The 113551-nt window shown below is 71.8% G+C and carries 111 protein-coding genes, 7 tRNA genes and 2 pseudogenes (2 of these 120 only partly in view); 94 read left to right on the top strand and 26 right to left on the bottom strand.

Annotated features, from left to right (window positions below):
- Together ACFVXJ_RS08550 and ACFVXJ_RS08545 are read left to right on the top strand one after the other, a co-directional pair.
- Positions 1-1514: the 3' portion of an MFS transporter gene (locus ACFVXJ_RS08550; RefSeq protein WP_389660596.1), read on the top strand. Its footprint begins 31 nt before the window's first position; only the last 1514 of its 1545 coding nucleotides appear in the window; the start codon falls outside the window, past its left edge; the stop codon is at positions 1512-1514.
- A gap of 67 nt (positions 1515-1581) precedes the next feature.
- On the top strand, positions 1582-3057 hold the full coding sequence (locus ACFVXJ_RS08545; RefSeq protein ID WP_389660594.1) for a membrane-associated oxidoreductase: 1476 nt from the start codon (positions 1582-1584) through the stop codon (positions 3055-3057).
- 52 nt (positions 3058-3109) lie between these two features.
- On the opposite strand, the gene ACFVXJ_RS08540 is transcribed toward ACFVXJ_RS08545, so the two are convergent.
- Positions 3110-3742: a lysophospholipid acyltransferase family protein gene (locus ACFVXJ_RS08540; RefSeq protein WP_389660592.1), complete on the bottom strand. Its 633-nt coding sequence runs from the start codon at positions 3740-3742 to the stop codon at positions 3110-3112.
- Positions 3743-4038: 296 nt separating this feature from the next.
- Between ACFVXJ_RS08540 and ACFVXJ_RS08535 the strand changes: the two genes are divergently transcribed.
- The 3 genes from ACFVXJ_RS08535 to ACFVXJ_RS08525 all read left to right on the top strand — a co-directional run bounded on the left by ACFVXJ_RS08535 (position 4039) and on the right by ACFVXJ_RS08525 (position 6505).
- A complete protein-coding gene (locus tag ACFVXJ_RS08535; RefSeq protein WP_389660590.1) occupies positions 4039-5262 on the top strand; it encodes a glycerophosphodiester phosphodiesterase in 1224 nt (407 codons plus the stop codon).
- Between the two features lie 147 nt (positions 5263-5409).
- A complete protein-coding gene (locus ACFVXJ_RS08530; protein WP_389660998.1) occupies positions 5410-5961 on the top strand; it encodes a sigma-70 family RNA polymerase sigma factor in 552 nt (183 codons plus the stop codon).
- Between the two features lie 37 nt (positions 5962-5998).
- On the top strand, positions 5999-6505 hold the full coding sequence (locus tag ACFVXJ_RS08525) for a GNAT family N-acetyltransferase (protein ID WP_389660588.1): 507 nt from the start codon (positions 5999-6001) through the stop codon (positions 6503-6505).
- A 67-nt stretch (positions 6506-6572) separates the two neighbouring features.
- On the opposite strand, the gene ACFVXJ_RS08520 is transcribed toward ACFVXJ_RS08525, so the two are convergent.
- Together ACFVXJ_RS08520 and ACFVXJ_RS08515 are read right to left on the bottom strand one after the other, a co-directional pair.
- A complete protein-coding gene (locus ACFVXJ_RS08520; RefSeq protein WP_389660996.1) occupies positions 6573-7007 on the bottom strand; it encodes a hypothetical protein in 435 nt (144 codons plus the stop codon).
- Position 7008: 1 nt separating this feature from the next.
- Complete coding sequence (locus ACFVXJ_RS08515; protein WP_389660586.1) at positions 7009-7377, bottom strand: hypothetical protein; 369 nt, start codon at positions 7375-7377, stop codon at positions 7009-7011.
- A gap of 488 nt (positions 7378-7865) precedes the next feature.
- Here ACFVXJ_RS08515 and ACFVXJ_RS08510 point away from each other — a divergent pair, with 488 nt between their 5' ends.
- The 8 genes from ACFVXJ_RS08510 (at position 7866) to ACFVXJ_RS08475 (ending at position 18525) form a co-directional block, all read left to right on the top strand.
- Positions 7866-8942, top strand: coding sequence for a methionine ABC transporter ATP-binding protein (locus ACFVXJ_RS08510; RefSeq protein ID WP_389660584.1), 1077 nt, complete (start codon positions 7866-7868; stop codon positions 8940-8942).
- Complete coding sequence (locus tag ACFVXJ_RS08505; RefSeq protein ID WP_389660582.1) at positions 8939-9607, top strand: methionine ABC transporter permease; 669 nt, start codon at positions 8939-8941, stop codon at positions 9605-9607. Before ACFVXJ_RS08510 ends, ACFVXJ_RS08505 begins: the two co-directional genes overlap by 4 nt.
- 119 nt (positions 9608-9726) lie before the next feature.
- A complete protein-coding gene (locus tag ACFVXJ_RS08500; protein WP_389660580.1) occupies positions 9727-10590 on the top strand; it encodes a MetQ/NlpA family ABC transporter substrate-binding protein in 864 nt (287 codons plus the stop codon).
- Between the two features lie 179 nt (positions 10591-10769).
- Entirely contained in the window at positions 10770-11447 is a 678-nt protein-coding gene (locus ACFVXJ_RS08495) for a GNAT family N-acetyltransferase (RefSeq protein ID WP_389660578.1), read from the top strand.
- 79 nt (positions 11448-11526) lie between these two features.
- The gene (gene cbiE / locus ACFVXJ_RS08490; RefSeq protein WP_389660575.1) at positions 11527-12771 is read left to right on the top strand and encodes a precorrin-6y C5,15-methyltransferase (decarboxylating) subunit CbiE; all 1245 of its coding nucleotides are present in this window, start codon (positions 11527-11529) and stop codon (positions 12769-12771) included.
- Between the two features lie 229 nt (positions 12772-13000).
- Positions 13001-16246, top strand: coding sequence for a nicotinate-nucleotide--dimethylbenzimidazole phosphoribosyltransferase (cobT, locus tag ACFVXJ_RS08485; protein ID WP_389660573.1), 3246 nt, complete (start codon positions 13001-13003; stop codon positions 16244-16246).
- 176 nt (positions 16247-16422) lie between these two features.
- A complete protein-coding gene (gene cobA, locus ACFVXJ_RS08480; protein ID WP_389660571.1) occupies positions 16423-17640 on the top strand; it encodes a uroporphyrinogen-III C-methyltransferase in 1218 nt (405 codons plus the stop codon).
- Between the two features lie 63 nt (positions 17641-17703).
- Positions 17704-18525 carry an RNA methyltransferase gene (locus ACFVXJ_RS08475; RefSeq protein WP_361318522.1) on the top strand — a complete coding sequence of 274 codons (822 nt, stop codon included), beginning with the start codon at positions 17704-17706 and terminating at the stop codon, positions 18523-18525.
- Between the two features lie 22 nt (positions 18526-18547).
- Here ACFVXJ_RS08475 and ACFVXJ_RS08470 read toward each other — a convergent pair whose 3' ends face one another.
- Positions 18548-19744: a serine/threonine-protein kinase gene (locus tag ACFVXJ_RS08470; protein ID WP_389660568.1), complete on the bottom strand. Its 1197-nt coding sequence runs from the start codon at positions 19742-19744 to the stop codon at positions 18548-18550.
- Positions 19745-20290: 546 nt separating this feature from the next.
- On the opposite strand from ACFVXJ_RS08470, the gene ACFVXJ_RS08465 reads away from it, so the two are divergent.
- A complete protein-coding gene (locus ACFVXJ_RS08465; protein ID WP_361318526.1) occupies positions 20291-20476 on the top strand; it encodes a hypothetical protein in 186 nt (61 codons plus the stop codon).
- 246 nt (positions 20477-20722) lie between these two features.
- Here ACFVXJ_RS08465 and ACFVXJ_RS08460 read toward each other — a convergent pair.
- The 5 genes from ACFVXJ_RS08460 to ACFVXJ_RS08440 form a co-directional block, all read right to left on the bottom strand.
- Positions 20723-20797 (bottom strand) — tRNA-Val (locus ACFVXJ_RS08460).
- A gap of 50 nt (positions 20798-20847) precedes the next feature.
- A tRNA-Val gene (locus ACFVXJ_RS08455) sits at positions 20848-20919 on the bottom strand.
- Positions 20920-20939: 20 nt separating this feature from the next.
- Positions 20940-21011, bottom strand: a tRNA-Val gene (locus ACFVXJ_RS08450).
- A 1-nt stretch (position 21012) separates the two neighbouring features.
- Positions 21013-21086: transfer RNA gene (locus ACFVXJ_RS08445), tRNA-Cys, on the bottom strand.
- Positions 21087-21124: 38 nt separating this feature from the next.
- Positions 21125-21197, bottom strand: a tRNA-Gly gene (locus ACFVXJ_RS08440).
- 179 nt (positions 21198-21376) lie between these two features.
- On the opposite strand from ACFVXJ_RS08440, the gene ACFVXJ_RS08435 reads away from it, so the two are divergent.
- Genes ACFVXJ_RS08435 through ACFVXJ_RS08425 form a run of 3 tightly spaced genes read left to right on the top strand, consistent with a single transcriptional unit; the run spans position 21377 to position 24163 of the window.
- Positions 21377-22471: a chorismate-binding protein gene (locus tag ACFVXJ_RS08435; RefSeq protein WP_389660565.1), complete on the top strand. Its 1095-nt coding sequence runs from the start codon at positions 21377-21379 to the stop codon at positions 22469-22471.
- Positions 22468-23286 (top strand): aminotransferase class IV, encoded by an 819-nt coding sequence (locus ACFVXJ_RS08430; protein ID WP_389660563.1) that lies wholly within the window; start codon positions 22468-22470, stop codon positions 23284-23286. The genes ACFVXJ_RS08435 and ACFVXJ_RS08430 overlap by 4 nt, the downstream gene beginning before the upstream one ends.
- A gap of 52 nt (positions 23287-23338) precedes the next feature.
- On the top strand, positions 23339-24163 hold the full coding sequence (locus ACFVXJ_RS08425) for a GNAT family N-acetyltransferase (RefSeq protein ID WP_389660561.1): 825 nt from the start codon (positions 23339-23341) through the stop codon (positions 24161-24163).
- A gap of 4 nt (positions 24164-24167) precedes the next feature.
- Here the strand turns inward: ACFVXJ_RS08425 and ACFVXJ_RS08420 are convergent, their stop codons facing one another.
- On the bottom strand, positions 24168-24710 hold the full coding sequence (locus tag ACFVXJ_RS08420; RefSeq protein WP_389660559.1) for a DsbA family protein: 543 nt from the start codon (positions 24708-24710) through the stop codon (positions 24168-24170).
- Positions 24711-24905: 195 nt separating this feature from the next.
- On the opposite strand from ACFVXJ_RS08420, the gene ACFVXJ_RS08415 reads away from it, so the two are divergent.
- Complete coding sequence (locus tag ACFVXJ_RS08415) at positions 24906-25352, top strand: hypothetical protein (protein ID WP_389660557.1); 447 nt, start codon at positions 24906-24908, stop codon at positions 25350-25352.
- Positions 25353-25575: 223 nt separating this feature from the next.
- Here ACFVXJ_RS08415 and ACFVXJ_RS08410 read toward each other — a convergent pair whose 3' ends face one another.
- Both ACFVXJ_RS08410 and ACFVXJ_RS08405 read right to left on the bottom strand, forming a co-directional pair.
- Positions 25576-26211 carry a CGNR zinc finger domain-containing protein gene (locus ACFVXJ_RS08410; protein ID WP_389660555.1) on the bottom strand — a complete coding sequence of 212 codons (636 nt, stop codon included), beginning with the start codon at positions 26209-26211 and terminating at the stop codon, positions 25576-25578.
- 252 nt (positions 26212-26463) lie between these two features.
- Entirely contained in the window at positions 26464-26877 is a 414-nt protein-coding gene (locus ACFVXJ_RS08405) for an SsgA family sporulation/cell division regulator (RefSeq protein ID WP_030011909.1), read from the bottom strand.
- Positions 26878-27065: 188 nt separating this feature from the next.
- Between ACFVXJ_RS08405 and ACFVXJ_RS08400 the strand changes: the two genes are divergently transcribed.
- From ACFVXJ_RS08400 to ACFVXJ_RS08385, 4 genes are all read left to right on the top strand, one after another.
- The gene (locus tag ACFVXJ_RS08400; RefSeq protein WP_389660553.1) at positions 27066-27503 is read left to right on the top strand and encodes a TIGR02611 family protein; all 438 of its coding nucleotides are present in this window, start codon (positions 27066-27068) and stop codon (positions 27501-27503) included.
- A 55-nt stretch (positions 27504-27558) separates the two neighbouring features.
- Positions 27559-27630 (top strand) — tRNA-Val (locus tag ACFVXJ_RS08395).
- 288 nt (positions 27631-27918) lie between these two features.
- Positions 27919-28410 carry an SRPBCC family protein gene (locus ACFVXJ_RS08390; protein ID WP_389660994.1) on the top strand — a complete coding sequence of 164 codons (492 nt, stop codon included), beginning with the start codon at positions 27919-27921 and terminating at the stop codon, positions 28408-28410.
- 38 nt (positions 28411-28448) lie between these two features.
- Positions 28449-28520, top strand: a tRNA-Val gene (locus ACFVXJ_RS08385).
- 91 nt (positions 28521-28611) lie between these two features.
- Here ACFVXJ_RS08385 and ACFVXJ_RS08380 read toward each other — a convergent pair.
- Entirely contained in the window at positions 28612-29337 is a 726-nt protein-coding gene (locus tag ACFVXJ_RS08380; protein ID WP_389660551.1) for a 3'-5' exonuclease, read from the bottom strand.
- A 211-nt stretch (positions 29338-29548) separates the two neighbouring features.
- On the opposite strand from ACFVXJ_RS08380, the gene ACFVXJ_RS08375 reads away from it, so the two are divergent.
- The 3 genes from ACFVXJ_RS08375 to ACFVXJ_RS08365 all read left to right on the top strand — a co-directional run bounded on the left by ACFVXJ_RS08375 (position 29549) and on the right by ACFVXJ_RS08365 (position 31930).
- On the top strand, positions 29549-30139 hold the full coding sequence (locus ACFVXJ_RS08375; protein WP_389660549.1) for a DUF4365 domain-containing protein: 591 nt from the start codon (positions 29549-29551) through the stop codon (positions 30137-30139).
- The gene (locus tag ACFVXJ_RS08370) at positions 30139-31377 is read left to right on the top strand and encodes a hypothetical protein (RefSeq protein WP_389660547.1); all 1239 of its coding nucleotides are present in this window, start codon (positions 30139-30141) and stop codon (positions 31375-31377) included. The genes ACFVXJ_RS08375 and ACFVXJ_RS08370 overlap by 1 nt, the downstream gene beginning before the upstream one ends.
- Before the next feature lie 130 nt (positions 31378-31507).
- A complete protein-coding gene (locus ACFVXJ_RS08365; RefSeq protein ID WP_389660545.1) occupies positions 31508-31930 on the top strand; it encodes an ester cyclase in 423 nt (140 codons plus the stop codon).
- Here ACFVXJ_RS08365 and ACFVXJ_RS08360 read toward each other — a convergent pair.
- Positions 31927-32415 carry a GNAT family N-acetyltransferase gene (locus tag ACFVXJ_RS08360; RefSeq protein WP_389660543.1) on the bottom strand — a complete coding sequence of 163 codons (489 nt, stop codon included), beginning with the start codon at positions 32413-32415 and terminating at the stop codon, positions 31927-31929. The two genes, ACFVXJ_RS08365 and ACFVXJ_RS08360, sit on opposite strands and share 4 nt — an antisense overlap.
- 122 nt (positions 32416-32537) lie before the next feature.
- Here ACFVXJ_RS08360 and thrS point away from each other — a divergent pair, with 122 nt between their 5' ends.
- Positions 32538-34514 carry a threonine--tRNA ligase gene (gene thrS, locus ACFVXJ_RS08355; protein ID WP_389660541.1) on the top strand — a complete coding sequence of 659 codons (1977 nt, stop codon included), beginning with the start codon at positions 32538-32540 and terminating at the stop codon, positions 34512-34514.
- Between the two features lie 17 nt (positions 34515-34531).
- On the opposite strand, the gene ACFVXJ_RS08350 is transcribed toward thrS, so the two are convergent.
- On the bottom strand, positions 34532-35218 hold the full coding sequence (locus ACFVXJ_RS08350) for a potassium channel family protein (protein ID WP_389660539.1): 687 nt from the start codon (positions 35216-35218) through the stop codon (positions 34532-34534).
- Between the two features lie 67 nt (positions 35219-35285).
- Here ACFVXJ_RS08350 and ACFVXJ_RS08345 point away from each other — a divergent pair, with 67 nt between their 5' ends.
- Complete coding sequence (locus ACFVXJ_RS08345) at positions 35286-35846, top strand: HIT family protein (protein ID WP_389660537.1); 561 nt, start codon at positions 35286-35288, stop codon at positions 35844-35846.
- Positions 35847-35918: 72 nt separating this feature from the next.
- Here the strand turns inward: ACFVXJ_RS08345 and ACFVXJ_RS08340 are convergent, their stop codons facing one another.
- Positions 35919-37568, bottom strand: a complete 1650-nt coding sequence (locus tag ACFVXJ_RS08340) for a hypothetical protein (RefSeq protein ID WP_389660535.1) — start codon at positions 37566-37568, stop codon at positions 35919-35921.
- Between the two features lie 156 nt (positions 37569-37724).
- Positions 37725-39920 (bottom strand): elongation factor G-like protein EF-G2, encoded by a 2196-nt coding sequence (locus tag ACFVXJ_RS08335; RefSeq protein WP_389660534.1) that lies wholly within the window; start codon positions 39918-39920, stop codon positions 37725-37727.
- A gap of 242 nt (positions 39921-40162) precedes the next feature.
- On the opposite strand from ACFVXJ_RS08335, the gene pgsA reads away from it, so the two are divergent.
- The 15 genes and pseudogenes from pgsA to ACFVXJ_RS08260 form a co-directional block, all read left to right on the top strand.
- The gene (pgsA, locus tag ACFVXJ_RS08330; RefSeq protein WP_389660532.1) at positions 40163-40828 is read left to right on the top strand and encodes a phosphatidylinositol phosphate synthase; all 666 of its coding nucleotides are present in this window, start codon (positions 40163-40165) and stop codon (positions 40826-40828) included.
- Positions 40828-41733, top strand: a complete 906-nt coding sequence (locus ACFVXJ_RS08325) for a phosphatidylinositol mannoside acyltransferase (protein WP_389660530.1) — start codon at positions 40828-40830, stop codon at positions 41731-41733. Before pgsA ends, ACFVXJ_RS08325 begins: the two co-directional genes overlap by 1 nt.
- The gene (locus ACFVXJ_RS08320; protein WP_389660528.1) at positions 41730-42890 is read left to right on the top strand and encodes a glycosyltransferase family 4 protein; all 1161 of its coding nucleotides are present in this window, start codon (positions 41730-41732) and stop codon (positions 42888-42890) included. Before ACFVXJ_RS08325 ends, ACFVXJ_RS08320 begins: the two co-directional genes overlap by 4 nt.
- A 91-nt stretch (positions 42891-42981) precedes the next feature.
- A complete protein-coding gene (locus ACFVXJ_RS08315) occupies positions 42982-43521 on the top strand; it encodes a hypothetical protein (RefSeq protein ID WP_389660526.1) in 540 nt (179 codons plus the stop codon).
- Between the two features lie 158 nt (positions 43522-43679).
- Positions 43680-44597 carry a pyridoxal 5'-phosphate synthase lyase subunit PdxS gene (pdxS, locus tag ACFVXJ_RS08310; RefSeq protein ID WP_030157377.1) on the top strand — a complete coding sequence of 306 codons (918 nt, stop codon included), beginning with the start codon at positions 43680-43682 and terminating at the stop codon, positions 44595-44597.
- The gene (gene pdxT, locus ACFVXJ_RS08305; protein ID WP_361318570.1) at positions 44597-45187 is read left to right on the top strand and encodes a pyridoxal 5'-phosphate synthase glutaminase subunit PdxT; all 591 of its coding nucleotides are present in this window, start codon (positions 44597-44599) and stop codon (positions 45185-45187) included. Before pdxS ends, pdxT begins: the two co-directional genes overlap by 1 nt.
- A gap of 57 nt (positions 45188-45244) precedes the next feature.
- The gene (locus tag ACFVXJ_RS08300; RefSeq protein ID WP_361318572.1) at positions 45245-45997 is read left to right on the top strand and encodes a YebC/PmpR family DNA-binding transcriptional regulator; all 753 of its coding nucleotides are present in this window, start codon (positions 45245-45247) and stop codon (positions 45995-45997) included.
- 127 nt (positions 45998-46124) lie between these two features.
- Complete coding sequence (gene ruvC / locus ACFVXJ_RS08295; protein ID WP_389660523.1) at positions 46125-46661, top strand: crossover junction endodeoxyribonuclease RuvC; 537 nt, start codon at positions 46125-46127, stop codon at positions 46659-46661.
- A complete protein-coding gene (gene ruvA / locus ACFVXJ_RS08290) occupies positions 46658-47284 on the top strand; it encodes a Holliday junction branch migration protein RuvA (RefSeq protein ID WP_389660521.1) in 627 nt (208 codons plus the stop codon). Before ruvC ends, ruvA begins: the two co-directional genes overlap by 4 nt.
- A gap of 151 nt (positions 47285-47435) precedes the next feature.
- Complete coding sequence (gene ruvB / locus ACFVXJ_RS08285; RefSeq protein WP_389660519.1) at positions 47436-48494, top strand: Holliday junction branch migration DNA helicase RuvB; 1059 nt, start codon at positions 47436-47438, stop codon at positions 48492-48494.
- Positions 48495-48657: 163 nt separating this feature from the next.
- Positions 48658-49140 (top strand): preprotein translocase subunit YajC, encoded by a 483-nt coding sequence (yajC, locus tag ACFVXJ_RS08280; protein ID WP_389660517.1) that lies wholly within the window; start codon positions 48658-48660, stop codon positions 49138-49140.
- Between the two features lie 153 nt (positions 49141-49293).
- On the top strand, positions 49294-51111 hold the full coding sequence (secD, locus tag ACFVXJ_RS08275; RefSeq protein ID WP_389660515.1) for a protein translocase subunit SecD: 1818 nt from the start codon (positions 49294-49296) through the stop codon (positions 51109-51111).
- A 1-nt stretch (position 51112) separates the two neighbouring features.
- Positions 51113-52174: a protein translocase subunit SecF gene (secF, locus tag ACFVXJ_RS08270; protein ID WP_389660513.1), complete on the top strand. Its 1062-nt coding sequence runs from the start codon at positions 51113-51115 to the stop codon at positions 52172-52174.
- Complete coding sequence (locus tag ACFVXJ_RS08265) at positions 52171-52722, top strand: adenine phosphoribosyltransferase (RefSeq protein ID WP_361318586.1); 552 nt, start codon at positions 52171-52173, stop codon at positions 52720-52722. The genes secF and ACFVXJ_RS08265 overlap by 4 nt, the downstream gene beginning before the upstream one ends.
- 223 nt (positions 52723-52945) lie before the next feature.
- A pseudogene (locus ACFVXJ_RS08260) lies at positions 52946-55396 on the top strand (RelA/SpoT family protein); the annotation flags it as partial.
- 115 nt (positions 55397-55511) lie between these two features.
- Here the strand turns inward: ACFVXJ_RS08260 and ACFVXJ_RS08255 are convergent.
- Positions 55512-56741: a DUF349 domain-containing protein gene (locus ACFVXJ_RS08255; RefSeq protein WP_389660511.1), complete on the bottom strand. Its 1230-nt coding sequence runs from the start codon at positions 56739-56741 to the stop codon at positions 55512-55514.
- A gap of 194 nt (positions 56742-56935) precedes the next feature.
- Entirely contained in the window at positions 56936-57715 is a 780-nt protein-coding gene (locus tag ACFVXJ_RS08250; protein WP_389660509.1) for a peptidylprolyl isomerase, read from the bottom strand.
- A gap of 163 nt (positions 57716-57878) precedes the next feature.
- Here ACFVXJ_RS08250 and ACFVXJ_RS08245 point away from each other — a divergent pair, with 163 nt between their 5' ends.
- The 20 genes from ACFVXJ_RS08245 to nusB all read left to right on the top strand — a co-directional run bounded on the left by ACFVXJ_RS08245 (position 57879) and on the right by nusB (position 76792).
- Positions 57879-58589 (top strand): MBL fold metallo-hydrolase, encoded by a 711-nt coding sequence (locus ACFVXJ_RS08245; RefSeq protein ID WP_361318594.1) that lies wholly within the window; start codon positions 57879-57881, stop codon positions 58587-58589.
- A gap of 10 nt (positions 58590-58599) precedes the next feature.
- A complete protein-coding gene (gene hisS / locus ACFVXJ_RS08240; protein ID WP_389660507.1) occupies positions 58600-59859 on the top strand; it encodes a histidine--tRNA ligase in 1260 nt (419 codons plus the stop codon).
- Positions 59860-60023: 164 nt separating this feature from the next.
- Positions 60024-60635, top strand: coding sequence for a vitamin K epoxide reductase family protein (locus ACFVXJ_RS08235; protein ID WP_389660505.1), 612 nt, complete (start codon positions 60024-60026; stop codon positions 60633-60635).
- Between the two features lie 41 nt (positions 60636-60676).
- Entirely contained in the window at positions 60677-62032 is a 1356-nt protein-coding gene (locus ACFVXJ_RS08230; protein WP_389660503.1) for a replication-associated recombination protein A, read from the top strand.
- A gap of 479 nt (positions 62033-62511) precedes the next feature.
- Positions 62512-63123 (top strand): 30S ribosomal protein S4, encoded by a 612-nt coding sequence (gene rpsD, locus ACFVXJ_RS08225; RefSeq protein WP_030026606.1) that lies wholly within the window; start codon positions 62512-62514, stop codon positions 63121-63123.
- 181 nt (positions 63124-63304) lie between these two features.
- Entirely contained in the window at positions 63305-63733 is a 429-nt protein-coding gene (locus ACFVXJ_RS08220; protein WP_389660500.1) for a DUF948 domain-containing protein, read from the top strand.
- 8 nt (positions 63734-63741) lie between these two features.
- Positions 63742-64104 (top strand): DUF6167 family protein, encoded by a 363-nt coding sequence (locus ACFVXJ_RS08215; protein ID WP_389660498.1) that lies wholly within the window; start codon positions 63742-63744, stop codon positions 64102-64104.
- Positions 64104-66788: an alanine--tRNA ligase gene (gene alaS / locus ACFVXJ_RS08210; protein WP_389660496.1), complete on the top strand. Its 2685-nt coding sequence runs from the start codon at positions 64104-64106 to the stop codon at positions 66786-66788. The genes ACFVXJ_RS08215 and alaS overlap by 1 nt, the downstream gene beginning before the upstream one ends.
- 2 nt (positions 66789-66790) lie before the next feature.
- Positions 66791-67261, top strand: coding sequence for a Holliday junction resolvase RuvX (gene ruvX, locus ACFVXJ_RS08205; RefSeq protein WP_389660494.1), 471 nt, complete (start codon positions 66791-66793; stop codon positions 67259-67261).
- Positions 67262-67386: 125 nt separating this feature from the next.
- On the top strand, positions 67387-69087 hold the full coding sequence (gene mltG, locus ACFVXJ_RS08200; protein WP_389660492.1) for an endolytic transglycosylase MltG: 1701 nt from the start codon (positions 67387-67389) through the stop codon (positions 69085-69087).
- A 175-nt stretch (positions 69088-69262) separates the two neighbouring features.
- Positions 69263-70093, top strand: a complete 831-nt coding sequence (locus tag ACFVXJ_RS08195; protein WP_389660490.1) for a shikimate dehydrogenase — start codon at positions 69263-69265, stop codon at positions 70091-70093.
- 10 nt (positions 70094-70103) lie between these two features.
- On the top strand, positions 70104-70295 hold the full coding sequence (locus ACFVXJ_RS08190) for a hypothetical protein (protein ID WP_389660488.1): 192 nt from the start codon (positions 70104-70106) through the stop codon (positions 70293-70295).
- Between the two features lie 114 nt (positions 70296-70409).
- Positions 70410-71594 carry a chorismate synthase gene (gene aroC, locus ACFVXJ_RS08185; protein WP_389660486.1) on the top strand — a complete coding sequence of 395 codons (1185 nt, stop codon included), beginning with the start codon at positions 70410-70412 and terminating at the stop codon, positions 71592-71594.
- A complete protein-coding gene (locus ACFVXJ_RS08180) occupies positions 71591-72109 on the top strand; it encodes a shikimate kinase (protein WP_389660484.1) in 519 nt (172 codons plus the stop codon). Before aroC ends, ACFVXJ_RS08180 begins: the two co-directional genes overlap by 4 nt.
- Positions 72106-73197 (top strand): 3-dehydroquinate synthase, encoded by a 1092-nt coding sequence (gene aroB, locus ACFVXJ_RS08175; protein ID WP_389660482.1) that lies wholly within the window; start codon positions 72106-72108, stop codon positions 73195-73197. Before ACFVXJ_RS08180 ends, aroB begins: the two co-directional genes overlap by 4 nt.
- On the top strand, positions 73194-73634 hold the full coding sequence (aroQ, locus tag ACFVXJ_RS08170) for a type II 3-dehydroquinate dehydratase (protein ID WP_389660480.1): 441 nt from the start codon (positions 73194-73196) through the stop codon (positions 73632-73634). Before aroB ends, aroQ begins: the two co-directional genes overlap by 4 nt.
- Before the next feature lie 108 nt (positions 73635-73742).
- Entirely contained in the window at positions 73743-74531 is a 789-nt protein-coding gene (locus ACFVXJ_RS08165) for an AAA family ATPase (RefSeq protein ID WP_389660478.1), read from the top strand.
- A gap of 97 nt (positions 74532-74628) precedes the next feature.
- Complete coding sequence (locus ACFVXJ_RS08160) at positions 74629-75735, top strand: aminopeptidase P family protein (RefSeq protein ID WP_389660476.1); 1107 nt, start codon at positions 74629-74631, stop codon at positions 75733-75735.
- Positions 75736-75794: 59 nt separating this feature from the next.
- Complete coding sequence (efp, locus tag ACFVXJ_RS08155) at positions 75795-76361, top strand: elongation factor P (RefSeq protein ID WP_351375249.1); 567 nt, start codon at positions 75795-75797, stop codon at positions 76359-76361.
- A 2-nt stretch (positions 76362-76363) separates the two neighbouring features.
- The gene (gene nusB / locus ACFVXJ_RS08150; RefSeq protein WP_389660473.1) at positions 76364-76792 is read left to right on the top strand and encodes a transcription antitermination factor NusB; all 429 of its coding nucleotides are present in this window, start codon (positions 76364-76366) and stop codon (positions 76790-76792) included.
- A gap of 187 nt (positions 76793-76979) precedes the next feature.
- Here the strand turns inward: nusB and bldD are convergent, their stop codons facing one another.
- Positions 76980-77480 carry a transcriptional regulator BldD gene (gene bldD / locus ACFVXJ_RS08145; RefSeq protein WP_007263032.1) on the bottom strand — a complete coding sequence of 167 codons (501 nt, stop codon included), beginning with the start codon at positions 77478-77480 and terminating at the stop codon, positions 76980-76982.
- 259 nt (positions 77481-77739) lie between these two features.
- On the opposite strand from bldD, the gene pyrR reads away from it, so the two are divergent.
- The 14 genes from pyrR to ACFVXJ_RS08075 all read left to right on the top strand — a co-directional run bounded on the left by pyrR (position 77740) and on the right by ACFVXJ_RS08075 (position 94328).
- Positions 77740-78318, top strand: a complete 579-nt coding sequence (gene pyrR, locus ACFVXJ_RS08140; RefSeq protein ID WP_389660471.1) for a bifunctional pyr operon transcriptional regulator/uracil phosphoribosyltransferase PyrR — start codon at positions 77740-77742, stop codon at positions 78316-78318.
- A gap of 125 nt (positions 78319-78443) precedes the next feature.
- Positions 78444-79433 carry an aspartate carbamoyltransferase catalytic subunit gene (locus tag ACFVXJ_RS08135; RefSeq protein ID WP_361315826.1) on the top strand — a complete coding sequence of 330 codons (990 nt, stop codon included), beginning with the start codon at positions 78444-78446 and terminating at the stop codon, positions 79431-79433.
- Between the two features lie 2 nt (positions 79434-79435).
- Entirely contained in the window at positions 79436-80722 is a 1287-nt protein-coding gene (locus ACFVXJ_RS08130; protein ID WP_389660469.1) for a dihydroorotase, read from the top strand.
- Positions 80719-81300 (top strand): hypothetical protein, encoded by a 582-nt coding sequence (locus ACFVXJ_RS08125; RefSeq protein ID WP_389660467.1) that lies wholly within the window; start codon positions 80719-80721, stop codon positions 81298-81300. The genes ACFVXJ_RS08130 and ACFVXJ_RS08125 overlap by 4 nt, the downstream gene beginning before the upstream one ends.
- Positions 81297-82454, top strand: coding sequence for a glutamine-hydrolyzing carbamoyl-phosphate synthase small subunit (gene carA / locus ACFVXJ_RS08120; RefSeq protein WP_389660465.1), 1158 nt, complete (start codon positions 81297-81299; stop codon positions 82452-82454). The genes ACFVXJ_RS08125 and carA overlap by 4 nt, the downstream gene beginning before the upstream one ends.
- A complete protein-coding gene (carB, locus tag ACFVXJ_RS08115) occupies positions 82447-85758 on the top strand; it encodes a carbamoyl-phosphate synthase large subunit (protein ID WP_389660463.1) in 3312 nt (1103 codons plus the stop codon). The genes carA and carB overlap by 8 nt, the downstream gene beginning before the upstream one ends.
- 80 nt (positions 85759-85838) lie before the next feature.
- A complete protein-coding gene (locus ACFVXJ_RS08110) occupies positions 85839-86948 on the top strand; it encodes a quinone-dependent dihydroorotate dehydrogenase (protein ID WP_389660461.1) in 1110 nt (369 codons plus the stop codon).
- A 14-nt stretch (positions 86949-86962) separates the two neighbouring features.
- On the top strand, positions 86963-87799 hold the full coding sequence (gene pyrF, locus ACFVXJ_RS08105; protein WP_389660992.1) for an orotidine-5'-phosphate decarboxylase: 837 nt from the start codon (positions 86963-86965) through the stop codon (positions 87797-87799).
- A gap of 301 nt (positions 87800-88100) precedes the next feature.
- Positions 88101-88424, top strand: coding sequence for an integration host factor (locus ACFVXJ_RS08100; RefSeq protein WP_030234009.1), 324 nt, complete (start codon positions 88101-88103; stop codon positions 88422-88424).
- A 61-nt stretch (positions 88425-88485) separates the two neighbouring features.
- Complete coding sequence (gmk, locus tag ACFVXJ_RS08095) at positions 88486-89049, top strand: guanylate kinase (RefSeq protein WP_136210886.1); 564 nt, start codon at positions 88486-88488, stop codon at positions 89047-89049.
- 61 nt (positions 89050-89110) lie between these two features.
- Positions 89111-89383, top strand: coding sequence for a DNA-directed RNA polymerase subunit omega (gene rpoZ, locus ACFVXJ_RS08090; protein WP_030879741.1), 273 nt, complete (start codon positions 89111-89113; stop codon positions 89381-89383).
- 105 nt (positions 89384-89488) lie between these two features.
- Positions 89489-90703: a bifunctional phosphopantothenoylcysteine decarboxylase/phosphopantothenate--cysteine ligase CoaBC gene (gene coaBC / locus ACFVXJ_RS08085; RefSeq protein WP_389660458.1), complete on the top strand. Its 1215-nt coding sequence runs from the start codon at positions 89489-89491 to the stop codon at positions 90701-90703.
- Positions 90704-90899: 196 nt separating this feature from the next.
- A complete protein-coding gene (gene metK, locus ACFVXJ_RS08080) occupies positions 90900-92108 on the top strand; it encodes a methionine adenosyltransferase (RefSeq protein WP_389660456.1) in 1209 nt (402 codons plus the stop codon).
- A gap of 87 nt (positions 92109-92195) precedes the next feature.
- On the top strand, positions 92196-94328 hold the full coding sequence (locus ACFVXJ_RS08075; RefSeq protein WP_389660454.1) for a primosomal protein N': 2133 nt from the start codon (positions 92196-92198) through the stop codon (positions 94326-94328).
- Between the two features lie 174 nt (positions 94329-94502).
- Here ACFVXJ_RS08075 and ACFVXJ_RS08070 read toward each other — a convergent pair whose 3' ends face one another.
- Positions 94503-95033, bottom strand: coding sequence for a hypothetical protein (locus tag ACFVXJ_RS08070; RefSeq protein WP_389660452.1), 531 nt, complete (start codon positions 95031-95033; stop codon positions 94503-94505).
- Between the two features lie 250 nt (positions 95034-95283).
- Between ACFVXJ_RS08070 and fmt the strand changes: the two genes are divergently transcribed.
- From fmt to ACFVXJ_RS08020, 10 genes and pseudogenes are all read left to right on the top strand, one after another.
- Positions 95284-96228 (top strand): methionyl-tRNA formyltransferase, encoded by a 945-nt coding sequence (gene fmt, locus ACFVXJ_RS08065; RefSeq protein ID WP_389660449.1) that lies wholly within the window; start codon positions 95284-95286, stop codon positions 96226-96228.
- Positions 96229-96351: 123 nt separating this feature from the next.
- Complete coding sequence (locus ACFVXJ_RS08060; protein ID WP_389660446.1) at positions 96352-97860, top strand: RsmB/NOP family class I SAM-dependent RNA methyltransferase; 1509 nt, start codon at positions 96352-96354, stop codon at positions 97858-97860.
- 509 nt (positions 97861-98369) lie between these two features.
- Positions 98370-98831, top strand: a complete 462-nt coding sequence (locus tag ACFVXJ_RS08055) for a hypothetical protein (protein ID WP_389660443.1) — start codon at positions 98370-98372, stop codon at positions 98829-98831.
- A gap of 91 nt (positions 98832-98922) precedes the next feature.
- Positions 98923-99456: a pentapeptide repeat-containing protein gene (locus tag ACFVXJ_RS08050; RefSeq protein WP_389660440.1), complete on the top strand. Its 534-nt coding sequence runs from the start codon at positions 98923-98925 to the stop codon at positions 99454-99456.
- 254 nt (positions 99457-99710) lie between these two features.
- Positions 99711-100187 (top strand): annotated as a pseudogene (locus ACFVXJ_RS08045) (DUF6177 family protein); the annotation flags it as partial.
- A 101-nt stretch (positions 100188-100288) separates the two neighbouring features.
- Positions 100289-100987, top strand: a complete 699-nt coding sequence (gene rpe, locus ACFVXJ_RS08040) for a ribulose-phosphate 3-epimerase (RefSeq protein WP_389660437.1) — start codon at positions 100289-100291, stop codon at positions 100985-100987.
- Between the two features lie 112 nt (positions 100988-101099).
- The gene (locus ACFVXJ_RS08035; RefSeq protein ID WP_136211161.1) at positions 101100-102113 is read left to right on the top strand and encodes a sugar-binding transcriptional regulator; all 1014 of its coding nucleotides are present in this window, start codon (positions 101100-101102) and stop codon (positions 102111-102113) included.
- Between the two features lie 106 nt (positions 102114-102219).
- Positions 102220-102441 (top strand): CarD family transcriptional regulator, encoded by a 222-nt coding sequence (locus ACFVXJ_RS08030; protein WP_031145007.1) that lies wholly within the window; start codon positions 102220-102222, stop codon positions 102439-102441.
- 63 nt (positions 102442-102504) lie between these two features.
- On the top strand, positions 102505-102972 hold the full coding sequence (locus tag ACFVXJ_RS08025; protein ID WP_389660414.1) for a ribonuclease domain-containing protein: 468 nt from the start codon (positions 102505-102507) through the stop codon (positions 102970-102972).
- Positions 102969-103385 carry a barstar family protein gene (locus ACFVXJ_RS08020; protein ID WP_389660410.1) on the top strand — a complete coding sequence of 139 codons (417 nt, stop codon included), beginning with the start codon at positions 102969-102971 and terminating at the stop codon, positions 103383-103385. The genes ACFVXJ_RS08025 and ACFVXJ_RS08020 overlap by 4 nt, the downstream gene beginning before the upstream one ends.
- A 113-nt stretch (positions 103386-103498) precedes the next feature.
- Here ACFVXJ_RS08020 and ACFVXJ_RS08015 read toward each other — a convergent pair whose 3' ends face one another.
- From ACFVXJ_RS08015 to ACFVXJ_RS07995, 5 genes are all read right to left on the bottom strand, one after another.
- Positions 103499-103978, bottom strand: a complete 480-nt coding sequence (locus ACFVXJ_RS08015; protein ID WP_389660407.1) for a group II truncated hemoglobin — start codon at positions 103976-103978, stop codon at positions 103499-103501.
- Positions 103975-104304 carry an antibiotic biosynthesis monooxygenase family protein gene (locus tag ACFVXJ_RS08010; protein ID WP_389660404.1) on the bottom strand — a complete coding sequence of 110 codons (330 nt, stop codon included), beginning with the start codon at positions 104302-104304 and terminating at the stop codon, positions 103975-103977. Before ACFVXJ_RS08010 ends, ACFVXJ_RS08015 begins: the two co-directional genes overlap by 4 nt.
- An 81-nt stretch (positions 104305-104385) precedes the next feature.
- On the bottom strand, positions 104386-104889 hold the full coding sequence (locus ACFVXJ_RS08005) for a hypothetical protein (protein WP_389660401.1): 504 nt from the start codon (positions 104887-104889) through the stop codon (positions 104386-104388).
- Positions 104890-104964: 75 nt separating this feature from the next.
- Positions 104965-106698, bottom strand: coding sequence for an FAD-dependent oxidoreductase (locus ACFVXJ_RS08000; protein WP_389660990.1), 1734 nt, complete (start codon positions 106696-106698; stop codon positions 104965-104967).
- Positions 106699-106811: 113 nt separating this feature from the next.
- Positions 106812-107084: a UBP-type zinc finger domain-containing protein gene (locus ACFVXJ_RS07995; RefSeq protein WP_389660398.1), complete on the bottom strand. Its 273-nt coding sequence runs from the start codon at positions 107082-107084 to the stop codon at positions 106812-106814.
- A gap of 277 nt (positions 107085-107361) precedes the next feature.
- Here ACFVXJ_RS07995 and ACFVXJ_RS07990 point away from each other — a divergent pair, with 277 nt between their 5' ends.
- The 8 genes in view from ACFVXJ_RS07990 to ACFVXJ_RS07955 are tightly spaced (at most 53 nt apart) and all read left to right on the top strand, a layout consistent with a single transcriptional unit that may run on beyond the window.
- Positions 107362-108186, top strand: coding sequence for a type 1 glutamine amidotransferase domain-containing protein (locus ACFVXJ_RS07990; protein ID WP_389660395.1), 825 nt, complete (start codon positions 107362-107364; stop codon positions 108184-108186).
- A gap of 32 nt (positions 108187-108218) precedes the next feature.
- A complete protein-coding gene (locus ACFVXJ_RS07985; protein WP_389660392.1) occupies positions 108219-109856 on the top strand; it encodes a thiamine pyrophosphate-binding protein in 1638 nt (545 codons plus the stop codon).
- Positions 109857-109909: 53 nt separating this feature from the next.
- Positions 109910-110341, top strand: a complete 432-nt coding sequence (locus ACFVXJ_RS07980; RefSeq protein ID WP_389660389.1) for a nuclear transport factor 2 family protein — start codon at positions 109910-109912, stop codon at positions 110339-110341.
- Positions 110342-110370: 29 nt separating this feature from the next.
- Positions 110371-110826 (top strand): nuclear transport factor 2 family protein, encoded by a 456-nt coding sequence (locus tag ACFVXJ_RS07975; RefSeq protein WP_389660386.1) that lies wholly within the window; start codon positions 110371-110373, stop codon positions 110824-110826.
- Positions 110827-110839: 13 nt separating this feature from the next.
- Positions 110840-111220 carry a nuclear transport factor 2 family protein gene (locus ACFVXJ_RS07970; protein WP_389660383.1) on the top strand — a complete coding sequence of 127 codons (381 nt, stop codon included), beginning with the start codon at positions 110840-110842 and terminating at the stop codon, positions 111218-111220.
- Between the two features lie 11 nt (positions 111221-111231).
- Positions 111232-112836 (top strand): GMC family oxidoreductase, encoded by a 1605-nt coding sequence (locus tag ACFVXJ_RS07965; protein WP_389660380.1) that lies wholly within the window; start codon positions 111232-111234, stop codon positions 112834-112836.
- Positions 112829-113440 carry a DJ-1/PfpI family protein gene (locus ACFVXJ_RS07960; RefSeq protein WP_389660377.1) on the top strand — a complete coding sequence of 204 codons (612 nt, stop codon included), beginning with the start codon at positions 112829-112831 and terminating at the stop codon, positions 113438-113440. The genes ACFVXJ_RS07965 and ACFVXJ_RS07960 overlap by 8 nt, the downstream gene beginning before the upstream one ends.
- 8 nt (positions 113441-113448) lie before the next feature.
- Positions 113449-113551 carry the 5' portion of a VOC family protein gene (locus tag ACFVXJ_RS07955; RefSeq protein WP_389660374.1) on the top strand. The gene runs 344 nt beyond the window's last position, so 103 of the gene's 447 nt are visible here — the first part of the coding sequence; it begins with the start codon at positions 113449-113451; its stop codon lies off the right edge, out of view.

Genomic DNA, 113551 nt, shown 5'->3' with positions numbered 1-113551 from the left:
AGGGGGCGGAGGAAAGGAGCAGCGGGCGCTGGCTCGCGCTCTCCGTACTCGTCCTGGCCGTCCTGCTGGTCGCGGTCGACGCCACGGTCCTCGGTCTCGCCACCCCCTCCCTCAGCGAGGACCTCAAGCCGTCCGGCACCCAGCTGCTGTGGATCGGCGACATCTACTCCTTCGTCATCGCCGGCCTGCTCGTCTCCATGGGCTCGCTCGGCGACCGGATCGGCCGCAAGAAGCTGCTCCTCATAGGCGCCACCGCCTTCGGCGCCGTCTCCGTGCTGAACGCCTGCGCGACCAGCCCCGAGATGATGATCGTCGCCCGGGCGCTGCTCGGCGTGGCCGGCGCGACCCTCATGCCGTCCACCCTCGCGCTGATCCGCAACATCTTCCACGACCCGCGCGAGCGCAGCCTCGCCATCGGCATCTGGGGCGCCACCGCCTCCGCCGGCGCGGCGGTCGGCCCCGTCGTCGGCGGGGCGCTGCTCCAGCACTTCTACTGGGGCTCGGTCTTCCTCATCAACCTGCCCGTGATGGCCGTCCTGGTCATCGTCGGCGTCAAGCTGCTGCCGGAGTCGAAGAACCCCGTCGCCGGACCCTGGGACCTGCTCAGCGTCGGCCTCTCGCTCGTCGGCGTCATCGGCGTGGTCTACGCCGTCAAGGAAGCCGCCACCCACGGCGTCACCTGGCAGGTCGCGGTCGCCGCCCTGCTCGGCGCCGGCGCCCTGTACGCCTTCGTCCGCCGCCAGTTCACGCTGGGCGCGCCCCTGCTCGACATGCGGCTGTTCAAGCACCGCGGCTTCTCCGGCGCGGTCCTCGCCGACCTGCTCACCGTCTTCGGGTTGTCCGGACTCGTCTTCTTCCTCTCCCAGTTCCTCCAGCTCGTCCAAGGGCGCGACCCGCTGGAGGCGGGCCTGGCCGAACTGCCCGCCGCGATCGGCGCGGTGGCCACCGGACTGCTCGCCGGCCGCTACGCCCGCAGGTACTCGGTCCGAGTGATCGTCAGCGGTGGCCTCGCCGCCATCGGCCTGGCCCTGGGCGCGCTCACCCTGCTCCACAAGGAGAGCGGCTACCCGCTGCTCGGCGCGGCCCTGCTCGGCGTCGGCCTCGGCGCCGGCTTCTCGTTCACCGTCACCGCCGACGTGATCCTCTCCAGCGTGCCCAAGGAGCAGGCCGGTTCGGCCTCGGCCGTGTCCGAGACCGCGTACGAACTGGGCGCCGCCCTCGGCATCGCCCTGCTCGGCTCCATCGTCACCGGTGTCTACCAGGGCTTCACCGCCCCGGCCTCGGTCCCCGCGCCGGTCGCCGACGCGGCGCACGAATCGCTGGGCGGCGCCGTCGAGGCGGGCCGGATGCTGGACCCGCAGACCGCGCAGACGATGGTCGGAGCGGCCCAGGACGCCTTCGTGGACGGCCTGCGCCTCGCCTCGGGCGTCGGCGCGGCCGTCCTCCTGGCCACCGCCGTGGCCGCCTGGTTCCTGCTGCGCGGCCAGGAACTCCAGGGCGGCGTCGAGCACTGAGCCACCCCAAGGGGCGCTGTTCCGGCCAAAGTTGACACCCCGTCGACGCGCCGGACACCATCCCGCGATGGAGATCAACGATCTGACGCCCGCCGAGCGCCGCGTGTGGGACGCCTTCCCGCGCGGCGAGGCCGTCGACTTCCGCGAACAGCCCGAGGACAGTTCCGTCGACGGGGCCGGGTGGGGACCGGACCGCACCGTCCGCGCCGAGGTGCTCCGGGCCCTCCTGCTCGGCGCCGGGGCGGTCGAGGAGGGCCAGGTCGCCGGACTCAAGGTCAAGGGCGCCCGGATCACCGGCCCGCTCGACCTCAGGTACGCCGTCGTCGACCATCCGATCCGGCTGCGGGACTGCTTCTTCGAGCGCAAGCCGCTCCTGTACGGGGCCCAGTTGAAGGCGCTCGTCCTCGGCTACTCGACGCTGCCCGGCCTGACCGCCGCCACTGTGCGGGTCGAGGTGGTCCTGCGGCTCTCCTGCTGCCGGATCACCGGGCCGGTCCGCCTCCAGGGCGCGCGGATCGCCGGTGGTCTCTTCCTCCAGGGAGCCGTGATCGAACCGGCCCCCGGCGAGGAGGGGGGCGAGGCCGCGCTCCAGCTCAACCACGCCGAGATCGGCACCGACATCATCGCCAACGATCTCACCGTCCACGGCCAACTGCGCTTGAACGGGGCCATCGTGGGCGGACAGGTCCAGCTCGACGACGCCCGCCTCCTCGCCCCCGGCGCGATAGCCCTGCACGCCGAGACGCTGACCGTCGGCACCGACCTGCGTGCCGCCCGGCTACACACCCGCGGCATGGTCAACCTCACCGGATCGCGCATCCCGGGGCAGGCCATGTTCACCCGCGGCGACCTCGCCAACCCCGGCGGCACCGCCCTGCGGGCCTCCAGCTGCTCCATCGGCGAGCTGTGGCTGCGCCGGTGCCCGCCGATCCGGGGCGCTGTGAACCTGCGCCGGTCAACCCTCGACATGCTCCACATCGAGCCGCAGACCTGGCCCGAGCGGATCGCCGTAGACGGCCTGACCTACCGCACCCTGGCCCCCCACCTGCCCGCCGAAGACCGGCTGCCCGCGCTGGAGCGGGAGGAGGCCGGTTACCTCCCGTACGCCTACGAGCAGCTCGCCGCGGCCTACCGGACGGCCGGCGACGAGGAGGCGGCCCGGACCGTCCACCTCGCCAAGCTGCGCCGGCACCGCGGCACCCTGCCCCGGGCCGCCCGGCTCTGGGGGCTGCTCCAGGACGGCACGGTCGGCTACGGCTTCCGGCCGCTGCGCGCGGCGGGCTGGTTGCTGGCCCTGCTGGTGACGGGCTCGCTCGCGTACGCCCTGCACCACCCCCGGCCGCTCAAGCCGGGGGAGGCGCCGGACTTCAACGCCGTGTTCTACACGATCGACCTGATGCTGCCGATCATCGGCTTCGGCCAAGAGGAGGCGTTCGCGCCGAGCGGCTGGTACCAGTGGCTGTCGTACCTGCTGATCGTGACCGGCTGGGTCCTCGCCACGACGACCGCGGCGGGCGTCAGCCGGTCACTGCGACGGCAGTAGTGAGCACGACGTCAGCAGCCGCGGGACGGCGGGAGCGGTCGCCGGACCGGCGCTACGCGGCTTCCTTCACCTTCGTGGCGTACATGTCCACGTACTCCTGGCCCGACAGGCGCATGACCTCGGCCATCACCGAGTCGGTGACGGCGCGCAGCACGTAGCGGTCGCGGTCCATCCCCTCGTAGCGGGAGAACTCCATCGGCTCGCCGAAGCGGATGGTCACCCGGCCCGGGCGGGGCATGCCCTTGCCGCCGGGCTGGAGCTTGTCCGTGCCGATCACGGCGAAGGGCACCACGGGCGCGCCGGTCATCAGGGTGAGGCGGGCGATGCCGGTGCGGCCGCGGTAGAGCCGACCGTCGGGGGAGCGGGTGCCCTCGGGGTAGATGCCGAAGATCCTGCCCTCTTCGAGGATGCGGCGGCCCGTCATCAGGGCCGCGACTCCGCCGTTCGCGCCGTCGCGGTCGACGGGGATCATCCCCGAGCCGGTGAAGAACCACGCCATGAGGCGGCCCTTGAGGCCCTTGCCCGTGACGTACTCGTCCTTGCCGATGAAGTGGACCGTACGGTCACAGACGAGCGGCAGGATCATCGAGTCGATGAAGGTGAGGTGATTGCCCGCGAGAATCACCGGACCGGTGCCCGGGATGTTCTCGATGCCCTCCACCCGGGTGCGGAACATGAGCCGCATGACCGGTCCTACGGTGGCCTTGATGAGCGCGGTACGGAACAACGTGAGCCCTCCGGCATCGAAAAGCGGCTTCGCACGACACGGTGGTAGTGCAGGTGAGGACGATACTCGCGGGTCATCGCTGATCGCACATCGGGTTCACGTGTCGGATACGCGTTGTTGACGCGTGTTCGCGCCATGTTCCGCCCGGCACCCCCTGTGGGCCACCGTCCGGCGCCTACCATCGGCGGGCCGGTCCGGCCGTCTGACCTGGCGATCCCGGGACGGGCGGCCCTCAGACACAGGGAGTGACGCGCATGACGCAGGGCGGGGCAGCACGGCGTACGGTCCTGGGGGCCGCGGTGCTCGCGGCGGGGGCCGGTATCACCGGAACGGCGGCGGGCACGGCCGCGGCGACGGGTTCGGCCGCGGTGGGTTCGGGGGCGGCAGGTTCGGTCGCCGCGGGTTCTGGGGCGGCGGGTTCGGGCGGCGGCCACGAGGGCGGCTACCGGGACCTGCCCGTGCCGCTGATCATCGGTCACCGAGGCTCCAGCGGGTACCGGCCCGAGCACACCCTGGGCTCGTACCGACTGGCCCTCGACCTCGGTGCCGACGTCATCGAGCAGGACCTGGTCCCCACCAAGGACGGCCATCTGGTCTGCCGTCACGAGAACGAGATCGGGGGCACCACCGACGTCGCCGACCACCCCGCGTTCGCCTCCCGGCGGACCACCAAGTCCGTCGACGGCGTGTCCGTCACCGGTTGGTTCACCGAGGACTTCACCCTCGCCGAGCTGAAGACCCTGCGCGCGAAGGAACGTATCCCCGCCGTCCGCCAGCGCAACACGCTCTACGACGGCCGCTGGGACGTGCCGACCTTCGAGGAGGTGCTGCGCTGGGCCGACCAGGAGGGCCGCAGGCGCGGCAAGCGGATCTGGCTGCACGTCGAGACCAAGCACCCCAGCTACTTCCGGGCGCTGGGCCTCGGCCTGGAGGAGCCCCTCGCGAAGCTGCTGCGCCGCTACGGCCGCGACGGGAAGAACGCGCCGCTGTTCCTCCAGTCCTTCGAGCCGTCCAGCATCCAGCGCCTCTCGCGGCTGGTCTCCGCGCCCCGCGTGGTGCTGCTCGGCGCGGCGAACACCCGCCCCTGGGACTTCGAACTGGCCAAGGACCCCCGCACCGTCGCCGACCTCGTCACGCCCGAGGGCCTCGCGTGGATCGCGGGCTTCGCCCAGGGCATCGGCCCCACCCTCGACCTGATCGTGCCGCGCGACGCCGACGGCAAGCTGGGCACCCCGACCACCCTGGTGCCCGACGCGCACGCGCGGCGGCTGGTCCTGCACCCCTACACCGCGCGCAACGAGAACACCTTCCTGCCGGCCGAATACCGCAAGGGCGCCGATCCGGCCGCCTACGGGGACGCCTTCGGCGCCTTCCGCCGCTACTTCGAACTGGGCGTCGACGGCATCTTCACCGACAACCCGGACACCGGGCTGCTCGCCGCCGAGACCTTCCGGCCGGGCCGGGCGCCGCGCCCGTAGGCCCCGGCCCGCAGACCCGCCGGCAGCGGCGGGCGCGGCGCGGTGCACGGCGAACGGCCGGTGTCAACGGCCGAGCGGATTTTCTCGTACGAGTGTGCTGTGCCCGGTGGGGAAACCGTCGGCACCGGCCCTCGCGTCCCGCCCGGCATGGACTCGATGAAGGACACCGACCTCCTGGACGAACTGGGCCCGCTGCTCTCCGCCGAGGCCGCCGCGGAGGCGCCGGCCGCCGGGGTGGACGCCGCCGACCTGGAGCAGGCCGTCTGGGTCAGGCTGCTGGAACGCGGCCCGGCCGCCCCCGGTCCGACCGGCGGCGGGGCCGAAGCCTCCGCCGAGCGCGCCCGCTGGCTGCGCCGGGCGGTGCGCGCGGAAGCCCGCCGCGCCCGCCGCCGGGCCCTGCGCGAGGTGCCCTACGGCGGCGCCCGGCCCGGCTGCGCCGGCGCGGACCCGGAGGACGCGGTGCTGCACGGGGAGCAGCGGCGGGTCCTTCGATCGGCCGTCGCCCGGTTGCCCGGACGGTGTCCGGAACTGATAGGGGCACTTCTTTCGCCCAGAGACCTCACCTACCGTGAAATCGCAGGAGAGTTGGGTATCTCACAAGGAAGTTTGGGGCCCGTGCGTTCCCGTTGCCTGGGATGTCTGCGCAGAATGCTGGCTGCAGAGGTTGCGGCTCCTCACCTGCGGGGAAAGGAGCGGTAGACCAACGGGCTACCAGGTGAGCTGGAGGCATGCGCACATGGGTATGAGCGTGACCATTTCGGCGGCGGCCGCCGAGGACGTCGAGCAGATCTTCAAGCTCCAGTACCTGGCGTTCCAGCGCGAGGCCGAGCTGTACGGCAACTACCGCATCCAGCCGCTCACCCAGACCCTCGACTCCCTCAAGGCGGAGCTCGCGACCGACACCGTGCTCGTGGCCCGGCTCGGCGACGAGGTCGTCGGCACCGTCCGCGGCAACGTCGACGCGGACGGCACCGGCAAGATCGCCAAGCTGTGCGTCCACCCCCGGCTCCAGGGCCACGGGCTCGGTGCCCGGCTGCTGCGCGCGGTGGAGGTGGCCCTCGCGGGCGCCGGCGGCACCAGCCGGTTCCGGCTGCACACCGGCCACAAGAGCGAGTCGAACCTGCGGCTCTACCGGAAGGCGGGCTATGTGCGGGTCGGCGACCGGACCGCCTCCGACGGGGTCCACCTCGTCATCCTGGAGAAGGAGACCAAGGACGCGGCCGACTTCGCGGTCAGCGCCTGAGCCGGTCCGCCTGATCCGGTCCGCCTGAGCGGGCCCGTCCGCTTGAGCCGGTCGGTCTGAGGCCGCGTCAGCGCTTCGCGCGCAGCCAGAGCATCCCGGTGATCGGCAGGATCACCGGGATGAACAGGTAGCCCATCCCGAACTGCGACCACACCGTGGAGTCGGGGAACGCCTCGGGCCGCACCAGCGTCCAGGTCCCCACGACGAGCACACCGGTCAGCTCGGCGGCGCAGCACAGCCGCGCCGCCTTGCGGGCCGTCTCCCCGCCCCGCACCAGCGAGTACGTGATGAAGACGTACACGAGGGCGGCCAGCGCCGACAGCGAGTACGGCAGCGGGGCCCGGTCGAACTCGGTGGAGATCTGGTAGGCCGAGCGCGACACCGCGCCCACCGTGATCACCCCGTACAGCCACACCAGCAGCAGCCCCGGGCCGGAGACCAGCCGCTCGCGTCCCACGGGCGCCCCGGCGGTGTCGGCCGCGGCGGATTCGGTGTCGGGCAGATCAGGCACCGGCGGTTCCCCAGATGTCGTAGAGGCGTACTTCGAGGACGGCGAGGACGACCGCGCCCGCCGCCACCGTCACCGATCCCCACTTCGTGCGTTCGCTGAGCGAGAGCAGCCCGGCCGCCGGGACCGCCGCGAAGGCGCCGAGCAGGTAGGCCACGAACAGCACCGTGCCCTGCTCCGGCCGCTCGCCCGAGCCCAGCTTGACCACGCCGACCACCAGCTGGGCCAGGACCAGCACGGTCACGACGGCCATGCCGATGAAGTGCCAGTCCTTGGTCGGCTGGTTCCGCAGCGCGGCGAAACCGCACCAGGCGGCGAGGGCGAGTGCGGCCGCGCCGAGGGCGACCGTCAGGGCGTCGAGCATGCTGCGAGGGTATTACGGGGCGGAAGATCCGCTGCGCGCACCCCTGGAGGGCCCCCTGCCGGCCGGGCGTCGGGCCGCGCCCCCACCCCGCCGCCCGCCCCGCCACCTGTCCGGCCATCCGTCCGGCATACGAACCGATTGCGTCCGCTATCCGGACAGCGTTGAACGCTGAGCCGAGAGGTCTGCTTTACTGAGCCCATGACCACGACGAGCAGCCGCACCCTTGCGACCGAGGCGACGATGACGCCCGGTGCTCGTTGTATGTGTCGAATGTGCGCCTTCTGAGGGCCCCTTCCCCGCAGTCTCGCGCCCCGAAGCGAGACCGGCCGAGCCCCGTGGCCACCACCGTGTGACACCCGGAAACGCTCCCGCCCCGCGCATGCGTCCGCCTCACCCCTTTGTGACGGTGTGTCCCGTATCGCGTGCCACATGTTTGCCCCGTGCCCGGCACCCCGCTGCGCCGTGCACTCGACAGCGACGGAAATCCTGTGATCACCACATCGGGCCTCACGAAGGTCTACACATCCCGTGGCCGCGAGGTCACCGCCCTGGACGGCGTCGACCTCCACGTACGGGAGGGCGAGGTCTTCGGAGTCATCGGCCAGAGCGGCGCCGGCAAGTCCTCCCTCATCCGCTGCGTGAACCTGCTGGAACGCCCCACCAGCGGCACCGTGACCGTCGACGGCGTCGACCTCACCGCGCTCGCCGGCCGGGGCCGCCGCGCCGGCAGGGAGCTCCGCGAGGCCCGCGGGCGCATCGGCATGGTCTTCCAGCACTTCAACCTGCTGTCCTCGCGCACCGTCCAGGGCAACATCGAGCTGCCCTTGGAGATCCTCGGCGTCTCCGGCCGCGAGCGCTCCCGCAAGGCCGCCGAACTCCTCGACCTCGTCGGCCTGTCCGACAAGGCCAAGGCGTACCCCGGCCAGCTCTCCGGCGGCCAGAAGCAGCGCGTCGGCATCGCCCGCGCCCTGGCCGGCGACCCCAAGGTGCTCCTCTCCGACGAGGCCACCAGCGCCCTCGACCCCGAGACCACGCGCTCCATCCTCCAACTGCTGCGCGACCTCAACCGCCGGCTCGGCCTGACCGTGCTGCTCATCACGCACGAGATGGACGTGGTCAAGGCCGTCTGCGACTCCGCCGCGCTGATGAAGGGCGGCCGGGTCATCGAATCCGGCACCGTCTCCGAACTGCTGGCCACCCCCGGCTCCGAACTCGCCGGGGAACTCTTCCCCGTCAGCGGCGCCCCCACCGGCCCCGACCGCACGGTCATCGACGTCACCTTCCACGGTGATGCGGCGACCCGGCCGGTCATCTCCCAGCTCGCCCGGACGTACAACATCGACCTCTCGATCCTGGGCGCGGCCATGGACACCGTCGCCGGCAGGCAGATCGGCCGGATGCGCATCGAACTGCCCGGGCGCTACGAGGAGAACGTGGTCCCCGTCGGCTTCCTGCGCGAGCAGGGGCTCCAGGTCGACGTGGTCGAAGACGAGCCGGACGAGCCGGACGCAGACGTGATCGCTGACGCGGAGCTCGCCGAGCTCGTCAAGGACGGTGCCAAGTGACCTGGTCGGAAATGCAGCCCCTGCTCACCCAGGGCACCTACGACACCCTCTACATGGTGTTGTGGGCGACGCTGGTCACCGTCGCCGGCGGACTGCCCATCGGCATCCTCCTCGTCCTCACCGACCGCGGCGGCCTGCTCGCGAACCAGCCGCTCAACAAGGTGCTCGGCGTGATCGTGAACATCGGCCGCTCGCTGCCGTTCATCATCCTGCTGATCGCCCTGATCCCGGTCACCACCGCCGTCGTCGGCACCTTCATCGGCCCCACCGCCATGATCGTCCCGCTCGCCATCGGCGCCGTCCCCTTCTTCGCCCGGCTCGTCGAGACGGCCGTCCGCGAGGTGGACCCCGGGCTCGTCGAAGCCGTCGAGTCCATGGGCGGCGGTGTCCCGACCCTGGTCGGCAAGGTGCTGCTGCCGCAGGCCCTGCCCTCCCTGATCGCCGGGGTCACCACCACCGTCATCACCCTGGTCGGCTACTCGGCCATGGCCGGCGCGGTCGGCGGCGAAGGGCTCGGCTCCAAGGCCATCACGTACGGCTTCCAGCGCTTCGAGACCGGCTTCATGGTCGCCACCGTGATCGTCCTGATCGCCCTCGTCACCGTCATCCAGCTGATCGGCGACGGCGTCGTACGCCTCCTGTCCCGCCGCGGCCGCACCGCCTGACCGGCGGGCCGCCCCGACTTCCCCACCCCCAGAAAGCCCGCACTTGTCGTGCCTGGGCCACCACCCGCGAGAACCGCGCGAGACCCCGCGTACTCGCACCGCAATGAAAGGCACTCTTCGTGCGTAAGAACATCAAGCTCACCGCCTTCGCCGCCGCCTCCGCCGCGCTCGCCCTCGGCCTCACCGCCTGCGGCAGCTCCTCGGACCCGTCCTCCGCCAAGGCCGACGGCGGCAAGGCCGACGAGAGCAAGCCGCTCGTCATCGCGGCCTCCCCGAGCCCCCACGCCGACATCCTGAACTTCGTCAAGGACAAGCTGGCGGCCAAGGAAGGGCTCAAGCTGGAGGTGAAGGAGTTCACCGACTACGTCCTGCCCAACACCGCCACCGAGCAGGGGCAGGTCGACGGCAACTACTTCCAGCACAAGCCGTACCTCGACGACTTCAACAAGAAGAACGGCACCCACATCGTGCCCGTCGTCAACGTGCACCTGGAGCCCCTCGGCCTGTACTCCAAGAAGGTCAAGGCCGTCGGTGACATCAAGGCCGGCCAGACCATCGCCGTCCCCAACGACACCACCAACGAGGGTCGCGCGCTCCAACTGCTCGCCGCGAACAACCTGATCACCCTCAAGGAGGGTGTCGGCACCGGCGCCAAGCTGTCCGACATCACCGACAAGAAGGGCCTGGAGTTCAAGGAGCTGGAGGCCGCCACGGTCCCGCGCGCCCTGAACGACGTGGACGCCGCCGTCATCAACGGCAACTACGCCCTGGAGGCCAAGCTCGCGCCCGCCAAGGACGCGCTGATCCTGGAGAAGGCCGAGGGCAACCCCTACGCCAACTTCCTCGCGGTCAAGGACGGCAACCAGAACGACCCGCGCGTGCGGAAGCTGGCCAAGCTCCTGAACTCCGACGAGGTCAAGAAGTTCATCGAGGACAAGTACCAGGGCTCGGTCACCCCGGCCTTCGGCACTCCCGCGGTCTGACCCCGCCCCGGCTCTCGGCCCCGCGCGCCCACCCGGGCGGGCGGGGCCGACGGCTGCCCGCACCCGCGCGGGCCGACCCTGCACATCACCACTCCGATGCTGCATGCTGTGGCCTACGACCCGCACGAACGGTCCTCCCGCACCACGGTCGCACCACGGTCTCAGGCATGGAGCTGCGCATGACTACCACCTTCCCGGACGTCACCATCAGCACGGACCGGCTGGTGCTGCGCCCCTTCGAGGAAGAGGACGTCACCGCGCTCACCGAGATGATGAACGACGAGCAGGTCATCGCCTGGACCTCCGCCCCCCACCCCTACACCCGGGCCGACGCCCACGACTGGGCCACCCGGCGCTCGCACGCGGAACGCACCGAGGGCCGGGGCCTCGTCCTCGCCGTCACCGAGTTCCTCACCCACCGCCTCGTCGGCGCCGTGCACCTGCGCAACACCGACTGGCGCACCCGCACCGCCGAAATCGGCTACCTCACCGCCCCCTGGGGGCGGGGCGAGGGCTACGCCGGCGAGTCCGTCCTCGCGGTCGCCCAGTGGCTCTTCAACGATTGCCACTTCGAACGCCTCGAACTGCGCACCGCCGCCGACAACACCGCGTCCCAGCAAGTGGCCCAGAAGATCGGCTGCATCAGCGAGGGCGTCCTGCGCAACGCGTGCATAGTGCGCACCCAGACGGCGGACGGCGCCTGGACCGAGACCCGCAGCGACCTCATCGTGTGGGGCCTGGTCCCCGAAGACCTCGACGACGGCGGCTACGACGAGTACCCCGGCCACGGCGAGCGGTACGAGTTCCGGGAGCGGGCCGACGTGAGCGGCCACACCGTCGGCGCCGACCGGAACTGACCCGATGACCAGGTAGTCTCACCGTGCGCGCCCCGCCCGACGAAGCTTGGCCTGCCCCCACCCCAGGAGACTGACGACGATGGCCGACCGGGTCACGGTGATCGGCTGGGACGGCTCCGCGCTGACCGCGGCCGCCCGGTCCGCGCTCTCGGCCGCCACCCTGGTGGCCGGCGCCGCCCACCACCTGGCATTGCCCGAGGTACCGCCCACCGCCGAACGCGTCCGGCTCGGCAGCCTCGGCCTCGCCGCCCGCCGGATCGCCGGCCACCGCGGCACCGCCGTCGTGTTCGCCGACGGCGACCCCGGCTTCTTCGGAGTCGTACGCACCCTGCGCGCCCCCGAGTACGGCCTCGAAGTCGAGGTGGTCCCCGCCGTCTCGTCCGTCGCCGCGGCCTTCGCCCGCGCCGGCATGCCCTGGGACGACGCCCAGGTCGTCGTCGCCCACCCGCGCACCCTGCGCCGCGCCGTCAACGTCTGCCGCGCCCACCCCAAGGTCGCCGTCCTCACCGCACCCGGCGCAGGTCCCGCCGAACTCGCCCTGCTGCTCGGCCCGGTCCACCGCACCTTCGTCATCTGCGAGGAACTGGGCACCACCGGCGAACGGGTCACCGTCCTCACCTCCGACAAGGCCGCCGACCACAGCTGGCGCGATCCCAACGTCGTCATCGTCATCGGCGGCCAGGCCCCCACCCCCGCCCCGGTCCCGGCCGAACCGGCGTGGCTGCTCGGCCAGAACGTCGCCCGCACCGCCGAACGCGGCTGGGCGCGACCCCGGGCCGGAACCGGCGAAGGCGAATCGGCCACGCTGCGCGCCGCCCAACTCGCCCGCCTCGGCCCGCGCCCCGGAGACCTCGTCTGGGACATCGGCGCCGGCTCCGGCGCTCTCGCCGTGGACGCCGCCGCGTTCGGCGCCGCCGTCATCGCCGTCGACGCCGACCCGCGCGCGTGCGAACGCGTAACCGCCCTCGCCCGCGCCCGCGGTGTGCAGATCCAGGTCGTCGCCGGACGCGCCCCCGTCGTACTCGAAGACCTGCCCGAACCCGACGTCGTGCGCGTGGGCGCCGGCGGGGCCGCGGTGGTCTCGGCCGTCGCCGACCGCCGGCCCGAACGGATCGTCAGCCACGCCTCCACCCGCGACGAGGCGGAGGCCATCGGCAGGGCGCTCACCGAACACGGGTACGCCGTCGAGTGCGCCCTGCTCCAATCCGTCGGGCTCGACCCCCACACCTGGGACGAACAGGACCGTTCCGTGGTGTTCCTGCTGGCAGCCGAACGGCCCCGAACCGCCCGGACAGGACCCGACGCGGCCCCCGGGGTAGGCTGACCGATCGTCGTACCGCCACGGCAGTACGCGCGACGTGGCGCAGTCCACAGCGGACCGTGCCGGTTTATGGCCCACACGGCGGCTGACGAGCGCGACAATGCTCAGTAGTTGTCGTGCGGGCGCCCCCGGGGCGCACGCGGCCCACGGCAACCCGCACGGCAACTCCGCGCGGCGGCCCTGTGGGCGACCGGGCGATCGAAGAGGCAACACCGATGGGCGAGGGGTACGCATGACTGACACCGGCCAGGTCCCGGGCGAGGGTCACCCGGACAACGCGGGCATGGTGGATCAGCAGGGCATCCCCGCGCAGGGCGCGCCCCTTCCCCCCGTCCCACCGCAGGCTCCGGCGGGCTACGCCTTCCAGGACCTCGTGGACGACTCCGCCGAGGCGGAGGACGAGGAACTCCTGCTCATGCCGAGCGGCCAGGGCGCGTGGAGCGACCCGCAGCCCGTCCCGCCGGCCCCCGCCTTCCCCGTCGAGCAGGCGCCGGCGTACCCCGACTACCCGCAGCCGCTCTACACCGAGCAGACCGGCGGGGTCTACGCCGAGCCCCAGTACGTCGACCCCCAGTACGCCGCCGCGCAGGCTCCGGCCGCGCAGAACGGCGCCGTGGACAACGGCTACGCGGGCTTCCCCGACGCCGGTTACCCCGCGCCCGGGCAGCCAGGCTTCCCCGACGCCGGCGGCCCCGAGGCCGCGTACAGCGCCGGCGCCCACGAGACGGGCGGCCGGGACTCCGGGGCGCTCGACCTCGGCGGTCTCGTGGTCCCGCAGCCGGCCGCCGCGCCGCAGGCCCCCGCCGCCGCGGCCCGCCGCCCGCTGCACATGGGCCCGGCCGTGCCCGAGGCCGGGGGAGTCGTACGGTCCCTCGCGGACCGGGGGCCGGCCACCGCCCCGGTGGCGCCCGCGCCGGTGACACCGATGCCCGTACGCCACCCCGGTCCGCCCACCACGGGCCCGGAGTACCTGGACGTGCCCCAGCCGGAGGAGGCCGCCCAGGCAGCCGTCGCCCCGGCCGCGCCGCAGCCGACCGAGATCCCGCCGCAGGCCGGGACGCCGTGGCCGGTGGAACCGCCGGCCGAGGCCACCGCCCCGGTGCAGGCGGCCGTCGCCGAGCCGGAGCCGCAGCCGGAGCCGCAGTCCGCTCCCGAGCCCGCCGCCGAGGCCGCCCCGCAGCCCGTTGTGGACCCCGCCGCGGAGCCGGTCGCGGAGCCCGCGCCCCAGGCCGCCGCCGAGCCGGAGCCGGTCGCCGTGACCGAGCCCGTCGCCGCGGTCGTGGCGCCCGCGCCGGAGCCGGTGGCAGCCGAGCCCGTGGCGGCCGAGCCGGTGGCGGCCGAGGCGGAGCCCGCCGCAGCCGTGGAGTCCGCCCCGGCGGAAACCGCTCCTGAGGCCGCCCCGCAGCCCGAGCAGCAGCCCGAGGCCGTCCCCGTCGCCGTGGCCGCCGAGGCCGCCCCGCAGCCCGTCGAGGCCCCGGCCGTGCCCGAGGCAGCCGAGCCCCCCGTGGCCGAGGAGATCACCCCGGCCGAGCCGGAGTCGCTCGCCGCCGCGACCGAACCCGTCGCCGAGCCCGCGGAGCCCGACGCCGACCCCGAGCCGGAGGGCCCCGTAGCGGAGGCCGCCGAGGCCGCCCCGGCCGCCGAGTCGGCCCCCGCACCCGCCGAGGCGCCCGAGCCGGCGCAGGCTCCCGAGCCGCCCCGGGCGTCCGAGACCGCCGAGGTGCTCGCGCCGGCCGTCGCCCCCGGCGAACCGGCCCCCGCCTACGCCGAGGCCGACCGCGACGCCATCCAGCGCGTCATGCGCGAGCGCCGCGACATCCGCAAGGGCTTCCGCCCCGACCCGATCCCGCACGACGTCCTGCTGCGGGTCCTCGAAGCCGCGCACACCGCGCCCAGCGTCGGCCACTCCCAGCCCTGGGACTTCGTGGTCATCCGTTCGGCCGAGACCCGCCGCACGATGCACGAACTCGCCCAGCGCCAGCGCGAGGCGTACGCCAAGTCGCTGCCCAAGGGCCGGGCGAAGCAGTTCAAGGAACTCAAGATCGAGGCCATCCTCGACACCCCGGTCAACATCGTCGTCACCGCCGACCCCACCCGCGGCGGCCGGCACACGCTCGGCCGGCACACCCAGCCGCAGATGGCCCCGTACTCCTCGGCCCTCGCCGTCGAGAACCTCTGGCTCGCCGCCCGCGCCGAAGGCATCGGCGTCGGTTGGGTCAGCTTCTTCGACGAGCGCGAGATGGTCCGCGAACTCGGCCTGCCCGAGCACCTCGAAGTCGTCGCCTACCTGTGCGTCGGATACGTCGACGAGTTCCCCGAGGAGCCCGAGCTGGCGCAGGCCGGCTGGTCCCGGCGTCGGCCGCTGGCCTGGGTCGTGCACGAGGAGACGTACGGGCGCCGCGCGCTGCCCGGCGAGGAGCCGCACGACCTGCTCTCCGAGACGGTCGCCGGCATCCGCCCGCTGGACGCGAAGGCGCTCGGCGAGGCGTGGGAGCGGCAGAAGCGGATGACCAAGCCGGCCGGCGCGCTCGGCATGCTGGAGATCATCTCCGCCCAGCTCGCGGGCCTGTCCCGGGTCTGCCCGCCGCCGATCCCGGAGCCGGCCGCCGTCGCGATCTTCGCCGGTGACCACGGGGTGCACGCCCAGGGCGTCACCCCGTGGCCCCAGGAGGTCACCACGCAGATGGTGGCCAACTTCCTGGGCGGCGGAGCCGTCTGCAACGCGTTCGCCAACCAGGTGGGCGCCGAGGTGTGCGTGATCGACGTCGGCGTCGCCGGGGACCTCCCGGCCACGCCGGGTCTGCTTCCGCGCAAGGTCCGCCCCGGCACGGCCGACCTCTCCACCGGCCCGGCGATGACCCGCGAGGAAGCCGTCCAGGCCATCGAAGTGGGCATCGAGACCGCCCGCGACCTGGTCGCGGCCGGCAACAAGGCCCTGCTCACGGGCGAGATGGGGATCGCGAACACCACGGTCTCGGCCGCGCTGATCTCGGTGTTCACCGGAGTCGACCCCGCCGAGGTCACCGGCCGCGGCACGGGCATCAACGACGAGACGCACGCCCGCAAGGTCGAGGTCGTCCGCCGCGCCCTGGAACTCCACCAGCCCGACCCGGCCGACCCGATCGGCGTCCTCGCGGCCATCGGCGGCCTGGAACACGCGGCGATCGTCGGCCTCCTCCTCGGCGGCGCCTCGCTGCGCACCCCGGTGATCCTCGACGGCGTCAGCGCCGGCGCGGCCGCCCTCGTCGCCCGGGCCATCGCCCCCGAGTCCCTCTCGGCGTGCATCGCGGGCCACCGCAGCGCCGAGCCCGGCCACGTCGCGGCCCTGAACAAGCTCGGCCTGCGCCCCCTGGTCGACCTGGACCTCCGCCTCGGCGAGGGCACGGGCGCCCTGCTGGCCCTCCCGCTGGTACAGAGCGCGGCCCGCGCCATGCACGAGGTCGCCACCTTCGACTCCGCCGGAGTCACGGAGAAGTAGCCGCGGACCGCCGCCGCGAGGGCAGGCGCGGGCAGCAGAGCGCCCGCCCTCGCGGTGGCGGGAGCGCCGGGTCGTATCGTGGACCCGCGCACCCGAAACCCCACGTCACACCGGACAAGCCGCTCCAGCGCAGCAGCGGCCGAGAGACCCACCGCCGTATCAGGAGCCGCACCGCCATGGCCGAACACCCCGCGTACCCCGTCGGTCTGCGCCTCGCCGGCCGCCGCGTCGTCGTCATCGGCGGCGGACAGGTCGCCCAGCGCCGCCTGCCCGCGCTGATCGCGGCCGGGGCCGACGTCCTGCTCGTCTCGCCCTCGGCCACCCCCTCGGTGGACGCCATGGCCGAGACCGGGGAGATCCGCTGGGAGCGCCGGCGTTACGAGGACGGCGACCTGGCCGGGGCCTGGTACGCGCTGATCGCCACCCAGAACCGCGAGGCCAACGACCGTGCCTCCGCAGAGGCCGAGCGCGAGCGGGTCTGGTGCGTCCGCGCCGACGACGCCTCCGCCGCCACCGCCTGGACCCCCGCCACCGGCCGTGTCGACGGCGTCACCGTCGCCGTGCTGACCGGCAACGACCCCCGCCGCTCCGCCGCGGTCCGCGACGCAGTGGTGGAGGGACTGCGGGACGGCTCCCTCGTCTCCACCCGCCGGCGCGGTCACGCCCCGGGCGTGGCCCTGGTCGGCGGCGGCCCCGGCGACCCCGACCTGATCACGGTGCGCGGCCGGCGGCTGCTCGCCGAGGCGGACGTCGTCATCGCCGACCGGCTCGGCCCGCGCGACCTCCTCGACGAACTCCCGCCGCACGTCGAGGTCATCGACGCGGCCAAGATCCCGTACGGCCGATTCATGGCCCAGGAGGCCATCAACAACGCCCTGATCGAGCACGCCAAGGCCGGCAAGGCCGTGGTCCGGCTCAAGGGCGGCGACCCGTACGTCTTCGGCCGCGGCATGGAGGAGCTCCAGGCCCTCGCGGAGGCCGGCATCCCCTGCACGGTCGTCCCGGGCATCTCCAGCTCCATCTCGGTGCCCGGCGCGGCCGGCATCCCCGTCACCCACCGGGGCGTCGCCCACGAGTTCACCGTGGTCAGCGGCCACGTCGGCCCCGATGACCCGCGCTCCCTCGTGGACTGGGCCTCCCTCGCCAAGCTCACCGGCACCCTCGTCATCCTGATGGGCGTCGACAAGATCGGCCTGATCGCCGAGGCCCTCATCCGCCACGGCCGCCCCGCCGACACCCCGGTCGCCGTCGTCCAGGAAGGCACCACCGCGACCCAGCGCCGGGTGGACGCCACCTTGGCCACGGTGGGCGAGACCGTGCGCGCGCGGGAGGTCCGCCCGCCGGCCGTCATCGTCATCGGCGCGGTCGTCACCGTCAACGCCCCGACGGCCTGAACACCTCCGCCGGGGCCGCACCCGGCCGTTGGCACCACACCCAGGACAAGGCAGTATCACCCTGTGGCTGATCTCATCACCGTCGACGACCCCGACGACCCGCGCCTGCGCGACTACACGGGCCTGACCGACGTCGAACTGCGGCGCCGGCGCGAGCCCGCCGAAGGGCTCTTCATCGCCGAGGGCGAGAAGGTCATCAGACGCGCCAAGGACGCCGGCTACGAGATGCGCTCGATGCTGCTCTCCGCCAAGTGGGTCGACGTCATGCGTGACGTCATCGACGAACTCCCCGCCCCGGTCTACGCCGTCACCCCCGAGCTCGCTGAACGGGTCACCGGCTACCACGTGCACCGCGGCGCGCTCGCGTCGATGCAGCGCAAGCCGCTCCCGGCGCCGGGCGACCTGCTGGCCGACGAGTCCGCCGGTCGCCGGATCGGCGTCTTCGAGGGCTTCGTCGACCACGCCAACCTGGGCGCCGCCTTCCGCAGCGCCGCGGCGCTCGGCATCAGCGCGATACTGCTCTCCCCGGACTGCGCGGACCCCCTGTACCGGCGCGCCATCAAGGTCTCGATGGGGTCGGTGTTCTCCGTCCCCTACGCGCGGCTCGACCAGTGGCCGGCCGATCTGGAGAAGGTCCGCGAGGCCGGCTACCGGATCCTCGCCATGACGCCCAGCCCGAAGGCGACCCCGCTGGACCAGGTCCCGCCGGAGCGCTTCGAACGTTCGGCGATCATGCTGGGGTCCGAGGGCCACGGCCTGTCGACCTACGCCCTGCGGGCCGCCGACGAATGGGTACGCATCCCCATGGCGGAGGGCATCGACTCCCTCAACGTGGCCGCCGCCTCGGCGGTCGCCTTCTACGCCACCCGACCGCCGGCGGCCTGACCGGTCCGCGGGCGGTGTCCGGCTAGAGCTTCTGCGCGGCGGCGATGCCCAGCGCGACGATCAGCGTCACCACGACGAACACGATCAGCCGCTGCCGCATCAGCCTCGGGTCCGGCCGCGCGGGGCGGCGGCCCGTCCCCGTCGTGCGCGGCGCCGGGCGGCCTCCCCCGCGCCCGGCGGTGGAGCCGGGGTTGCGGGGCGACGAGGGGCGCGAGTGCGGGCCGCTGTGCGGGCCCTGCGGCCGCGGGGTGGCGCCGCTTGCGGCCGCTCCCCCTCCGGTACGCCGCTCCGTGCGCTGGTCGGTGTACTGGTCGGTGTACTGCTCCGTCAGTCGCCCCGTGGGCCGCTCGGTACGGACGCGCTGCGCCGGCGGCCGTACCTCGCCCAGCCCCTGCGCCTCGCGGGCCGCGATCTCCTTGAGCCGCATCGACAGCTGCAGCGTGCTCGGCCGGTCCTCGGGATCCTTGGCCAGACAGGCCCGTACGAGGGGCGCGAGGGCGTCCGGGACCCCCTGCAAGTGGGCTTCCTCGTGCACCACGCGGTACAGCATGACCTCCGAACTGCCGTGCCCGAAGGGGGAGTCGGCGGTCGCGGCGTAGGCGAGGGTGGCGCCGAGGGCGAACACGTCGGTCGCGGGGGTCACGGCGGCGCCGCGCACCTGTTCGGGCGCGAGGAAGCCGGGGGAGCCGACCGCGGTCCCCACATGGGTGAGGGTGCTCGCCCCGGTGGCCCACGCGATGCCGAAGTCGATGATCCGCGGCCCCTTGGGCGACAGCAGGATGTTCGAGGGCTTGAGGTCGCGGTGGACGACGCCCGCCTCGTGCACGGCCACCAGTCCCTCCGACAGCGCGGCGCCGATCGCGGCGATCTGCGCGGCGGTCAGCGGGCCCTCCTCGGCCACCTTGTCGTGCAGGGAGGGGCCGGGCACGTACTGGGTCGCGAACCACGGCCGCTCGGCCTCCAGGTCGGCCGCCACCAGCCGCGCCGTGCAGCCCCCGCGGATCCGCCGCGCGGCGGACACCTCACGGGCGAAACGGGAGCGGAACTCCTGGTCCTCCGCCAGGTCCGGGCGGATCACCTTCAGCGCGACCCGCTGCCCGCGCCGGTCGGACCCCAGGTAGACGACGCCCATGCCGCCCGCCCCGAGCCGCCGGTGCAGCCTGAACGAGCCGACGACACGCGGGTCCTCGCGCCGGAGCCGCATCATCGCCATGTCCACCCCGCTGCCCGGTCGTCCTGTTGACGTGCCCCAGCTTACGGACCATCCGGCACGAGCGCTCAGAGGCCGCGCCCTCGCCGGGACAATCGATCGTCTGTACGGAGCAGGCCACTTGAGGGTGGCTCAGATGGTTCGCGGGCCGCTCGGAGCCTGTCGTCGCGTACCGCCAAACAGCCCCCGGGCCAAGGGGATTGGCCCCACGGGCGGCCGCCACGGCCGTTCCCCCGCAGGCGGCGAGGCCGGCGGCGGTCACACCGCGCGCGGACAGTTCGTCGGAAGACGCGCGTGTGCGGGGAGTGACGGAAGTGAGCGAAGTCACTACTGTCCGGTCATCCCTTCCGGGGAGACCCTCACTCCTGGGGAGTGATCTCCACCCAGGGGAGTACACGGGAGGGTGGTCCCTCATCCTCCCGGAGGCCCGCCAATGGGTACGAGGGCATGAGGCCAGGGCCCTTGCGCCCGCCTAGTGTTGAAGACAAGCGGCGGGCGGCACACTCGTCCCCCGAGGTCACGAGCCCGCCGCTGCCAGACGACAGGGAGAGGACCATGGCGGACTCCGCACGGCAGGGGCGCAAGGCATTCGCGTTCAACAGCCACGAGTCCGGTACGCGCCACCCGCTGGTGGCCGCGGCCATGGTGCTCCCCCTGGCCGTCCTCCTGCTCTTCCTCTTCGGAGGCTTCGAACAGGTGGCGGCGCAGGCGTCGTCCGTGGGCGCGATGCTGGGGCGCTGAGCGGCGCTCCGGGCCCGGAAGAGCGGTCCGGGTCGGGACATCGTCATGTCGCACCCCGTGGGGACGGGGGCGCGACGGCGGACGGCAGGTGAAGGGTGCTGCCCGTACGACTGGGGAGTCGGACGGGCAGCACCCTTTTTCACGTGTTTCCCATCCCGGCCCCGGCCCCTGGTCACGGTCGCCGGTCACGGCGGCGGAGGACGGAACGCGAAAGCCCCGGCCGTGGAGACGGTCGGGGCTTTCCGATGGTGCGCGATACTGGGATTGAACCAGTGACCTCTTCCGTGTCAGGGAAGCGCTCTCCCGCTGAGCTAATCGCGCGGGATCACGGCTCGAAAGCCGCAGGTGGAGCAGGTGTTGCCGGTGCTGCGTGCGCGATACTGGGATTGAACCAGTGACCTCTTCCGTGTCAGGGAAGCGCTCTCCCGCTGAGCTAATCGCGCGGGTGGTCCTCGCGGACCAGTGGACGATACTGGGATTGAACCAGTGACCTCTTCCGTGTCAGGGAAGCGCTCTCCCGCTGAGCTAATCGTCCTTGGAGGTGGAGACGGGATTTGAACCCGTGTAGACGGCTTTGCAGGCCGTTGCCTCGCCTCTCGGCCACTCCACCAGGAGCTGCGGGGATTCTCGGGAAGACCCCCCACTTCGAGCGGACGACGAGACTCGAACTCGCGACATCCACCTTGGCAAGGTGGTGCTCTACCAACTGAGCTACGTCCGCAGGTCACCGTGTTCGCTCCGGGGTGTTCCCCTTCGCTCCCTGGCGACGTGTTGAACTCTAGCGGATTCCCGGGCCAGCTCAAAAACGCGTTTCCGCAGCGTGCTGCCGCTCGATCACCGCCGGTCACCCCGCTGTCACCACCCCGGCGCCGGCGCGTCACCGGTCATAGACTCGCAGCCGTGCACGACCTGCCTCCTCTGGCCCGCTTCGGCGGCCGCCTCGCGACCGACCTCCGCGACGTCACCAGCGACCCCTCCGCCCTCGACTCCACCGGCTTCTGGGCGGTGGCCGCGGACTTCGAGGGGCGTCTGGTGTGCGCGCGCTTCGGGGACGTCCGCCCCGACCCCGTCCCCCTGCCGGTCCCGGGCGCCTGGCGCGGACCCGCCGCCGACCAGTGGACCTCCTCGCTCGACCGGGCCGCCTACGTGGCCGGCGTACGCCGCGTCCGCGAGCACATCGCCCGCGGCGAGGTCTACCAGGCCAACCTCTGCCGGGTGCTGTCCGCCCCGCTGCCCGACCCGGCCGGGGCGGACGTCGACGCCCTCACCGCCCTGCTCGCGCGCGGCAACCCCGCGCCCTACGCAGGAACGATTCGGCTGCCGGCCCACGGCGTCGAGATCGCCACCGCCTCCCCCGAACTGTTCCTGCGCCGCGCCGGCCGGCACGTGGAGTCCGGGCCCATCAAGGGAACCGGCCGCACCGCCGCCGACCTGCTTCCCAAGGACCACGCCGAGAACGTGATGATCGTGGACCTCGTGCGCAACGACCTCGGCCGGGTCTGTTCCCCGGGCTCGGTCACCGTCCCCGAGCTGTGTGCCGTCGAGGAGCACCCGGGCCTGGTCCACCTCGTCTCCACCGTCAGCGGCGAGCTGGCCGAGTTCGCGGGCTGGCCGGAGCTGCTGGAGGCGGCCTTCCCGCCCGGCTCCGTCACGGGCGCGCCGAAGTCCTCGGCCCTACGGATCATCGAGGCGCTGGAGACCGCCCCGCGCGGCCCCTACTGCGGGGGCATCGGCTGGGTCGACGCCGACCGGGGCACCGCGGAGCTCGCCGTCGGCATCCGCACCTTCTGGATCGACCGCGAGCTGCCCGGCGGCCCCCGCCTGCTCTTCGGCACCGGGGCCGGGATCACCTGGGGCTCCGACCCGGACCGGGAGTGGGCCGAGACCGAACTGAAGGCGGCCCGGCTCCTCGCGGTAGCGTCGGGCACGCACGAGATGCACGAGCCGCATGAAGCACACGGTGCGCATGGGCTGAGCGAAGGGACCGTACGGTGAGGATCTGGCTCAACGGGGCGCTGCGGGACGCGGACGCGGCGAAGGTGTCCGTACTGGACCACGGGCTGACCGTGGGCGACGGGCTCTTCGAGACGCTCAAGGCCAAGGACGGGACGGTGTTCGCGCTCACCCGCCATCTGGACCGGCTGACCCGCTCGGCCCGCGGCCTGGGGCTGCCCGATCCCGACCTCGACGAAGTGCGCCGGGCCTGCGCCGCCGTGCTGGAGGCCAACCCGGTGGCCCTCGGCCGGCTCCGCATCACCTACACCGGCGGCGAGTCCCCGCTGGGCTCCGAGCGCGGCAAGACCGGCCCCACCCTGGTCGTGGCCGTCGGCGAGACCACCCGGCGTCCCGACACCACCGCCGTGATCACCGTCCCCTGGGTCCGCAACGAACGCTCCCCGCTGACCGGCCTGAAGACCACCTCGTACGCCGAGAACGTGGTCGCGCTCGCCCGAGCGCACGCGGCGGGCGCCTCCGAGGCCCTCTTCGCCAACACGGTCGGACAGCTCTGCGAGGGCACCGGATCCAACGTGTTCGTCGTCCTCGACGGGGAACTGCACACCCCGCCCCTGGCCTCCGGCTGCCTCGCGGGCATCACCCGCGCCCTGGTGGTGGAGTGGGCCGGCGCCAAGGAGACCGACCTGCCCCTCGACGTGCTGGAACGCGCGGACGAGGTCTTCCTCACCTCCACCCTGCGCGACGTCCAGGCGGTCCACCGCGTCGACGACCGCCGGCCGGCCGCGCCGGGGCCCGTCACGGCCGAGGCGATGCGGATCTTCGACGAGCGCGCGGGCTCCGACCTCGACCCGTAGACCGCCGTCGCACGCCCTGTCGCGGCGGGCGTCCGGAGGGTAGAACTCGACGATGACCACCACACTGCGGCCGAGCGGGCCGCTCCGGGAAGGCGAGGACGGCGCGCGATCGCGCCCCTACGAGGTCCGCGTCAACAGCAGGCTCGTCGGGCGGTTGCTGATCCGCGCCGGAACCGCGTTCGGGCCGGCGGTCGGGGAGATCGACGATCTCGCCATCGACCCGCCCGACCGCCGCCGGGGCCGTGCCACCGTCGCCGCGCTCGCCGCCGAGGAGGTACTGCGGGGGTGGGGCTGCCGCCGCGTCCGGATCTCCGTCCCCGCCGGGTCCGCCGGCGGACTGCGGCTGGCCGAGGCCCTCGGGTACGCCGAGTACAGCCGCCACCTGGGCAAAGAACTCCCGGTCGCACCGCCCGCCCTGCCCGAAGGGATCACGGCCCGCCGCATGACGGAGATCGAGTACGCGGCCTGGGCCGCCGAGGCGCCGGCCGGCTACGCCGCCGAACTGGCCGCGCGCGGGATGCCGGAGCGCGACGCGTACGCGCGGGCGGTGACCGACCACGCGGCCCGTTTCCCGGACGGCCGGGACACCGCGGGTGTCACGCTCGCCGTCCTGGAGGCGGCCGGCGACCCCGTGGGCCACCTGTGGCTCGCCGCGCACGGCGACGGCGCGTACGTCTTCCACGTCGAGGTCGCCGAAGGACACCGAGGCCGCGGCCACGGGCGCGCGCTGATGCTGCTCGCGGAACGCGAGGCCGTCGCGGCGGGCCACCGGACGGTCGCCCTCCAGGTCTTCACCACGAACACCACCGCGCGGCGCCTGTACGCGTCCCTCGGCTACCGGCCCACGCACCTGAACTACGCCAAGGACCTGTTGTAGGCGCTCATCCCGCCAGCAGCCGGTCGGCGATCTCCTCGATGCGGGCGCGCAGGCCCTGCTGGCTCTTGCCGCCGTCGAGGCGCTCGCCGCCGATCACGTACGTGGGGGTGCCGGTCACGCCGATGGCCTTGCCCTCGGCCTGGTCGGCGTCGACGATCAGGATGTGCCGCCCGTCGACCAGGGCGGTGTCGAACTCCTCGACATCCAGGCCGAGTTCACGGGCCACATCGAGCAGGACCGCTTCCCCGCGCTCGCCCAACTCGGCGGTGCGGGCCAGCACGGCCTCCGCGTACGGCCAGCCCTGCCCCTGCTCCGCGGCCTCCTCGGCGGCCTGGGCCGCGGCGAAGGCGTGCTTGTGCTTCTCCAGCGGGAAGTGCCGCAGCACGATGTCCAGCCGGTCGCCGTAGCGGGCCCGCAGGGCGCGCACGTCGTCCAGGGCGCCGTGGCAGTCCGGGCACTGGAGCTCGCACCACACCTCCAGGACGACGCGGCCGGCGGGCGCCGAGGGGGAGGCGGAGACGGAGTCGGGGGAGTGGGAATCGGTCATGCGCACAGTCTCCCAGCTCGCCCGGCGCCGCACCGACCGGCACCTGGGGAGGAGGCCCGACCCCGAGATGTCCCGGAGATCGGTCCGGGAGCCGTCCGCGGCGTGGCCCCCGCGCCCCGGGCCGGTGCACGATGGACGGGGACGGACCGCCGATCCCGGCCCGACCGCCCGACCCGTCGGCTCCTGGAGGACAGCATGCTCGCCGAGACCATTTGTGCCGCGGTGTCCGCGGCGGGCCTGGGAATCGCCGCGGTGACCGCGTACCGCAGGCGTTTCCTCGCCGCGGCGCGCATCGCCGCGTACGCGCTGGTGCCGGTCGCGCTGGTGCTGACCGGCGTCGTCGAGTGGGTGTCGGGGATGGTGTTCAAGCCGTCCGTCTGGATCGGTTTCGGTCTGCTGGGCCTGGCCTGGGCGCTGTTCCTGGCCACCCGGGCCGTCGAACGCCGTGCGCTCGGCCGGCCCGCGAAGGCCAAGGAGCCCAAGGCGGCCAGGGGTCGCCCCGCCCGGGGCGCCGTCGCACCCGACGCCTCCGCGCCCTCCCTCGCCGCGGGCTCCGGGCCCGGGCCGACGCGGGAGCGGCCCGCCGCCCCGGCGGACGACTTCTCCGACATCGAGGCGATCCTCAAGAAGCACGGGATCTGACCGGGCGGCGGACCCGGCTCCGCCCCACCGCCGCGCCTCCCGTCACGGGAAAGGGCGAACTCCCGCCACGCCATTGGCGTGTTGAGGGGCGATCAGGGGAGGGGTGGGCCATCATCGGCCCGACATGCCGGACACATCACCTGGTGAGCCGTCGGCTCACGCCCCCGCCGAAGAAGCCCGCGGCTGTCTCTTCGCGCTGTCCCAGCCGCCCCTGATGATCTTCCTAGCGGTGATCGGAAGCCTGCTGCTGTTCGCCGCCGTGCACGACCTCTTCCTGCTCTGAACCGTGCGCGTCCGAACCGTGCGCGTCCGCCTCCTTGCGGCGCGCCCGGTACGCGGCCACGTGCAGCCGGTTCCCGCAGGTCCGGCTGTCGCAGTAGCGCCGCGAACGGTTTCGGGAGAGGTCCACGAAGGCCCGTCGGCAGTCGGGGGCCTCGCAGCGCCGCAGCCGCTCCTGCTCTCCCGAGACCACGATGAACGCGAGCGCCATGCCGCCGTCCGCCGCCAGATGGTCGCCCACGGAGGCGCCCGGCGCGAAGTAGTGCACGTGCCAGTCGTAACCGTCGTGGTCGGTCAGCCGCGGCGTGGTGCCCGCCGTCGCGACCAGCTCGTTGATCAGTGTGGCCGCCGCCCGGGGGTTCGGGGCGGCGAAGGTCTGCGCGAACTTGTCCCGCACGGTGCGCACGCCGGCGAGATCACGGGCGCCCAGCTCGCCCACGTCGCTGATCGCGTACTCCTGGACGAAACCGCGCAGCGCGCCCACATCGGACAGCCCGTCGGGCCTGCCGGGTTCGGCCGCGGTGTTCACCAGCGCGACGACGACGTCGAGCGCGCGACGGGTGTCGTGGGGGATCTGCACGGGGTCTCCCTGGGGGCCGGGCCTGCGGCGATCGGTCTCTGCCGCGTGGGGGGCCGACTCTAGCCGCCCCCGACCGCGACCGGGAGGTGCGACCGTCCCCGGAACGCACGGCGGCGCCGCCCCCGCGGTTGGCTTCCGCGAGAACAGCGCCGGCACTGCCGCATGTGGTTGTCCCTCCCGCACCGTCGCCCCGAGTCGGACGGTGTCGGGTGGTCCCCCGGCCGCGGCCGGGGGAGTCGCCCGCGTCCTGGGTCAGCTTTCGGCCAGGATGTGGGACAGCTCCTTGTCGAGGTCGAAGTGCCGGTGTTCGGTTCCGGGTGGGACCGCGGCGTCCGTCCGCTTGAGGAAGGACTCAAGGGCTCGGGCGGGTGCTTCGAGCAGTGCTTCTCCTTCCGGAGAGCTCAGGGCGATGCAGACGACTCCCTGACCGTGGCTGCGGGACGGCCAGACGCGGACGTCGCCGGTGCCGGTGGGCCGGTGGAGACCCTCTGCGAGGAGGTCGCGGGCGAATACCCATTCGACCGTCTCCTCGGCGCCGGTGTGGAAGGTGGCGTGCACGGCGTAGGGATCGGCCGTGTCATACCGCAGGCCCGCGGGAACAGGCAGTGAGGACTCGCTCGACACAACGAGGCGCAGGTGCAGCTCGCAGCTGACCGTGGTGTTCATAAGCGCCAGGGCCTTTCGCTCAGTGTGCGCTCGGGGATTCGCACGTCGGCGAAATCGACATGCCACCTACGGTGGCGTTGTAAACCCCTCTGACCGTTTTGCGGACCTCTGGGTCCCTCGGACGGCGGATCCAAACGGCCGATCACGTGTGCTTCCGGGCCACGATTCGACTCCGGTAGATTCGACCCATGAATACGGGGAGTGACCGCGAGACCGACGAGTCCGCGCACAAGGGAACCGAACCGGAAGCCGAGCCGCACGTCTCGAAGGCGCCCGCCTTCGTCAAGGCCAACCGCACCCTGCACCTGAGCTGGCAGGTCGGCGTGTTCATCGTCGGCCTGGCCGTCATCGCCGCCGGCATCGCGATGCTGGTCCTGCCCGGGCCCGGGTGGGTGGCGATCTTCGCCGGCCTGTTCATCTGGGGGACCGAGTTCGCCTGGGCGCAGGTGGTGCTGCGCTGGACGAAGCGGAAGGTGTCCGAGGCGGCACAGAAGGCGATGGACCCGAGGGTCCGCCGCCGCAACCTCATCCTGACCGCTGTGGGCGTGACCGTCGCGGCCGTGCTCATCGGGTTCTACCTGTGGAAGTACGGCCTCATGCTGCCGTGGAACATCAACGACCAGTGATCCGTACCGATGGCGTGGAGCACCGCTGACATGCGGTAATGTTTGCGGTGCGTCCGGGCGATTAGCTCAGTGGGAGAGCACTTCGTTCACACCGAAGGGGTCACTGGTTCGAACCCAGTATCGCCCACCGGACCGAAGGCCCGGAGACTCGAAACGAGTCTCCGGGCCTTCGTCGTACCCGGGCGCTGCGAACGGCCTGGAGGGTTCCTGACGGCCCCGCGCCACGGGGGCCGGCCCGAACGGTCGGGGGAGCGCCGCGGGACTCACACGGGGCCGCACGGGGCCGTCGCGGGGGCATCGCGGGAACCCCGGCCGAGCGGGATAGGCGGCGCGGCGGGCCGGGCAGGCTGGAGGCATGGACCACAGCAGCACGGATCACGGCGGCACGGACCCCGGCGGCACGGATCACGACAGCATGGGCACCGGCGGCACGGATCACCGGCCCCGGCGCGGTGGGAGCCACTTCCGCTTCCGCAGCGTGTGGGACCTCGACGCCCCGCCCGCCCTCGTCTACCGCACCCTGGAACGAGCCGGGGAGTACCCCCGCTGGTGGCCCCAGGTCCGCCGCTTCACCTCCGCGGACGGACGCACCGGCACCGCCGTCATCCGCTCCGCACTGCCGTACGCGCTCCGCGTCACCGCCACCGAACTGCTCCGCGACCCCGCCGGCGGAGTGCTGGAGGTCGCGCTGAGCGGGGACCTCGAAGGCTGGGCGCGGTGGACCGTCCGCCCGCGCGGGACCCGGACGCGCGCCCTGTACGAGCAGGAGGTCGAGGTGAGCCGGCCGCTGTTGCGCCGCCTCGCGGTGCCCGGACGCCCCCTGTTCCGGCTCAACCACACCCTCATGATGCGCGCCGGGCAGCGGGCCCTCGCGGCGCGGCTGGCGGCCCGGCCGGAAGCGGTTTGAACAGAACCCCGGGGCTCTTGTATTGTTCAACCCGTTCCGGGCGATTAGCTCAGCGGGAGAGCACTTCGTTCACACCGAAGGGGTCACTGGTTCGATCCCAGTATCGCCCACCGGGACAGGCCGGTCCGTCAGCTGACGGACCGGCCTTCCGCGTTTTCGACGACCCTTCCGTGCGGTCCCCGGCGGGGTGCCGGCCCGCGCCTACGCCGCCGCCGGGACTTCCGGGCGGAGCGGCCAGTGCGGGTCCACCGGTTCCGGCGTGCCCTGACGGGCGAACCACGCCTGGAGCCCCCGGGCCTGCGCCGCGTGCCACACCGCCTGGAGCGCGTGCAGTTCGGCCGGTGTCAACCGCTCCAGCCGGCCAGCGAACCGGCGCCCGAGCGCCCGTACGAGTTCCAGTGAGGCCAGCGCGTCGGCCGCCGCGTCGTGCGCGCCCTCCAGCTCTATCCCGTAGTGCGCGCACAGGTCGCCCAGCGTCCGGCGGCCCTTGCGGTAGCGGTCCAAGTGCTTGTCCAGTACCCGCGGGTCCAACACCGTGAGCGGCCGGTCGTCCAGGTAGCGGGCCAGCGACGACGCCCGGTGCCGGCGCAACTCCCGGTCCAGCAACGTCAGGTCGAACGGCGCGTTCATCACCACCACCGGCCGACCCGCCAGTTGCTGCTCGGCGAGCGAGCGGGCTATCTCCTCCACCACCGGCGCCGGCCAACGGCCGTTGCGCTGGAGGTGTTCGTCGGTCAGGCCGTGCACTTCCGTGGCGCCCCGGGGCACCGGGATACCCGGATTGACCAGCCAGCGCGTGGTGCGGACCCGGCCGCCCGCACACTCCTGCACGACGAGCGCGGCGGACACGATCCGGTCCTGCTCGACGTCCACCCCGGTCGTCTCCGTGTCGAATGCGGCCAGCGGTCCCTCGTACCAGCGTGTCATGGCGAACTCCTCGTCCCCGATCGGCAGATGGGGCGCGACGGGAACTCGCCACCCCCTTGCCCGAATCGGTGATACCCGGGCTGTTTGCCCCGTACGCCGTTTGCCACGCGTCTGCTGCGGAGACAACCTCCTTGGGGGACCGGACGCCTGAGCGGTCGTCACCCCGCCAACACCTGACGAGGCAGAGCCCACAAGGCATGGGGAGCCGGCCATGGCGCTCGCGCAGCCCGAACCGGGTGGGGTGCTGCAGGGGCGGATCGGACCGCGGGCGGACGCGGGGACCGGACCGCTGCGCGGCTCACTCGCCACCACCGCCTGCATGGAGACACTCCAGGTGGGATACCTGCACGCGGTCGCCGCGGCGGCCGGCTGTTCGCTGTCCCAGCCCTTTCCCGACAACGGCATCGACTGGCACGTGAGCCACGGCGCGTCCGAGCACGTCGTCGACGACGAGGTCACCATCAAGGTGCAGTTGAAGGCGACCTACCAGATACCCCCACGGCCGGCCGGGGCCACCTTCGGCTTCACCCTCGACAACGAACACCTCGTGAAACTGGCCCGCACCCCGGTCGCCGTCCACAAGATCCTCGTGGTGATGCTCGTCCCCCGGGAGCGCGAGGAGTGGCTGAGCGCCGAGCACGACCGGCTCGACCTGCGGCACTGCTGCTACTGGACCAATCTCGCCGGGCACCCCGTGACCGGCCGGCGCCGGACCACCGTACGGATCCCCACCACACGGATCTTCGACGACCGGGCGCTCTGCGAGATCATGACCCGGGTCGGGTCGGGAGGGACACCCTGATGAACCGGAACACACCACGCCTCGAACCCCTGTCGTCCCCGTCGCCGTACGCCGGCCCCTCGCCGTACGCGGACCCGACCTCCCCCGGGACGCCCGACCCCGCGCACGTCGACCCGGCCGTACTCGGCGCGCTCCTGCACCGGCACGGCTGGCTGCGACGGGGCGGCGCCGCCGGGCGGTACGGGCGGTGGACCCCGCCGGGGCAGGCGGGCGTCGGCCTGCTCGTCCCGGAGAGCCGGGCCTTCCCCGACTGCGCCGACCTCCTGGAGGAGGCGCTGACCGCCCTCGCGCGCGGCGGGCTGCCCTCGGCGCGGGAGGTGCTCTTCGGGCTGAGCGTGCCGAGCGACGAGATCCGCTGGGAGCGGGAGTTCCCGGAGGGGGCGTACGCGGCGCAGCGGGCGGAGGCGTGGCCCGTCCAGGAACAGCTTCGCTCGGCCGCCCGGCAGTTGCTGTTGGCCGGGGCCCTCGCCGCCCGCGCCCGGGCCGGGTACTACGGCGCACGGCACCGGGCGCAGGCGGAGCGGTGCCTGGACGGGGTGCTGGTGGGGCCTGCTCCGGGCGGTCGCCGACTGACCGCGTACCTCCCGGTGGACGGAGGGCGGGGGGTCGTGACCCGGCTGCACCACGCCCTGCACGCGGCGCGCGAGGCGGTGGACTACCGCCGGGCCACCGGAGGCATGGAGGCGTTCGACGCGGCGGTGGAGGCCGGGGTCAGCCGCGAGCTCGCGGACGCGCTGATCGCACTGGTACGGGGTTCCGAGGGGGCCCGGATCTCGCTGGCGTGGGCACCGGCGGCCGGGGTGCCCGCGGGGTGCGCGGCGCGGCCCGAACCGGTGGAGTTCTCCCCGGGGGACCTTCCGGTGCTGCGGGAGGCGGCGGCCCGCTACACGCGGGACGAGCCGTCGCTCCCGGTCCGCCTCGCCGGGGCGGTGGTGCGGATGCGGCGCTCGGTGCCGGGGGGTGGCGGGACGGTACGGCTGCGGGTGCTGGCGGGCGCGGAGGTGCCGTACGTACGGGCGAGGCTCGACGAGGAGGCGTACCGCGTCGCCGGGCACGCGCACCTGGTGGGGCTGCCGGTGCGGGTCAGCGGCCGGCTCCAGCGCCGGGGCGGGTTCCGCCGGCTGACCGACGCCACCGACGTCACTCCCGTCCCGCTGGACGAGGTGGAGCGGGACCGGCTGATGAAGTCGCTGGACGAGTCCTTCGACCCGTCCGACGTCCTGCCGTCCGACGACTAGTGCGGCACGCCCCGTGCTTCCGGGCGAACGCGCGGAGCCTGCCCGGCGCGCCGGGGGCCGGGTGGGGGAGGGCGCGGTGACGATGCGGAGAGCCGCCCGCCCACCCGCTCGCACCGGCAGAGAGGTCCCCGTGTCCACCGAGGAGAACAAGCAGCTGGTCCGCCGCTTCTACCGGGAGATCGACGCGGGCAACCTCGACGCCATGGACGAACTCGTGGCCGAGGACTACGTCGACCACTCGCCGCCGCCGTTCCCCGGGCTCGGGACCGGGCGCGAGGGCCTGAAGCGGGCGTTCCGGCTGTTCTGGAAGGCCACCCCGGGGACCCACGAGATCGAGGACCAGGTCGCGGAGGGCGACAGGGTCGTGACCCGGCTGACGGCCCGCGGGGTGCACCGGGGGGACCTCCCGGGCGCTCCCGCCACCGGCAGGCCGCTCACGATGACCGGGACGGTGATCCACCGGATCGAGAACGGCAGGCTCGCGGAGAAGTGGTCCGACAAGGACCTCCTCGCCTTCCTCCAGCAGCTCGGAGTGATCCCGCACCTGCGCTAGACGTCCCGTCCCGGGGTGCGGGTGAAGGAGGCCATCACGAGGCCGGGGGCGGGGGAGAAGTCGTCGCCGCGGCGGAAGCCGAGGCGGTCGTAGAGGGCCACCGCGGGGGCGTTCGCGGCGCCCGTCGTGACCGTGACCGGGCGGCCCGGGGCGGTGTCGGTCAGCAGGTGGCGCAGCAGCAGCGAGGCGATGCCCCGGCGGAACGCGGCCGGGGCCACGCAGAGGCGGTCGACGCAGACGGCGCCGTCGGGCTCCTCCTCCCAGGCCAGGAAGCCCGCGATCTCCCCGTCCGGGCCGCTCGCGCCCAGCCAGCGCAGGGGCCGCTCCCGCAGTTGCGCGAGGCTCTCGCGGAGCGCCGGTATCCCGTCGAAACCGATCAGTTCCGCCTCCACCGCGTACGCCTCGCGCCCGATGCGATGGACGGCGGCAGCGGTGGCGTCGTCGTTCAGGTCCAGGGGCCGCACCGGCCCGGTCGTCTTCGGCATGGGCCCACCGTAGGCGGCGGGCGGGCCCGGCCGCGTAACCGTTTAGCGGCACGGCCACTCCGCTCGGTACGATTCAGGCGCGCAGTGTTCGCTCGCGCACCCCCAGAGTTCAGGAGAGACCGGTGTCAGACGTCCGTGTGATCATCCAACGCGATTCCGAGCGGGACGAGCGCGTGGTGGCCACGGGCACTACGGCGGCCGAGCTCTTCGCCGGCGAGCGCACCGTCGTGGCCGCGCGCGTCGCGGGCGAACTCAAGGACCTCGCGTACGAGGTGCGGGACGGCGAGACCGTCGAGCCGGTGGAGATCTCCTCCGAGGACGGCCTGAACATCCTGCGCCACTCGACCGCGCACGTCATGGCGCAGGCCGTGCAGGAACTCTTCCCCGAGGCCAAGCTGGGCATCGGCCCGCCGGTCCGCGACGGCTTCTACTACGACTTCGACGTCGCCAAGCCCTTCACCCCCGATGACCTCAAGGCCATCGAGAAGAAGATGCAGGAGATCCAGAAGCGCGGTCAGCGGTTCGCCCGCCGCGTCGTCACCGACGAGGCCGCCCGCGCGGAGCTCGCCGACGAGCCGTACAAGCTGGAGCTCATCGGCATCAAGGGCTCCGCCTCCAGCGACGACGGCGCGGACGTCGAGGTGGGCGCCGGCGAGCTGACCATCTACGACAACCTGGACGCCAAGACCGGCGAGCTGTGCTGGAAGGACCTCTGCCGCGGTCCCCACCTGCCCACCACCCGCAACATCCCGGCGTTCAAGCTGATGCGCAACGCCGCCGCCTACTGGCGCGGCAGCGAGAAGAACCCGATGCTCCAGCGCATCTACGGCACCGCCTGGCCCTCGAAGGACGAACTCAAGGCGCACCTCGACTTCCTCGCCGAGGCCGAGAAGCGCGACCACCGCAAGCTCGGCACCGAACTCGACCTGTTCTCCGTACAGGACGAGATCGGCTCCGGCCTCGCCGTCTTCCACCCCCGCGGCGGCGTCATCCGCCGCACCATGGAGGACTACTCGCGCAAGCGCCACGAGGAAGAGGGCTACGAGTTCGTCTACACCCCGCACGCCACCAAGGGCACCCTCTTCGAGAAGAGCGGCCACCTGGACTGGTACGCGGAGGGCATGTACCCCCCCATGCAGCTCGACGGTGGTACCGACTACTACCTCAAGCCCATGAACTGCCCGATGCACAACCTGATCTTCGACGCGCGCGGCCGCTCCTACCGTGAGCTGCCCCTGCGTCTGTTCGAGTTCGGCACCGTGTACCGGTACGAGAAGTCGGGCGTCGTGCACGGCCTGACCCGCTCGCGCGGCTTCACCCAGGACGACGCGCACATCTACTGCACCAAGGAGCAGATGGCGGAGGAGCTCGACCGCACGCTGACCTTCGTGCTGAACCTGCTGCGCGACTACGGTCTGACCGACTTCTACCTGGAGCTGTCGACCAAGGACCCGGAGAAGTTCGTCGGCTCGGACGAGATCTGGGAAGAGGCCACCGAGACCCTGCGCCAGGTCGCGGAGAAGCAGGGTCTGCCGCTGGTGCCGGACCCGGGCGGCGCCGCGTTCTACGGCCCGAAGATCTCGGTCCAGTGCCGGGACGCGATCGGCCGCACCTGGCAGATGTCGACGGTCCAGCTGGACTTCAACCTGCCGGAGCGGTTCAACCTGGAGTACACCGGCCCGGACGGTTCGCGGCAGCGCCCGGTCATGATCCACCGCGCGCTGTTCGGCTCGATCGAGCGGTTCTTCGCCGTACTGCTGGAGCACTACGCGGGCGCCATGCCGCCGTGGCTGGCCCCGGTCCAGGCGGTCGGCATCCCGATCGGCGACGGGCACGTGGAGTACCTGCGGGCGTTCGCCGCCGAGGCGAAGAAGCAGGGCCTGCGCGTCGAGGTGGACGCCTCCTCCGACCGCATGCAGAAGAAGATCAGGAACCACCAGAAGCTCAAGGTGCCATTCATGATCATCGTCGGTGACGAGGACATGGCCGCCGGCACCGTCTCCTTCCGCTACCGCGACGGTTCGCAGGAGAACGGCATCGCCAAGGACGAGGCACTGGCCAAGCTGGCCAAGGTCGTCGAGGACCGCGTCCAGGTCTGAGCCGACCGGTCCGGTCGTCAGGGAGCCCCCGGGGAACTTCGGTTCTCCGGGGGCTCCTCGTCGTCCTCCTGGCGGAATACCTGGAGCAGCCAGGAGGAGAACGAGCCGGTGACCGCGCCCAGCAGCGCCAGCCCGCAGAGCATCAGCACCACCGCGATCAGCCGGCCCATCGTCGTCACCGGCACCACATCGCCGTAGCCGACCGTCGTCAGGGTCTCGGACACCCACCACACCGCGTCGCCGAAGGTCCGGATCGAGGCGCCGGGGGTGTCGTGCTCGTACTGGTACACGGCGAGCGCCCCGGAGAAGCCGAGCAGGAGACCCGCCAGGCCGGCGTATGTGATCACGCGCAGGTGCAGCTCACGGCGCGGGCGGTCCCTCCTGGCCTGCACGGCGTCGTGGAGCTTGACCACCCGCAGCGGCCGCAACTGCGGCAGGAGCACCACCACCGTGTCCAACCAGTGTCTGCGGACGAACGCCAGCGGTCGCCGGCGGCTCAGCACCATGCGCGCCAGGTAGTCGGTGAGGAAGCACGCCCACATCAGGCCGGTCACCGCCAGGGCCGTGTCGCGCAGGACGGGGCCCGCCCCGGTGGCGAGCACGCGGACCGCGTAGCTCGCGATGAACACCAGGGAGGCGTAGAACAACGGCAGCTCGGTGCGGCGCTCCCAGGCGGCCTCGCGGGTCGTCCGATTCTCGGGCATCCGCCCAGCATCGCCGGTACCCGGCCGGTGTCCGCCCCGGCGACACGCCCGGCGGGGGCAAGGTCATATGCTGCATCCCATGACGAGTGAGCCGGAGCAGCAGATCGGTGTGGGCACGCAGGACGCGTTCCAGCGTCTGTGGACACCCCACCGGATGGCCTACATCCAGGGCGAGAACAAGCCGACCGGCCCGGATGCCGGGGACGGCTGTCCCTTCTGCGGGATTCCGGAGATGTCCGACGAGGACGGCCTGATCGTGGCCCGCGGCAAGCACGTGTATGCCGTGCTGAACCTCTACCCGTACAACGGCGGGCACCTGATGGTCGTCCCGTACCGGCACGTCGCCGACTACACCGAACTGGACGGCCCCGAGACGGCCGAGCTGGGCGAGCTGACCAAGCGGGCCATGACCGCGCTCCGCAAGGCGTCGGGGGCGCACGGCTTCAACATCGGCATGAACCAGGGCGCGGCGGCCGGAGCCGGCATCGCCGCGCACCTGCACCAGCACATCGTGCCCCGCTGGGGCGGGGACACGAACTTCATGCCGGTGGTCGGCCACACCAAGGTGTTGCCCCAACTCCTCGCGGACACCCGCCGGATGCTCGCGGAGGCGTGGCCGACCGACTGACCGACTGACCGGGCGCCGGCCACCGGGCGGCCGGCCGATCGCGCGGGGCGGGCGCTGCTTCGACGACAGGACCTACGCGTCGTAGACGTCCGCCTTGCGCGGGGCGGGCTCCTGGATGAGCCCGCTCATGATGGACGAGCGGTTCAGGAAGCGGTCGGTGTCCACGCCGTTCTCCTCCAGCACCCGGAACGCGGCGTTGTGCACCGCCCGCAGGACCGGGGTCACCGTGCGCAGGGCGTCGTCCGCCATGAACCGGTGGCGCCACATGGAACCCGCCCACACGTGACGGACGCCGAAGGGCTCGGGGAGGATCAGCTTGCCGCCCAGGTAGTCCAGGATCGGCGGGTACCAGCTCAGCGGGGCGCGCACGGCCAGCCGCACCACCTCGTTCGCGTCCACCAGGGGCAGCGCGCGCTCCACCGTCTCCCAGAACCGGACGGACTTGGGGACCTCGACCGTCTTGGGCGCGGACTTCGTGGTGAACAGGCCGTGTACCGGACCGAGCGCGTGCGCGGTGACGTCCACCCGCAGGGTCTTGTAGAGCACGGTGACGGTCACCATCATGGTGATCACCAGCTGACCGTCCCAGAGCGGGTACTGGATGCCCAGGTAGTGCCGGTTGCCGGCGCTGAACTGCTGTTCGTTGCAGATCCGGGTGATCTCGTGCGGCTTCACCAGGTAGCTGTCGACGTCCTCGCCCGTGGGGCGCGCCACCTCGACGGCGCCCTCCCCGATCGGGGTGACGATCCAGTGCTGGATCGAGGCGGTCGGGAAGCCGCCCGTGTGCAGGGGGCCGCGCTCCAGCTTGCGCAGCTCGGCGTCGACCGCGCGTATGACGTCCCAGCTGCGGAACGGGTGGATCTCGGCGCCCTCGGTCTTGGGGACCAGCTCCTCGGCCATCTGCCAGCTGCCCCAGCGGGTGCCCATGCCGAGGATGCCCTTGGGGCCGGCGTAGAAGACGGAGTTGCTGCGGTCCTCGGCGGTCAGCCTCGCCAGCTGCCGGCGCAGGTCCTCGCGGGCCTTCTCGTCGGGGTTGCCGGGCACCGCCTCGGGGATCTTCGCGGCCACCCCGCCGCCGCCGAGCAGCCCGTCCCAGCGCGCGCGCATGTCGACCGCGGTCGTCTCGCACAGCCGGCGGGCCAGGAACCAGCCCACGGCCGGGGCGATGACCATCGCGCGCAGGTAGAGGCCGAAGAACCCGGTGAACGGCAGTCTGAACATGAGTACGGCGATGACCAGGGCGACGCCGACCAGGAGCGCGGTGCCCACCCAGGACCCCCGCTTGCCCTTGCCGAGCGACTTGCGGAGCTGGAAGAGGCCGAGCCAGAGCAGCAGCCCGGGAAGGAACAGCACCCCGCACCCGAGGGTGATCAGGCGTAGTTTGCGGTCGCGCTCCTTGCGGAGCCGGGACGCGGCGAGGCAGTGCTCGACGACGGTCTGCGGGTCGGCGCCGAAGGACTGGATCAGCGGCTTGCGCCCGGCGCCCAGGGTCCGGGCCTCCACGGCGCGGCAGAACGCCTCGCCGAGGTTGGGTTCCAGGAGGGAGATCTTGCCCGGCTTGATCTTCGACTCGTGGTACTCGTTGTTGGCCTTGAGGAGCTCGTCGAGCTTGCCGTCGCGGTACGCGGCGGACGCCAGCGCGTTGGTCGCCGCGGTCTGCCCGCCGCCCCCCTGGAGCGGGATCTGCGCCCCGGGCCTGAAGTCGAAACCGTCGTCCGCCACCGTTGCCCCCATCGACGTGCCGTCATGCGTTGTGCCCCGCCCGCGTCCTGCCCCGGCGAAGAGCCTATCGGCGGAGCCCACCCCGTGGTCATGGGACAGGGAAATACCGCCCATCGCAACACGGTTGAATGGACGGCATCCCATGTGCTATGTCGATTAACTTCCCTTCTCGACCTGTTCGCGAACCTTGTCCGCCAACTGCGGGGGCATCGGCTCGTGCCGGGCGTAGGTACGGCTGAACCCGCCCGTGCCGTGTGACACCGAGCGCAACTCCACCGCGTACCGGCCGATCTCGATCTCGGGGATCTCGGCCCGCACCCGGGTCCGCCCCGGGCCGGCCTGGTCGGTGCCGACCACGCGGCCGCGGCGGCCCGCCAGGTCGCTCATGACGGGGCCGACGTATTCGTCCGGGACCAGGACGTCGAGTTCCGCGACGGGTTCCAGTAGGTGGATCGGCGCTTCGGCGGCGGCTTCGCGCAGGGCGAGGGCGCCCGCGGTCTGGAACGCGGCGTCGGAGGAGTCCACCGAGTGCGCCTTGCCGTCGAGCAGGGTCACCCGTACGTCGACCAGCGGATAGCCGGCCGCCACGCCGCGGGCGGCCTGGGCCCGTACGCCCTTCTCCACGGACGGGATGAACTGCCGGGGCACGGACCCGCCGACGACCTTGTCGACGAACTCGATGCCGCTGCCCGGCGGCAGGGGCTCGACCTCGATCTCACAGATGGCGAACTGGCCGTGCCCGCCGGACTGTTTGACGTGCCGACCGCGTCCGGCGGCCTTGGCGCCGAACGTCTCGCGCAGGCTCACCCTGTGCGGGACGGGGTCGACCTGGACGCCGAAGCGGGTGCGCAGCCGCTCCAGGGCGACGTCCTGGTGGGCTTCGCCCAGGCACCACAGGACGAGCTGGCCGGTGTGCGGGTTCTGTTCCAGGCGCATGGTCGGGTCCTCGGCGACGAGCCGGGCCAGGCCCTGGGAGAGCTTGTCCTCGTCGGCCTTGCTGTGGGCCTCGATGGCGAGCGGCAGCAGTGGTTCCGGCATCGGCCAGGGCTCCATGAGGAGCGGGCGGTCCTTGGCGGAGAGGGTGTCGCCGGTCTCGGCGCGGCCCAGTTTCGCGACGCAGGCGAGATCGCCCGCGATGACGTGGGTGAGGGTGCGCTGCTGTTTGCCGAAGGGGGAGGTCAGGGCGCCGATCCGCTCGTCCACGTCATGGTCTTCGTGGCCTCGGTCGGCCAGGCCGTGTCCGCTGACGTGCACGGTTTCCTCGGGGCGCAGGGTGCCGGAGAAGACGCGGACGAGGGAGACACGGCCCACGTAGGGGTCGGAGGAGGTCTTGACCACCTCGGCGAGGAGCGGCCCGTCCGGGTCGCAGGTGACCTCGGGGCGGGCGGAGCCGTCGGGGGCCGTGACCGTGAGGGGGGCGCGTTCCAGCGGGGTGGGGAAACCGCCGGTGATCAGTTCGAGGAGTTCGACGGTGCCGAGGCCCTGGCGGGCTCCCTCGGCGGCGGGCGCCGCCATCAGGACGGGGTGGAAGGTGCCGCGCGCGACCGCTCGCTCCAGGTCGTCGACGAGGGTCTTGAGGTCGATGTCCTCGCCGCCGAGGTAGCGGTCCATGAGGGTCTCGTCCTCGCTCTCCGCGATGATCCCCTCGATCAGTCGGGAGCGGGCCTCGGAGATCAGCGCGAGCTCGGCGGGGTCCGGGTCGCGTTCGACGCGCTCGCCGGAGGCGTAGTCGTAGACCCGCTGGGAGAGCAGCCCGAGCAGGCCGGTGACGGGCGCGTGCCCGTCGGGTCCGGCCGGGCCGTGCAGGGGCAGGTAGAGCGGGATGACGGCGTCCGGGTCGTCCCCGCCGAAGCTCTCACCGCAGACCGAGGTCATCTGCGTGTAGTCCGCCCGGGCTGCCTCCAAATGGGTGATGACGATCGCCCGGGGCATGCCCACGGCCGCGCACTCGTCCCACACCATGCGGGTGGCCCCGTCGATGCCGTCGGCGGCCGAGACGACGAAGAGGGCCGCGTCCGCGGCGCGCAGACCGGCCCTGAGTTCCCCGACGAAGTCGGCGTATCCGGGGGTGTCCAACAGGTTGATCTTGATTCCGCCCCACTCGACCGGGACGAGGGAGAGCTGGATGGAGCGCCGGCGGCGTTGTTCGATCTCGTCGTAGTCGGAGACCGTGCCGCCGTCCTCGACGCTCGCGGCCCTGTTCACGGCCCCTGAGGTCAGGGCCAGGGCTTCGACCAGCGTGGTCTTTCCGGCGCCGCTGTGGCCGACCAGCACGACGTTCCGTACGGATGCGGGGCGGTCGGCCGTCAGTGCCCTGCCGGCGGCCCCGGCTTGGTGTGATGTGGCTCCCATGGTGATCGTGCCTCCCGGTGTCGCGGTGAGGAGGGTGACAGGGGTTCTTCGAGCTTTGCACCGGCGTCACACCGCGTCCATACGTCGTACCGGGCGCTGTCCGGAGCGTGAGGCACGGTCGGCGCGCGGATTGTGCGGCGGGAACCGGTGGGTGGGGGGCGGTGGGGGGTCGGGGCGCCGGCTACGATGGGCCAGCCGGTGGCCGATGGGGCCGTGCGGCCCAGCGACCCTCCGGGAAGGCCATGCTGAACAAGTACGCGCGTGCATTCTTCACGCGTGTTCTCACGCCATTCGCCGCTTTTCTCCTCCGTCGGGGGGTGAGCCCGGACGCCGTCACGCTGATCGGCACGGCCGGAGTGGTGGCGGGAGCGCTGGTCTTCTTCCCCAGGGGCGAGTTCTTCTGGGGCACGATCACCATCACCCTGTTCGTGTTCTCCGACCTGGTGGACGGGAACATGGCCCGCCAGGCCGGGGTCTCCAGCCGCTGGGGCGCGTTCCTCGACTCCACGCTCGACCGGGTGGCCGACGCGGCCATCTTCGGCGGGCTCGCGCTCTGGTACGCGGGCTCGGGTCACGACAACGTGCTGTGCGCGGTGGCGATCTTCTGCCTGGCCAGCGGGCAGGTGGTCTCGTACACCAAGGCCCGCGGCGAGGCGATCGGACTGCCGGTCGCCGTCAATGGGCTGGTCGAACGCGCCGAGCGGCTGGTGATCTCGCTGGTCGCGGCCGGTCTGTCCGGGCTCCAGACCTTCGGCGTGCCGTCCTGGATCGGCGTGCTGCTGCCGATCGCTCTGTGGGCGGTGGCGGCGGGCTCCCTCGTCACCCTGATCCAGCGCGTGGTCACGGTACGGCGCGAGGCGGCGGAAGCCGACGCCGAGGCGCGCCTGTCCGAAGGCGGTGCGGCCTGATGGGCACGGCGCAGGACAAGGTCGTGGACGGCCTGTACGGGCTCGGCTGGGCGGCCGTCAAGAAGCTGCCGGAGCCGGCCGCGGTGGGCCTGGGCCGGCGGATAGCCGACACCACCTGGAAGCGGCGCGGCAAGAGCGTGCTCAGGCTGGAGTCGAACCTGGCCCGGGTGGTGCCCGACGCCGGTCCCGAGCGACTGCGGGAGCTGTCCCGGGCGGGCATGCGCTCGTACATGCGGTACTGGATGGAGTCCTTCCGGCTGCCGGCGATGGACCCGCGACGGTTCTCCACCGACGTGGAGATGGCCGGCGAGCACATCCTGCGCGAGGCGATCGCCTCGGGGCGCGGGGTCATCGTGGCGCTCCCGCACCTGGCGAACTGGGACCTGGCCGGCGCCTGGGCCACCAGCCACCTCGGCATCCCGTTCACCACGGTCGCCGAGCGACTCAAGCCGGAGTCCCTCTACGACCGGTTCGTGGCCTACCGCGAGAGCCTGGGCATGGAGGTGCTGCCGCACAGCGGCGGCGCCGCCTTCGGCACCCTCGCCCGCCGGCTCCGCTCCGGCGGCCTGGTCTGTCTGGTCGCCGACCGGGACCTGTCCGCTTCCGGGGTCGAGGTGGACTTCTTCGGCGCGGCCGCGCGGATGCCGGCCGGGCCCGCGCTGCTGGCGCAACAGACCGGGGCGGCGCTGCTGCCGGCCACCCTGTACTACGGCGAGACCCCGCGGATGTACGGGCGCATCCACCCCGAGGTGGCGGTGCCCGCGACCGGGACCCGGACCGAGAAGACCGCCGTGATGACGCAGGCGGTCGCCGACGCGTTCGCCGCGGGCATCGCGGCACACCCCGAGGACTGGCACATGTTGCAGCGCTTGTGGCTGGACGATCTGGAGGAGCGCTCCCAGTGAAGATCGGCATCGTGTGCCCGTACTCGTGGGACGTGCCGGGCGGCGTCCAGTTCCACATCCGGGACCTGGCGGAACACCTGATCCGCCGCGGCCACGAGGTGTCGGTGCTCGCCCCCGCGGACGACGAGACCCCGCTGCCGCCGTACGTGGTCTCGGCGGGACGGGCGGTGCCGGTGCCCTACAACGGGTCCGTCGCCCGACTGAACTTCGGCTTCCTGTCGGCCGCGCGGGTACGGCGCTGGCTCCACGACGGGGTCTTCGACGTGATCCACATCCACGAGCCCGCCTCCCCGTCCCTGGGGTTGCTGTCCTGCTGGGCCGCGCAGGGCCCGATCGTGGCCACCTTCCACACCTCCAACCCGCGTTCGCGGGCGATGATCGCCGCCTACCCGATCCTGCAGCCGGCCCTGGAGAAGATCAGCGCCCGGATCGCGGTGAGCGAGTACGCGCGGCGCACTCTGGTGGAGCACCTGGGCGGGGACGCCGTCGTCATCCCCAACGGGGTGGACGTGGACTTCTTCGCCTCCGCCTCGCCCAAGGCGGAGTGGGGCGGCACCACCCTGGGCTTCATCGGCCGCATCGACGAACCGCGCAAGGGCCTGCCCGTGCTGATGGCGGCGTTCCCGCGGATCGTCGAGGAGTGCCCGGACGTACGGCTCCTGGTGGCGGGCCGCGGCGACGAGGAGGAGGCGGTCGCCTCCCTGCCGCCCGAGCTGCGCGCGCGGGTGGAGTTCCTCGGCATGGTCTCGGACGAGGACAAGGCCCGGCTGCTGCGCAGCGTCGACGTGTACGTCGCCCCGAACACGGGCGGCGAGAGCTTCGGGATCATCCTGGTCGAGGCGCTGTCGGCGGGGGCGGCGGTGCTGGCCTCCGACCTGGACGCGTTCGCGCAGGTCCTGGACCAGGGCCGGGCGGGCGACCTGTTCGCGAACGAGGACCCCGAAGCGCTGGCCGCCGCCGCGGTCCGGCTGCTGCACGACCCGGCCCGCCGGGCGGAACTGAGCACCCGCGGGTCCGCGCACGTCCGCCGCTTCGACTGGTCGACGGTCGGCGCGGACATCCTGGCCGTCTACGAAACCGTCACCGACGGCGCGGCGGCGGTCGCCGCGGACGAACGGGTCCCGCTCCGCACCCGCCTGGGGCTGACCCGGGACTGACGGGACTCCGTCGCGGACCGGTCACGGACGATCACCTACTGATCGGGCACCCCGCCGAGACCTCCCGGCGTGGACGGTAGGCTCGCCGTCCGTGATCGAAACCCTTGTCTGGATCGCCCTCGCGCTCGGTGTCGTCGGCGTGTACCTGAGTTGGACCGCCGGGCGGCTCGACCGGCTGCATTCGCGGATGGACGCCGCGCGGGCCGCGCTCGACGCGCAGTTGGTGCGGCGTGCCTCCGTGGTGCTCGAAGTGGCCACCTCCGGGGTGCTCGACCCCGCTTCCTCGCTCGTGCTGTACGAGGCGGCGCACGCGGCCCGGCAGGCCGAGGAGGAGCAGCGCGAGGTCGCCGAGAGCGAGCTGAGCCAGGCGCTGCGCGCCGTGTTCGCCGACGTGGACCAGGTCGACGCGGTGAAGGCGGCGCCCGGCGGGGTCGAGGCCGCGGAGGAGCTGGCGGCGGCCGTGCGCCGGGTGCCGATGGCCCGGCGCTTCCACAACGACGCCGTACGGGCCGCGCGCGCCCTGCGCCGGCACCGCAAGGTGCGCTGGTTCCGGCTGGCGGGCCACGCGCCCTTCCCGCTCGCCTTCGAGATGGACGACGAGCCCCCGGCGGACCTCGCCGACCGGCCCTAGCAGGTCCGCGGCGCGTCCGGGCGGGCGTATTTGTACCCGGTGGCCAAATCGGAAGGAGCCACCGGCTCCTCATTGGCCCTTGCAGTGGACTGCACGCGGGAGGTTTGCTCAGTGCTGTAGTACCGCAGCACCCTTCTTCCTTCGAGTGAGGTCAATCCGTGAGCACGCTTCCCTCCACCCCGCAGTCCGCTGAGTCGGCTATCGGCACCTCCCGCGTCAAGCGCGGCATGGCCGAGCAGCTCAAGGGCGGCGTGATCATGGACGTGGTCAACGCCGAGCAGGCGAAGATCGCCGAGGACGCCGGCGCCGTGGCCGTCATGGCCCTGGAGCGGGTCCCGGCCGACATCCGCAAGGACGGCGGGGTCGCCCGCATGTCGGACCCGAACATGATCGAAGAGATCATCGAGGCCGTCTCGATCCCGGTCATGGCCAAGTCCCGCATCGGCCACTTCGTCGAGGCCCAGGTCCTGCAGTCCCTCGGCGTCGACTACATCGACGAGTCCGAGGTCCTGACCCCGGCCGACGAGGTCAACCACTCCGACAAGTGGGCGTTCACCACCCCCTTCGTCTGTGGCGCCACCAACCTCGGTGAGGCCCTGCGCCGCATCGCCGAGGGCGCGGCCATGATCCGCTCCAAGGGCGAGGCCGGCACCGGCAACGTGGTCGAGGCCGTCCGTCACCTGCGCCAGATCAAGAACGAGATCGCCAAGCTGCGCGGCTTCGACAACAACGAGCTGTACGCCGCCGCCAAGGAGCTGCGCGCCCCGTACGAGCTGGTCAAGGAAGTCGCCGAGCTCGGCAAGCTGCCCGTCGTGCTGTTCTCCGCCGGTGGCGTGGCCACCCCGGCCGACGCCGCCCTGATGCGTCAGCTCGGCGCCGAGGGCGTCTTCGTCGGCTCCGGCATCTTCAAGTCGGGCGACCCGGCCAAGCGCGCCGCCGCGATCGTGAAGGCCACCACCTTCTACGACGACCCGAAGATCATCGCGGACGCCTCCCGCAACCTGGGCGAGGCCATGGTCGGCATCAACTGCGACACCCTGCCCGAGGCCGAGCGTTACGCCAACCGGGGCTGGTAATGACGACTCCCACCATCGGTGTCCTGGCTCTCCAGGGCGATGTACGGGAGCACCTGATCGCCCTGGCCGCGGCGGACGCCGTGGCCAGGCCGGTCCGGCGTCCCGAGGAGCTCACCGAGGTCGACGCCCTGGTGATCCCCGGCGGCGAGTCCACGACCATGTCGAAGCTCGCCGTGCTGTTCGGCATGCTGGAGCCGCTGCGCGAGCGCGTACGGGCCGGCATGCCGGTCTACGGCACCTGCGCCGGCATGATCATGCTCGCGGACAAGCTGCTGGACGGCCGTGAGGACCAGGAGACGCTCGGCGGCATCGACATGATCGTGCGCCGCAACGCCTTCGGCCGGCAGAACGAGTCCTTCGAGGCGCAGGTCGACTTCGCGGGCATCGACGGCGGCCCCGTCGAGGGCGTCTTCATCCGCGCCCCGTGGGTCGAGTCCGTCGGCGCCGCCGCCGAGGTGCTCGCCACGTACGACGGCCACACCGTCGCCGTACGACAGGGCAACGTGCTGGCCACCTCGTTCCACCCGGAACTCACCGGCGACGACCGCGTTCACGCGTACTTCGTCGACATGGTGCGCGCGGGGCTGTAATCAGGTCCCGGTAGGATCGGGTACGAACACTGTTGGTGACGCGAAGGAGACAGGCGGATGTCCGGCCACTCTAAATGGGCTACGACGAAGCACAAGAAGGCCGTGATCGATGCCAAGCGCGGCAAGCTCTTCGCGAAGCTGATCAAGAACATCGAGGTCGCGGCCCGGATGGGCGGCGCCGACATCGACGGCAACCCGACGCTCTTCGACGCCATTCAGAAGGCCAAGAAGAGCTCGGTCCCGAACAAGAACATCGACTCCGCGGTCAAGCGCGGCGGCGGCCTGGAGGCCGGCGGCGCCGACTACGAGACGATCATGTACGAAGGCTACGGCCCGAACGGTGTCGCGGTACTCATCGAGTGCCTCACCGACAACCGCAACCGCGCCGCCTCCGACGTCCGCGTCGCCATGACCCGCAACGGCGGCTCGATGGCCGACCCGGGCTCGGTCTCGTACCTGTTCAACCGCAAGGGCGTCGTCGTCCTGCCGAAGGCCGAGCTCACCGAGGACGACGTCCTGGAGACGGTGCTGGAAGCCGGTGCCGAAGAGGTCAACGACAACGGTGACACCTTCGAGATCATCAGCGAGCCCACCGACATGGTCGCGGTCCGCACCGCGCTCCAGGAGGCGGGCATCGACTACGACTCGGCCGACTCCAGCTTCGTCCCGACCATGCAGGTCGAGCTGGACGAAGAGGGCGCGCGCAAGATCTTCAAGCTGATCGACGCGCTGGAGGACAGCGACGACGTGCAGAACGTCTTCGCCAACTTCGACGTCTCGGACGAGGTCATGGAGAAGGTCGACGCCTGAGGGGCGCCCCCACTTCGCGTGATCGCGACGGGCCGACAGGACACGTCCTGTCGGCCCGTCGTCTTGTCAGTGGGGCGGGATAGCCTGCAAGTGCACACGGACAGGCGATCGAAGAAGGGGGGGCGAAGTGCGCGTACTCGGTGTGGACCCGGGGCTGACGCGGTGTGGTGTCGGCGTGGTCGAGGGGGTCGCCGGCCGTCCCCTGACGATGCTCGGGGTGGGGGTCGTACGGACGCCCGTGGACGCCGAGTTGGGGCTGCGGCTCGTCGCCGTCGAGCGCGGCATCGAGGAGTGGCTCGACGAGCACCGACCCGAAGTCGTCGCCGTGGAGCGGGTCTTCAGCCAGCACAACGTCAGCACGGTGATGGGCACCGCCCAGGCCAGTGCCGTCGCCATGCTGTGCGCGGCCCGGCGTGGCCTGCCGGTCGCCCTGCACACCCCGAGCGAGGTCAAGGCCGCCGTCACCGGCGCCGGCCGGGCCGACAAGGCACAGGTCGCGGCGATGGTGACCCGGTTGCTGCGACTGTCGGCCCCACCGAAACCCGCCGACGCCGCCGACGCCCTCGCGCTCGCCATCTGCCACATCTGGCGGGCGCCCGCACAAAACCGCCTCCAGCAGGCGCTCGCCCAGCATGCCTCCGCCGTGAAAGGCCGCCCCTCATGATCGCGTTCGTCAGCGGCCCGGTCGCCGCCCTCGCCCCCACCCTGGCCGTGATCGAGGTCGGCGGTGTGGGCATGGCCGTGCACTGCACCCCGAACACCATCGCCGGGCTGCGCGTGGGGGAGACGGCCCGGCTGGCCACCTCCCTGGTCGTGCGGCAGGACTCGCTCACCCTGTACGGCTTCGCCGACGACGACGAACGGCAGGTCTTCGAGCTGCTCCAGGGTGCCAGCGGGGTCGGCCCGCGGCTGGCGCAGGCCATGCTCGGGATCCACAGCCCGGACGCGCTGCGCGTGGCCGTCTCGACGGGGGACGAGAAGGCCCTGACGGCGGTGCCCGGCATCGGCAAGAGGGGCGCGCAGAAGCTGTTGCTGGAGCTCAAGGACAAGCTGGGCGCGCCGCTCGGCGCCGTCGTGGGGGCGCAGCGGGCCGCGGCGGCCGGTCCCGCGCCGTGGACCGAGCAGCTCGCCGCCGCGCTGATCGGCCTCGGGTACGCCGCCCGTGAGGCGGAGGAGGCCGTCACGGCCGTGACCCCGCAGGCGGAGGCCGCCCTCGCCGCCGGTGGCTCGGCCCCCGTCCCGCAGCTGCTGCGCGCCGCCCTCCAGTCGCTGAACCGGGCCCGCTGAGCCGGGCCCGCCCGCGACCGGCCCCGTAGGACCGGCGCCCTGGAACCGGCGCCGCCCGCGAGGAGCCCGGGGCGCCGCGGGGGCCGCCGCGCGGACACCGCCGCGGGCGCCACGATGATCACCGTACGAACCGAGAAGGCAGACTGAGACCGTGAACTGGGACGACGAGAGCGACCGCATTGTCGCGGCGGCGGCGGACGGCGAGGACACCGCCGTCGAGGCCGCCCTGCGCCCCAAGGACCTCGGCGAGTTCGTCGGCCAGGAGAAGGTCCGCCAACAGCTCGACCTCGTGCTCAAGGCGGCCCGCCAACGCGGCGCCACCGCCGACCACGTCCTGCTCTCCGGCGCGCCCGGCCTCGGCAAGACCACCCTCTCCATGATCATCGCGGCGGAGATGGGCGCGCCCATCCGGATCACTTCCGGCCCCGCCATCCAGCACGCCGGAGACCTCGCCGCGATCCTCTCCTCGCTCCAGGAGGGCGAGGTGCTCTTCCTGGACGAGATCCACCGCATGTCCCGGCCCGCCGAGGAGATGCTGTACATGGCCATGGAGGACTTCCGCGTCGACGTGATCGTCGGCAAGGGGCCCGGCGCCACCGCGATCCCGCTGGAGCTGCCGCCCTTCACCCTGGTCGGCGCGACCACCCGCGCCGGACTGCTGCCGCCGCCGCTGCGCGACCGGTTCGGCTTCACCGGGCACATGGAGTTCTACGCCCCCGAGGAGCTGGAACGCGTCATCCACCGCTCCGCCCGCCTCCTCGACGTGGAGATCGACACCGCCGGCGCCGCCGAGATCGCCGGGCGCTCGCGCGGCACCCCCCGGATCGCCAACCGCCTGCTGCGCCGGGTCCGGGACTACGCCCAGGTGCGGGCCGACGGAGTGATCACGCGGGAGATCGCCGGTACCGCCCTCCAGGTCTACGAGGTGGACGCGCGCGGCCTCGACCGGCTGGACCGGGCCGTGCTGGAGGCGCTGCTGAAGCTCTTCGGCGGCGGCCCCGTCGGCCTGTCCACCCTCGCGGTCGCCGTCGGCGAGGAACGCGAGACGGTCGAGGAGGTCGCCGAGCCCTTCCTGGTCCGGGAGGGGCTGCTGGCCCGTACCCCGCGCGGGCGGGTCGCGACCCCCGCCGCATGGGTTCACCTGGGCCTTGTCCCGCCTGGGCACGGGGCGAGTGGATCAAGCGGACAACAGGGCTTGTTCGGGGCGTGACGGCGCGGAGGTTCGACCGTCCAGGAACCGCGGTGCCATGCTGGGCGTTGTTCCATCGGTGCGGACTCGCCTAGACTCCGCCGATGCCGACCCTTCGGGTCGGTATGCCCACCCCCGTAGAAAAGGCCGCCTCCCGAGCGGTCGTGCGAAGGATCTTCGTCCCGTGAATATCGGCATGCTCCTCCCATTCATCGTGCTCATCGGGGCGATGTTCCTGATGACCCGCTCCGCCAAGAAGAAGCAGCAGGCCGCCGCGCAGATGCGCGAGCACCTGATGCCCGGCACCGGCGTCCGCACCATCGGCGGCATGTACGCCACGGTGAAGGAGATCGGCGACGACACCCTCACCCTTGAGGTGGCCCCCGGTGTCCACGCGATCTACGCCAAGAACTCCATCGGCGCGGTCCTGGAGGACGCGGAGTACAACCGCATCGTCCACGGCATCACCGACGAGCCCGTCGACGACGCCCCGGTCGTGCCGGACGACGCCTCCTCGCTCACCGCGGGCGAGACGGACGAGCCGGCCAAGACCGACCTCTCCAAGGACCGGGACGAGGCTCCCAAGCTCGACCTGGGCAAGAAGGACGAGCCCAAGGGCGACGAGCCGCAGGACGGCAAGACCGACGGCGAGGCCGGCGCCAAGTAGCGACCGGCCGGGGACCGCGACGGCGCCTGACCGGCGGCCGGCGCGGCCCCCGTCAGTGACACTTCTGCGGGGGGCAGGGGTCCCCACCACACATTTCGTGGCCGTCCGCGCGCTGACCCGGCGCGGGGCGGTTGGACAGGGAGATACGACAAGGTGGCAGCACCGAAGAAGGGCCGGCGGCCCACGGGGGCTCAGGGGAGGCCGGGGCGCGCCCTGGCCATCATCCTGATCGCGATGGTGGCGCTCACCGCGGGGATGTTCCTCACGAAGCAGACGACGCCCCGGCTGGGCATCGACCTCGCGGGCGGCACGAGCATCACGCTCAAGGCCAAGAGCGAGCCCGGCAAGCCGGACGCGGTCAACGAGACCAACATGAACACGGCGGTCGGCATCATCGAGCGCCGCGTCAACGGTCTCGGCGTCTCGGAGGCCGAGGTCCAGACGCAGGGCCGCGACCACATCATCGTGAACATCCCCCGCGGGATGAACGAGCAGCAGGCGCGCCAGCAGGTCGGTACCACCGCCCAGCTGTACTTCCGCCCCGTCCTGGCCTTCGCCGACGGCGCCCCGGTCACCCCGCAGACGACGCCGAGCCCCTCCACGAGCGGTGCCCCGAGCCCGTCCGCGAGCGGCTCCGGCGCCCCCAAGGCGGAGAGCGGCAAGCCCGGCTCCTCGGCCACCCCGTCGTCCAGCGCCACTTCCCAGGGACGTGTGCTCAGCGAGGCCCTCAAGGCCCCGGGCGCCCCCAGTCCCTCTCCCTCGCCCTCGGCGAGCGAGTCGAAGAAGGCAGACGACAAGGCGCCGACCCCGGTCCCGACCCCGTCGGGCGCCGACGCCGCCGTCGCGGACCTCCAGGCGAAGTTCGCCGCGCTGGACTGCAACGACGAGAAGCAGCGCGCCACGGTGGGCAAGGACGTCAAGCCCGAGGACCCGACGCTCGCCTGTGGCAAGCGCGGCAACACCTGGGGCAAGTGGGTGCTGGGCCCGGCCGCCGTCAACGGCCAGGACGTGGACAACGCCAAGGGCGCGATCAACCCGCAGTCCGCCCAGTGGATCGTCACGATGCAGTTCACCGACAAGGGCGCCGACAAGTTCGCCAAGGTCACCGGTGAGCTCGCCACCAAGCAGCCCCCGCAGAACCAGTTCGCCATCGTGCTCGACGGCCAGGTCATCTCCGACCCGTCCGTGAGCCAGGCGCTGACCGGCGGAAACGCCGAGATCTCGGGCGGTTTCACCCAGCAGTCCGCGCAGGACCTGGGCAACATGCTGTCGTACGGTGCGCTGCCGCTCTCCTTCCAGGAGGACAGCGTCACCACCGTCACCCCCGCGCTCGGCAGCGAGCAGCTCAAGGCCGGCCTCATCGCGGGCGCCATCGGCCTCGCGCTCGTCGTGATCTACCTGCTCGTGTACTACCGGGGCCTGGCGTTCATCGCCATCATCAGCCTCCTGGTGTCCGCCGTCCTCACCTACACGATCATGGCGCTGCTCGGGAAGGGCATCGGGTTCGCGCTGAACCTGCCCGCCGTCTGCGGTGCCATCGTCGCGATCGGCATCACCGCGGACTCGTTCATCGTGTACTTCGAACGCATCCGGGACGAGATCCGCGAGGGCCGCACCCTGCGTCCGGCGGTCGAGCGCGCGTGGCCGAGGGCCCGGCGGACCATCCTGGTCTCCGACTTCGTGTCCTTCCTCGCCGCCGCGGTGCTGTTCATCGTCACCGTCGGCAAGGTGCAGGGCTTCGCCTTCACGTTGGGTCTCACCACCCTGCTCGACGTGGTCGTGGTGTTCCTCTTCACCAAGCCGGTCATGACCCTGCTGGCGCGCACGAAGTTCTTCTCCAGCGGCCACCCGTGGTCCGGGCTGGACCCCAAGCGCCTGGGCGCCAAGCCGCCGCTGCGCCGGTCCCGTCGTACCGGCGGCGGAGCGACCGCCGCCGCCGTGCCCGCCCCCGTCGACGCAAAGGAGGCGTGAGATGTCGAAGCTGGGAGATCTCGGCGCCAGGCTGTACCGCGGTGATGTCGGCTACGACTTCGTCGGCAAGCGTTTCCTCTGGTACGGCGTTTCCATCCTGATCACCATCACGGCGATCGTGGCCCTGGCCGTACAGGGCCTCAACATGGGCATCGAGTTCAAGGGCGGTGCCGTCTTCACCACCCCGAAGACGGCCGTCTCGGTGGCGAAGGTGACGGAGGACGCCAAGACGGCGTCCGGTCACGAGGCGATCGTCCAGGCGCTCGGCACCGGCGGCATGCGGATCCAGATCTCGGGTCTCAACACCGCCGACGCGGCCGGCGTGAAGAAGCAGCTCGCCACCGACCTCAAGGTCGACGCGAACCAGATCAACGCCGACCTGGTCGGCCCCAGCTGGGGCGAGCAGATCGCGAACAAGGCGTGGACCGGCCTCGGCATCTTCATGGTCCTCGTGGTGCTCTACCTCGCGATCGCCTTCGAATGGCGGATGGCGGTGGCGGCGCTCGTCGCGCTGATCCACGACCTCACCATCACCGTCGGCGTGTACGCGCTCGTCGGCTTCGAGGTCACGCCGGGCACCGTGATCGGTCTGCTGACGATCCTCGGTTACTCCCTCTACGACACCGTCGTCGTCTTCGACGGTCTCAAGGAGGGCTCGAAGGACATCACGAAGCAGACCCGGTACACCTTCAGCGAGATCGCCAACCGGAGCATCAACGGCACCCTGGTCCGCTCGATCAACACCACGGTCGTGGCGCTGCTCCCGGTCGGCGCGCTGCTGTTCATCGGCGGCGGCTTCCTGGGCGCGGGCATGCTCAACGACATCTCGCTGTCGCTGTTCGTGGGTCTCGCGGCCGGTGCGTACTCCTCGATCTTCATCGCGACCCCGCTGGTCGTCGACCTGAAGGAGCGCGAGCCGGCGATGAAGGCGCTGCGCAAGCGGGTCCTCGCGAAGCGGGCGGCCGCCGCGGCCAAGGGCGAGTCCCCGGACGACGGATACGACGCGGAGGACGGCCCGCAGGTCGTCGCGCAGGGCCACGGCCCGGGACGGCGGCGCCGGTGACCGCCTGCACGCCCGAGGTGCGCGAGCTGCTCCTCTCCCGGATCAAGGACGTACCGGACTACCCCAAGCCGGGCGTGACGTTCAAGGACATCACCCCGCTGCTGGCCGACCCGAAGGCGTTCGCGGCGCTGACGGACGCGCTGGCGGCCCTGGCGGTGCGGTACGGCGCGACGAAGATCGTCGGGCTGGAGGCGCGCGGGTTCATCCTGGCGGCGCCGGTGGCCGTGCAGTCCGGGATCGGCTTCGTGCCGGTGCGCAAGGCCGGCAAGCTGCCGGGCGCGACGCTGGGACAGGCGTACGACCTGGAGTACGGGACCGCGGAGATCGAAGTCCACGCGGAGGACCTGGCCATCGGTGACCGGGTCATGGTCATCGACGACGTCCTGGCCACCGGTGGCACCGCGGAGGCTTCGCTGTCGCTGATCCGGCGGGCGGGGGCCGAGGTCGCCGGAGTGGCGGTCCTGATGGAGCTGTCGTTCCTGCCCGGCCGCGCCAAGCTGGAACCCGCCCTGGGCGGGGCCCCGCTGGACGCGCTGATCGTGGTCTGACGGCCCTGCCAACGGCCCATCGACGGCCTTCACCCGCCGTGGCGGCGGGCACCCGGGACGCCCCGGGTGCCCGCCGCTTTCGCGTACGGGACCGATCCCCGAGCCGGGAGGAGGCTCGGAGAACGAGCGGACGCAACCCTCGCTACCATGGGTTATCCGGACCTGACCGGGGCCCCGGATCCTCCCCCGGACGGAATCCGGGGGGACCCCCAGAGGAGCGCTCTTGCCAGACGAGGCCCAGCCACTCTCCGCCGCGCAACCCGACCCGCAGGCCGAGCACGCCGAGCAGGCCGAGCAGGCCGCGGCGCCCGCCGCCACGCCCCCGGCCGCCCCGTCGGTCAAGCCCGTCCCGCCGGCGCCGGTCAAGCCCGCCCCGGCGGTCAAGCCCGCGCCCGCGAAGCAGGCCGGGTCCTCCAACCGGGTGCGCGCCCGCCTCGCCCGCCTCGGGGTCCAGCGCTCCAACCCGTACAACCCGGTACTGGAGCCGTTGCTGCGCATAGTCCGCAGCAACGACCCGAAGATCGAGACGGCCACCCTGCGCCAGATCGAGCAGGCATACCAGGTCGCCGAGCGGTGGCACCGCGGGCAGAAGCGCAAGAGCGGCGACCCGTACATCACCCACCCGCTCGCGGTGACGACCATCCTGGCCGAGCTCGGCATGGACCCGGCCACCCTGATGGCGGGTCTGCTGCACGACACCGTCGAGGACACGGAGTACGGCCTCGAACAGCTCAGACGCGACTTCGGCGACGCCGTCGCGCTGCTCGTCGACGGCGTCACCAAGCTGGACCGGGTCAAGTTCGGCGAGGCCGCGCAGGCCGAGACCGTGCGCAAGATGGTCGTGGCCATGGCCAAGGACCCCCGGGTCCTGGTCATCAAGCTCGCCGACCGCCTGCACAACATGCGCACCATGCGCTACCTCAAGAGGGAGAAGCAGGAGAAGAAGGCCCGCGAGACCCTGGAGATCTACGCCCCGCTGGCCCACCGGCTGGGCATGAACACGATCAAGTGGGAACTCGAAGACCTGTCCTTCGCGATCCTGTACCCGAAGATGTACGACGAGATCGTGCGCCTGGTCGCCGAGCGCGCCCCCAAGCGCGACGAGTACCTCGCGATCGTCACCGACGAGGTCCAGGCCGACCTCCGGGCGGCTCGGATCAAGGCCACCGTCACCGGCCGACCCAAGCACTACTACAGCGTCTACCAGAAGATGATCGTGCGGGGCCGCGACTTCGCCGAGATCTACGACCTGGTCGGCATCCGCGTCCTGGTCGACACCGTCCGGGACTGCTACGCGGCCCTCGGCACCGTGCACGCGCGCTGGAACCCGGTCCCCGGCCGGTTCAAGGACTACATCGCGATGCCGAAGTTCAACATGTACCAGTCGCTGCACACGACGGTCATCGGCCCCAGCGGCAAGCCGGTCGAACTCCAGATCCGCACCTTCGACATGCACCGCCGGGCCGAATACGGCATCGCCGCGCACTGGAAGTACAAGCAGCAGACCGTCGCGGGCACCTCCAAGGTCCGCACCGACGTCCCGCAGGCCGCCAAGGGCAGCGCCGGCCAGGACACCGTCAACGACATGGCGTGGCTGCGCCAGTTGCTGGACTGGCAGAAGGAGACCGAGGACCCGGGCGAGTTCCTCGACTCGCTGCGGTTCGACCTCTCCCGCAACGAGGTCTTCGTCTTCACGCCCAAGGGCGACGTCATCGCCCTGCCCGCCGGCGCCACCTCGGTGGACTTCGCGTACGCCGTCCACACCGAGGTCGGCCACCGCACCATAGGGGCGCGGGTCAACGGGCGGCTGGTGCCGCTCGAATCGACCCTGGACAACGGCGACCTGGTCGAGGTGTTCACCTCCAAGGCCGAAGGCGCCGGACCGTCCCGCGACTGGCTGGGCTTCGTCAAGTCCCCGCGCGCCCGCAACAAGATCCGCGCCTGGTTCTCCAAGGAACGCCGCGACGAGGCCATCGAGCACGGCAAGGACGCCATCGCCCGGGCCATGCGCAAGCAGAACCTGCCGATCCAGCGCATCCTGACGGGCGACTCCCTCGTCACCCTCGCGCACGAGATGCGCTACCCCGACATCTCGTCCCTGTACGCGGCCATCGGCGAGGGCCACGTGGCCGCGCAGGGCGTCGTACAGAAGCTGGTGCAGGCCCTCGGCGGCGAGGACGCGGCCAACGAGGACATTGAGGAGAGCGTCCCGCCCTCGCGCGGCCGCAAGCGCCGCGGCAGCGCCGACCCGGGCGTGGTCGTCAAGGGCGTCGACGACGTGTGGGTCAAGCTGGCCCGCTGCTGCACCCCGGTCCCGGGCGACCCGATCATCGGATTCGTCACGCGGGGCAGCGGCGTTTCGGTTCACCGCGCCGACTGCGTCAACGTGGACTCGCTGTCCCAGCAGCCGGAGCGGATGCTGGAGGTCGAGTGGGCACCCACCCAGTCCTCCGTGTTCCTGGTCGCCATCCAGGTCGAGGCGCTGGACCGGTCCCGGCTGCTGTCCGACGTCACCCGCGTCCTGTCGGACCAGCACGTCAACATCCTCTCGGCGGCCGTGCAGACCTCCCGCGACCGGGTGGCCACCTCCCGATTCACCTTCGAGATGGGCGACCCGAAGCACCTGGGACACGTCCTCAAGGCCGTCCGGGGCGTCGAGGGCGTCTACCCGGTGTCCGGGGCCAGCCGGGCCGGCTGGGCTTTGGCCACCCCTGGGGCCCCACGGGGCCGGGTTCGTCGGCGGGGCCCCACCCCCGGGGGGTGGCGCCCGTCGTCGTACCGGCCGGGCGTCAGCCGCCGAACTCCTCCAGGCCCTTGAGCGCCTGGTCCAGCAGGGCCTGGCGGCCCTCCAGCTCACGGGACAGCTTGTCGGCCTTCGCGTTGTTGCCCGCGGCGCGGGCCGCGTCGATCTGCTGACGCAGCTTGTCGACCGCCGCCTGCAGCTGACCCGTCAGACCGGCCGCACGCGCCCGCGCCTCCGGGTTCGTACGACGCCACTCGCCTTCCTCGGCCTCCTGGATGGCCCGCTCCACGGCGTGCATCCGGCCCTCGACCTTGGGACGCGCGTCCCGCGGCACGTGCCCGATGGCCTCCCAGCGCTCGTTCAGGGAGCGGAACGCGGCCCGGGCCGCCTTCAGGTCCGTCACCGGGACGAGCTTCTCGGCCTCCTCGGCCAGCTCCTCCTTCAGCTTCAGGTTCTCCACCTGCTCGGCGTCACGCTCCGCGAAGACCTCGCCGCGGGCCGCGAAGAACACGTCCTGCGCACCGCGGAAACGGTTCCACAGGTCGTCCTCCGCCTCCCGCTGCGCCCGGCCCGCGGCCTTCCAGCTCTCCATCAGCTCGCGGTAGCGGGCGGCCGTCGGACCCCAGTCCGTCGACTTCGACAGCGACTCGGCCTCCGCGACCAGCTTCTCCTTTGCCTTGCGGGCCTCCTCGCGCTGCGCGTCCAGCGAGGCGAAGTGCGCCTTGCGGCGCTTGGAGAACGCCGAGCGGGCGTGCGAGAAGCGGTGCCACAGCTCGTCGTCCGACTTGCGGTCGAGCCGGGGCAGCCCCTTCCAGATGTCCACCAGGGCGCGCAGCCGCTCGCCCGCGCTGCGCCACTGGTCGCTCTGCGCCAGCTGCTCGGCCTCGGTGACCAGCGCGTCCTTGGCCGCCCGAGCCTCGTCCGCCTGCTTGGCCTTCTGGACCTTGCGCTCCTCGCGCCGCGACTCCACCGTCGCGACCAGCTTGTCCAGCCGCACGCGCAGCGCGTCGAGGTCGCCCACGGCGTGGTGCTCGTCCACCTGCGTGCGCAGGTGGTCGATCGCCGTCTGCGCGTCCTTGGCGGACAGATCGGTGGTCCGCACCCGCCGTTCGAGGAGGCCGATCTCGACCACCAGGCCCTCGTACTTGCGCTCGAAGTAGGCCAGGGCCTCCTCAGGGGTGCCCGCCTGCCAAGAGCCGACGACCTGCTCGCCCTCGGCAGTACGCACGTACACGGTGCCGGTCTCGTCGACTCGGCCCCACGGGTCGCTGCTCACAGCGCCTCCTCCACCTGATGCCTCGCGAGGGGTTCACCCCCGGGCATCGTCCACAGTTTCCTGGGGCGGGCCGCGCCCGCCCTGCACAACGCCAACATAGGCGACCGCCGGGCCGGCTGTCCGCATCCCGCACGACGCAATATCGACGCACGGGCGGAGGCCGGCCGTGACCGGCCCCCGCTACCCGATCCCGGTCAGTTCTTGGTGACGGTGCCCTTCTCGATGGTCACCGGGTTCTTGGGGGCGCCGTCCTGCGCCCCGTCGGCCGTCCCCGCCTTCGCGATGTCCTCCACGACCTTGAGACCGGCCGCGTCGATCTTGCCGAAGGGCGTGTACGAGGGAGCCAGCGGGCTGTCCTTGTAGACCAGGAAGAACTGGCTGCCACCGGTCCCGGGCTGCCCCGTGTTCGCCATCGCCACCGTGCCCGCCGGGTAGATCACCTGACCCTGGTCGTTCGGCTTGCCCAGGGCGTCCAGGTTCTCGTCCGGGATGGTGTAGCCGGGGCCGCCCATGCCGGTGCCCTGCGGGTCACCGCACTGGAGCACGAAGATGCCGCCGGTCACCAGGCGGTGACACTTGGTGTTGTCGAAGAAGCCCTTGTCGGCGAGCGACTTGAACGAGTTGACCGTCTGCGGCGTCTTCGCCGCGTCCATCTCGAACGTCACGTCGCCCGCGCTCGTCTTGAGCGCGAAGGTGTACTTCGCCTTGTCGTCGATCGCCATCGCCGGGGGCGACTGCTTGGGGGTCGGGGAGGCGGCCGGCGAGGGGGTGGCCGACGCCTCGGGCTTCTTGTCCTTCGAGTCGAAGACACCGCCCGCCACGAGACCGACCAGCGTCGCGACCACGACGGCCACGACCGCGCCGACCACCGCCGCGCGGCGGCGCGCCTTCTGCCGGGCCTCCGCCCGCCGCTTCTGCTGGCGTTCGTACTTCTCCCTGGCGAGCTGTCGCCGACGCTGATCGCTGCTGACCACCGGTCGTCTCCTTGTACGTCTCTGGTACCGCTGTCCGGGCTGGGTTAGGCCGTACCGTATATGGGTTCGCTGTGTCACGAGCCGCGCCGGTAGGCTCTGAGCAGCGGCATCGCGCTCCGTGCGCGCCGCCCGAGCTCCCGCCGGACGACGATTGAGGACGAACGTGCTGATTGCCGGGTTCCCCGCAGGTGCCTGGGGGACCAACTGCTATGTGGTCGCCCCCGCCGCCGGTGAGGAGTGCGTCGTCATCGACCCGGGCCACCAGGCCACCCAGGGCGTCGAGGAGACGTTGCGCAAGCACCGGCTCAAGCCCGTCGCGGTCGTCCTCACCCACGGCCACATCGATCATGTGGCCTCGGTGGTCCCGGTGTGCGGAGCACACGACGTTCCGGCCTGGATCCACCCCCAGGACCGCTACATGATGAGCGACCCGGAGAAGGCGCTCGGCCGCTCCATCGGGATGCCGCTCATGGGCGAGCTGACGATCGGCGAACCGGACGACGTCCGCGAGCTGACCGACGGGGCGGACCTGAAGCTGGCCGGGATGGACTTCTCGGTGGCCCACGCGCCCGGGCATACCAAGGGGTCGGTGACCTTCCGGATGCCCGAGGCGGCCGACATCCCGTCGGTGTTCTTCTCGGGCGACCTGCTCTTCGCCGGCTCCATCGGACGCACCGACCTGCCCGGCGGCTCCCACGCCGAGATGCTCCGCTCGCTGGCCCGCGTGTGCCTGCCGCTGGACGACTCGACGGTGGTGCTGTCCGGCCACGGTCCCCAGACCACCATCGGCCGTGAGCGCGCGACCAACCCGTACCTGCGGGACGTCGCCGCCGGCCTGGGGGACGGCGCAGCCGCCCCACGACGAGGAATGTGACGAGACTTCCGTGAGCACCTTCAAGGCCCCCAAGGGCACCTACGACCTGATCCCGCCGTACTCGGCGAAGTACCTGGCCGTCCGGGACGCCATCTCCGGCCCCCTGCGCACCTCCGGCTACGGGTACGTCGAGACGCCGGGCTTCGAGGACGTCGACCTGTTCGCCCGCGGTGTCGGTGAGTCCACCGACATCGTCACCAAGGAGATGTACACCCTCACCACGAAGGGCGGCGCGAACCTCGCGCTGCGCCCGGAGGGAACGGCGTCCGTGCTGCGCGCGGCCCTGGAGGCCAACCTGCACAAGGCCGGCGGCCTGCCGGTCAAGCTCTGGTACTCGGGCTCGTACTACCGCTACGAGCGTCCGCAGAAGGGCCGCTACCGCCACTTCTCGCAGGTCGGCGCCGAGGCCATCGGCGCCGAGGACCCGGCGCTGGACGCCGAGCTGATCATCCTGGCCGACCAGGCGTACCGCACGCTCGGGCTGCGTGACTTCCGGATCCTGCTGAACTCGCTGGGCGACAAGGAGTGCCGCCCGGTGTACCGGGAGGCGCTCCAGTCCTTCCTGCGCGGGCTGGACCTGGACGAGGAGACCGTGCGCCGGGCCGAGATCAACCCGCTGCGCGTCCTGGACGACAAGCGGCCCGAGGTGCAGAAGCAGCTCACCGGGGCGCCGCTGCTCCGCGATTACCTGTGCGACGCCTGCAAGGCGTACCACGAGGAGGTGCGGACGCTGGTCACGGCGGCCGGCGTCGCCTTCGAGGACGACGAGAAGCTGGTGCGCGGGCTGGACTACTACACGCGCACCACCTTCGAGTTCGTGCACGACGGTCTCGGCTCGCAGTCCGCGGTCGGCGGCGGCGGACGCTACGACGGACTGTCCGAGATGATCGGCGGACCGGCGCTGCCGTCGGTGGGCTGGGCGCTCGGTGTGGACCGCACGGTGCTCGCGCTGGAGGCCGAGGGCATCGAGCTGGACATCCCGCCCGCCACGTCGGTGTTCGCGGTGGCCCTCGGCGAGGCGAAGCCGGTGCTCTTCGGGCTGGTCACCGAGTTGCGCCGGGCGGGGGTCGCGGCCGACATCTCGTACGGGGGCAAGGGCCTCAAGGGCGCCATGAAGGACGCCAACCGCTCGGGCGCCCGCTTCGCGATCGTCGCGGGCGACCGGGACCTGGCCGAGGGCGTGGTGCAGCTCAAGGACATGGAGTCCGGGGAACAGAGCCCGGTGGCCGTGGCCGAGGTGGTCGAGGTGCTGCGGGCCAAGCTGGCCTGACCGCTGCCGTCCCGAGGGGGCGGGCCGGGGGAGCGTCCCCGGCCCCGCCCCCTCGTCGTCGGCGGCCCGTGGATCGGTCCTTATCCGCAACGAACGGCCCGGGAGCGGCCCCGTACGGCACAATGGCCGGTGCTTGATGACCTTGCAGATGTGGAGCGGGCGGGATGACGACAACAGGCGCTGAAGCGGACACCGCCCGGACCTTCGGCGGCAGCCGGGCCCTGGCGCTGCTCTTGGTGATCACCGGCGCGGCGGGGCTGCTGGCCGCCTGGGTGATCACCATCGACAAGTTCAAGCTGCTGGAGGACCCGAACTTCACGCCGGGCTGCAGCCTGAACCCGATCGTCTCCTGCGGCAACATCATGAAGAGCGAACAGGCCGCCGTCTTCGGGTTCCCGAACCCGATGCTCGGCCTCGTCGCCTACGGGATCGTGATCTGCGTCGGCATGAGCATGCTGGCCGGGGCGCGCTTTCGCCGCTGGTACTGGCTCACCCTCAACGCGGGCATGCTGTTCGGCGTCGGCTTCTGCACCTGGCTGATGTACCAGTCGCTCTACCACATCAACTCGCTGTGCCTGTGGTGCTGCCTCGCCTGGGTCGCCACGATCTTCATGTTCTGGTACGTCACGGCCCACAACGTGCGCACCCGGATGCTGCCGGCCCCGGGATGGCTGCGCGGCTTCCTCGACGAGTTCCCCTGGGTGCTGCCCGTCCTGCACGTCGGGATCATCGGGATGCTGATCCTGACCCGCTGGTGGGACTTCTGGACCTCCTGACGGCCCCCTCGGCTGTCGGTGGCCTCGCATAGGCTTCCCGTGTGGAACCAGATCTCTTCACCGCCGCCGCCGAGGACCGCCAGGAGAAGGACCCGTCCGCCTCGCCCCTCGCCGTCCGGATGCGCCCGCGCACCCTGGACGAAGTCGTGGGCCAGCAGCACCTGCTCAAACCCGGGGCCCCGCTGCGGCGGTTGGTCGGGGAAGGCGCCGGCGGACCGGCGGGCGCCTCCTCGGTGATCCTGTGGGGTCCGCCCGGCACCGGGAAGACCACCCTCGCCTACGTGGTCAGCCAGGCGACGCAGAAGCGGTTCGTGGAACTGTCGGCGATCACCGCGGGCGTCAAGGAGGTGCGCGCCGTCATCGAGGGCGCCCGGCGGGCGGCCGGCGGTTACGGCAAGGAGACCGTCCTCTTCCTGGACGAGATCCACCGGTTCAGCAAGGCGCAGCAGGACTCGCTGCTCCCGGCCGTCGAGAACCGCTGGGTGACCCTCATCGCGGCGACCACCGAGAACCCGTACTTCTCGATCATCTCGCCGCTGCTCTCGCGCTCCCTGCTGCTGACGCTGGAGCCGCTGACGGACGACGACCTGCGCGCGCTGCTGCGGCGGGCGCTCACCGAGGAGCGGGGACTGGGCGGGGCGGTGACCCTGCCGGCCGACGCCGAGGCGCACCTGCTGCGCATCGCCGGCGGTGACGCCCGCCGGGCGCTGACCGCGCTGGAGGCGGGGGCCGGGTCGGCGATCGCCAAGGGCGAGCCCGAGATCACCCTGCAGACGATGGAGGAGGCAGTCGACCGCGCCGCCGTCACCTACGACCGGGACGGCGACCAGCACTACGACGTGGCGAGTGCGCTGATCAAGTCGATCCGGGGCTCGGACGTGGACGCGGCGCTGCACTACCTGGCCCGGATGATCGAGGCGGGGGAGGACCCCCGGTTCATCGCGCGGCGCCTGATGATCTCCGCGAGCGAGGACATCGGGCTGGCGGACCCCACGGCCCTGCCGCTAGCGGTCGCGGCGGCGCAGGCGGTGGCCATGATCGGCTTCCCGGAGGCGGCGCTGACCCTGTCGCACGTGACGATCGCCCTGGCGCTGGCCCCCAAGTCGAACACCGCGACGACGGCGATCGGCGCGGCCCTGGCGGACGTACGGGCGGGACTGGCCGGCGCGGTCCCGGCGCACCTGCGGGACGGCCACTACAAGGGCGCGGCCAAGCTCGGCCACGCGGTGGGGTACGTCTACCCGCACGACGTGCCGGGCGCGATCGCCGCCCAGCAGTACGCGCCGGACGCGGTCAAGGACAAGCGGTACTACGAGCCGACGCGCTACGGGGCGGAGGCGCGGTACGCGGACGTGGTGGAGAAGGTCCGCGAACGCCTGCGCGGCGAGCGCGGCTGACCCCGGAGGGTGGATCCGCGCCCACCGCGGCCTCGGATACGATGGTCCACGGACACCGGCGCCGTACCCGTGATCTCGATCACTGTGAGGCAGCCGGGATCCTGGGCGTGTGCGGCTGCCCCGGCAGCCGCGGAGTCCTTGGGAACAAGGAGGATCGCGCCCCCGTCCGGGGTGACGGCCAAGCGGCCGGCTCTCCTGTCCCGCGCTGCGCCGGCTCCTGGATGTCAGGAGCATCCGGCGACGTGGGGGATACTGAGGCGTTGGACTCTACGAGGGTTCGTACGCGTTCGGCTCCGGTGAGCTGCCGAACGCCTTCCCTGGGACGCGGCTGACCTTGCTTAACGTCGTCGAAAGCGGATTCCGTTTCGTTGGAACCCGAACTTCGATGCGCACTGGGCAGGGGGATCCCATGTGGTCGAGACATTACGTCCTCCTCGTTACGGTAAGCCTCACCTGAACTACATGGAGGTAGGTTCCACGTGAACCAGAAGCGACCCAAGGTCAAGAAGTCGCGTGCCCTCGGCATTGCGCTGACCCCGAAGGCCGTCAAGTACTTCGAGGCCCGCCCCTACCCGCCGGGCGAGCACGGCCGTGGCCGCAAGCAGAACTCGGACTACAAGGTTCGTCTGCTCGAGAAGCAGCGTCTGCGCGCCCAGTACGACATCTCTGAGCGTCAGATGGCTCGCGCCTACGACCGCGCCAAGAAGGCCGAAGGCAAGACGGGCGAGGCGCTGGTCGTCGAGCTCGAGCGTCGCCTCGACGCCCTGGTCCTGCGTTCGGGCATCGCCCGCACCATCTACCAGGCCCGCCAGATGGTCGTTCACGGCCACATCGAGGTCAACGGTGCCAAGGTCGACAAGCCGTCGTTCCGCGTCCGCCCGGACGACGTGATCACGGTGCGCGAGCGCAGCCGCGAGAAGGTTCCGTTCCAGGTTGCCCGTGAGGGTGGCTACGCGGGTGAGGGCGAGACCCCTCGTTACCTGCAGGTCAACCTGAAGGCCCTGGCCTTCCGCCTGGACCGCGACCCGAACCGCAAGGAAATCCCGGTCATCTGCGACGAGCAGCTCGTCGTCGAGTACTACGCCCGCTGATCTTCCGGCGGTCGTAGCCTCACAGGCTGGTCAGCCCGCCGGTTCCCCCTCGGGGGAGCCGGCGGGCTTCCTGCTTTCCCGGCCGGGGCCGGTATTCCGGTACGGCCGGGGATCTCCGGCGCGATAGGGTCGGAGAAGACTTTTCATACGCAGTGATCAACGTGCAGAGAGCGGTGCGAACGTGTCCGGTGGAGAGGTGGCCGGGATTCTCGTGGCCGTCTTCTGGGCCATCCTGGTCTCCTTCCTCGCCGTGGCCCTGGCGAGACTGGCCCAGGTGCTCAAGGCGACCACCAAGCTCGTGGCGGACGTGACCGAACAGGCCGTCCCGCTGCTGGCCGACGCCTCCACGACCGTGCGCTCCGCCCGCACCCAGCTCGACCGGGTCGACGCGATCGCGAGCGACGTCCAGGAGGTCACCTCCAACGCCTCCGCCCTGTCCTCGACCGTGGCCTCCACCTTCGGCGGCCCGCTGGTCAAGGTCGCCGCCTTCGGCTACGGCGTGCGCAAGGCCCTGGGCCGGACCGACGCCGGGCCCACCAAGACCCCCCGACGCACTGTGATCGTCGGCCGTACGGTGCCGGGCGCCCGGCGCCGGAAGCAGAAGGGCTGAGACCTCCGATGTTCCGCCGAGCCTTCTGGTTCACCGCCGGCGCGGCCGCCGGCGTATGGGCCACCACCAAGGTCAACCGGCAGCTCAAGAAGCTGACCCCGGAGAGCCTCGCCGCGCAAGCCGCCGACAAGGCCGTCGAGGCGGGCCACCGCCTCAAGGACTTCGCCCTGGACGTCAAGGCGGGAATGACGCAGCGCGAGGAAGAGCTGAACGACGCACTGGGACTGCACCAGGACGTCGACACGCCGGCCCTGACCGGCAACGTCACCGCCTTGCCCGGGCCGCGGCGGACGCGGGCCGTCGCGCTCGACCCGCACGACCAGACCACCCACCGCCCGAAACTCTCGTACAACCGGAATGAGGACCACTGATGGAGTCGGCTGAAATCCGCCGCCGCTGGCTGAGCTTCTTCGAGGAGCGCGGTCACACCGTTGTCCCTTCGGCGTCGCTCATCGCGGACGACCCGACTCTGCTGCTGGTCAACGCCGGCATGGTCCCCTTCAAGCCGTACTTCCTCGGCGAGACCAAGCCCCCGGCCCCCCGGGCCACCAGCGTGCAGAAGTGCGTCCGTACGCCGGACATCGAAGAGGTCGGCAAGACCACCCGCCACGGCACGTTCTTCCAGATGTGCGGCAACTTCTCCTTCGGCGACTACTTCAAGGAAGGCGCCATCACGTACGCCTGGGAGCTGCTGACCAGCTCCGTGGCGGACGGCGGCTACGGCCTGGAGCCCGAGAAGCTGTGGATCACCGTCTACCTCGACGACGACGAGGCCGAGCAGATCTGGCGCGAGAAGATCGGCGTCCCCGCCGAGCGGATCCAGCGCCTGGGCAAGAAGGACAACTTCTGGTCCATGGGCGTCCCCGGACCCTGCGGCCCGTGCTCCGAGATCAACTACGACCGCGGCCCCGAGTTCGGTGTCGAGGGCGGCCCGGCCGTCAACGACGAGCGGTACGTGGAGATCTGGAACCTGGTCTTCATGCAGTACGAGCGCGGCGCCGGCGACGGGAAGGAAGACTTCCCCATCCTCGGCGACCTGCCGTCGAAGAACATCGACACCGGCCTCGGCCTCGAACGTCTCGCCATGATCCTGCAGGACGTGCGGAACATGTACGAGACCGACACCCTGCGCGTGGTCATGGACAAGGCCACCGAACTGACCGGCGTCCGGTACGGCGCCGCGCACGACACCGACGTCTCGATGCGCGTGGTCGCCGACCACATCCGCACCTCCGTGATGCTCATCGGCGACGGTGTCACCCCGGGCAACGAGGGCCGCGGCTACGTGCTGCGCCGCATCATGCGCCGCGCCATCCGCAACATGCGCCTCATGGGCGCCACCGGCCCGGTCGTCCACGACCTCGTGGACGTCGTGATCAACACGATGGGGCAGCAGTACCCGGAGCTCGTCACCGACCGCAAGCGCATCGAGACCGTCGCCCTCGCCGAAGAGGCCGCCTTCCTCAAGGCGATCAAGGGCGGCACGAACATCCTCGACACCGCGGTCGGCGAGACCAAGGCCGCCGGCGGCACCGTCCTCCCCGGTGACAAGGCGTTCCTGCTCCACGACACCTGGGGCTTCCCGATCGACCTCACCCTGGAGATGGCCGCCGAACAGGGCCTCTCCGTAGACGAGAGCGGCTTCCGCCGCCTCATGCAGGAGCAGCGCGACCGGGCCAAGGCCGACGCCAAGGCCAAGAAGACCGGCCACGCGGACATGTCCGCCTACCGGGAGATCGCCGACGGCTCCGGCGCCACCGAGTTCACCGGCTACGCCACCACCCAGGGCGAGTCCACCATCGTCGGCCTGCTGGTCAACGGCGTCTCCGCGCCCGCCGCCTCTGAGGGCGACGAGGTCGAGGTCGTCCTGGACCGCACCCCCTTCTACGCCGAGGGCGGCGGCCAGCTCGCCGACCAGGGTCGGATCAAGCTCGACTCCGGCGCCGTCATCGAGGTCCGCGACGTCCAGCAGCCCGTCCCCGGTGTCTCCGTGCACAAGGGATCGGTGCAGGTCGGCGAGGTGACCGTGGGCGCCTCCGCCTACGCCGCCATCGACGTCCGACGCCGCCGGGCCATCGCCCGCGCCCACTCCGCCACGCACCTGACCCACCAGGCCCTGCGCGACGCCCTCGGCCCGACGGCCGCCCAGGCCGGCTCGGAGAACTCGCCCGGCCGCTTCCGCTTCGACTTCGGTTCGCCGAACGCCGTCCCCGGCTCGGTCCTCACCGACGTCGAGCAGAAGATCAACGACGTGCTCTCCCGCGAGCTCGACGTCACCGCCGAGATCATGAGCATCGACGAGGCGAAGAAGCAGGGCGCCATCGCCGAGTTCGGCGAGAAATACGGCGAGCGCGTGCGCGTCGTGACCATCGGCGACTTCTCCAAGGAGCTGTGCGGCGGTACGCACGTCGGCAACACCAGCCAGCTCGGTCTGGTCAAGCTGCTCGGCGAGTCCTCCATCGGCTCCGGCGTGCGCCGCGTCGAGGCCCTCGTGGGCGTGGACGCGTACAACTTCCTCGCCAAGGAGCACACGGTCGTCGCCCAGCTCCAGGAGCTGGTCAAGGGCCGCCCCGAGGAGCTGCCGGAGAAGATCGCTTCCATGCTCGGCAAGCTGAAGGACGCCGAGAAGGAGATCGAGAAGTTCCGCGCGGAGAAGGTCCTCCAGGCCGCCGCGGGTCTCGCCGAGAACGCCCAGGACATCCGCGGTGTGGCGCTCGTCGTCGGTCAGGTACCGGACGGCACCGGCGCCGACGACCTGCGCAAGCTGGTCCTCGACGTGCGGGGACGGCTCGGACAGGTCTCGGGACAGGGTGGCCGGCCGGCCGTCGTGGCCCTGTTCGCCGTGGCGAACGACCGGCCGCTGACCGTCATCGCCACCAACGAGGCCGCCCGCGAGCGCGGTCTCAAGGCCGGTGACCTGGTCCGCACCGCCGCCAAGACCCTCGGCGGCGGCGGTGGCGGCAAGCCCGACGTGGCCCAGGGCGGCGGCCAGAACCCGGCCGCCGTGCCGGAGGCCATCGCCGCGGTCGAGCGCCTCGTGGCCGAGACGGCCTGACGATGACGCTGCGCCGCGGCCGCCGACTGGCCATCGACGTCGGGGACGCCCGGATCGGGGTCGCTTCCTGCGACCCCGACGGGGTGCTGGCCACACCGGTGGAAACCGTGCCCGGCCGGGACATCCCGTTCGCCCACCGGCGGCTGCGGCAGCTCGTGCAGGAGTACGAGCCGCTCGAAGTCGTGGTCGGCCTTCCCCGCTCGCTCAGCGGGCGGGAGGGGCCGGCCGCGGCCAAGGTGCGGGTCTTCGCCAACGAACTCGCCAAGGGCATCAAGCCGGTGACGGTCCGTCTGGTGGACGAGCGGATGACGACGGTCACCGCCGCCCAGGGGTTGCGGGCCTCCGGGAAGAACGCGAAGAAGGGACGGGCGGTCATCGATCAGGCGGCCGCCGTGGTGATCCTTCAGAACGCTCTTGAGACCGAACGGGTATCAGGTAATCCGCCCGGTGAGTGCGTCGAAGTGGTTGTCTGATCGCGATACGGTAACGTTCCGCGCGATGTGACGGCATTCGAACAGCCGTCGCCCACCACTTCAGAGGCGGAACCGGGTGCCGTGGCGTCGAGCCGCTGCCTCCGTCTCGCGGCTCTAGGGGATCGATGACTGAGTATGGCCGGGGCCGCGCCCCCGAACCGTGGCACCCCGAGGACCCCTTGTACGGGGACCAGGGGTGGAACGGGCATCCGGCCCAGCAGGGTCAGATGCCTTACGCCGGTGACCCGCAGGAGCAGTACGCGCAGGCGCCGCAGCACCAGGACCCCCAGTTCCAGGACCCGCAGCAGTACCAGCAGCACCCGGAGCAGTTCCAGCAGCAACAGCAGTACCAGCAGGAGGGCTACCTCCCGCACCAGCAGTACCAGCCGAACGACCAGCCGCAGCCGCAGCCGCAGCCGGCGTACGGGGGCCGGCCGTGGGACACCGGCCAGGACGAGTACGCCGGCGCGCCCGCGCCGGTGGACCCGTACGCGGGGGCGGACCCCTACGCCCAACAGACCGGCGGCGGCTTCCCCGGCGAGGCCCCCGACCTGTACGGCACCCCGGAGGCGTTCCCGCCGCCGGTGCCCCCGAGCCGGCGCCACCTGGAACCGGAGCCGGGGAGCCGGGACACCGACGTCCTCACCGACGACCCCGATGAGGAGTCGGCGCTCCCCGAGGGCGACGACGGCCGCACCGGCGGCGGTGGCCGCCGCGCGGGCCGTTCGAAGAAGGCCAAACCCAGACGCCGCGGCATGTCCTGTCTGGTCGCGGCCGTAGTGGCCACCGCCGTCCTCGGCGGTGGCGGGTACTACGGCTACACCTTCATCAAGGAGCGGTACGGCCCGGGCGAGGACTACGCGGGCCCCGGCCTCGAAGAGACGGTCGACGTCGAGATCCCCAAGGGCGCCACCCTCGGCCAGATGGGCAGCATCCTGCAGAAGGCCGGCGTCGTCGCGAGCGCCAAGGCGTTCGTCACCGCCGCGAACACCCCCAAGGGCAAGGGCATCCAGCCGGGCACCTACCCGCTGAAGAAGAAGATGTCCGCCGCCGCCGCCGTCGCGCTGATGACGGACCCCTCGAAGCTGAACGTCCTGACCGTCGCGGAGGGCTGGCGCAACGTCCAGATCTACGACGCCATCGACAAGAAGCTCGGCCTCCAGGAAGGCACCACGAAGAGCGTCGCCGGCAAGGAGTTCAAGAACCTCGGTCTGCCGGAATGGGCGAATTCCAACAAGGACATCAAGGACCCGCTGGAAGGGTTCCTCTACCCGGCGCGCTACGACCTCACCAAGGACACGAAGCCGGACGCGCTGCTCAAGCAGATGGTGGCGCGAGCGAACGACGAGTACACGAAGGCCGACGTCAAGGGCCAGGCCGCCAAGCTGGGTCTCAAGAGCCCGCTGGAACTGGTCACCGTCGCGAGCCTCGTCCAGGCCGAGGGCAAGTACCCGCACGACTTCGTCAAGATCGCCCGGGTCGTCTACAACCGCCTCAAGCCCGGCAACACGGAGACGTACGGTCTGCTGGACTTCGACTCCACGGTCAACTACATGAAGGGCCAGAGCACCCTGGATATCGGGTCCGTCAACGACCTGCGCAAGATCGACGACCCGTACAACACGTACAAGGTCCACGGGCTGCCGGCCGGTCCGATCGGCAACCCGGGCGCCGAGTCGCTCAGGGCCGCGATCAACCCCGAGCCGGGCCCCTGGTACTACTTCGTCTCCGTCAACGAGGAGAAGACCCTGTACGCGGTGACCAACGAGGAACAGAACCGCAACCGCGCGGAGTACGAGAAGGAGCGGCAGAAGACCGGGCAGTAGGCCCGCGTCCGCGGCCCCGCCCGCACCCCGCCCGCGCCGCCCCAGGACCCCGCGTCCGGGGGCGGCGCGGGCGGTCGTTCGCGCGGTACGGCGGCTGGGGTACTGTTTTGCGCGCCCGGGGCAGGCCCGGCCGGCCGCGCGGAAACGCGGGGCCCACGCGAGAGGGGCGACGCAATTGCAGCCGACAGTGCGGCGGGCCGCGGTGCTGGGTTCGCCCATCGAGCACTCCCTCTCACCGGTGCTGCACCGCGCCGCGTACCGGGAGCTCGGCCTCGCCGACTGGTCCTACGACCGGTTCGAGATCGACGAGGCTGCGCTGCCCGGCTTCATGGCCGACCTCGGGCCGGAGTGGGCCGGGCTGTCGCTGACCATGCCGCTCAAGCGGGCGGTCATCCCGCTGCTCGACGACGTCAGTGACACTGCGGCCTCCGTCGAGGCCGTCAACACCGTCGTCTGCACCGAGGACGGCCGCCGGCTCGGCGACAACACCGACATCCCCGGCATCGTGGCCGCGCTGCACGAACGCGGCGTCGAGAAGGTCCCGGCCGCCGCCATCCTCGGCGCCGGCGCCACCGCCTCCTCGGCGCTGGCCGCGCTCGCGCGGATCTGTACCGGCGAGGTCACCGCGTACGTCCGCTCCCGCGCCCGGGCCGACGAGATGCGGCAGTGGGGCGAGCGACTCGGCGTCGACGTCCGCACCGCCGACTGGTCGCGCGCGGCCGAGGCGCTGGCGGCGCCGCTGGTCGTCGCCACCACCCCGGCCGGCGCCACGGACGAGCTGGCCCCCGCCGTACCCACCGCCCCCGGCACCCTGTTCGACGTCCTGTACGACCCCTGGCCCACCGCGCTGGCCGCCGCCTGGTCCGGCCGCGGCGGCGCCCTGGTCGGCGGCCTCGACCTGCTCGTCCACCAGGCGGTGCTCCAGGTCGAGCAGATGACCGGCCGCACCCCGGGCCCCCTCGCCGCCATGCGCACTGCCGGCGAACGCGCCCTCGCCGCCCGCTGAGGGGGTTCGCGTGGACGTGATCGGGACCGGTCAGGTACTGGCATCCAAATGGGACGCGGCGTACGGCGTCGTGGTGTTCGCCAAGGTCATGCTCGGTACGCTTCCGGCCTGGGCGAAGTGGACCATTGGCTCCCTCTCGGCCGCCGCGGCCCTCTGGGAGGGTTTCCAGTGGTGGCGCCGGCGTGGGACGGCCGTCCGATAGCTGGACCGGAGCGCGGTGTACGGGTGCGGACGTGGGAGGATCGGGTACGGCGGGTCCGGGCCGCGCACCCAGATCGCGCCGTGGCTGTACCAGGCGCGAGCATGAGGAGCATCGTTGAGCAGGTTGCGTTGGCTGACCGCGGGAGAGTCGCACGGACCGGCCCTGGTGGCGACGCTGGAGGGCCTTCCCGCCGGCGTCCCCGTCACCACCGAGCTGGTGGCCGACCACCTGGCCAGGCGCCGACTCGGCTATGGCCGCGGTGCCCGGATGAAGTTCGAGCAGGACGAGATCACCTTCCTCGGCGGCGTCCGCCACGGGCTCTCCCTCGGATCCCCGATCGCGGTGATGGTGGGCAACACCGAGTGGCCCAAGTGGGAGACGGTCATGTCGGCCGACCCGGTGGACCCCTCCCTCCTCAAGGACACCGGCCGTAACGCGCCGCTGACCCGCCCGCGCCCCGGCCACGCCGACCTCGCCGGCATGCAGAAGTACGGCTTCGACGAGGCCCGCCCGATCCTGGAGCGCGCCAGCGCCCGGGAGACGGCGGCCCGCGTGGCCCTCGGCGCGATCGCCCGGTCCTTCATCAAGGAGACCGCCGGCATCGAGATCGTCTCCCACGTGGTCGAACTGGCCTCCGCCAAGGCCCCGTACGGGGTCTACCCCACCCCCGCCGACGTCGAGAAGCTCGACGCCGACCCGGTGCGCTGCCTCGACGCGGACGCCTCGAAGGCGATGGTGGCCGAGATCGACCAGGCCCACAAGGACGGCGACACCCTCGGCGGCGTCGTGGAGGTGCTCGCGTACGGGGTGCCCGTCGGCCTCGGCTCGCACGTGCACTGGGACCGCCGCCTCGACGCGCGCCTCGCGGCCGCGCTCATGGGCATCCAGGCCATCAAGGGCGTCGAGGTAGGCGACGGCTTCGAGCTGGCCCGCGTGCCCGGCTCGCAGGCCCACGACGAGATCGTCGGCACCCCCGAGGGACTCAAGCGCACCACCGGCCGCTCCGGCGGCACCGAGGGCGGCCTGACCACCGGCGAGCTGCTGCGCGTGCGCGCCGCCATGAAGCCCATCGCGACGGTGCCGCGCGCGCTCGCCACCGTCGACGTCGCCACCGGCGAGGCGACCGTCGCCCACCACCAGCGCTCCGACGTCTGCGCCGTCCCGGCCGCCGGCATCGTCGCCGAGGCCATGGTCGCGCTCGTGCTCGCGGACGCGGTCGTGGAGAAGTTCGGCGGCGACTCCGTCCCGGAGACCCGTCGCAACGTCCGTTCGTACCTCGACAACCTGCAGATCCGGTGACCGGCGGGCCCCTGATCGTCCTCGTCGGGCCCATGGGGTCCGGCAAGTCCACGGTGGGTGGACTCCTCGCCGAGCGGCTCGGCGTCCCCTACCGGGACACGGACGCCGACATCGTCGCGGCCCAGGGCCGCGAGATCGCCGACATCTTCGTCGACGAGGGCGAGCCGTACTTCCGTGAGCTGGAGCGGCGGGCGGTCGCGGCCGCCGTCGCCGAGCACGACGGAGTCCTCGCGCTCGGCGGCGGGGCGATCCTCGACGCCGGTACCCGAGAACTGCTCGCCGGCCTGCCCGTGGCGTACCTGTCGATGGACGTCGAGGAAGCGGTACGGCGCGTCGGCCTGGGCGCCGCGCGCCCGCTGCTCGCCGTCAACCCGCGCCGCCAGTGGCGCGAGCTGATGGACGCCCGCCGCCACCTGTACACCGAAGTCGCGCGTGTCGTGGTGACCACCGACGACCGCACCCCCGAAGAGGTCGCCCAGGCGGTCCTCGACGCTCTGGAGTTGAAGGACGTATGACAGACCAGGTGACGCGGATCAACGTCGGCGGCAGCGCGGGACACGCGCCGTACGACGTGCTGGTCGGCCGGCAACTGCTCGGCGAGCTCGGCGCGCTGATCGGTACGAAGGCCCGGCGCGTGGCCGTCATCCACCCCGAGGCGCTGGCCTCGACGGGTGAGGCGCTGCGGGACGACCTGGCGGCGCAGGGCTACGAGGCCGTCGCCATCCAGGTGCCGAACGCGGAGGAGGCCAAGACCGTAGAGGTCGCGGCGTACTGCTGGAAGGCGCTCGGGCAGTCCGGGTTCACCCGCACCGACGTGATCGTGGGCGTGGGCGGCGGTGCCACCACCGACCTCGCGGGCTTCGTCGCGGCGAGCTGGCTGCGCGGCGTGCGCTGGATCGCGGTGCCGACCACCGTGCTGGCCATGGTGGACGCGGCCGTCGGCGGCAAGACCGGCATCAACACCGCCGAGGGCAAGAACCTCGTCGGCGCCTTCCACCCGCCGGCCGGTGTGCTCTGCGACCTCGCGGCCCTGGACTCGCTGCCGGTCCACGACTACGTCAGCGGCCTCGCGGAGATCATCAAGGCCGGTTTCATCTCGGACCCGGTGATCCTCGACCTGATCGAGGCGGACCCCGAGGCGGCCCGCACGCCCGCCGGCCCGCACACCGCCGAGCTGATCCGCCGCTCCATCCAGGTCAAGGCCGACGTGGTCTCCAGCGACCTCAAGGAAGCCGGGCTGCGGGAGATCCTCAACTACGGCCACACGCTGGCGCACGCCATCGAGAAGAACGAGCGCTACAAGTGGCGCCACGGCGCCGCCGTCTCCGTCGGCATGGTGTTCGCCGCCGAACTCGGCCGGCTCGCGGGCCGGCTGGACGACGCGACCGCGGACCGGCACAAGGCGGTGCTCGCGTCCGTCGGGCTGCCGCTGACCTACCGGGGCGACCAGTGGCCCAAGCTGCTGGAGACGATGAAGCTCGACAAGAAGTCCCGCGGTGACCTGCTGCGCTTCATCGTGCTCGACGGACTGGCCAAGCCGACGGTGCTGGAGGGCCCGGACCCGGCGGTGCTGTTCGCCGCCTTCGGCGAGGTCGCCGCGTGAGCCGGCGCGTCCTGGTCCTGAACGGCCCGAACCTGGGCCGGCTCGGCTCGCGCGAGCCCGACGTGTACGGGGCCACCTCGTACGCCGGGCTGGTGGAGAGCTGCCGGACGGTGGGCGCGGAACTCGGCTTCGACGTCGAGGTCCGCGAGACCAACGACGAGGGCGAGCTGGTGCGCTGGCTGCACGAGGCGGCCGACGGCAAGGTCCCGGTCGTGATCAACCCGGGTGCCTTCACGCACTACTCGTACGCCATGCGGGACGCGGCCGCGCAGCGCACCGCCCCGCTGATCGAGGTGCACATCTCCAACCCGTACGCCCGCGAGGAGTTCCGGCACACGTCGGTCATCGCCTCGGTGGCCACGGGGACGGTGGCGGGCTTCGGCCTGGGCTCGTACCGGCTGGCGCTGCGGGCGCTGGCGGACGAGGTCGACGCCTGATCCTCCCGGCCGCCCGGCGCGCTTTCGGCGCGCGGGGGTGGCCGGGAGGCCGTCCGCGGTCAGATAACGTTCTCGCATCAGTGCCGGAACGAGACGGAGTGGCAGCGGATGCAGCAAGGAGTGGGGGGCGGCGGCTGGGGGCAGTCGGGACAGCATCCGCAGGCGCCCCCGCAGCCGCCCATACCCCCGGCGCAGGGCTGGCCCGGAACCGGGCAGCCGCCGGCCGCCCGGCTCCCGGCGCCGGAGCCCGGCGGATACGTTCCGCCGCCGCCCGCGCAGGCGCCCGGGCAGGACGCCACCGGGCACATCCCGCTGCCACCCGCCGTCGCCCCCGGGACCGGCGCGGCCACCCTCGCGGTGCTGTTGATCGGCCCGGCCGGCGCGGGCAAGACGACCGTCGCCCGGCACTGGGCCGCCACCCGGCCGGTGCCGACCGCCCACGTCAGCCTCGACGACGTCCGGGAATGGGTCTGCTCGGGCTTCGCGGACCCCCAGGCGGGCTGGAACGACCACTCCGAGGCCCAGTACCGCCTCGCCCGCCGCACCTGCGGCTTCGCCGCCCGCAACTTCCTGGCGAACGGCATCTCCTGCATCCTGGACGACGCCGTCTTCCCGGACCGGCCCGTGGTGGGGCTCGGCGGCTGGAAGCGGCACGTGGGCCCCGCCCTGCTGCCGGTCGTCCTGCTGCCCGGCCTGGAGGTCGTCCTGGAGCGCAACGCGGCCCGGTCCGGGAACCGCAGGCTCTCCGACGAGGAGGTCGCCCGGATCCACGGGCGGATGGCCGGCTGGTACGGGTCGGGCCTGCCGATCATCGACAACTCCCAGCTGGACGTGGAGGGCACGGCGCGCGCGCTGGACGAGACCCTGGCCCGCGTCATCGGTCCGCCCGCCCACTGACGGCCCGGTGCGTGCCCACGGCCACCGGACGGTCCACGGCCCCCGGACGGCGGCTCTCGCCAGGCCGGATCGGCGGTGCGCTCGTACGCTCGAATACATGTCAGACGTGTACGCGGCCCGTCGGGCCCTGCTTCGCGACCGCTGCGCCGCCGCGGGCAACGCCGCCGCGCTGATCACGCGTCCGGCGAACGTCCGCTACCTCACCGGCGCCTCCCCGCCGGGAGCCGTCCTGCTGGTCGGTCCGACCGAGGACGCGCTGTTCTGCGGCGGTGCGCCGACCGGCGAGAACGACGAGGGCCGCCTCGACGAGCGGCTGCGCGTCACGGTCCTCGGCGTCCCCGGAGGGGACCCCGCGGTGGCCGCCGCCGACCTGGCCGCCTCCGTACGGGCCGACTCCCTCGCCGTCGAGGAGCACCACCTCACCGTCGGCCGCCACCGGGCCCTGCACTCCGTCGCGCCGAAGCTGCGCCTGGTGGACCTCGGGCTCGCCGTCGAACAGCTGCGTCTCGTCAAGGACGAGGAGGAGATCGCCTGCCTGCGGATCGCCGCCGAGATCGCCGACCAGGCCCTCGGCGAGCTCTTGGAGTCGATCCTCGTCGGCCGCACCGAACGCCACCTCGCACTGGAGCTGGAACGGCGCCTGGTCGACCACGGGGCGGACGGCCCCGCCTTCCCCACCTCCGTCGGCACGGGCCCCCACTCCGGCCGTTCCCGCCACCGGCCCTCCGACCGCCGGGTCGAGGAGGGCGACTTCCTCTCGGTGTGCCTGGGCGCGAACTACCGGGGTTACCGCTGCGAGATCGGCCGTACGTTCGTGATCGGCACCACCCCGGCCGCCTGGCAGATCGAGCTGTACGACCTCGTCTTCGCCGCCCAGCGGGCCGGCCGGGAGGCCCTCGTGCCGGGCGCCGCCTACCGCGACGTCGACCACGCGGCGCGCTCCGTGGTGGACTCCGGGGGCCACGGCGAGGCGCTGGCCGCGTCCACCGGACACGGTGTGGGCCTCGAAATCGACGAGGACCCGCAGCTTGCACCTACGGCCATGGGTAAACTGGACGCTTGCGTGCCGGTCACCGTCGAACCGGGGGTTCACCTCCCGGGCCGGGGAGGTGTCCGGATCGATGACACGCTCGTCGTACGCCCCGAGGCGGACGGCGGTCCAGAGCTACTCACCATTACGACCAAGGAACTGCTCGCGCTGTAGCCCGCTCGACCGGGCTGTGCGCGCACCCGTGGTCTTCCAGTGCAGGAGATTCCGCAACCGTGGCTTCCACGAACGACCTCAAGAACGGCATGGTGCTGAAGCTCGACGGGGGCCAGCTCTGGTCCGTCGTCGAGTTCCAGCACGTCAAGCCCGGCAAGGGCCCGGCCTTCGTGCGTACCAAGCTCAAGCACGTGCTCTCCGGCAAGGTCGTCGACAAGACCTTCAACGCCGGCACCAAGGTCGAGACGGCCACCATCGACCGCCGTGACATGCAGTTCTCGTACATGGACGGCGAGTACTTCGTCTTCATGGACATGGAGACCTACGACCAGCTGATGGTCGACCGCAAGGTCGTCGGCGACGCCGCCAACTTCCTCATCGAGGGCTTCACCGCCTCCGTGGCCCGCCACGAGGGCGAGGTGCTCTACGTCGAGCTCCCGGCCGCCGTCGAGCTGGTCATCCAGCACACGGACCCGGGCGTCCAGGGCGACCGCTCCACCGGTGGCACCAAGCCGGCGACGCTGGAGACGGGTCACGAGATCCAGGTCCCGCTCTTCGTCAGCACCGGTGAGAAGATCAAGGTCGACACCCGCACCAGCGACTACCTCGGCCGGGTGAACAGCTAACCGTGGCTGCCCGGAGCAACGCGCGAAAGCGCGCTTTCCAGATCCTCTTCGAGGCCGATCAGCGCGGCGTGCCCGTGCGCGAGGTCCTCGCGGACTGGATCCGCCACGCGCGGTCGGACGACCGGCAGCCGCCGGTCAACGCCTTCACGATGGATCTTGTCGAGGGGTACGCCGACAAGGTGAACCGCATCGACGACCTGATCGTCACCTACGCCGTGGACTGGGACCTCGACCGCATGCCGGTCGTGGACCGGAACATCGTGCGACTCGGCGCGTACGAGCTGATCTGGGTGGACGACACCCCGGACGCCGTGGCGATCGACGAGGCCGTCCAGCTGGCCAAGGAGTTCTCCACGGACGAGTCGCCCTCGTTCGTGAATGGGCTCTTGGGCCGGTTCAAGGACCTCAAGCCGAGTCTGCGCCGCGAGTAGTTCGCGGCGGACCGGTCGAAACGGAGGGCCCGCGACGCTTCACGGCGTCGCGGGCCCTCCGTTCGTGCGCGGGCGTACACCGGCGCACCACGCACGACGGCGGGTGCCGGACCCCTGGGGGTCCGGCACCCGCCGGTAACGTTTCTGCTGGGCCTGGGCCCGGTGGGACGCGTACGTCCGGGTGGGGCTAGATGTCCTCGTGGGCCACGGCGCGCCGGGCGTCCGCGTCGAGCACGCCCCAGCTGATGAGCTGCTCGGTCAGGACCGAGGGGGACTGGTCGTAGATGACCGCGAGGGTGCGCAGGTCGTCCTGGCGGATCGAGAGCACCTTGCCGTTGTAGTCGCCGCGCTGGCTCTGGATCGTCGCGGCGTAACGCTGGAGCGGGCCGGCCTTCTCGGCGGGCACGCCCGCCAGCCGCTCCAGGTCCAGGCGCAGCTTCGGCGGCGGCTCGGCCGCTCCGCCCGGGGTGGTGCCCGGCAGGAGTTCCTGCACCGGCACGCCGTAGAAGTCCGCCAGCTCGGCGAGGCGCTGGACGGTCACGGCGCGGTCCCCGCGCTCGTACGAACCGACCACCACGGCCTTCCACCGGCCCTGGGACTTCTCCTCGACACCGTGGAGGGAGAGGCCCTGCTGGGTGCGGATGGCGCGGAGCTTGGCCCCGAGCTGTTTGGCGTATTCGCTGGACATAACGCTCCCGGACGCTGTGACGCTGTGACGACATGGACGGCATGACCACGAGCGGCTCCGCCGCGCGGCTGGTAACTCACTGTGAGGTTACGCAGCGTTACTTGGATGCGTCAAGCCGAATGCTCTTCAACCCCCACTTACGAGGGGTCCCGGCCGGTGCCCGGTGGACGGATCCGGGCCGGCTCCCTGCTACGGTGGAACGCGAACATCAGACGTCCTTTAAGGTCCGTCCCGTGAGGCGGAGAAGGAGGTCCTTCCCATGGACACCCAGCAGAGCTCCGATGTCATGCGTCCGGTGCTGGACACCCAGGACATCGCGCGGGTACTGACCCGCATCGCCCACGAGATCGTCGAACGCGCCAAGGGCGCCGACGACGTGGTGCTCCTCGGCATCCCCACCCGCGGCGTCCACCTCGCCCGCCGGCTGGCCGCCAAGCTCGAAGAGATCACCGGTACGAAGATCCCGGTCGGTTCCCTCGACATCACCATGTACCGCGACGACCTGCGGCTGAAGCCGGCCCGCGCGATCGGCCGCACCGAGATCCCCGGCGACGACATCGAGGGCCGCCTGGTCATCCTCGTCGACGACGTGCTCTTCTCCGGCCGCACCATCCGCGCGGCCCTGGACGCCCTCGGCGACCTCGGCCGCCCCCGCGCCGTCCAGCTCGCGGTCCTCGTCGACAGAGGCCACCGCGAACTGCCGATCCGCGCCGACTACGTCGGCAAGAACCTCCCGACGTCGCTGCGGGAGACCGTCAAGGTCCAGCTCCAGGAGGAGGACGGCCGCGACGCCGTACTGCTCGGCCAGCGGACCGACCGGGCAGCCGGGCAGCAGTAGCCCCCCCGGTCGGGTCCCGCCACGGGTGCCCGGCCGCAGCCTGCCCTGCCCACGACACCCGCCAGAGCGCCCGCCCGCCTGCCGCCCGCCCCGCCGCCTGCCCTCCCGACCCACGGAGCACCCAGATGAAGCGCCACCTCATCTCGGCCGCCGATCTCACCCGCGACGACGCCGTCCTCATCCTCGACACCGCCGAGGAGATGGCCCGCGTCGCGGACCGGCCGATCAAGAAGCTGCCCACCCTGCGCGGCCTCACGGTCGTGAACCTCTTCTTCGAGGACTCGACCCGCACCCGGATCTCCTTCGAGGCGGCCGCCAAGCGGCTCTCCGCCGACGTCATCAACTTCTCCGCCAAGGGCTCCTCGGTTTCCAAGGGCGAATCCCTCAAGGACACCGCCCTGACCCTGGAGGCGATGGGCGCCGACGCCGTCGTCATCCGCCACCACGCCTCCGGCGCCCCCTACCGCCTCGCCACCTCCGGCTGGATCGACTCCGCCGTCGTCAACGCCGGCGACGGCACCCACGAGCACCCCACCCAGGCCCTGCTCGACGCCTTCACCATGCGCCGCCGCCTCGTCGGACGCGACGCGGGCCTCGGCAAGGACCTGAACGGCCGCCGGATCACGATCGTCGGCGACGTCCTGCACAGCCGGGTCGCCCGCTCCAACGTCCAGCTGCTGCACACGCTGGGCGCGCACGTCACCGTCGTCGCCCCGCCCACGCTGGTCCCGATCGGTGTCGAGAGCTGGCCGTGCGAGGTCTCGTACAACCTGGACGAGGTGCTGCCGAAGTCGGACGCGGTGATGATGCTGCGTGTGCAGCGCGAACGCATGAACGCCGCCTTCTTCCCGACCGAGCGCGAATACTCGCGTCGGTACGGGCTCGACGGCGACCGCATGGCCAAGATGCCCGAGCACGCCATCGTGATGCACCCCGGCCCGATGAACCGCGGCATGGAGATCACCGCCGAGGTCGCCGACTCCGACCGCTGCACGGCCGTCGAGCAGGTCGCCAACGGCGTCTCCACCCGGATGGCCGTCCTGTACCTGCTGCTCGGCGGCTCCGAGCCCGCCGTCACCACCACCCCCGCCGCGCGCACCGAGGAGAGCAAGTAACCATGAGCAAGATCCTTATCCGCGGGGCGAAGGTACTCGGTGGCGAGGCGCAGGACGTCCTGATCGACGGCGAGACCATCGCCGAGGTCGGGCAGGACCTGTCCGCCGAGGGCGCCCGGGTCATCGAGGCCGCCGGCCAGGTGCTCCTGCCGGGCCTGGTCGACCTGCACACCCACCTGCGCGAACCCGGCCGGGAGGACTCCGAGACCGTCCTGACCGGCACCCGCGCCGCCGCCTCCGGCGGTTACACCGCAGTCTTCGCCATGGCGAACACCTTCCCGGTCGCCGACACCGCCGGTGTCGTCGAGCAGGTCTGGCGCCTGGGCAAGGAATCCGGCTACTGCGACGTCCAGCCCATCGGCGCCGTCACCGTCGGCCTGGAGGGCAAGCAGCTCGCCGAGCTGGGCGCCATGCACGACTCCGCCGCGCACGTCACCGTCTTCTCCGACGACGGCAAGTGCGTGGACGACGCCGTGATCATGCGGCGCGCCCTGGAGTACGTGAAGGCGTTCGGCGGCGTCGTCGCCCAGCACGCCCAGGAGCCCCGCCTCACCGAAGGCGCCCAGATGAACGAGGGCGTCGTCTCCGCCGAGCTGGGGCTGGGCGGCTGGCCGGCCGTCGCCGAGGAGTCGATCATCGCCCGTGACGTGCTCCTCGCCGAACACGTCGGCTCCCGCGTCCACATCTGCCACCTGTCCACCGCCGGCTCCGTGGAGATCGTCCGCTGGGCGAAGGCCCGCGGCATCGACGTCACCGCCGAGGTCACCCCGCACCACCTGCTCCTCACCGACGAGCTGGTGCGCTCGTACAACGCGGTCTACAAGGTCAACCCGCCGCTGCGCACCGAGCGCGACGTCACGGCCCTGCGCGAGGCCCTGGCCGACGGCACGATCGACATCGTCGCCACCGACCACGCCCCGCACCCGCACGAGGACAAGGACTGCGAGTGGGCCGCCGCCGCCATGGGCATGGTCGGCCTGGAGACCGCGCTGTCCGTCGTCCAGCAGACGATGGTGGAGACCGGGCTGCTCGACTGGGCGGGCGTGGCCGAGCGCATGTCCTTCGCCCCGGCGCGCATCGGCGGCCTGGAGAACCACGGCCGGCCCGTCTCGGCAGGTGAACCCGCGAACCTGACCTTGGTCGATACCTCGTACCGTGGTGTCGTGGACCCCGCACACTTCGCCTCCCGCAGCCGCAACACGCCTTACGAGGGCCGTGAGCTGCCGGGGCGCGTCACTCACACCTTCCTGCGGGGCCGGGCAACGGTCGTGGACGGGACGCTGGCGTGACACCTGCAGTAATCCGACTGGCCGCCGAGGCCGCCGAACGACAGTCGGCGGAGGTGACGGACTGGGGCGCGCGCATCGCGTGGGTGATCGGTCTGCTCGTCTTCGTGGCGTTCGTCTACTGGCTGATGCGGCAAGGCTGGAAATGGCGCGGCACCCTGCAGAGCGATCTGCCGGAGCTGCCCGCCGCCCCGAGCGGTCTGCCCGCCCACCGGCTGGCGTTGACCGGCCGGTACCACGGGTCCACCACCGCCGGGCAGTGGCTCGACCGGATCGTCGCCCACGGTCTGGGAGTGCGCAGCCGGGTCGAGCTCACGCTCACCGACGCGGGCCTCGACGTGGTCCGTCCGGGGGCCACCGACTTCTTCGTACCGGCCGCGCGGCTGCGCGGCGCCCGCCTCGACAAGGGAATCGCGGGCAAGGTACTCACCGAGGGCGGTCTGCTCGTCGTCACCTGGGCGCACGGCGACAAGCTGATCGACTCCGGATTCCGCTCCGACCGGGCGGCCGAACACGCCGCCTGGGTCGAAGCCATCAACCTCATGAACCCAACCATCACGACGGAAGGCGCCGAACGATGACGACCTCCACCAGGGGAGCAGCAAAAACTCCCGCCGTACTCGTCCTGGAGGACGGTCGGATCTTCCGGGGCCGTGCCTACGGCGCCGTGGGGGAGACCTTCGGCGAGGCCGTGTTCTCCACCGGCATGACCGGCTACCAGGAGACCCTCACCGACCCGTCGTACCACCGGCAGGTCGTCGTGATGACCGCCCCGCACGTGGGCAACACCGGCGTCAACGACGAGGACCCCGAGTCCTCCCGCATCTGGGTCTCCGGCTACGTCGTGCGCGACCCCGCCCGCGTCCCGTCCAACTGGCGCTCCCGGCGCTCGCTGGACGAGGAACTCGTCGCACAGGGCGTCGTCGGCATCAGCGGCGTGGACACCCGCGCCCTGACCCGTCACCTGCGCGAGCGCGGCGCCATGCGCGTCGGCATCTTCTCCGGCGAGGCGGTGATGGACGACGCCGTACTGCTGGCGAAGGTCCAGGACGCCCCGCAGATGAAGGGCGCGAACCTCTCCGCCGAGGTCGCCACGAAGGACGCCTACGTGGTCCCCGCCATCGGTGAGAAGAAGTTCACCGTGGCCGCCATCGACCTCGGCATCAAGGGCATGACCCCGCACCGGATGGCCGAGCGCGGCATCGAGGTGCACGTGCTGCCCGCCACCGCCACCGTCGAGGACGTGTACGCGGTCGAGCCCGACGGCGTGTTCTTCTCCAACGGCCCCGGCGACCCGGCCACCGCCGACCACGCGGTCTCCGTCATGCAGGGCGTCCTCGCCCGCAAGACGCCGCTGTTCGGCATCTGCTTCGGCAACCAGATCCTCGGCCGCGCCCTGGGCTTCGGCACCTACAAGCTGAAGTACGGCCACCGCGGCATCAACCAGCCGGTGCAGGACCGCACCACCGGCAAGGTCGAGGTCACCGCGCACAACCACGGCTTCGCCGTCGACGCGCCCCTCGACAAGGTGTCCGAGACCCCCTTCGGCCGCGCCGAGGTCTCCCACGTCTGCCTCAACGACAACGTGGTGGAGGGACTGCGGCTGCTCGACCAGCCGGCCTTCTCCGTCCAGTACCACCCCGAGGCGGCGGCCGGCCCGCACGACGCCGCGTACCTCTTCGACCGCTTCACGTCTTTGATGAACACCGTCCCGATGGAGGCCGAGCGTGCCTAAGCGCACCGATATCCAGTCCGTCCTGGTCATCGGCTCCGGCCCGATCGTCATCGGCCAGGCCGCCGAGTTCGACTACTCCGGCACCCAGGCGTGCCGCGTCCTCAAGGCCGAGGGCCTGCGGGTCATCCTGGTGAACTCCAACCCGGCGACGATCATGACCGACCCGGAGATCGCCGACGCCACGTACGTCGAGCCGATCACCCCCGAGTTCGTCGAGAAGATCATCGCCAAGGAGCGCCCCGACGCGCTGCTCCCCACCCTCGGCGGCCAGACCGCGCTGAACACCGCCATCTCCATGCACGAGCAGGGGGTACTGGAGAAGTACGGCGTCGAGCTGATCGGCGCCAACGTCGAGGCCATCAACAAGGGCGAGGACCGCGACCTCTTCAAGGGCGTCGTCGAGGCCGTCAAGGCCAAGATCGGTTACGGCGAGTCCGCCCGCTCGGTCATCTGCCACTCGATGGACGACGTCATCAAGGGCGTCGAGACGCTCGGCGGCTACCCCGTCGTCGTCCGCCCCTCCTTCACCATGGGCGGCGCCGGCTCCGGCTTCGCCCACGACGAGGAGGAGCTGCGCCGCATCGCCGGCCAGGGCCTGACGCTCTCCCCGACCACCGAGGTGCTCCTGGAGGAGTCCATCCTCGGCTGGAAGGAGTACGAGCTGGAGCTGATGCGCGACACCAAGGACAACGTGGTCGTCGTCTGCTCCATCGAGAACTTCGACCCGATGGGCGTCCACACCGGCGACTCGATCACCGTCGCCCCGGCGATGACGCTGACCGACCGCGAGTACCAGCGGCTGCGCGACATCGGCATCGCGATCATCCGCGAGGTCGGCGTCGACACCGGCGGCTGCAACATCCAGTTCGCGATCGACCCGGTCGACGGCCGGGTCATCGTCATCGAGATGAACCCGCGCGTCTCGCGCTCCTCGGCCCTCGCCTCCAAGGCCACCGGCTTCCCGATCGCCAAGATCGCCGCCAAGCTGGCCATCGGCTACACGCTCGACGAGGTCCCCAACGACATCACCGAGAAGACGCCGGCCTCCTTCGAGCCGTCCCTCGACTACGTCGTCGTCAAGGCCCCGCGCTTCGCCTTCGAGAAGTTCCCCGCCGCCGACGCCACCCTCACCACCACCATGAAGTCGGTGGGCGAGGCCATGGCCATCGGCCGCAACTTCACCGAGGCGCTCCAGAAGGCCCTGCGCTCGCTGGAGAAGAAGGGCTCGCAGTTCACCTTCGTCGGCGAGCCCGGCGACAAGGACGAGCTCCTCGCCACCGCCGTCCGCCCGACCGACGGCCGCATCAACACCGTCATGCAGGCCATCCGGGCCGGAGCCACCCAGGAGGAGGTCTTCGAGTCCACGAGGATCGACCCCTGGTTCGTCGACCAGCTCTTCCTCATCAAGGAGGTCGCCGACGACCTGGCCGCCGCCGAGAAGCTCCACCCCGAGCTGCTCGCCGACGCCAAGCGGCACGGCTTCTCCGACGCCCAGATCGCCGAGATCCGCGGCCTGCGCGAGGACGTCGTCCGCGAGGTGCGCCACGCCCTCGGCGTCCGCCCGGTCTACAAGACGGTCGACACCTGCGCCGCCGAGTTCGCCGCGAAGACCCCGTACTTCTACTCCTCCTACGACGAGGAGACCGAGGTCGCGCCCCGCACCAAGCCCGCGGTCATCATCCTGGGCTCCGGTCCGAACCGCATCGGTCAGGGCATCGAGTTCGACTACTCCTGCGTCCACGCCTCGTTCGCGCTCAGCGACGCCGGTTACGAGACCGTGATGGTCAACTGCAACCCGGAGACCGTCTCCACGGACTACGACACCTCCGACCGCCTGTACTTCGAGCCGCTGACGCTCGAAGACGTGCTGGAGATCGTCCACGCCGAATCGCTCGCCGGCCCGATCGCCGGCGTCGTCGTCCAGCTCGGCGGCCAGACCCCGCTCGGTCTCGCCCAGGCGCTCAAGGACAACGGCGTCCCCGTCGTCGGCACCTCCCCGGAGGCCATCCACGCCGCCGAGGACCGCGGCGCCTTCGGCCGGGTCCTCGCCGAGGCCGGTCTGCCCGCGCCCAAGCACGGCACCGCCACCACCTTCTCGGGCGCCAAGGCCATCGCCGACGAGATCGGCTACCCGGTCCTGGTCCGCCCGTCGTACGTGCTCGGCGGCCGCGGCATGGAGATCGTCTACGACGAGGCCCGGCTGGAGTCGTACATCGCCGAGTCCACCGAGATCTCCCCGACCCGCCCCGTGCTGGTCGACCGCTTCCTCGACGACGCCATCGAGATCGACGTCGACGCCCTCTACGACGGCACCGAGCTGTACCTCGGCGGCGTCATGGAGCACATCGAGGAAGCCGGCATCCACTCCGGCGACTCGGCCTGCGCCCTGCCCCCGATCACCCTCGGCGGCTACGACATCAAGCGCCTGCGCGCATCCACCGAGGCCATCGCCAAGGGCGTCGGCGTCCGCGGCCTGATCAACATCCAGTTCGCGATGGCGGGTGACATCCTCTACGTCCTGGAGGCCAACCCCCGCGCGTCCCGCACGGTCCCCTTCACCTCGAAGGCCACCGCGGTCCCGCTCGCGAAGGCCGCCGCCCGCATCTCGCTCGGCTCGACCATCGCCGAGCTGCGCGCCGAGGGCATGCTCCCGAAGAACGGCGACGGCGGCACCCTGCCGCTGGACGCGCCGATCTCCGTCAAGGAGGCCGTGATGCCGTGGTCGCGCTTCCGCGACATCCACGGTCGCGGCGTCGACACGGTCCTCGGCCCGGAGATGCGCTCCACCGGCGAGGTCATGGGCATCGACACCGTCTTCGGCACCGCCTACGCCAAGTCGCAGGCCGGCGCCTACGGCCCGCTGCCCACCAAGGGCCGGGCGTTCATCTCCGTCGCCAACCGCGACAAGCGCTCGATGATCTTCCCGGCGCGCGAGCTGGTCGCCCACGGCTTCGAGCTGATGGCGACCTCCGGCACCGCGGAGGTGCTGCGCCGCAACGGCATCAACGCCACCATCGTGCGCAAGCTCAGCGAGGGCGAGGGCCCGGACGGCGAGAAGACCGTCGTCCAGCTGATCCACGACGGCCAGGTCGACCTGATCGTCAACACCCCGTACGGCACGGGTGGCCGCCTGGACGGCTACGAGATCCGTACCGCGGCCGTGGCGCGCGGCGTCCCGTGCCTCACGACGGTCCAGGCGCTCGCCGCCGCCGTCCAGGGCATCGACGCGCTCAACCGCGGCGACGTGGGCGTCCGCTCCCTCCAGGAGCACGCCGAGCACCTGATCGCGGCCCGAGACCAGTAGCCGTACGAGGAGGGGGACACCGGATTCGCGACAGCGACGGGTGTCCCCCTCTTCATGAGCGCAGGAGGACCACCACGCCGATGTACAAACTCTTCTTCGACCTCGTCTTCAAGCGGATGGACCCCGAGCGGGCGCACCACACTGCCTTCCGCTGGATCCGCCTCGCGGCCCGCACCCCCGTGCTGCGCACCTTCGTCGCCGCCGCCCTCGCCCCCCGGTACCGGGAACTGCGCACGGAGGCCCTCGGCCTGCGCATGCACGGCCCGTTCGGCCTCGCCGCCGGCTTCGACAAGAACGCCGTCGCCATCGACGGCATGGCGATGCTCGGCTTCGACCACGTCGAGATCGGCACGGTCACGGCCCAGGCCCAGCCGGGCAACCCCAAGAAGCGGCTCTTCCGCCTCGTCCCCGACCGGGCGCTGATCAACCGGATGGGCTTCAACAACGAGGGCTCGGAGGCCGTCGCCCGGCGCCTGGCGGCCCGCGAGGCGGTCTTCCGGACCGTGGTCGGCGTCAACATCGGCAAGACGAAGGTCGTGCCCGAGGAAGAGGCGGTGGCGGACTACGTCGCCTCCACCGAGCGGCTGGCCCGCCACGCCGACTACCTCGTCGTGAACGTCTCCTCGCCGAACACCCCGGGGCTGCGCAACCTCCAGGCCACCGAGTCGCTGCGCCCCCTGCTGACCGCCGTGCGGGAGGCCGCCGACCGCGTGGTGCCCGACCGCCGGGTCCCGCTGCTGGTCAAGATCGCGCCCGACCTCGCCGACGAGGACGTGGACGCCGTCGCCGACCTCGCCCTGGAACTGGGCCTGGACGGCATCATCGCGACGAACACCACCATCGCCCGCGAGGGCCTGGGCCTGAAGTCCGAGCCCGCGCTGGTCAAGGAGACCGGCGGCCTGTCCGGGGCCCCGGTCAAGGCGCGCTCCCTTGAGGTCCTGCGCCGCCTGTACGCCCGTGTGGGGGACCGGCTGGTCCTGGTCGGCGTCGGGGGCATCGAGAACGCCGAGGACGCCTGGCAGCGCATCCTGGCGGGCGCCACCCTGATCCAGGGCTACAGCGCCTTCATCTACGAGGGCCCCGGCTACGCCCGCGCCATCCACAAGGGCCTGGCCGAGCGGCTGGCCGACAGCCCCTACGAGACGCTCGCCGAAGCGGTGGGCGCCGAGACCCGGAAGGCATCCCAGTGACCTCTGCGACCACCGTGACCCCGTTCGGCGCCCGGCTGCGGGCGGCGATGGACTCCCGCGGCCCGCTGTGCGTCGGGATCGACCCGCACGCCGCCCTGCTGGAGTCGTGGGGCCTGGCGGACGACATCGCCGGGCTGGAGACGTTCTCCCGCACGGTCGTCGAGGCCCTCGCGGACTCGGTCGCCGTCTTCAAGCCGCAGGCCGCCTTCTTCGAGCGGTTCGGCTCCCGGGGCATCGCGGTCCTGGAGCGGACCGTGGCCGACGCCCGGGCGGCCGGCACGCTGGTCGTCATGGACGCCAAGCGCGGGGACATCGGCTCGACGATGGCCGCCTACGCCGAGACGTTCCTCTCGCCGGACTCCCCGCTGTTCTCGGACGCCCTGACGGTCTCCCCGTACCTGGGCTACGGCTCGCTCGCCCCGGCGGTCGACCTGGCCCGCCGCTCGGGCGCCGGCCTCTTCGTCCTGGCCCTCACCTCGAACCCCGAGGGGGCCGAGGTCCAGCGCGCGGTGCGCTCCGACGGCCGGTCGATCGGCGCGACGATGCTGGCCCACCTCGCCGCGGAGAACGCGGGAGCCGAGCCGATGGGCTCCTTCGGTGCCGTCGTCGGCGCCACCCTCGGCGACCTCTCCTCCTTCGACCTGGACATCAACGGGCCGCTCCTCGCGCCCGGCATCGGTGCGCAGGGTGCCACCGCCGCCGACCTCCCGGCGGTCTTCGGCAAGGCCGTCGGCAACGTGGTCCCGAACGTCTCGCGGGGCGTGCTCAAGCACGGCCCGGACACCGCGGCCCTGCGGACGGCGGCGGCCGGCTTCGCCGCCGAGATCCGCGCGGCGGTCCCCTCCGCCTGAGCGGGCGCGGTGAGCGGCGACGGACTCCGCGCGGGGGGGTCCGTCGCACCGCTTGACGAAAACCGAACGTCCACGACCGGACAAAACCGGGGTAGTTTGTCCGTGATGTACGGTTCAACAGAGGCTGACCAGGACTTTTCGTCCGTTCTCGCTGACTGGAGCGGTCCGGGCCGCTAGTCTCCGAGCAGAGTCAACGAACAGCGGAGCAGGATCGCCGCTGTTCGGGCGCTCGCCTGGTGTGGTGCCTCCTGGCTCCATGCCGGTCCGTATCCGACAGTTCGACATCCGAGGTGACGTAGGCGTGGCTCTTCCGCCCCTTACCCCTGAACAGCGCGCAGCAGCGCTCGAAAAGGCCGCCGCGGCTCGCCGGGAGCGGGCCGAGGTGAAGAATCGACTCAAGCATTCCGGCGCCTCCCTCCACGACGTGATCAAGACGGGACAGGAGAACGACGTCATCGGCAAGATGAAGGTCTCCGCCCTTCTCGAGTCGCTGCCCGGCGTGGGCAAGGTCCGCGCCAAGCAGATCATGGAGCGCCTCGGCATCTCCGAATCCCGGCGTGTCCGAGGTCTCGGCTCCAACCAGATCGCCTCTCTGGAGCGTGAGTTCGGCGGTAGCGGCGCCTGAGGCGTCGCCCGAAGTTCTCCCGGCGTTCTCAGGCAGTCCCTGGAACCTGGATAATCGCTCTATGGCAGCAGAGGTTCGTCCGCGGCTGACCGTGCTCTCCGGCCCCTCGGGGGTCGGCAAGAGCACGGTCGTCGCGCATATGCGCAAGGTCCACCCCGAGGTATGGCTCTCGGTGTCGGCCACCACCCGCAAGCCGCGGCCCGGTGAGCGACACGGTGTCCACTACTTCTTCGTCGGCGACGACGAGTTCGACAAGCTGATCGCCAACGGCGAGCTGCTGGAGTGGGCCGAGTTCGCGGGCAACCGCTACGGCACCCCGCGCGGCGCGGTGCTGGAACGCCTGGAGAACGGCGAGCCGGTCCTGCTGGAGATCGACCTGCAGGGCGCACGGCTCGTCCGCCAGTCGATGCCGGAGGCCCAACTGGTCTTCCTGGCGCCCCCGAGCTGGGACGAGCTGGTCCGCCGCCTCACCGGGCGCGGTACCGAGTCGGCCGAGGTCATCGAGCGCAGGCTGGGCGCGGCCAAGATCGAACTTGCTGCCGAAACCGAGTTCGACACCACCCTGGTCAACACCTCCGTCGAGGACGTGGCGCGCGAGCTGCTAGCCTTGATGGACGTTGTCTGATCGTTGTTCGGTATTTGTCCGAACGACGCAAGATCTTTCACCCATCTTCGGAAGGTAGAGCGTGTCCTCTTCCATGACTGCGCCCGAGGGCATCATCAACCCGCCGATCGACGAGCTGCTCGAGGCCACGGACTCGAAGTACAGCCTCGTGATCTACGCGGCCAAGCGCGCGCGTCAGATCAACGCGTACTACTCGCAGCTCGGTGAGGGCCTGCTCGAGTACGTCGGCCCGCTGGTGGACACCCACGTCCACGAGAAGCCGCTTTCGATCGCGCTGCGCGAGATCAACGCGGGTCTGCTGACCTCCGAGGCCATCGAGGCCCCGGCCCAGTAAGGCACCAGGAATTCCTTTCACCACAGGCCCGGCAGAACATCTGCCGGGCCTGTGGTGTGTCATAGGTGCAGAGATGTCGCTCGAAGGCTCGAAGGGGAGTGCGTGGTGGGTAAGCCGAAGGTCGTGCTGGGGGTCAGCGGCGGGATCGCCGCCTACAAGGCGTGTGAGCTGCTCCGCCGGCTGACCGAGTCCGGCCACGACGTACGGGTGGTGCCGACGGCCGCGTCGCTGAACTTCGTCGGAGAGGCCACCTGGGCCGCGCTCTCCGGCAACCCGGCCTCCACCGAGGTCTGGGAGAGCGTCCACGACGTGCCGCACGTGCGCATCGGGCAGAACGCCGACCTGGTCGTCGTCGCCCCGGCCACCGCCGACATGCTGGCCAAGGCCGCCCACGGACTGGCCGACGACCTGCTCACCAACACGCTGCTCACCGCCCGCTGCCCGGTGGTCTTCGCCCCCGCGATGCACACCGAGATGTGGGAGCACCCCGCCACCCGGGAGAACGTGGCCACCCTGCGCCGGCGCGGCGCCGTCGTGATCGAGCCCGCCGTCGGCCGACTCACCGGCAAGGACACCGGCAAGGGGCGGCTGCCCGACCCCGACGAGATCTTCGAGGTGTGTCGCGGGGTGCTCGCCCGGGGCGTCGGTGAGCCGGACCTGGCCGGGCGGCACGTGGTGATCAGCGCCGGGGGCACCCGGGAACCGCTGGACCCGGTCCGCTTCCTCGGCAACCGCTCCTCGGGCAAGCAGGGCTACGCCCTCGCCCGCACCGCCGTCGCGCGCGGCGCCCGGGTCACGCTCGTCGCGGCCAACACCGCGTTGGCCGACCCCGCCGGTGCCGACGTCGTACGGGTCGGGACGGCCCTCCAGTTGCGGGAGGCGGTCCTCAAGGCCGCCGCCGATGCCGACGCCGTGGTGATGGCGGCGGCCGTGGCCGACTTCCGGCCCGCCACCTACGCGGGTGGCAAGATCAAGAAGCAGGACGGGCGGGATCCCGAGCCGGTGGCGCTCGTACGCAACCCCGACGTACTGGCGGAGGTCTCCGCGGAGCGGGCCCGTGAGGGCCAAGTGGTGGTCGGTTTCGCCGCCGAGACCGACGACGTCCTGGCCAACGGACGGGCCAAGCTCCGCCGCAAGGGATGTGATCTGCTCGTCGTCAACGAGGTCGGCGAGGACAAGACCTTCGGTTCGGAGGAGAACGAGGCGGTCATCCTGTCCTCCGATGGCGGCGAGGCCGTCGTCCCCCATGGACCGAAGGAAGTCCTCGCGGACGCCATTTGGGATCAGGTCGCCCCGCGACTCGCGCCCCGACGCGCCTGAGCGGATCGCCTTCCGGACGGCGAGTCCGTACGCCAGAATGTAGTGCCGCAGGTCACACGGCTCCCATAAGGCGAGACGGGTGGTCCGGCAAACGGTGGCGACCGATAAACTGCATGTGGAACACGGACCGGGCGCAGCCCCCGGTACTGTTCCGCCAAATGATCAGCCAGCAGCCGCTGCAACCCCAGGGAGCGTTGTGTCCCGTCGCCTTTTCACCTCGGAGTCAGTGACCGAGGGTCACCCCGACAAGATCGCTGACCAGATCAGCGACACGATCCTCGACGCGCTCCTCACCGAGGACCCGACCTCGCGTGTGGCCGTGGAGACCCTCATCACCACCGGTCTCGTGCACATCGCGGGCGAGGTGACGACGAAGGCGTACGCGCCGATCGCGCAGCTCGTCCGCGACAAGATCCTGGAGATCGGCTACGACTCCTCGAAGAAGGGCTTCGACGGCGCCTCCTGCGGCGTGTCGGTGTCCATCGGCGCCCAGTCGCCCGACATCGCCCAGGGCGTCGACACCGCCTACGAGCAGCGCGTCGAAGGCGACGAGGACGAGCTGGACAAGCAGGGCGCCGGCGACCAGGGCCTGATGTTCGGCTACGCCTGCGACGAGACGCCCGAGCTGATGCCGCTCCCGATCCACATCGCGCACCGGCTGTCCCGCCGGCTGTCCGAGGTCCGCAAGAACGGGACCATCCCGTACCTGCGCCCGGACGGCAAGACCCAGGTCACCATCGAGTACGACGGTGACAAGGCCGTCCGCCTCGACACCGTCGTCGTGTCCTCGCAGCACGCCGCCGACATCGACCTGGACTCGCTGCTCGCCCCGGACATCCGCGAGTTCGTCGTCGAGCACGTGCTCGCGCAGCTCATCGAGGACGGCATCAAGCTCGACACCGAGGGCTACCGGCTGCTGGTGAACCCGACGGGCCGGTTCGAGATCGGTGGTCCGATGGGTGACGCGGGCCTGACCGGCCGCAAGATCATCATCGACACCTACGGCGGCATGGCCCGGCACGGTGGCGGCGCGTTCTCCGGCAAGGACCCGTCCAAGGTCGACCGCTCGGCCGCCTACGCGATGCGCTGGGTCGCCAAGAACGTGGTCGCCGCCGGTCTCGCCGCGCGCTGCGAGGTGCAGGTCGCGTACGCCATCGGCAAGGCCGAGCCCGTCGGCCTGTTCGTGGAGACCTTCGGCACCGCCAAGGTCGACACCGCGAAGATCGAGGAGGCCATCGGCCAGGTCTTCGACCTGCGTCCGGCCGCGATCATCCGCGACCTGGACCTGCTGCGGCCCATCTACGCGCAGACCGCCGCCTACGGCCACTTCGGCCGTGAGCTGCCGGACTTCACCTGGGAGCGCACCGACCGCGTCGACGCCCTGCGCGCCGCCGCCGGCCTGTAGTCACCTCCCGCGCGAGGCCCCGGACCCCGATGGGTCCGGGGCCTCGCGCATGCCCGGGTGTCGGTGCCGTTTGGTAAGAATGCGGGTGTGAGCAGCGCGAACGAGTCGGAGCAGCGGGGCGGGGAGCGGGATCCCGGCGGCCCGCCGGAGCAGCTCGCGCTCATCCGGGACATCGTGGCCGAGGCGAAGGCCAAAGCACCCAAGGCCAAGCCCCGCACCTGGCGCGGCGCCGCCCTCGCCGAGGAACTGCCGGTTGCCCGCGTCCTGGTCAACAAGGGCGTGCTCCACCTCGACCAGCTCTGGGACTACGCGGTGCCCGCCGAACTGGCCGAGACCGCGCAGCCGGGCGTCCGGGTCCGGGTCCGCTTCGGCGCGGGCTCCCACCAGGTGCACGGCGGCCGCCGCGAGGGCGGTGGCCTGATCGACGGCTTCATCGTCGAGCGGCGCGCCGAATCCGACTACAACGGGGCGTTGGCCGCCCTGGCCCAGGTCGTCTCCCCGGAGGTCGTCCTCACCCCCGGCCTGCTGGCGCTCGCCCGCGCCGTCGCCGACCGGTACGCGGGCAGCCTGGCCGATGTCCTCCAACTCGCCCTGCCCCCGCGCAGTGCCCGCGCCGAGGCGAAGCCCTCGCCGGAGCCGCTGCCGTCGCCCCCGGCGCCCGAGCCCGGCGGCTGGCAGCGGTACGGGGCCGGTCCCACCTTCCTGCGGGCCCTGGCCGGCGGAGGCGGCCCGCGCGCCGTGTGGACGGCCCTGCCCGGGCCCGGCTGGGCCGACGAACTCGCCCGCGCGATGGCCGCCACCCTCGCCTCCGGCCGGGGCGCCCTCGCCGTCCTGCCCGACGGCCGCACCGCCGCCCGGGTGGACGCGGCGCTCACCGCCCTCCTCGGCGAAGGCCGGCACGCGCTGCTGACCGCCGAGTCCGGGCCGGAGAAACGCTACCGCCAGTGGCTCGCGGTGAGTCGGGGCTCGGTCCGGGCCGTCGTCGGCACCCGCGCCGCGATGTTCGCACCCGTGCGGGACCTCGGACTGGTCGCCGTCTGGGACGACGGGGACTCCAGCCACAGCGACGACAACGCGCCGTTCCCGCACGTCCGCGAGGTGCTGGAGCTGCGCGCGGTGACCGACGGCTGCGCCTTCCTGGCCGGGGGCACGAGCTGCACCGTCGAGGCCGCCCAACTGGTCGAGTCCGGCTGGGCGCGGCCCCTGGTCGCCGACCGCGAGACGGTACGGGCCTGCGCGCCCCGGATCAGGACCGTCGGGGACGAACTGCTGGCCCGGGACGAGGCCGCCCGCGCCGCGCGGCTGCCCAGCCTGGCCTGGGAGACCGTGCGCGAGGGGCTGAAGAGCGGGCCCGTACTCGTACAGGTGCCGCGGCGGGGTTACGCGCCCCGGCTGGCCTGCGAGCGCTGTCGGACACCGGCCCGCTGCCGGGTCTGCGCCGGGCCCCTGGAGGCCCCGGACGAGCGTGACCTGAGGTGCGGGTGGTGCGGGCGTGGCGAGCCGTCCTGGCACTGCGAGGAGTGCGGCTCGTTCCGACTGCGGGCCCAAGTGGTCGGGGCGCGGCGCACCGCCGAGGAATTGGGGCGGGCGTTCCCGGCCGTGCCCGTACGCACCTCCGGCCGAGATCACGTGCTGGACGAGGTGCCGGACCGGCCCGCGCTGGTGGTGTGCACCCCCGGGGCGGAGCCCGTCGCGGCCGGAGCGGGGTACGCGGCGGCGCTGCTGCTGGACGGCTGGGCCATGCTCGGCCGCCCCGACCTGCGGGCCGGGGAGGAGGCGCTGCGGCGCTGGATCGGCGCCGCCTCGCTGGTGCGGGGCGAGGGGCAGGTGGTGGTGGTCGCGGAGCCGACGCTGCGGCCGGTGCAGGCGCTGGTGCGATGGGATCCGGTGGGGCACGCGGTGCGGGAGCTCGCGGAGCGCGCCCAGTTGGGCTTCCCGCCGGTGTCCCGGATGGCGGCGGTGGCCGGCCGGCCCGAGGCGCTGGAGGCGTTCCTCGCCGCCGCGGAACTGCCGCCCGACGCGGAGATCCTGGGCCCGGTGCCGCTGCCCGGCCGGCGCGGTGCGCCGTCGCCCGGGGAGCGGGTCCTGATCCGGGTGCGGCCCGGCAGCGGGGCGGAACTGGCGCGGGCCCTGAAGAAGGCGCAGGCCGCCAGGCTGGCCCGCGGGGTGACGCCCGCGGAATCGGTCCGGATCAGGATCGACCCGCCGGACATCGGCTGAGGGGTCGCCGTACGGGTCCGCACATCGGCTGAGAGGCTCCCGTACCGGGTCCGCGACGGCGACCGCCCCCGGCGGGAGCGGCCTCAGGGGAGGACCGCCACGCCGGAGGCGGAGGGTGTCACGGCGGGAGCGCCCGGCCGTCAGGGGTCGGCGTCCCGGCGGCGGGCCCCGGGATCAGCCGTTGCGCGGGCCGGGGAAGGCGGGCGAGCGGGGTGCCGCCGCGCCGTGCGCCCCGGCGGCCGACTCCTCGCGTACGGGCTGGGGCGGTACGGAGCGCGCCGCGGGGATGGTGGGGAGCGGTCCCAGGGGCCGGGTGGTCGTCCCGTCCGCCGGAGCCTCGACGGGCTCGGCGGCCTGCGCGCGCCGGGCCCCGTAACGGCGGTGCACGGCCTGCTTGGTGACGCCGAGCGCCGAACCGACGGCGTCCCATGAGAAGCCGAGCGAGCGGTCGAAGTCCACCGCGGCGGTGACCAGCGTCTCGACGCTGTCCCGCAGTTCCTGCGCGAGCCGGACGGTGGGCGCGGGAGCCCTGCCGTAGACGACGAAACCCGTGGAGGGACCGGAGCGGCGCGGGCGGTACACGTTGCCGAGCTGGGCGGTGAGCGTGCGCAGAGCGTCCACCTGCCGGCGGACCCGCTCGATGTCCCGCACCAGGAGATGCAGGCTGGCCCGTGCTTGCGCGTCGTGGGTGGCGTGGTCGGCCATGAAGAAGCCTCTCGAACCGGTGCTGAAGAGCGGATCGGGCCGCAGACACCGTTCTCAATCGCGGCCCGTTTCGGTCAATCTCTTTTGACCAACGCGTCAGCGGGCGCCCAGGTCACGCTTTGGGGGCGTGTCGGCATATGCGAGAGGCGCGCGTGTCTCGGTACGCCCCCGGGCGCACCATGTGGGACGTACGCCGTGCGGCCCATAGACTGGTGCGCTGCTGACAGCCGAGATAGCGAGGTAGGACCCAGTGAAGCTCGTCTTCGCAGGCACCCCCGAGGTCGCCGTACCCGCCCTGGACGCCCTCATCGCCTCCGGGCGCCACGAGGTCGCGGCCGTCGTCACCCGGCCCGACGCCCCGGCCGGGCGGGGCCGCCGGCTCGTCGCCAGCCCCGTCGCCGAGCGCGCCGAGGAGGCCGGGATCGAGGTCCTCAAGCCCGTGCGGCCCCGCGACCCGGACTTCCAGGAGCGGCTGCGCGAGATCGCGCCGGACTGCTGCCCGGTCGTCGCCTACGGGGCGCTGCTCCCCAAGAGCGCCCTCGACATCCCCAAGCACGGCTGGGTCAACCTGCACTTCTCGCTGCTGCCCGCGTGGCGCGGCGCCGCGCCCGTCCAGCACTCGATCATGGCGGGCGACCAGGTCACCGGCGCCTCGACCTTCCTCATCGAGGAGGGGCTCGACTCCGGCCCGGTCTACGGCCACCTGACCGAGGAGATCCGCCCCACCGACACCAGCGGCGACCTGCTGACCCGGCTCGCCTTCGCCGGGTCCGGCCTGCTCGCCGCCACCATGGACGGCATCGAGGACGGGACCCTGCGCGCCGTGCCGCAGCCCGCCGACGGGATCTCCCTCGCGCCCAAGATCACCGTCGAGGACGCCCGGATCGACTGGAAGGCCCCCGCGATGCGCGTCGACCGGGTGGTGCGCGGTTGCACCCCGGCGCCGGGCGCGTGGACCGTGTTCCGCGGCGAGCGCCTCAAGCTGGTCTCCGTCGCCCCGCTGCCCGACCACACGGAGCTGGCGCCCGGCGTGCTCGCTCCCGCCAAGAACAACGTCTACGTCGGCACCGGCTCGCACGCCGTGGAACTGCTCTGGGTGCAGCCGCAGGGGAAGAAGCCGATGAAGGGCGCCGACTGGGCGCGCGGCGTGCGGATCGCGCCGGGCGAGCGGCTGGGCGGAGCCGACGTAGGCTGATACCGGCCGCGCACGCCGTTTTCCCACCGTCTTCCACACCACCTGCTTCACCGCTTCACCCTCTTCACCCGCTTCGCCTTCTTCGACACCCCAGGCATTACGTACAACCGGAGCACCTTTCACGTGAGCGAACAGCCTCGTCAGCCCCGTCAGACCCGTCGGCGGACCCCCGCCGGCGGCAACGGCAAGCCGTCCGGCCCCCAGGGCGGCAAGCAGGGCAAGCCCTACCGTCGGCCGCAGAAGGACCCCGTCCGGATGCTGGCCTTCGAGGTGCTGCGGGCGGTGGACGAGCGGGACGCGTACGCCAACCTCGTGCTGCCGCCACTGCTGCGCAAGGCCCGTCAGGACGAGAGCTTCCAGGCGCGCGACGCCGCCCTGGCCACCGAGCTGGTGTACGGGACGCTGCGCCGGCAGGGCACGTACGACGCGGTGATCAAGGCGTGCATCGACCGCCCGCTGCGCGAGGTCGACCCGCCGGTGCTGGACGTGCTGTCGCTCGGCGCGCACCAACTCCTCGGCACCCGCATCCCCCCGCACGCCGCCGTCTCGGCGAGCGTGGAGCTGGCCCGCGTGGTGCTCGGCGACGGGCGCGCGAAGTTCGTGAACGCCGTCCTGCGCAAGATCACCGCGCATGACCTGGAGGGCTGGCTGGAGCGGGTCGCGCCGCCCTACGAGGACGACGCCGAGGAGCACCTCGCGGTCTACCACTCACACCCGCGCTGGGTCGTCAGCGCCCTGTGGGACGCGCTGGGCGGCGGCCGGGCCGGTATCGAGGACCTGTTGGAGGCCGACAACGAGCGGCCCGAGGTCACCCTCGTCGCACGCCCGGGCCGCTCCACGCCGGAGGAACTGCTGGAGGCGGTGGGCGAGGAGTCGGCGCTGCCGGGGCGCTGGTCCCCGTACGCGGTACGGATGGCCGAGGGCGGCGAGCCGGGCGCCCTGGAGGCGGTGCGCGAGGGCCGCGCCGGGGTGCAGGACGAGGGCAGCCAGCTCGTGGCGATGGCCCTGGCGGCGGCGCCGGTGGAGGGCCGCGACGAGCGCTGGCTCGACGGCTGCGCGGGGCCGGGCGGCAAGGCCGCGCTGCTCGGGGCGCTGGCGGCGCAGCGCGGCGCGTTCCTGCTCGCCTCGGAGAAGCAGCCGCACCGGGCGCGTCTGGTGGAGAAGGCGCTGGCCGGCAACCCCGGCCCGTACCAGGTCATCGCGGCGGACGGCACCCGCCCGCCGTGGCTGCCGGGCTCCTTCGACCGGGTCCTGGTGGACGTCCCCTGCTCCGGACTCGGCGCGCTGCGCCGGCGCCCCGAGGCCCGGTGGCGGCGCCGGCCCGAGGACCTGGAGGGCTTCGCGCCGCTCCAGCGCGGGCTGCTGCGGGAGGCGCTGGCGGCGGTGCGGGTGGGCGGCGTCGTGGGTTACGCGACCTGCTCGCCGCACCTGGCGGAGACCCGGGTCGTGGTGGACGACGTCCTGAAGGGCCGGGGCGCGGGCGCCTCGGGGCGGGTGTCGGCGGAACTGATCGACGCCCGCCCGTACATGGCCGGCGTCCCCGCCCTCGGCGACGGCCCGGACGTCCAGCTCTGGCCCCACCTGCACGGCACGGACGCGATGTACCTGGCCCTCCTGCGCCGCACGGCGTAACCGCCGGCGGCGTAGGCCCCCGCCCTTTGCCCGGCCGAAGTCGGCCCGGGCGGGGCGACCTCGCCGCGCAGCCGGTCGGACGAGCCGTCCGACTGCGGCGCACGGGTGTACCGGTGACGGCCGGTCCCGCGGCGAGTGTCACTGGTCCGTAACAGGTGTCGACATGACTGGAACTCACTTCGCAGGCGTCAACGCGTAGTTGATAGACATGGCACGTCAGTGCTGGACGTGTTGTGCGGAACGGCGGATATCATTTCCGGCCCGGTGGTCGCGACCTCAACAGCCATATGGTCAAGGTTCCGAAGATCATCGAGATCGACAAAAGACGGGTCTGGCCACGGGAAACGTGTGGATGTGTGATCCGCGAACCGGGTTGATGGTGATGAAGCGGGCCAAGGCGAGCTTCTTCCCCGCGGGTTGGACGGAGAAGGTTACTTCGACCCGCTCACGGGGGATGCGAAGACCATTTACCCGCTCATGCCGCAATGGCCCGGAAGGAAAACAGATCAGTGATTCGCACTCAGTGTTATGTCGAGAAGTCCGGCACACCGTTCTTATGTGGGCCCGACGAACTGATGTTCCTGGGAGAGTGGGTGACTGCCGACATTCAGCTTTCGCCGCTGTCCGTCCTGGAAGCGTTCGATCTGGTGGCCGAGGCCAAGGGGGACCCGGAATTCGCGCCGGAGGATCTGGACGGAAACGCCCACACCGTCACCATCAGCCCGCAGGGTGTGAGGGTGGAGAACTTCTCGTCGAACATGTTCAGGGTGAATACACGCTCGACGACGCTTTTCCCGTGCTGGTCGACTTCTGGGATTACTGCTGCCTGGCGCTTCCCCAAGAGGTCGACTCCCGCCGACGGCAATACGCCGAGGAGGACGGGCGCGACCCGCTGGCCGGGATCCGCGACTTCCTCGGGACGTGGCCGAGTCGCTGGGCCGCCCACGCCCGTCGCGATCTGGTATGCGTAAGAATTGGAAGCCGACTGTACTCCCAGTCGATCCCGAAGCCGTACGAGAACTGCAGGAATGGCTCGCCTCGGAGGAGTACAACCTCAATGGCATGGAGCGCGACTTCCGAGGTGCGGACCTCTCGGGTGGGGACTTCACGAATGCTTGGTTCACCGATGCGGTTCTCGCGGGAGTGCGACTTGTCGGTGCGACCTTCTATCGGGCCGACCTGCAGTCGGCAGATCTGACAGGGGCGGATCGGACCGGAGCGGATCTCGTGAGGGCGAACCTTGACGAGGCCGTGCTCCGCTCGGCGCGGCTCGACGGGTCGGACATGGCCCGGGCTTCACTGTGTGATGCCGACGCGTCAGGAGCGAGCGTCCGCGGAGTGAGGTTCCTCGGTGCTTCGCTGATCGACACCGACATGAGGGGGGCGGACCTGACGGACGCCGTCCTCGACGAGAACCTTTTCGAGATCAAAGTCGATGACTCCACGGTCGTGCGTGGGCTTACGGGCACGGTTTTCGGTCCGATCACCGTCTTCAGTGGTGACTCGTACCGAGAGCTGGCAGACGCTGAACTCGCGGCGTGGATCGGTGCGCGAGGTGGGCGCGTGCAAGTGATACCTCCGCGCCGCCCACGGTAGGAGGGGCCGGCAGGCGCCACGAGCGGGTGCCGACCGGGGTGTGGCGAGTAGGACTGCTGTATGGAGCCTGGCGGGCCAAGCGTTGTGACGACCCGGGCCCGGGTGCTGTGAAGACCATTTACCCACTCGTGCGATGGCATGCATGTGAGAGAACCGAGTAATGATCCGCACTCAGTACTACGTTCAGAGCGTCTTCGGGGTGCCGATCGACCTGATGGCCGAGGCCAAGGCCAACCCGGGTCGAGCGCGCCCCCCGGCCCACCTGGACGGTGGTCGTCGGCAACCCGGACCGGCCCGCCGTCGCCACCCTGCGCGTGATCCGCACCCCGGAAGGCGTGGAGGAGGACGTCACCCTCACCGTGGGGTACGGCTCGACTGAGAAGCCGGCCCTGGAAGCGCTGCCGGAGCTGGCCGACGAGCTGGTGACCCGGCACGGGCTGAAGACCATGATGTGCCAGGTGCGCGAGGCGCGCCGGACCTCAGCGCCCCGCCCCGCCCCGCCCCGCTTCGAGCCCCCGCCACTGCCGTACGCGTTCGTGCTGGGCCCGGAGGAGGTCCGGCAGGTCGGGCGGGACACCGCGGGCAGGACGCCGCTGAAGGAACGACCGGTGCGGCTGGGTCACAGTGCCCGACCGGGCTTCTACTACCCGCTCGGCGACGGCGAGGGCGCCGAGAGCTGGAACGCCATGGAACAGCTCATGCGCCATTCGCGCGGGGCGCCGGCCGGCTAGACGGCCCCCCTGACGGGGGTACCGCGCGGGCGGGGAGCGGGGCGGAGGGGGAGTTGTGGGGGCGTGGCCGGATGTGGGCTTGGGCATGGCACGCTTGGGGCATGGCCGTTCAGATCAATCCCAGCATCCTGTCCGCCGACTTCGCCCGACTCGCCGAGGAGGCGAAGGCCGTCGAGGGGGCCGACTGGCTGCACGTCGACGTCATGGACAACCATTTCGTCCCGAACCTCACCCTCGGCGTGCCGATCGTGGAGTCCCTGAGCCGCGCGACGGACATTCCGCTCGACCTGCACCTCATGATCGAGAACCCGGACCGGTGGGCTCCGCAGTACGTCGAGGCCGGCGCGGGGTCGGTCACCTTCCACGCCGAGGCCGCCGCGGCGCCGGTGCGGCTGGCGCGGGAGATCCGGGCGAAGGGTGCGCGGGCGGCCATGGCGCTCAAGCCGGCCACCCCGATCGAGCAGTACGAGGACATCCTGCCCGAACTGGACATGGTGCTGATCATGACCGTCGAGCCCGGCTTCGGCGGTCAGGCGTTCCTGGACATCATGCTGCCCAAGATCCGCCGGACCCGGGAGATGATCGCCAAGCACGGGCTGGAGCTGTGGCTCCAGGTGGACGGCGGGGTCTCGGCCTCGACGATCGAGCGGGTCGCCGAGGCCGGGGCGGACGTCTTCGTCGCCGGCAGCGCGGTCTACGGGGCGCCCGATCCGGCCGCCGCGGTCCGGGCGCTGCGGGAGCAGGCGGGCGCGGCGATCGCGGCGGCACCCTGGGCTTGCGACCACGCGGCCAAGGCTTGATGAACAGCTCGGTGAACCGGGGCTGTACGGGCTGATCAACGGCCGTCGGATCTGACAGGATGAACGGCGAGTCGAGAATGTGAACAGCAGTGAGGAGAACGCGGTGTCTGCAATGTCGGCGGGACGGTCAGCCCTGCGGATGGGACCCGCGGAGCTGGTGCAGGCGGCGGCCATGGCGCGCCGTTTCTACCTGGAGGGCAAGTCCAAGATCCAGATCGCCGAGGAGTTCGGCGTGAGCCGCTTCAAGGTGGCCCGGGTCCTGGAGACCGCCCTCGAACGCGACCTCGTACGGATCGAGATCAGGGTCCCCGCGGAGCTGGACGCCGAGCGCTCCGACGCGCTGCGGGCCCGGTACGGGCTGCGGCACGCCGTGGTGGTCGAGTCGCCGGCCGACGCGACCGAGGACGCCCCCGACCCGGAGAACCTCGGTGCGGTCGCCGCCGACCTGCTGGGCGAGCTGGTCAACGAGGGCGACGTGCTCGGTCTCGCCTGGGGCCGCTCGACCATCCACATGGCGGCCTCCCTGCACCGGCTGCCGCCCTGCACCGTGGTCCAGCTGACCGGTGTGTACGACGCCGGGACGGCGGAGCGGGGCTCGGTGGAGGCCGTACGGCGCGCCGCGCAGGTCTCGGGCGGCGACGCGCACCCCATCTACGCGCCGATGCTGCTGCCCGACCCGGCGACGGCGGCCGCGCTGCGCGGCCAGACGGGCATCGCGCGGGCCTTCGAATACTTCGACAAGGTGACCGTCGCGGCGGTGTCCATCGGCTCGTGGGAGCCCGGCATCTCCACCGTGCACGACATGCTGAGCGACGAGGAGCGGGCGCACTACGCCTCGCTCGGCGTGGCCGCCGAGATGTCCGCACACCTGTTCGACGCCGAGGGTCGGCGGGTCGGCCGGGACCTCGGTGAACGCTGCATCACGGTCGAGGCGGACCGGCTGCGCCGGATCCCCGAGGTGGTGGCGATCGCCGGCGGGCTGCGCAAGGCGTCCGCGATCGGGGCTGTGCTCCGTTCGGGCCTGGTGACCAGTCTCGTCACCGACACGGCGGTGGCGGACTATCTGCTGACGGAGTCCCAGCCGGGGCTGCGTCCGGCCCTGGAACGGGCCGATCCCGACGACTGATCGGGGCCGCCGGGTCCGCTTCCACGCCCTCCTGGTGCGGATGGTGCCGGAATTGAGATCCGAACGGCGGCCCGCAGGGCGGCCCGCTGGGCGCATACTGGAGTCAATGACAAAGTCAGCAGTACCTCGCCGCCATTTGCCGTCCAGCCCGTTCAAGGCCCCCGTGGAACCGCCGCTCCGGCAGTTCAGCGTCGGCGACCGGGTTACTCACGATGAGCACGGCCTCGGCCGTGTCGTCGGTATCGAGGAGGGGATCGCTGTCCTCGTCGACTTCGGGTCGGTCCAAAAACGCATCCTGAGTCCCTATACCAAGATGGCCGCGCTCTAAGCCGTCTTCACATCCCGGTCCCCGCGACTCGCGGGCGAACCGGATATTTGGCACGATCGGCGCATGATCCTTCGGAACGTGCCCCGATCGCTGCTACGCGTGCTCGGGGCGCTGTTCCTCTGTGCCGCGCTGGTGACCGCGGTCGGCTGTGCCGGGAAGACCCCCGGGGCGGCGCGGACCGGCGCTCCCGCGAGCCCCGGCACCGCGAGGCCGAGCGACGGGGCGCGCGCCGTCGTGCCCGGGTGGGCCAAGGGGATGGCCACCGTACCCGCCGCGGCCCTGCCGGCGCAGGCCCGCGAGGTGCTGGCGCTGATCGACAAGGGCGGCCCGTACCCGTACCGGCAGGACGGCACCGTCTTCGGGAACTTCGAGAAGGCCCTACCGCCGCGCGCACGCGGCTACTACCACGAGTTCACCGTGCCGACACCGGGCGAACGCGACCGGGGTGCCCGGCGGATCGTGACCGGTGGGGGCGGCGAGTTCTTCTACACCGACGACCACTACGACACCTTCAGGGCGGTTCTGCGATGACCCTCGGAGCGGGGCCGCTCGGCCCGGCGCTGGCCGCCGCCGACGAGGCGGGCTGGACGACGCTGCGGCTGGACCTGGACGGCGTCGGGAGCAAGGCGGAACTGCTGCGACGGTGCGGGGACGCGCTCCGGGCGCCGGAGTGGTTCGGCGGGAACTGGGACGCGTTGGCGGACGTGCTGACCGACCTGTCCTGGCTGCCGCGGGCGCCGGGGCGGCTGGTGGCGGTCACCTCCTGGCAGGACTACGCGCGGGACCGGCCGGCGGAGTGGGCGACGCTGCGCGAGATCCTGGAACAGGCCGTCGGCTTCTGGCAGGCCGAGGGTGAGGGCGACGGCAAGGCCGAGGCCGAGGGCCGGTACGAGGGCGAGGGCAGCACCGCGGGCGTGGTCCCCCTGACCGTCGTGCTGGCCTGACGGTCCTGCCGGCCTGACGGTCCTGCCGGGCGGCGGGCACCTCGCGGGACGCCGACGGGGCCGAGCCGCCCGGGGGCGCCGCCGGGTGGCCCCGACAGCGCCCCCGGCCCCGGTCAGGACTTCGGGATCCAGGGCGGGGTCTGCCCCCAGGACCAGACGGGGATCTTCGCCGCGTCGACCGGCGGCGGGTTGGGGCCCGAGTAGATCAGGGCCATCCGGGTGCCCCACTCGATGTAGTAGGCGAACACCGCCCGGAACTCCGGGTCCGCCGGCAGCCCGACCTCGTCCGCGGTGTCCATGAGCAGCTCCACCCAGCGGCGGCGCTGCTGCTCGGTGATGCCGCGGCCCAGGTGCTTGGTGGCCATGTGCTGGTGACCGCCGTGGTGGGCCGAGTAGTCGGCGGGGCCGCCGAAGACCTCCGACAGCCAGACGGCGACGTGCTGAGGGTGGTTCGCGTCCATGCCGGCGAAGACGGGCGCCAGGATCTCGTCCTGGAGGGCGTGCGCGTAGAAGACGTCCGTGAGGCGCTTCATGGCCTCGGCCCCGCCCATCCACTCGTAGACGGTGGGCGTCGTGTCGGGCGTGGTGCTCATGACTGTGAGGCGGCCTTTCCCGTGCCGAAGACGTCGGTGACCCGGTAGTGCTTCATTTCCTCGATGTTGTTCAGGTACGGGCGGATCGCGGCGAAGAACGCCGGGAACTGATCGCCCTTGCGGAAGCCCTGGAGGTGGTCCTCGACGGAGGTCCAGCGGATGCGGAGGATGTAGCGCTCGGCCTCCTCCTCGCTGTGGGCGAGTTCGTAGTCGATGCACTCGGGCGAGGCGGCCAGGGACTCGGCGGCCCGCGCGTAGGCGTCCTCGAACGCCGACTGGTCGTCCGTTGCGATCCGGTAGCGGATGTATTCGACGGTGGTGGTCATCGTGTGGAGCCTCTCCCTGCGGTCGGTGGTCCCGTCCACGGCTACCTTTCCGGGATCTTGCGCGCCCGGCGAGGATTTCCGCTATTCGGACTCGGACTTCTGGATGTCCGCCTTGACGTCGGGGCCCTGCGAGCGGACCCGCCGGACCGTGTCGAGGGACTCGCGCAGCTCGGTGAGCCAGGTGTCGGTGTTGCGGCTCACGAGTCGCACGCACCACGCCAGCGCGTCGGCGCGGCTGCGCGCCACGCCGCCCGCGACCAGGGTGTCGAGCACCTGGCGTTCGGACTGGCGCAGCCGCGTCATCACCGGGACCGCGAGGTGGGTGAAGAGCGTCGTCTCCTCGCCGGACCGCACCCCCCAGGAGACCTTGCGGCGGTAGAGCTCCTCCGCCTCGCGGGCGACCTCGACGCGCTGCTCGCGGGTGCGTTCGCGGAAGTCCTTCACGGACTCGTTCGCCGGGAGGTTGCCGATGACGGTGATCTCCTCGCGGTCGGCGGTGACGGAGACCAGGGACTCGTAGACGTCCACCGGCAGGCGGTCCGCGAACCAGGTACGGAGCTGTGTCTGCTGCTCGGCTGTAATCATGTAATCAACGTTGCATCCGCTTCCCTCTTGATCGCAAGGATTTCGCGTTCGCTCTCGGCTGGTGCTCCGGAGGGTTCAGCCCATCGAGCGGTAGCGGTGGATCAGGGAGACGGCCATCGCGCCCTCGCCGACGCCCGAGGCGACGCGCTTGACGGAGTGGGCGCGGACGTCGCCCGCGGCGAAGACGCCGGGAACGCTGGTCTCCAGCGGATACGGGGCGCGCTCCAGGCTCCACTCCGCGGGGAGTTCCCCACCGTTGGAGATCAGGTCGGAGCCGGTGAGGACGAAGCCGTACTCGTCGCGCTCCACCACCCCGGCCAGCCAGTCGGTGTGCGGGCGGGCGCCGATGAACGTGAACATGAAGCGGGCCGCGACCTCGGTGTCCTCGCCCGTGTCGGCGTTGTGCAGGGTCAGCCGTTCGAGGTGCTCGTCGCCGTCCAGCGACACGACGGTCGTGCGGACCCGGACCTCGATGTTGGGGGTGCGGGCGATCTCGTCGATCAGGTAGCGGGACATGCTGGCGTCGAGGGACGCCGCCCGGACGAGGATCGTGACGCGGGCCGCGTACTTGGCGAAGTGCACCGCCGCCTGTCCGGCCGAGTTGGCGCCGCCCACGATGAACACGTGCTGCGAGATGCAGGCCGAGCTCTCGGTGGTGGCCGCGCCGTAGTAGAGCCCGGCGCCCTCGAAGCGGTCCGCTCCCGGCGCTTCCAGCCGGTTGTAGGAGACACCGGTGGCGAGGAGGACCGTCTCCGCGCTGATCTCCGTACCGTCCGCCAGGGTGAGGATCTTCGCGGGGTCGTCGCGGGTCAGCGAGACCACTTCCACCGGGTGCAGGATCTCGGCGCCGAACCGGGACGCCTGGATGGTGGCCCGGCGGGTCAGGTCGCCGCCCGAGAGGCCCGACGGGAAGCCGAGGTAGTTCTCGATCAGGCTGGAGGTGCCGGCCTGGCCGCCCGGGGCGCGGGAGTCCAGCATCAGCGTGGAGAGGCCCTCGGACGCCGAGTACACCCCGGCCGCCAGCCCCGCCGGACCGGCGCCGACGATGACGCACTCGTAGTGCGGGCGGGAGGCGGTGGTGGCCAGGCCCAGGCGCTGGGCGAGCTGGGTGTCGGTGGGCGCGGAGAGCACCGCCCCGTCCGGGAAGCGGACCAGCGGCAGCGCCGCGTCGGGGTCGGCGGCGGCGAGCACCGTGAGCGCCTCGGGGTCGCGCTCGACGTTCAGGAAGCGGAACGGTTGGCCGTTGCGGGTGAAGAAGTCCCGGACGGCGTGGGTGCCCGGGGACACCAGGTGACCCGCGACGATGATCCCGTCGTAGGCGGGCCGGTAGGTGGCGAGCCAGTCCGAGAGCAGGTCGTCCAGCACCGGGAACAGCCGCTCGTGCGGCGGGTCCCAGGGCTTGAGCAGGTAGTAGTCCAGCCGGACCCGGTTGATGGCGGTGATCGCCGCGTCGGTCTCCGCGTACGCGGTGAGCAGGACCCGGCGGGCGTCGGGGAAGCGGCTGACGGCCTCCAGGAGGAACTCCACCCCGGTGACGTCGGGCATCCGCTGGTCCACCAGGAACAGCGCCGGGTCGTGGCCGCGTTCGTCCAGGGAGTCCAGGATCTTGAACGCGTCGGCGGCCGAGGAGGCGCCGAGCACCCGGTAGCGGTCGCCGTACGCGCTGCGCAGGTCGCGCCGCACGGCCCGCAGCACCTGCGGGTCGTCGTCCACGGCGAGGATGACGGGCTTGCGGTTCTCGGACCGCTCGGCGGTGGCCGCGGCGTGCCCGGCCGTGGTCGCCGGCGCGGTGGACCCGGTCTGGGCCACGGCGGAGGACGGGGTGGGCGAGGCAGCGGCGGCGGGGGAGGGAGCGGTGGCGGCAGCCGAACCGGTGGCGGCAGCGGCGGGGGAGGGAGCGGCGGCGCGCTCCGGGGCCGCGCTCACGCGGGGTCCAGCATCAGCTTGTCGGTGTAGCACCAGGCCCAGTCCTCGCCCGGCTCGTGCGAGGCCGCGATGGGGTGTTCGGTGGTGCGGTAGTGCCGGGTGGCGTGGCGGTTCTTCGAGGAGTCGCAGCAGCCGACGTGCCCGCAGCTCAGGCACATTCTCAGGTGCACCCAGCCGTCCCCCGTCGCCAGGCACTCCTCGCAGCCGTCGGTCCCGGGCTTCACCGGACGTATCTGGTCGATGTGTGTGCACTTCAGGTCCATCGTCATCGTCCCCGTCCCTCTCCTCGCGCACTCGTACCGCTCGTCACGCCGGTTAATCACGGGCGCGTCCAGACCATAAGTCGGGGGTGTCGAGAAGGTTCATCGATTCGGCCGAAGTCATGGAGTACGGCAGCTACTTCATGACCTCGCGCGGCGACTACCTGAGGTGTCGGGGCGGCCTGCCCTTCTACCTCACGAAGTCGCGTACGGGCGCTTTGACGCAGGCCCCGGGCACAAGCAGGGTGGGGGACGCCAACACAACAGGCGGCGCCTGGAGGAATCTGTGAGCAGAAAGATTCTGGTCATTGTCTCCGAACACGGTTACTGGGCCGAAGAACTGATCGGGCCCGTATCGAAGTTCGACGAGCGGGGCTATGAAGTCGTATTCGCCACGCCGACCGGGAAGCGCGCCCACGCACTTCCGCCGAGCCTCGACGCCCACTACATCGACCCCCCGCTGGGTCGGTCGGTGACCACCGAGGAGAACGCCCGGCTGGGCCGCGAGTTCGAGCAGTCGAGCCGGCTCGACTCGCCCCTCGACATCGAGGCGTGGGCGCCCGAGCGCCCGTACACGAGCGACAAGGACTACCTGCCCAAGCTGGAGCAGTACCACCGTGATCTGGACAAGCTCCAGGAGGACATCGCCTCCTTCGACGCGATCCTCGTCGTCGGCGGCAGCGGCCCCATCGCCGACCTCGCCAACAACGAGCGGGTCCACGCCCTGATCCTGGCCTTCAAGAACGCCGGCAAGGTCGTGGCGGCCGAGTGCTACGGGGTGGCCTGCCTGGCCTTCGCCCGCGACTGGGGCGACCGCAAGAGCATCATCTGGGGCAAGCACGTCACCGGCCACTGCAAGGAATACGACTACAAGGACGGAACCGGATTCCTCGGTACCGACTTCAACATGGGGCCGCCGCCGTACCCGCTGGAGTACATCCTGCGCGACGCCACCGGCCCGCGCGGCGCGTACCACGGGAATTTCGGCCACCCGCTGTCGGTGATCGTCGATTTCCCCTTCGTGACCGGACGGTCGACCCCGGATTCCTATCTGACGGGGCAGAAGATCGTGGAAGTCCTGGAGGACGGACTCACCCGGTACGGCTGGTAGTCCGCTGACCGCTGGGAAAAGAGGGGGATTTCATGGAAGCCACTCCCGGACGGGAAAGGCTGATCGAGCAGTTCAAGGCCGACGGCCTGAATGTCATGTTCGGAAATCCGGGGACGGTCGAACAGGGATTCCTCGACGCGGTCGATGCGGCAACGGACTTCCGCTACGTCCTCGCCCTCCAGGAGACCGTCGCCGCCGGCATCGCCGACGGTTACGCCCGGGCCACCGGCGGCGCGGCCCTGCTCCAGCTGCACTCCGGGGTGGGCCTGGGCAACGGCATCGGCATGCTCTACCAGTCGCTGCGCGGCCACACCCCGCTCGTCGTGGTCGCCGGGGACGCCGGGGTCCGCTATGACGCCATGGACGCGCAGATGGCCTGCGACCTGGTGGCGATGGCCAAGCCGGTGACGAAGTACGCGACCCGGGTCACCGACCCGCGCTCGGTGCTCCGCACCGTCCGGCGGGCCGTGAAGATCGCCCTGACCCCGCCGCGCGGACCGGTGTTCGTGGCGCTGCCGATGGACGTACTGGACGAGCCGAACTCCGAGCCCGTGCTGCCCGCCACCGTGCCGCTCACGGACGTGGCGCCCTCACCCGCCTCGGTGGGCCGGGCGGCCGAGCTGCTCGCCGCCGCCGAACACCCGGTCGTGCTGATCGGCGACGGGGTGGCGCTCTCCGGGGCGCAGGCCGAACTCGTCGCGGTCGCCGAGCTGCTGGGCGCCGACGTGTACGAGGTCGACTCCTCCGAGGTCAACATCGCGGCGTCGCACCCGCTGCGCCGCGGCCAGACGGGCCACATGTTCGGCCCGCACAGCAAGGGTCTCGTAGGCGACGCCGACGGGGTGCTGATCGTCGGCACCTATGTCTTCCCGGAGGTGTTCCCCGAGCTGGAGAGCCCCTTCCGGCCCGGCGCGAACGTCGTGCACATCGACCTCAACGCCTACGAGATCGCCAAGAACCACCCCGTGGACCTGGGCCTGGCCGCCGACCCCAAGCAGGCGCTGCGCGCGCTGGCCGGCGTACTGGAGCACCGGCTGACCACCCGGCAGCGCGCCGCCGCGGCCGCCCGGCTCGACGCCCGCGCCCGGGAGCGGGCCGCGGAGACGGCCGGGCAGGACACCGACGGCACGCCGATGGCGGTGTTCCTGCGGACCCTCGCCGAGCGGACCGGGGGCGACCTCATCGTCTTCGACGAGGCGCTGACCACCTCGCCGCTGGTCACCCGGTACCTGCCGGCCGAGCGGCCGGGCGACTACCACCTCACCCGGGGCGGTTCGCTCGGGGTGGGCTTCCCGGGAGCGGTCGGCGCCAAGCTGGCCCGGCCCGACCGGCTCGTCGTCGGGTTCGCGGGCGACGGCGGGTCGATGTACACCTACCAGGCACTGTGGACCGCGGTCCGGCACGGCATCGACGCCAAGTTCGTGGTCTGCAACAACCGCAAGTACCGGCTGCTCGACGACAACATCGCCCAGTACTGGCGGGAACGGGACATCGCCGAACACGACTTCCCGGGCTCCTTCGACCTCTCCCACCCCGAGATCGACTTCGCCGGGCTGGCCCGAGCCCTCGGCGCGGACGGGACGCGGGTGGAGAAGCCGGACGAGGCGGTCGCCGCCGTGGGCCGGATGCTGGACCACCCCGGCCCGTACCTCGTCGACATCCGGATCTGACCCCCGCACCACGCCCTGACACCACTGCACCGGTACGGACAGGAGGAGACCGCATGCCCGCCGAGCGGCTGACCGAGGACGCGATCCGCAGCTTCGCCGAGAACTGGTACGTGGCCCTGGACCAGCACCTTCCGCTGGACCGGGTGCTCGGCCTCATCACCGAGGACCTGGAGTTCAAGGTCCCCGAGGACACCTTCCTCGGACACGAGGGCTTCGGCCGCTGGTACGCGGCCGTGACCTCCCGCTTCTTCGACGAGGTGCACACCGTCACGAAGGTCGAGCCCGTCATCGAGGGCGACCGGGCGATCGTCCGGGTCCTCGTGAACTGGCAGGCCAAGATCTGGGACCCGCCGGCCGCGCGCAGCCAGTGGCTCGGGTTCGACGCCGACCAGACCTGGGTCGTGGTGGCGGGCCAGGCCGGCCCGCTGATCAAGCAGTACACCGTCAACGAACTGGCGCCGATGCCCGGTTCCGGTTCCCTCTGACCGGCTGCGAAGACGTAGGAGGAGGGGCGATGACCGAAGTGACACGGGAGCGGGTGCGGGCGGCCTACCAGGCGCTCGGCTCCGGTGACCGGGCGCGCATCCTGGAGTTCTACTCCGAGGACCTGCGCTGGCTGGTGCCCGGCAACCACCCGCTCGCCGGCTGGTACGAGAGCCTGGACGCCTTCCTGGAGCTGATGGGGCAGACCCACAAGCTCACGGGCGGCACCTTCCGGATGGACATCGAGGCGGTGCTCGTCGGTGACGACTGCAGCGCCGACGTGTGCCGCAACGTCGCCGTGCGCGACGGCGCGGACGGGGCGAGCGGGTCCCCGTACGAGCGGATGGACTACCCGGTCTTCCACTACATGCGGTGGCGCGACGGCCGGATCGTCGAGGGCCGCGACGGGCTCTTCGGCGACACGGCCACCGCCTTCAGCCAGTTCTGGGCGCCCTTCGCGCCGGACGGAACCCGCAGGGACCGATAGGGGGATGAGCGCGATGAGCGCGTCGGACGCACGAGAGATTCTGCGGAAGTACTACGAGTACGCCAATGCCGGGGAGTGGGACCGCTGGTGCGACCTGTTCGCCGACGACCAGGTCATGGACGAGCAGCTCGCCGGACACATCGAGGGCCTGGAGGTGCTGCGCTCGATGATGAAGGGCATGGGGACGATGTACCGGAGCTTCCGGAACGAGCCCGCGCACTTCCTCGTCGACGGGGAGAAGGCCGCGGCCGTCTCCCACGTCACCGCGGTCAGCCCCGCCGGCGAGGTCATCGAGGCCGAGGTCATGAACTTCTTCCGGATCGTGGACGGAAAGATCGTCTACATGGCGAACCACCACGACACCGTGCCCTTCCAGGTGCTCGGCCAGGGCTGAGGGGCGGCGTGATGGCGAGAGACGAGTACGACTACATCATCGTGGGGTCCGGTACCGCCGGCAGTGTCCTGGCGAACCGGCTCTCCGAGGACCCGGACGTCTCCGTCCTCGTCCTGGAGGCCGGCGGCGACCGCATCCCGCCCGAGGTGGACGATCCGTCCTCCTGGTACAAGCTGCTGGGCGGACCCGTCGACTGGGGCTACACCAGCGTCCCGCAGCCGGGGCTCGACGGCCGCCGTACGTACGAACCGCGCGGCAAGGCCCCCGGCGGCAGCAGCAACCTCTACATCATGATGCACATCCGGGGTCACGCCTCGGACTTCGACAACTGGGCCTACCAGGGCGCCGCGGGCTGGGCGTACGAGGACGTGCTGCCCTACTTCGCCCTCTTGGAGGGCCAAGAGGACGCCACGGCCGCCACCACCGGCACCGACGGCCCGCAGCGCATCACCCACGCCGGCCGGCACCACCCGAACCCGACCTCCCGCGCCTTCATCGACGCGGCCGTCGAGCTCGGCCACCGGGAGATCGCCGACTTCAACACGGACGGTCCCCGGCGCGGGCTCTTCGGCACCGGCTGGCACCACATCGACGTCGCGGACGGCCGCCGGCAGGGCGCACTCGCCGCCTACCTGGAGCCGGCGCTGGAGCGGTCCAACCTGACCCTGCGCACCCAGGCGCAGAGCACCCGGCTGCTCTTCGACGGCGACACCTGCACCGGCGTCGAGTACGTGCGGCTCGCACCGCCCGCCCCGATCCCGGGCCGGGTGGTGGGCGACGGACACAGCGCCGCCACCGAACCCGGGACGCACACCGCACGGGCCCGCCGCGAGGTGATCGTGGCCGCCGGGGCGATCGAGTCCCCCAAGCTGCTGCTGCTGTCCGGCATCGGGCACCCCGAGCAGCTGCGCGAACACGGCATCGGGGTCACCGCCGCCCTTCCCGGGGTCGGCGAGAACTTCCACAACCACGTCCTGACCGGGCTGATGGCCGAGGTCACCCAGGAACTGCCGGCACCCGCGCAGAACCTGTCGGAGAGCGCTCTGTTCCTGTCCTCCCGGCCCGGCCTGCCCGCGCCCGACCTCCAGATCGCCTTCGTCCACGTGCCGTTCGACGTGATCGTCGGCCAGGACCACCCGAACACGGTGAGCATCCTGCCCGGGGTCGTCCGGCCCGTCTCGCGCGGCTGGATCAAGCTCGCGAGCACCGACCCGCTGGCCCACCCGCTGATCCACCCGAACTACCTGGGCGACCGGTGGGACCTGGAGCGGATGGTGCAGGGCGTCAAACTCGCCCGGGAGCTCTTCGCGACCTCGGCGTTCTCGCCCTGGTACAAGCAGGAGCTCCAGCCCGGGCCGGGCTACGTGAGCGACGAGGACCTGCGGACCTTCGTGAAGCAGAAGTCCGAGAGCTACCACCACCAGGCCGGCTCCTGCCGCATGGGCATCGACGACCTCTCCGTCGTCGACCCGGAACTGCGGGTGCACGGCGTACGGAACCTGCGCGTCGTCGACGCGAGCGTGATGCCCGCCGTCCCGTCGGGCAACTGCCACACCGCCATCGCGATGATCGCCGAGCGCGCGGCGGACTTCCTGAGGGGGGTGTCACGTGCCTGACGCCGTACTGCGCGAGGGCGCGCTGTCCGGGACCCGGATCGCGGTCCTGGTCGAGAGCGACTTCTACGAGCCCGAGATCTTCTACTACGGGCGCCGGTTCGCCGAGGAGGGCGCCGAGGTCGACTTCCTGACCCGGCTGTGGGGCAACGACTCCATCACCTTCACCGGCCACGAGTATCGGGCGCCGTTCACCGCCGACAAGTCCCTGGAGGGGCTGGGCGACGAGGAGCTGCGCCGGTACGCGGCGGTCATCGTGCCCTCGGGCATGGTGGCCGACCGGCTGCGCTACACCGAGGACGTCGATGTCCTCGCCCCCGCCACGGAGCTGCTGCGACGGGCGTTCGAGGAGCCGACGGTCCTCAAGGGGATCATCTGCCACGGCATGTGGCTGGCCGCCTCCATCCCCGACAAGGTCCGCGGTCGCAAGGTCGTCTGCCACAACAACCTCATCGGTGACGTCCGCAACATGGGCGCCCAGTACGTCGACGAGGACGTGGTGGTGGACGGGGACCTGGTCACCGGGCGCACCGGCGCCCACCACCACCTCTTCGCCCGCCGGATCATCGAGCTCATCGCGGCGGGGCGGGGCCGGGGGGCCGGCTGATGGGGCGGATGGTCTGGTCCCACGTGGGCCTGAACTGCACGGACCAGAAGACCACCGAGGAGTTCTACACCCGGTACTTCGGCTTCGCCCGGGCCCGGGTGGTCGACCTCG

This window comes from Streptomyces sp. NPDC058279 (assembly GCF_042881255.1).
In the GTDB taxonomy this organism is placed as follows: Bacteria; Actinomycetota; Actinomycetes; order Streptomycetales; family Streptomycetaceae; genus Streptomyces.
The sequence above is the reverse complement of the archived record's forward strand: the minus strand, read 5'-3'. Positions and strand labels throughout refer to the sequence as shown.

What these genes read in the sequence shown, in the direction of transcription:
- ACFVXJ_RS08380 (WP_389660551.1), bottom strand. Translation starts at nt 29,337, where the DNA reads ATGACACGCTGGTACGAGGGACCGCTGGCCGCATTCGACACGGAGACG.
- ACFVXJ_RS08135 (WP_361315826.1), top strand. Translation starts at nt 78,444, where the DNA reads ATGAAGCGCCACCTCATCTCGGCCGCCGATCTCACCCGCGACGACGCC.
- ACFVXJ_RS08495 (WP_389660578.1), top strand. Translation starts at nt 10,770, where the DNA reads ATGACTACCACCTTCCCGGACGTCACCATCAGCACGGACCGGCTGGTG.
- ACFVXJ_RS08235 (WP_389660505.1), top strand. Translation starts at nt 60,024, where the DNA reads ATGACGACAACAGGCGCTGAAGCGGACACCGCCCGGACCTTCGGCGGC.
- gmk (WP_136210886.1), top strand. Translation starts at nt 88,486, where the DNA reads ATGGCAGCAGAGGTTCGTCCGCGGCTGACCGTGCTCTCCGGCCCCTCG.
- ACFVXJ_RS08035 (WP_136211161.1), top strand. Translation starts at nt 101,100, where the DNA reads ATGTCGGCGGGACGGTCAGCCCTGCGGATGGGACCCGCGGAGCTGGTG.
- ACFVXJ_RS07985 (WP_389660392.1), top strand. Translation starts at nt 108,219, where the DNA reads ATGGAAGCCACTCCCGGACGGGAAAGGCTGATCGAGCAGTTCAAGGCC.
- mltG (WP_389660492.1), top strand. Translation starts at nt 67,387, where the DNA reads ATGACTGAGTATGGCCGGGGCCGCGCCCCCGAACCGTGGCACCCCGAG.
- ACFVXJ_RS08025 (WP_389660414.1), top strand. Translation starts at nt 102,505, where the DNA reads ATGATCCTTCGGAACGTGCCCCGATCGCTGCTACGCGTGCTCGGGGCG.
- ACFVXJ_RS08370 (WP_389660547.1), top strand. Translation starts at nt 30,139, where the DNA reads ATGAACCGGAACACACCACGCCTCGAACCCCTGTCGTCCCCGTCGCCG.
- ACFVXJ_RS08335 (WP_389660534.1), bottom strand. Translation starts at nt 39,920, where the DNA reads ATGGGAGCCACATCACACCAAGCCGGGGCCGCCGGCAGGGCACTGACG.
- rpe (WP_389660437.1), top strand. Translation starts at nt 100,289, where the DNA reads ATGGCCGTTCAGATCAATCCCAGCATCCTGTCCGCCGACTTCGCCCGA.
- pyrR (WP_389660471.1), top strand. Translation starts at nt 77,740, where the DNA reads ATGGACACCCAGCAGAGCTCCGATGTCATGCGTCCGGTGCTGGACACC.
- ACFVXJ_RS08420 (WP_389660559.1), bottom strand. Translation starts at nt 24,710, where the DNA reads ATGACCGATTCCCACTCCCCCGACTCCGTCTCCGCCTCCCCCTCGGCG.
- cbiE (WP_389660575.1), top strand. Translation starts at nt 11,527, where the DNA reads ATGGCCGACCGGGTCACGGTGATCGGCTGGGACGGCTCCGCGCTGACC.
- ACFVXJ_RS07965 (WP_389660380.1), top strand. Translation starts at nt 111,232, where the DNA reads ATGGCGAGAGACGAGTACGACTACATCATCGTGGGGTCCGGTACCGCC.
- ACFVXJ_RS08165 (WP_389660478.1), top strand. Translation starts at nt 73,743, where the DNA reads ATGCAGCAAGGAGTGGGGGGCGGCGGCTGGGGGCAGTCGGGACAGCAT.
- ACFVXJ_RS07975 (WP_389660386.1), top strand. Translation starts at nt 110,371, where the DNA reads ATGACCGAAGTGACACGGGAGCGGGTGCGGGCGGCCTACCAGGCGCTC.
- ACFVXJ_RS08375 (WP_389660549.1), top strand. Translation starts at nt 29,549, where the DNA reads ATGGCGCTCGCGCAGCCCGAACCGGGTGGGGTGCTGCAGGGGCGGATC.
- ACFVXJ_RS08020 (WP_389660410.1), top strand. Translation starts at nt 102,969, where the DNA reads ATGACCCTCGGAGCGGGGCCGCTCGGCCCGGCGCTGGCCGCCGCCGAC.
- ACFVXJ_RS08015 (WP_389660407.1), bottom strand. Translation starts at nt 103,978, where the DNA reads ATGAGCACCACGCCCGACACGACGCCCACCGTCTACGAGTGGATGGGC.
- ACFVXJ_RS08390 (WP_389660994.1), top strand. Translation starts at nt 27,919, where the DNA reads ATGGGCACCGGCGGCACGGATCACCGGCCCCGGCGCGGTGGGAGCCAC.
- aroB (WP_389660482.1), top strand. Translation starts at nt 72,106, where the DNA reads ATGACAGACCAGGTGACGCGGATCAACGTCGGCGGCAGCGCGGGACAC.
- ACFVXJ_RS08360 (WP_389660543.1), bottom strand. Translation starts at nt 32,415, where the DNA reads ATGCCGAAGACGACCGGGCCGGTGCGGCCCCTGGACCTGAACGACGAC.
- ACFVXJ_RS08540 (WP_389660592.1), bottom strand. Translation starts at nt 3,742, where the DNA reads ATGCGGCTCATGTTCCGCACCCGGGTGGAGGGCATCGAGAACATCCCG.
- ACFVXJ_RS07980 (WP_389660389.1), top strand. Translation starts at nt 109,910, where the DNA reads ATGCCCGCCGAGCGGCTGACCGAGGACGCGATCCGCAGCTTCGCCGAG.
- ACFVXJ_RS08405 (WP_030011909.1), bottom strand. Translation starts at nt 26,877, where the DNA reads ATGAACACCACGGTCAGCTGCGAGCTGCACCTGCGCCTCGTTGTGTCG.
- carA (WP_389660465.1), top strand. Translation starts at nt 81,297, where the DNA reads ATGACGACCTCCACCAGGGGAGCAGCAAAAACTCCCGCCGTACTCGTC.
- ACFVXJ_RS08345 (WP_389660537.1), top strand. Translation starts at nt 35,286, where the DNA reads ATGCTGCATCCCATGACGAGTGAGCCGGAGCAGCAGATCGGTGTGGGC.
- ACFVXJ_RS08400 (WP_389660553.1), top strand. Translation starts at nt 27,066, where the DNA reads ATGAATACGGGGAGTGACCGCGAGACCGACGAGTCCGCGCACAAGGGA.
- ACFVXJ_RS08515 (WP_389660586.1), bottom strand. Translation starts at nt 7,377, where the DNA reads ATGCTCGACGCCCTGACGGTCGCCCTCGGCGCGGCCGCACTCGCCCTC.
- ACFVXJ_RS08030 (WP_031145007.1), top strand. Translation starts at nt 102,220, where the DNA reads ATGACAAAGTCAGCAGTACCTCGCCGCCATTTGCCGTCCAGCCCGTTC.
- bldD (WP_007263032.1), bottom strand. Translation starts at nt 77,480, where the DNA reads ATGTCCAGCGAATACGCCAAACAGCTCGGGGCCAAGCTCCGCGCCATC.
- alaS (WP_389660496.1), top strand. Translation starts at nt 64,104, where the DNA reads ATGGAGTCGGCTGAAATCCGCCGCCGCTGGCTGAGCTTCTTCGAGGAG.
- cobT (WP_389660573.1), top strand. Translation starts at nt 13,001, where the DNA reads ATGACTGACACCGGCCAGGTCCCGGGCGAGGGTCACCCGGACAACGCG.
- ACFVXJ_RS08465 (WP_361318526.1), top strand. Translation starts at nt 20,291, where the DNA reads ATGGCGGACTCCGCACGGCAGGGGCGCAAGGCATTCGCGTTCAACAGC.
- ACFVXJ_RS08215 (WP_389660498.1), top strand. Translation starts at nt 63,742, where the DNA reads ATGTTCCGCCGAGCCTTCTGGTTCACCGCCGGCGCGGCCGCCGGCGTA.
- ACFVXJ_RS07970 (WP_389660383.1), top strand. Translation starts at nt 110,840, where the DNA reads ATGAGCGCGTCGGACGCACGAGAGATTCTGCGGAAGTACTACGAGTAC.
- ACFVXJ_RS08535 (WP_389660590.1), top strand. Translation starts at nt 4,039, where the DNA reads ATGACGCAGGGCGGGGCAGCACGGCGTACGGTCCTGGGGGCCGCGGTG.
- ruvX (WP_389660494.1), top strand. Translation starts at nt 66,791, where the DNA reads ATGACGCTGCGCCGCGGCCGCCGACTGGCCATCGACGTCGGGGACGCC.
- ACFVXJ_RS08545 (WP_389660594.1), top strand. Translation starts at nt 1,582, where the DNA reads ATGGAGATCAACGATCTGACGCCCGCCGAGCGCCGCGTGTGGGACGCC.
- ACFVXJ_RS08300 (WP_361318572.1), top strand. Translation starts at nt 45,245, where the DNA reads ATGTCCGGCCACTCTAAATGGGCTACGACGAAGCACAAGAAGGCCGTG.
- ACFVXJ_RS08160 (WP_389660476.1), top strand. Translation starts at nt 74,629, where the DNA reads ATGTCAGACGTGTACGCGGCCCGTCGGGCCCTGCTTCGCGACCGCTGC.
- ACFVXJ_RS08530 (WP_389660998.1), top strand. Translation starts at nt 5,410, where the DNA reads ATGGACTCGATGAAGGACACCGACCTCCTGGACGAACTGGGCCCGCTG.
- ACFVXJ_RS08010 (WP_389660404.1), bottom strand. Translation starts at nt 104,304, where the DNA reads ATGACCACCACCGTCGAATACATCCGCTACCGGATCGCAACGGACGAC.
- ACFVXJ_RS08325 (WP_389660530.1), top strand. Translation starts at nt 40,828, where the DNA reads ATGGGCACGGCGCAGGACAAGGTCGTGGACGGCCTGTACGGGCTCGGC.
- ACFVXJ_RS08425 (WP_389660561.1), top strand. Translation starts at nt 23,339, where the DNA reads ATGACCACCACACTGCGGCCGAGCGGGCCGCTCCGGGAAGGCGAGGAC.
- pdxT (WP_361318570.1), top strand. Translation starts at nt 44,597, where the DNA reads ATGACGACTCCCACCATCGGTGTCCTGGCTCTCCAGGGCGATGTACGG.
- ruvA (WP_389660521.1), top strand. Translation starts at nt 46,658, where the DNA reads ATGATCGCGTTCGTCAGCGGCCCGGTCGCCGCCCTCGCCCCCACCCTG.
- ACFVXJ_RS08525 (WP_389660588.1), top strand. Translation starts at nt 5,999, where the DNA reads ATGGGTATGAGCGTGACCATTTCGGCGGCGGCCGCCGAGGACGTCGAG.
- pgsA (WP_389660532.1), top strand. Translation starts at nt 40,163, where the DNA reads ATGCTGAACAAGTACGCGCGTGCATTCTTCACGCGTGTTCTCACGCCA.
- ACFVXJ_RS08070 (WP_389660452.1), bottom strand. Translation starts at nt 95,033, where the DNA reads ATGGCCGACCACGCCACCCACGACGCGCAAGCACGGGCCAGCCTGCAT.
- ACFVXJ_RS07995 (WP_389660398.1), bottom strand. Translation starts at nt 107,084, where the DNA reads ATGACGATGGACCTGAAGTGCACACACATCGACCAGATACGTCCGGTG.
- cobA (WP_389660571.1), top strand. Translation starts at nt 16,423, where the DNA reads ATGGCCGAACACCCCGCGTACCCCGTCGGTCTGCGCCTCGCCGGCCGC.
- ACFVXJ_RS08050 (WP_389660440.1), top strand. Translation starts at nt 98,923, where the DNA reads ATGGAGCGCGACTTCCGAGGTGCGGACCTCTCGGGTGGGGACTTCACG.
- ACFVXJ_RS08130 (WP_389660469.1), top strand. Translation starts at nt 79,436, where the DNA reads ATGAGCAAGATCCTTATCCGCGGGGCGAAGGTACTCGGTGGCGAGGCG.
- ACFVXJ_RS08005 (WP_389660401.1), bottom strand. Translation starts at nt 104,889, where the DNA reads ATGATTACAGCCGAGCAGCAGACACAGCTCCGTACCTGGTTCGCGGAC.
- ACFVXJ_RS08110 (WP_389660461.1), top strand. Translation starts at nt 85,839, where the DNA reads ATGTACAAACTCTTCTTCGACCTCGTCTTCAAGCGGATGGACCCCGAG.
- secF (WP_389660513.1), top strand. Translation starts at nt 51,113, where the DNA reads ATGTCGAAGCTGGGAGATCTCGGCGCCAGGCTGTACCGCGGTGATGTC.
- ACFVXJ_RS08415 (WP_389660557.1), top strand. Translation starts at nt 24,906, where the DNA reads ATGCTCGCCGAGACCATTTGTGCCGCGGTGTCCGCGGCGGGCCTGGGA.
- ACFVXJ_RS08350 (WP_389660539.1), bottom strand. Translation starts at nt 35,218, where the DNA reads ATGCCCGAGAATCGGACGACCCGCGAGGCCGCCTGGGAGCGCCGCACC.